We start from the raw sequence: 115343 nt of genomic DNA on the forward strand, positions 1-115343 counted from the left end.
ATTTTATTTTCAGAAATTTTTGAAAATTCAAAAACTATATATAAATTTGAGTAAGAAATAAAAATGAAGATGGAATTACAAGAAGCAAAACAGCAATTTATAGATACTTGGGGAGCCTTGGGTTCCGAATGGGGGATCAACAAATCCGTTGCTCAGGTACATGCATTACTCCTTTCTGCGAGCAACCCCATGTCTACAGACGAAATCATGGAGAAGCTGGTTATCTCCAGAGGTAATGCCAACATGAGTATCCGTCAATTGGTCGATTATGGTATTGTTTACAAAAAACATATTGCAGGAGACCGAAAGGAATATTTCGTTGCGGAGAAAGACGTATTAAAATGGGCGATGAAAATTGCTGTTATGCGCAAGCAAAAAGAACTTGATCCGGTCATGGATATTCTCAGAGAAATCAGCAAAAATACCGAGAAAGATAAAACGCCAGAAGGCAAGGAGTTTCATAAGACGGTAAAAGATATCCAGGTATTAACAGATCAACTCGAAACCATCGCAAACAAACTATTCAATACCAGCGGCGGGGATCTGTTACTAAAATTGATCAAACTAATGATGTAATCTTATGAACTTTAATATCCTTGCTTACGCAATATATGGCTTGCTAACCTGCTACATTATCCTTTGGGTAGGTCGCTTGTTTCACAAAAATGGGCGGATTTTTATTCTTTCGTTGTTTAAGAACAACGTTGCTCTAACAGACACGACAAACAATCTATTGCTTATGGGATATTATTTGCTCAATATTGGTTATGCTGTCATTCAATTCAGTTACTGGAAACAAATCCAAACATTTGAGGATCTGATCAGCAGTATTGCATTAAAAACAGGAACATTATTATTTGTACTTGTCTGCATGCATTACTTTAATATGCTTGGCATCTATTTCTTCGCTAAAAAGACAAATTCATTCACTATTAAATCATAATATCATGGGAAATCTAACAGTTATCGGGTATTTTATTTATCTACCCATTGCAATTGCACTGACCTATTATGTTGCGTATGTGCTTTTCAAAAATAGTATCGTGTACATGAATGATATTTTTGCGGGGCGACCGGAAGTCGCCAATGCGACAAACAATCTTTTCCGGATTGGTTTCTACCTCATGAACCTAGGATTTGCTTTGTATATCCTCGAGATCAGCTTATATGAACCGAGTGTACAGGCACTCATTGAGCGGCTCAGTTATAAAATCGGTGGATTCAGCATTTATTTAGGTGTCATGCTTTTTCTGAATATGTTTCTATTCTTCCGGGGCAAAAGAATCGCAAAACAAAGAAGAAATATGCCAGCAACAATTAACGAGTAAAACAGATCTCTAAAAATGGTATTATCATGCCTAAAATAGTTATTGCAGGTGGAACAGGTTTTGTCGGACAATATCTTTCCAAAAGATTCCAAAGAATGGGATATCAGGTGATCCTCGTTGGCAGACAGAAAGGAAATATACCCTGGACCGATACGGATGGCATTTCAGCCGCACTTGAACATGCTGAAATGTTGATCAACCTCGCGGGCAAGTCCGTCAATTGTCGCTACAATGCCAGCAACAAAGCACAAATATTTTCTTCAAGAACAGAGACCACAAGTATTTTAGGTAAGGCAATTGAAAATTGCAGCCATCCTCCTATTCTTTGGTTAAATGCAAGCACTGCAACAATCTACCGTCATGCAGAGGATCGACCAATGACTGAAAGTAGCGGTGAGATCGGAACGGGATTTTCCATCGAGGTCGCAAAGAAATGGGAGAAGACATTTTTCGATTTCCACTTACCCCATACCAGACAGGTGGCTCTTCGGATGGCTATTGTCCTAGGCGCTGATGGTGGTGTTATACAACCTTTTAAAAATCTTGTTCGCTTCGGTTTAGGTGGAATACAAGGCAACGGTGATCAATATTTTAGCTGGATACATATTGAAGATCTATTCCAGATTATCTTATTTATACAAAAACATCATGAAATAGATGGCATCATAAATTGTGCTGCCCCCAATCCGATTACGAATAAAACCTTTATGGGGACTTTTCGAAGCGTCATGCATCGAAAAATTGGTCTCCCCTCACCGAAATGGTTGTTGGAAATAGGTGCTTTGTTGATCGGGACGGAAACTGAACTTTTATTGAAAAGTCGTTGGGTAATACCAGAAAGATTAACGGAACTTGGTTTTACATTTCAATTTCCAACGATTGAAAGGGCTTTAGACGATATTTTAATTTTGAAATAAACGGAAACGATGCTAGCTACAACGTGGGATAGGCCGACCTATCCCACGTTAACTTTAAAGTTTTCGAATACCAGTGGAGCATTTACAATAGCGCCCTCATTGTTTTTAACACCCTTAAACTCCGAGGTTTTTCCTTTTTCCAAAAGATTCTTCATTTCTTTTTCTTCCAGAAAAATACCGTTCAATGTTCGCCAGATCTTAAAATCACAACCGCGGGCATAGTGATCACATTGTGCCACCCGATCATATAGGAGGATTAAGCCTTTCTCACATTTAGGACATTTGATTTTCCCTTTTTGTTGTGGTTTGACTTCCTCTTGCGCCAATGAAATTCGCAGTGTCAATAATTCTTTGGTAATTTTCGCTGTGTAGTCCTTTATATGTTTCATAAAAACATCATAAGAAACCTTATTGGCCCGCATTTCCTCCAGCTTTTGCTCCCATTTTCCAGTCAATGTTACCTTCGCAATCGAACGATCTTTAACTAGGTTATACACAGCCAGTCCTTTTTCAGTCGGAATCAGTTTTTTCTTATCCCGTTTGATATAGTCGCGCTGAAAAAGTGTCTCTATCGTGGCCGCACGGGTAGCTGGTGTTCCCAAACCGCAGTCTTTCATCGCCTGACGCATTTCATCGTCTTCAATTTCTTTACCGGATGTTTCCATCGCTTTTAAGAGGGAAGCTTCGGTATGAATCGGACGTGCCTTGGTAAAACGTTCAGCAAGTTCCAAAGTCAATATTTGCAGTAATTCCTCAGCCAGCAATTTAGGTAACTGCGCATTCTCATTGTCTTGGTCATCGTTGTTCTTATCTTCATCTGGAGCTTCTATCTGCTCGGCAGAAAGACGCCAGCCGTACTGTTTGATGACCGTCCCTTTTGCGATCAGCTCGACACCTTGCGCATCTATCGTAACTGTGGTGATATCCTTGATACAGACTTCCGAGAAACTCTCGACCATACGCTTAGCAATCATGTTGTAAATATTTTGCTGTTCTTTCAACATATGACCGGGCTTTTCATCGGTAACCAACAGCGCATGGTGATCTGTTACCTTTTTGTCATCAACAGAACGCTTATTTAACTTTGCTCCTATTAAATTCTTGGCAATAGATGCAATAGATTCCTCTGCATGATCCGAGAGATGCTGAAAAAGCGCTTCGATCTGTTCGAAAACATCCTCACCAATATAACGGGATCCGGTACGGGGATAGGTAATAACCTTTTTCTCGTAAAGCGTCTGCGCAATACTCAGGGTTTGGTCGGCTGAGTAACCATATTTTTTGTTCGCATCCTGTTGAAGGGAGGTTAAGTCAAATAATAAAGGAGGTTGTTCCTTTGTCTCTTTGGCCTCTACTTTTGCAACACGCGCATTTGTCCCAACAGTCAATCGGGCGATTGTCTGTTCGGCAACATCTTTTTTATCTATTTTATTTGAAGTGGCTTTAAAGCTGATATTATCTTTCTCAAAGCCTGCCTGTATTTTATAAAATGCCTGCGGCTTAAAATCTTTATTTTCGAGGTATCGCGAGCAGATCATCGCCAAAGTAGGTGTCTGTACTCTTCCCAAAGAAAGAAGTCCTTTGTTGCCTGCAGCCAAAGTGATCGCCTGTGTGGCATTGATCCCGATCAACCAATCCGATTCTGATCTCGATCGGGCAGACATGTATAAACTATCGTATTCAGTACCCTCTTTTAAGTTCGCAAAACCTTCTTTAATGGCCTTATCTGTCTGACTTGAAATCCAAAGCCGTTTAAACGGCACCTTTGAACCCAGGAAGTAATATATATTACGAAAGATAAGCTCACCTTCCCGTCCGGCATCTGTCGCTACAATAATTTCTTCGGCCTGTTCTAATAGTGACTTTATTGTATTGAGCTGTTTGACCGCACCAGTATCATCCATCTGCTTTCCATCCCGTTTGACTTTCTTCGATTCCAGTTTAAAATTTGCAGGTATGATGGGAAGATTGGAAATAGTCCAGCTATTATAACCGTAAGCCTGAGGCGTACACAATTGAACCAAATGACCAAAAGCATAGGTAAAAGCATAGCCATTTCCGGCGATATAGCCATCTTTGACTTCCTTCGCTCCCATCACACGGGCCAGATCACGAGCCACGGAGGGCTTTTCAGCTATTACAACCTTCATTTTAGAGTATTGAGATTTGAATATTGAGATTTGAGACGCAACATGTGCATGCTCTTAGCTTATCGAGTACTTTCATTTTTACTTTGACAAGATAACTTACAAAAGTAAGCATGATCTTAATAAATCGATAACCAGGATCACATGTTAACAAACTAAATTGTTCGCAAACCTATTCGATACTCGGAATTGTTATTCCTTTAATCTTACGATAGAGTTCGATGGCATATACATCGGTCATTCCAGAAACAAAATCCAGCACAGAACGGATTTTGGAATAGGAGTCCTGTTTGTCTGTATAAAACTGCTCCGGAATCAAAGCGACTAATTTCTTGTCGTAATTATTTTTGTTCTTTTTAAGGTATGCTGGTACAAACTCTTTCAACAGGGCATCCATAACACGATAGCCTGCAATCTCAATCTGGACTACAGTTGGCGCATTATAGATCTTCGCTATAGAAATTTTTGAGATCTTGTTCATTTGCTTTACAATACTGTCATCCAGTGCATCCATTAATGCGGATGAAAAAGTCCCAGATAAAAATTGCTCTTGTTCACGAACAAATACATCAACACAACCCTTGATCAGGGTGTTGATCGCCTTAGCCCGCAATAGTGCCACGCGACTCGGTGTATCCAGCAAACCGTCCAATCGGTCACGAAGATTTTCGGAACCACATAATGGCAACAAAAGTTCTTCTACTTCTTGGTAGGATAATATTTTCAGATGATGTGCATCCTCTAAATCAATGATATTATAACAGATATCGTCGGCAGCTTCTACAAGATACACCAAGGGATGTCTCAAATAACCCTTGGGATTGGAAGGATCTCTTAGTAGCCCTAACTCGTCCGCAATTTTCTCAAAAGCTTTTTGCTCCTCTGTAAAAAAACCATATTTTTTGCGATGGTGGCTTTTTTTGACATGCCCATCAATAGCTAAACACGGATATTTCACAATAGATGCCAATGAGGTATAGGTCAAGGCAAATCCTTTTGGATCTTTTCCCTGAAAAGCGTGAGTCAAAATCCGCAGGGCATTGGCATTGCCTTCAAAATGGGTTAGATCTGCCCATTCTTCGGCTGTTACCTGTTCCTGATATTTCCGTCCATCTCCATCTGTGAAGTAGGTAGATATCGCAGACTCCCCTGAGTGTCCAAATGCAGGGTTCCCCAAATCATGAGAGAGACAAGCCGCTGAGATAATATTTCCAACCTCTTGTAGGAACGGATATTCGGTATCTATATTTGGGTTTTCTTCCTTTAACTGTGCATAGAACATTCGGCCGAGTGAGCGACCTACACTGGCTACTTCCAAACTATGTGTCAACCTATTGTGTACAAACACAGCCCCTGGAAGCGGAAAAACCTGAGTTTTATTCTGTAATCTTCGAAATGGGGAAGAAAAAATCAACCGATCATAATCCCGTTGAAATTCCGATCGAGCCACAAGGTAGCTATCAGCTGTTCTATCTTCATACCCCCAGCGTTTTGCAGAAAGCAAATCTTTCCAGTTCATTTTTTCAGACATAGCGCAAATATACCATTTCTCCAATAATTGGTTTGAACCAAATCTCAAAATGACAAATTTTACAGGCAGCTGTTACCGAGGTCATTTTTATACAGGTAATATTCTGTATCTTTAACTTTCAATACCAATAGGAACAATCATGACTAAATATCAATCACTTATTCCAAAATATTTTGAAGGCATTATAGAGGGAAAAAACACCCATTTACTTTTATTAAAAAATGAGGGTGGTATGCAGGTGCTCTTAACGGATTATGGCGCGCGCATTGTCAGTATCTTAGTCCCCGATAACAAAGGTAATCTGGTTGATGTAGCCCTAGGCTTTGATTCAATACAGGGCTATCTGGAATCAGACGAAAAATACCATGGCTGTACTGCTGGCCGTTTTGCAAACCGTATTGCAAATGGCAAATTTGAAATTAATGGAAATCAGTATACACTTCCTCAAAATAATGGGATCAATTGTTTGCATGGCGGTATCTCAGGCTTCCACGATAAAGTTTGGGATCGCAGAGTGACCTATCAATCCCATGTAGAATTTTACTATGTTTCTAAAGATGGTGAAGAAGGCTTCCCTGGGAATATAAAAGTAATGGTTTCTTATACCCTAACCAGAAACAACGAAATCGTCATCAAATACCACGCGCAATCAGATGCTGACACACATGTTAATTTAACAAATCACACTTATTTCAATCTTGATGGGGAAGGAAGTGGAGATGTATTGCAACAGGTGCTTCAAATAAATTCAGATGAGGTGCTATTTGTTGATGAAAATCAAATACCCAACGCGATCGTACCAGTTGAAGGCACTCCTTTTGACTTTAGAACCCCAAAAAAGATTGCGCAGGATATCACAGAAAATGATGAACAGCTCATCTCGGCCAAAGGTTACGATCATTGTTATGTCAATAATAAACCAATCTCGCAGCCCTGTGCAATGGTCTATTCAAAAAACACAGGAATACAGCTAGATGTATTCACTACCGAGCCAGGCGTGCAGCTTTACACAGGGAATTGGATGACAGGAAACGACATCGGTAAAAGAGGAAATAAATATTTGCCCTATGCGGGATTTTGTCTAGAAACACAGCATTTCCCCGATAGTCCCAATCAAGGGGAATTTCCTTCAACCTTGTTAAAAGCCGGAGCGCAATTTGATTCAGAAACACACTTCAAGTTTTCAATAAAGAAATAACAAGAAAGGACCAAATTCTTTAAGAATTTGGTCCTTTCTCATTGTATTTAAGAGCCTATTCCCCTCAGTGAACACGCATTAATTTCATTCATAGACTCAAGGACACACACCGCTCTTATTTCACCAATTCTTCCAGGGCCTTTTCTACTTTTTCGAATTCGAAAGTCGCTTTCACCTGCTGAAACATGCGCTGAATCTGATCATTACATAGATTCCCAATACTACCTTCATGTGTATGATTTACTTCTTTCGATGGTTTGAAACGTCCCTCATCAATATCAATACCAATAGTCCGATATGCTTCGCGGAAAGGCACGCCTTTGAGCACCTCATTGTTTACAACCTCTACCGAGAATAGATAATCGTATTTGGGATCATCAAGAATATTGTCTTTTACAGAAATATTTGCCAGCATAAACGTAGCTATTTCAAGACATTCATTAAGTGACTTAAATGCTGGGAAGAGATTTTCTTTCAACAGCTGGAGATCTCTGTGATAACCTGAAGGAAGGTTCGTTGTCATCAAAGCAATTTCATTCGGTAAGGCCTGAATTTTATTACAACGGGACCGAATTAGCTCAAATACATCAGGGTTCTTTTTATGTGGCATTATACTGGAGCCCGTTGTCAAATGTGCCGGAAAGGATATAAAACCAAAATTTTGATTGATATATAGACAGACATCCATCGCGAATTTAGCTAGGGTTGCCGCAATAGAACTCATCCCCTGTGCCAGAATACGCTCGGTCTTTCCTCTCCCCATCTGTGCATAAACCACATTATAATTCAAATCTTCAAAGCCCAATAACTGGGTTGTCATCGTTCTATTTAGTGGAAAAGATGAACCATAGCCCGCAGCAGATCCCAGGGGGTTCTTATTACAGACCTTCCATGCAGCTTTCATCATTTCAAGGTCATCCACTAAACTTTCTGCATAGGCGCCAAACCACAAACCAAAGGATGAAGGCATCGCAATTTGAAGATGTGTATATCCCGGAATCAAAACATGCTTATAACGCTCACTAAGTTGAATCAATTCATTGAAGAAAGACTCCGTATTCTGAATAATATTTTGGATTTCGGAACGGAAGTATAATTTCAGATCTACGAGTACCTGATCATTGCGGGATCGACCTGAATGAATTTTTTTACCTGCTTCACCAATACGCTGTGTAAGTAGCATCTCAACCTGTGAATGTACGTCTTCTACCGAATCTTCAATCTGAAAATCCCCTGCTAAAATTTCTTTATAGATATTTTTCAATTCCTTCTGTACCACAACAAGATCTTCATCAGTCATGAGGTTGATACTATTTAACATACGTGTATGCGCCAAAGAGCCCAATACGTCCGCTGCCGCAAGTTGTAGGTCCATCACACGGTCATTACCTACAGTAAATGATTCCACAAATGAATCAACATCTATATTTTTTTGCCAGATTTTCATTAATATATTTTGTTTTATGATAACGAAATTATGATGAGCCGATTATTCATTTCGGTTTAGCTGCTGATCATAGCCCACAATAATTTTCTCTGAATATTTATTTGTATGTCACTACATCCCCGCGTTAAAGACATTTATATGCCTTACGGCGATAAAGTTTTTATATCCAACACGATCATACGCTATATCCGATTTGTTTTTTGCGCATGAAACAATCATAGGCTCATTATACTATCTGCGGTTCTAAAACGATCGATTTGATTACGGATATGTACATCTATTATTAACATGACAAAAATACCAATTGCAAATGGTTATATCAATGCCAAGCTGTTTTAGGTTCAACATTATTCATGGAAAGGGTAAAAAGTAGAATTTTTGACGTAGAAAAAAACCTGTTACAAAAAAAAACAAATGTTAAAAGTTTGTTAAATCGCAATAAACACATTTTATAAGTAACCACTCACTTTATTTTTAAAACTTATTTTGTCAGTTTTTTAAGTATTCCTATGTTTGTAGTGTAAGGGAGATGAAAAAATAAAAGCCGGTAAGGTTAGTAAATACTTACCACTTTAAATACACCGAATTTTAGAACCAAATATGATAGACCCCAACGTCTTAAAACTTGCAAGAAATTACCTAACCAATTGTGAATCGAAATTTAAAGGCACGTCAAACCAAGATGTGCCTTTTTTCGTATTCATACCACTGGAGTTAGTCAACATGTAGCGTATATTCTTGCCTAAAATACTTATCTTTGTGTATCATATTGAGAATATTCAACATAAAACGTATACGATGGGAACAGAAAGCAAGAGACAGCAACGTTTTGCTGGGGTCATTCAACAGGATTTAGCAGCATTATTTCAACGCGATGGCAAGGCATGGGCTCCAGGGGCATTCATTACGGTTACACGTGTTCGAGTTACTCCCGATCTAGCTATCGCACGTGTTTATTTAAGCTTTCTAAACACGAAGACTGCACAGGAAGATATTAAAGCTATTCGTACCAAAACATCTGAGATACGCTATAAGTTGGGATCAAAAATTAAAAACCAGGTAAAAATTGTCCCTCAATTGGACTTTTTCCTTGATGACACCAATGAATATGTGGAGCACATGGACAAATTATTTGAAGAAATAAGTAAAGAGCCACGCCAACCAGAAGAATAATGTACCTTAAACTGGCTGATCTAAGAATCAATGATATTTGAACTGGATAGCAAAAAGCTGGATTTTCCACATCCGAGCTACGCCGAAAAAGATGGCCTATTGGCCATCGGAGGTGACCTTTCGGCTGAACGGCTATTATTAGCTTATAGCAATGGTATTTTTCCTTGGTTTAGTGATGATAGTCCAATATTATGGTATGCACCTAATCCACGGTTCGTTATTTATCCATCCAAGATAAAGATCAGTAAAAGTATGGCTTCCTGTATACGGAAGAATACATTTTCGATCTCCATAGACCAAAACTTCAATGAAGTCATTAAGTCCTGTTCTTCGATCAATAGAAAGGATCAGGATGGAACATGGATCACAGAAGACATGATCAGGGCCTATACAGCCCTATATACCATGGGCTATGCCCATTCTGTTGAAGTGTGGCAAGAGGGGCTACTTGTAGGCGGACTTTATGGCGTTCTGATCGATGGTGTATTTTGCGGTGAAAGCATGTTTTCCAAAGTACCAAATGCATCCAAAGCTGCATTGATCTATCTAGCACAGGAAATAGACCTACAGTTGATTGACTGCCAATTTCATACCATCCATTTGGAGAGTATGGGCGGTGAATACCTTCCCTTATCAGATTATTTAGCAATACTAACAAAAGATCCAAGATATGAACAGTCCCTATAGCAAACATTTTGATATTGACACAGCGATAACTTACTTGACTACACCTGGCTCAGGTCTACTTTCACGTGAAACAAAGCAATGGCGTGCGCAACGGGATCAAGAATTCCATGATTCGAACACAACACTTCGTGAACAACAGGGTGCGGCATTGGATTCCTGCCGAAATACACTTGGACAATTCTTCAATTGCTCCGGGAACAACGTGTTTCTGTCAAGCTGCTTTTCTTTTGCATTCAACGCATTGTTAGCGGGCCTACCTAAACATTATAAGGTTCTGCTTTTGGATAATGATTATCCTTCGGTAAATTTCCCAACAATAATAACTGGGTTTGAGCACAGTTTCGTCACTATGGACGAACAGCTTGAGGCTAATATATTGGATGCTATAGCTACCTTTAAGCCAGATGTACTTATTCTATCAATTGTTCAGTATATCTCTGGTTTAAAAATAGACCTTTCTTTTATACAGGAATTAAAACATCAGCATCCTGAATTGCTAATTATTGGTGATGGTACACAATTTTTAGGAACAGATTTATTTGATTTTAATACTTCAGGCTTCGACGCCGTGCTAAGTAGCGGATATAAATGGCTTATGGCTGGATTCGGAAATGGTTTTATTCTATTAAACGATCAGCTTAAAGAAATCCTCTATGCTGACGTACAAAAAAACTACAGTTATCTCAACAATCAATGGATGAATAAATCTGTTGTTCAACTTTGCTTTGAACCGGGGCATTTGGACACCTTAGCTCATGGAACCCTGCAACAGTCTCTGATGCAGTTTGAACAATGGGGTTATGCTGAAACCGTTTCATACACACAAGATCTGTTGGCGCAAGCAAGGGTTGAACTGGCCAATAGAGGGCTACTACTTGATAGCATTATCAATAGACGTCCACAAAGCAATATCTTCAATATACAGATTAATCCAAACAATTTTCAACTCCTGATAGATGAGGGTATAAGATGTTTTCCTCGCGGTACTGGCATTCGTGTTGGATTCCACCTCTACAATGACCATGCAGATCTTGAAAAGCTATTACATATTATAGATACAAAAATAAATTAACCATGAAATTTAGAATAGGCGACTTAGTCAGGTTCGTTGATGAGCCCATTGAAGGGCATATCACTTCCATGCAAGCCAACAATATTGTAGGAGTAACGGATGAAACAGGATTCGAAATTCCTGTTCCTATGGACAAGATAACCCTCGTTTTTGGAAATATGCGCCGAGCGGATGATGAGCTTGATCAACATGCAACTCCATTGACCCCAAACCGATTTATCGAAAAAGGGATTTTACTGGCCATTTCCGGAGATCACAAAGATGGATTAGCCAAGTTGCATATCATCAATGAGACAAGTTATGAACTCCTCGTATCGGTTTCTGAAGCTACAGCGAATAAAGTGAAAGGACTTTTTAGCAATAAAATACCACCACATGATTTCATCCAGTTCTATACAGGAAACTTTGCCAATGTGGGTAAATGGCCAACATTCCGTTTTCAAATCATTAGACATAGCAGCAGTTTGCAGGAACTTACTAATCCGATCAATAAGGAACAACGTGTGCGTCCTGTGGACCTGACTAATCCAAAGGTGCTTCATGAAATTTTGGATGAAAAAATCTGGTCTTATGAACTGGACAAAATCGAAGAGGATTTAGGACTAGATAAACTAAAGACACATTTTATACCGCATCGTCCAAACAAAAAATAAGCTAGATAATTTATCTAGCTTATTTTTTTAATGCATTACTCATTTGTTGACCCAATCTTCTTTGTGCTCAACAATAACAGTAGGATCCCGATTAAATAGACTATCCAGCCCCAACGCATATGGAGTGATTTGGAAAGCAGTTTGTCCGCAAAACCCCAGTCAAAATAGTTGTTGATTTTAAACCATACCGCAGAAACACTTAATAGATACCAACATGCTGCCAATCTGGTCATCCATTGATAGGCGCGAACCGCACGAACAAAAAATAACAATGCTGTTATTCCCAAAATCAGCATAGTGATAAAAAATAAATAGGCGTCCACCTGATAAAGGTTCCAGTTACCTTTGATAGGAACTTTTAAAAATGGAGTCATACTGGACAAAAAACAAATGATAAGTCCAACAATGGCAAAATACTTCCTAATGATGACCATGGTTCAAATTACTTTAAAATTGACACGAATATAAGTTGAATATTGTCACTTATATAACTTGTCTTCAATTTTCTGAAAAATTAATCTATTTTTAAAACGAAATTCTCGTACAGAATTCCGAACATGGAGCTATACCTCAAAAAACAACAGTAATGCAAGCAAAATTGATTGCATAATAACTGGGTTAGAAGAGTATCTGAAAGGAATTCCTACCTGAAAGTTTATTTAAAATTAAACCCGGATATTGAACATGAAAAGAGCATTTGAAGAAACTGCAGCGGAACAGTCACCACTGCCAAAATCAAAGAAAAAAATATATATTATTATTGGAATTGTCTTGCTATTGGCCATACTTGCCGGCGGAGGATATTACAATTTTGTCCAGCGGCAAGACCTTGATGCCATACCTGTAGATAGTGCAGCAACAGCCGTGGACGGATTTGAGAATGCAGATCCAAAAGATCTCGAAGAGGCTGATGGTTGGAGCTCCATTGATGACTACGTCCATTGGAACAATGCCATCTTTACAATCCCTGAATATGACAATATTCCATTACGTTACCGCAGAGGCATTACAAAAATCTTTATGGGGAATAGCTACCTTGAACCTTCTGGTGATAAACCCATCTATAAATTTACCCGTATAAAGGATCGTGCAAAATCGGTATTCTGTTACGGTAATTTTACTGATCGTCATGACGCGGACAATTGGAACAAAGAAATGGCATTTCTTGTGGAAAAAAATGACTATCAAAGCAGTGCGATCTGGATTATATCAGCAAAAGGAGATATCTTGTTTTGGAAAGAATATTCCAGTGAACTTCCTTTGATCAATAGTTTTAAAAAAGGACAGAAGATTTTTATGGATGAGATGAAATTAGTTCCCGCTCCGGCCGATGGAATTATTGTTAAAAATAAAAGTTCTAAATATGCTTTGATTTACAATAAAGGAACAAAAACTTTTGATACCTATTATCAGTATAGTGACAGTGAAATTCAAGAAGCAACCACTTCTGAAGAGGGCCCTTATATGGAGGAATTGGAAGATATAACGGTAGACTCAGTGCAAACAGATACTGCCACTAATAACTAGTTTTACAACTTCATTTGGCTGAGATTTTCATCACGCTTATAGGTGATGAAAATCATCTAATCGAAAAACAAAATATAACAAGCTAAAATACAGTTAATTAAAAACAAAAAACATCTATTTAAAATCTTTCTAAATTAATCCCTTTGACAGATTTTTGACACAAGCACAAAGCATTTAAGCTACATTTGTACCGTTAAATATAAGCGAGGGATTAGAGCTTTGAAAAATCTTAAAGTATTAGCGTTTACTCATAAACATGTCGAATTAAAAGATCTAGGTAATCTAGTGATCTGCAATGAGGATTTAGAAAGTCGCCTCATTAGCCTAAAACACAGCCTAGATATTCCGGAGATCTTTTACATTGGTACTTGTAACCGAGTAGAGTTTGTATTTTATGGAGCTCACGAATTGACCAACGAATTTATTGCGGAGTTTATGGGAAAATTGAATTTCTGTGTTCCGCAAGAGCGACTTCAATGTTATTTGGGTCAGGTCAACAAATATGAAGGAATGGATGCCTTACATCATTTACTTCGTATGTCCTGCTCACTTGAAAGCCTTGTTGTTGGCGAAAAAGAAATTTTGGCGCAGGTACGTAGAGCTTATGATCGCTGTAGAGAAGCCGGTTTTACGGGTGATTTCCTTCGTCTAATGATGGACAGACTGGTAAAGACAGCAAAAGAAGTTTATACCTATACTAAAATTTCCAGAAACCCGATTTCTGTTGTCTCCCTTGCCTACCGCAAACTTCGCGAATTAAAGTTAATTGAAAACCCTAGAATCGTCATTATCGGATCAGGGGAAACAAACCAAAACTTAGCGAAATATTTCCAAAAAAATCAAAAAGCCAAATTTGTCGTTTTTAATCGCACACTTGAAAACGCAAATGCATTAGCTGAGGAGTTAAATGCTGAGGCTTATCCGCTTGCTTGCATTGGCGAATACAAAGAAGGTTTTGATATTCTGATTACATGTACCGGTGCTCCCACATCAATTATTGATAATACCTTGTACCAATCACTATTAAATGGTGAAACCGACAAGAAAATTATCATTGATTTAGCTGTTCCAAATGATATTGATGCCGAAGTTGTCAAAAATCACCCGATTCATTACATCGAAGTCAGTAGTCTACAAGCTATTGCGGAGAAAAATATCCAGGAACGTTATAATGAGTTGGATAGTGCAGAAAAAATCATCCAAGACAATATTCAGGAATTCTTACCACTCATCAAACAGAGACGCGTAGAGGTTGCCATGCGTGAAGTTCCTGAAAAAATTAAAGAAATCAAATCATTTGCTTTAAACGAGGTCTTTGCACAAGAAGTACAGGCATTGACACCTGAAGCAAGAGAAGTATTGGAAAAAGTCATCAACTATATGGAAAAGAAATACATCAAAGTTCCAATGGTAATGGCGAAAGAGATTTTGGTTAAAACACCTGAGACCGAGAAAAACTAATTGCAATCATATCCCTGCAATCATTTCCTGGCAAAATATATGTGTTACTTTCTTAACATGCGACCAACACTGGTGTTCGTATGCGGTTTCCTTTTTGTCATAGCCCTACCTCTATTCTAGTTTTCGGTTTATCAATCATTTCCTTTTAGATAATGACAGTAACGTGTCAACATATTCCACCTATTTATTTATTTTTGCTTCGATAAATGGTATTAAACACATTTTAATAGGTAAAGTAAAATAACGTGAATAGAAAACTAATTATTGGCACCCGGGGAAGTGTTCTTGCAATGTGGCAGGCAAATTTTGTGAAAGACCGACTACAGGAAATCGGTATCGAAGCAGAGTTAAAAGTCATCAAAACTCAAGGTGATATTATTCAGCACCTCCGTCTGGATAAATTGGAAGGTAAAGGATTTTTCACCAAAGAACTTGAGGAAGAACTTTTAAACGGGACCATTGATTTAGCTGTACACTCACACAAAGATTTACCTACAATCAATCCGCCGGGATTGATTATTGCCGCCGTTTCTGAACGGGAGGATCCTTCCGAATTATTGATTATCCACAAGGATTGTGTAGATATCAAGAAGCGTCTATCCCTAAAACATAACGCAACTGTCGGAACATCTTCCAACCGTAGAAAAGCACAAATATCAGCTTTACGTCCAGACCTGGAATTCGATGATCTAAGAGGTAACCTCCAGACAAGAATGCAGAAGCTGCGGGACGAACAATACGATGCGATTGTGCTGGCAAAAGCCGGTATCAGCCGTATCGAAATGGATATCACAGATTTTCATGTCGAAGAAATTCCACCAGTAGAAATTATCCCAGCTCCAGCACAGGGTGTATTAGCGATTCAGATCCGTGAAGTCGATAAAGAACTCTTTGCTGCATTGCAACCACTAAATAACAATGAGGTCGCTACAACCATCGCTGTAGAACGTTTGGTATTGAACAAATTTGACGCTGGATGTCATGCACCACTCGGATGTTATTGCCGAAAAAGTGGTGATGAGTACGAAGCTTGGGCTTCCATTGCCGATACAAGTGAAGACTTTCCTGACCGTGTATACTTGAGAGATACTGATCCAACCAGACTGGCTGAGCGCATTTTCAGTAAGTACGCAAAAGATCGTAAGTTGCCGCAATCTGTCTTTATTTCCAGGGAGGTAGACGAAAATTCCTACTTCGCCCGTGCGATGGCCAAACATAATATCACTATCGAAGGCCGTTCATTGATCAAAATATTTCCGATCATCAATAAGTTGGATCCTTTTATCTTAAAACATGTCGATTGGATCATATTTTCAAGTAAGAACGGGATTGAGCATTTCTTCAATCTGGAGCCGCGGTTAAGTAAAAAGACCAAAATAGGCGTTATCGGCCGTGGTTCGGAAGAAATACTACGTAAGTACGATCGTGTAGCGGATTTTTCCGGTGACAGCGAAGGTATTAACATGGATGAAATCGCCAAGAAATTTGCCGAATTGGCAAATGGTGGAACGGTACTTATCCCGCGCGCAAAGGAATCGCTTGAGACTATTCAGAAAGCATTAAGCCCAGAGACTAAAATCATTAATATCCCAGTCTATGAGACTGTATTGGAAGAGGACGTCGATCCATCCAATGCAGAAGTACTGGTATTTACAAGCCCTAGTAATGTAGAGGCTTATTTTGCGGACAATCTTTTAGAACCGGGACAAAAAGTCATCTGCATCGGTCGTTCAACCGGAGCCAAGTTTGATGAGATGAATGTTCCTTATACACTTCCCTATTCACCAGACGAAATTGGTCTCTCAGAGGCTGTTTTTGGCCTGGAATATTAAATGGTATTGGGAATTTAGTATTGCGTATTAAGCGTTGGCAAACGGAATTACTGCCTTGCAATTGAACAACACTGGATCACTAGATAATAAATAAATTAAATATAATGTTACAACGTCCGAGAAGAAATCGTAAATCTGCCGTGATTCGCGACATGATTCAAGAGACACGTTTAGACGCGTCAAATTTGATTTTTCCACTTTTTATTGTAGATGGCCAAAATCAAAAAACCGAGGTTAAATCAATGCCGGGTATCTACCGCTATTCAATAGATAACTTATTGAAAGAAGTGGAGAGCTGCCTCAAATTAGGCTTACGTTCATTTGACCTATTTCCCAATATCGAAGAATCATTGAAGGACAAATACGCGACGGAGAGTTACCGTGACGGAAGTTTGTATTTACGCGCTATTGCAGCAGTAAAGCAAAATTTCCCCGAAGCCTGTATTGTTACGGATGTAGCGATGGATCCTTACAGCAGCGATGGTCATGATGGGATTGTCGAAAATGGCGAGATCCTAAACGACGAAACATTGGAAGTATTGGGCAAGATGGCACTCGCACATGCGCAGTCCGGTGCAGATATTATCGCACCATCCGATATGATGGACGGACGTATCGGGTATATTCGTGAGCTATTAGACCATAATGGTTTCACAAACGTGTCTTTAATGTCGTATACGGCGAAGTATGCATCAGCATATTATGGCCCTTTCAGAGATGCCTTGGGTTCTGCTCCTAAACATGGGGACAAGAAAACGTATCAGATGAACCCAGCAAATGCAAAGGAAGCACTTATCGAGGCCCAGTTAGATGCACAAGAAGGTGCGGATTTTCTAATGGTTAAACCAGGTCTTCCTTATTTAGATATTGTGAAACTTCTCGCTGATAATTTTGATCTCCCAATCGCGGTGTATAATGTCAGTGGTGAGTATGCCATGTTAAAAGCTGCCATTCAAAATGGTTGGTTGGATGAACGTGTGATCCTGGAAACGTTATTAAGTTTCAGACGTGCGGGCGCAACAGCAATTTTATCCTACCACGCCAAAGAAGTTCTGGAAAAAGGTTTTATTTAGGCAAATAAGATCGGGGATTCGCTCTAAAAACAACGAATTGCTCAAAGACAAAAGTAAATATTAAAAAAGGTTCGAAATTAAGTTTTCGGACCTTTTTTGGTCAAATAAACGCAGCAAACGAGATCACTTTATTTATCAATAAACAAGAAATACTATTGCGAAAAAAAGAGGATACCCTGACCTTTAAATAAGGAATATCACTGAATTCTTGATTCCTTACGTTTCCATGAGACTTATCTTCGCAAAAAAAGATAACTTCGCATTCAAATATAATGACTATGCAAGCACCTGATATTTCAAGAGCAAAATCTGCTGAATTATTTGAAAAAGCAAAACAATATTTCCCCGGCGGTGTGAATTCTCCGGTTCGGGCTTTTAAATCCGTATTTGGCACCCCATTATTTATAGAACGAGGTGACAAAGCACGTCTTTGGGATGCCGATGGCAATGAGTTCATCGATTTCTGCTGTTCGTGGGGTCCTTTGATTTTGGGACACAATAATGATCAAGTTCGCGAGGCCGTTGCAGCACAATTAGGTAAAGGATTGAGTTTTGGTGCACCTACTGCTCTGGAAAATCAACTCGCCGAATTAATTATTGAAAAAAATAAATATATCGAGAAAATCCGCTTCGTCAGTTCAGGAACCGAGGCTGTGATGTCCGCAATCCGCTTGGCAAGAGGATATACCAAACGCGATAAGATTATCAAATTTGACGGATGTTACCATGGTCATTCGGATTCGCTTTTAGTGAAGGCTGGTTCTGGATTGGTTACTTTCGGAGAAACTTCTTCGGCAGGCGTTCCCAAAGCTTTTGCAGAGGAAACGATCGTCATCGAATTAAATGACAAAGACGCGCTGAGAGCTGCTTTTACAGAATTTAAAGATCAGATTGCTGCAGTGATCATTGAAGGTATTCCAGCCAACAATGGTCTATTAATGCAATCCAAAGAATACATGCATTTCCTGCGTGATATCACAAAAGAAAATGGGAGTATGCTAATCATGGATGAGGTCATCACCGGATTCCGGATCGGTTTTGAAGGAGCCTCTGCTTACTACGAAATACAGCCAGATATTATTACCTATGGCAAGATCATAGGCGGTGGTATGCCAGTGGGAGCCTATGGAGCATCCAAAGAGCTTATGGCATGTATATCACCTGACGGTGCCGTTTATCAAGCTGGTACCTTGTCAGGGAATCCTGTGGCCATGGCAGCAGGTATTGCAGCCCTGACTATTTTGGCGCAAGATGATTTCTACACAAACTTAAATGCGAAAACTGCGGCATTCGTTCAAGATCTTCGTGATTATATCGCTGAAAAAGGCTATCAAGTACAATTATTCCATGTTGCCTCTATCTTCTGGTTTGCATTTACTGAGCAAGAAGATATCAAGAAAGCAAGTGAAATTGATCACGCTTCCATGGAATCATACAAAATCATGCACCGCGAACTCCTGAATAGAGGGATTTACTTCGGTCCTTCGGGCTATGAAGTTGGTTTTGTTTCTGCTGCGCATACTGACGCGGATTTAAATACCGCCAAGAAGCATATTTTCGATGCCTTGGACATCGTCTTTCATTCATAAAAAAAAGTATAATACAACAATGCCCCAAAAACTAAAATAGTTTTTGGGGCATTTATATGCTGTTTAATCAAGAATCTCTGTCTGAACTAAAGTTCCTGTTGAATTACAGTATGGGTATCAGCCAACTTTGTGGCGAGCTTTTTATCCTTTGATTTTATCTTATTCAATCCCTGAACAAGTTCATCCAGTGAAAACTTACCTTTTATATCCATAAATACACTTTCATCTCCTTCGTCATGTACCAATAGCGAAACCCGGCTGATCACATTATCTTTATCAATACGTGCATTAATCGATATTTCCTCCCCTTCACTGTTGATCACCAGTAGCTCCTCAAATTTGTTCTTCTTTAAAAACTTATGGTAATCTTCCAATATCAACATATTCTTTTCGCGATCATTGTTTGATAATGTCATCATCCTGAATTTTTTCAACTTTTTGACGATGCCCGCCATGACCTGTGCATCCTCGTCGTTCTCATCCTGCAATGCCTTTTTGATAAATGGTTTTGTCAACCACATCGGCAAATTAATGGCAACGATCTCTGCATTATTCGAAACATTGGATCCCCTAACAAAATCCATGTTGGAGCCTTTTTTGATGATACAGGATTGCAATGAAAATAGCACTCCAATAAGGCATAACAATGTTAGTAATCTTTTCATAATATCTACTTTTTATTGTTATTCTGTTTGTCCTTACTCACTTTGTTGTTTCCTTCATTGACCAAGTTAGTCACGTCTTTCAAAGGTATCGCCCCATCAAGAATCATAAATAAATTTTGCCCATCCCCATTTATTGTGAGCAACAAATTGTTTAGGATATCTGCATTCGCAGACATATTCTCCACCATGAATCGAATATCTTGACCTTCACTGTTGAGCGACATAAGTTCCTCGTATTTTAAATTTGAAACCGCACCACGAATGATACCTGTCAAGTCCTTATCTTCGCCATCTTCTACAATTAACATACGTAAAGATTTAACATTCTTGAGTAGTGGCGTAATCGTTTCCATATCCTCATCATCAATTTTTAAGTTCCCCAACAATTTGAACATAGGGGCTCCAATTTTAAGCGTCGTTACTCCTTTTTTCCCTTGATATTGCTCGAAAAGTTTATCTAACTTGGAAATCTGTGCGTTTGCCATACTTGCTACAAGTAATAGGCAAGCTATTAATAATCCTTTCATACTATTTTAGTTAATCGATATTGACATTTGTTTTATATTCATTGCTTTATCTACACCATTTTCCAGATTATTCGCCAGTAATCCCAATGAGCGGAGCGTCAGTTCTACAGCCTCCTCTTCGTTGGCAACAGGTTTACCGTTTAATACAACATAATCCGCTTGATAGCCTTCCTCCATTTGTTGTAAAGATTGCACAACCTTCTTCTTTTTCGCTATCATTCTCTTTGATGGTATGCGCTGATTGAAACGCGTCGAAGTATTTGCCGTGAGCATTGCACTTCGTTTCCTGTCTCTGCTTGTTACGGTCTCTACATCCGAATGAGCTGTTGCTTCATTGTTTTCCGCTACCTCCTTCGTCGAAGGTCTTTGAGGTTCTTTGATCTCTTTATTAGCAAGTACCGACGGCTCTATTGCTGGCTCTTGATTCAAATAAAAGGTCAATCCCATAACCGCCAGGAGAATTGCCGCAGCAGCATATTTTATCCAGATATTATCTCGCCATCTGATTATTTTCTTATCTGCTTTGACTTGATTTTCAAAATCCTCAAACGACCAGTCCATTTTCACATTCTTTTCCTGATCTAATAGCTGAAAGAACAGTTCATCCGATTTTTTCAGTTCTCTTTCTTCCTCCGATGACGACTTACCATCAAAGTATTTATCTTTCAATTCCTCTAATCTTCTGTTTTTCATCATTACAAATTTGAGTTTCACTGTTATTGAAGCTATTGGATCTATTTTTTATTTGAATAAATCCGGAAGCTTTCATAATCAAATAATTTTGTCAACTGCTCCTTTACCTTCTGTCTGGCCCGCATCAGATTAACTCTAACAGTAGACTCCCCCATTTCCAATACTTCACCGATCTCATCTATATCATAATCCTCCACATCGCGTAGGTGCATCACAAGACGCTGTTTATCAGGCAGCGAGTTAATCATTTCCAGAATTATTTCCTTCGTATTTTCAACAGAATTTTCTGTTGTTGAAATAATCTGATGCTGTTCAGCAAAATCTGTACGGACCTTATCTCTTTTAATCCGGTTCAATGCCTCATTTTTAACACTCTGCATGCAAAATGCCTCCAAATTCTTATATTGATACAATTTATCTTTCCCCTGCCACAGACGCATCATCACATTTTGAACCGCATCAAATGCCTCATCGTCATCAACCAAGATCCGTTTCGCAAAGCGAAATAGCTTATCCTTATGGACGAAAACGGTATTCTTAAATTGCTCTTGGTTCATTTTAGTATTTAGTATTGAGATGTTAGATTTGAGATTTTGATCGTACAAACCTTCAGCTTACCTAATTTTTCTTTATCCGTTTTAAATACGCACTATATCATTTCCTTTACCATTTTTGCATTCTATATAAGCAAGACATCTCAAGCTTCCTATTTATTACATCTAATATGAATATTTTTTTAAAATATTTATTTGTTCAAATAATAGGTTCCGATTGTTCTGGGCTGTTACGTATTTTCAAGAACGATTAAACAAGTTTTATTCCAGTTGAATATAACATATTCCGATAATCAAATTGTTGTTTTACCATTATTACAAACAAAAGATCCCGTACAATTGTTATTTAAGATGCTGAGTGTTAAAAATTTAAACAAAAATATCATGAAATACTACAGAATTACAGGCATTACCGCCGCATTAACTTTATTAATCGGGGCTATTGGATGTAATAATTCAACCAAAAAGGGCACCGACCATACAGATTCAATGGGCAATGCCGATACCAGTATTGCAAAGAAAATGGATTCCATTTCCGTTAGTCCGATTGCAGATTCGAAACAATTTCCAGGAGCGAATCTCGGAATTGCTTCGATAACCGCTGAAAAAGTAGGTACAGACTCCGCAAAAGTTACCGTGAAATATAATGTTAGCAACTTTAAGCTTACTGAAATGACAGCGGATGAACATGCAGCTCATATGGCAAACTCGCATGATGGACAGCATATCCACTTTATTTTGGACAATAAACCATATACTGCCTTATATAAACCGGAACACAGTGTTACTTTAGCTTTAAATTCAGAACATTATCTCCTATCGTTTTTGTCGCGGTCTTATCACGAATCCATTAAAACAGCTGAGGCCTCAAAATTGATTAAATTCAAGATAGATGCAACGGGTAAATTGACACAGGAGCCGACACCTAAAGAAGCATCCTTATTCTATTCTCGTCCAAAAGGAGAATACAAAGGTGATGAAACCAAAAATGTCCTTTTAGATTTCTATCTGGTCAACACAAGTATTGCTCCGGACGGTAACAAGATTAGTGCGGATATTAACGGTCAAACTTTTACTTTGGACAAATGGGGTCCCTATGAGATTAAGGGTTTACCTATGGGGAATAACAAAGTAAAATTAACCTTGGTAGATAAAGAGGGAAATGCCGTTACTGGCGATAATGTATCGGTAGAACGAGATATTAAACTCTCCGAAAAATAGTCATTTAAAAGTAATCGCCTGATATTAAAATATCAGGCGATTACTTTTTGTAACAGTCCATTACAGAATCATTGTATTACGATCTTAGCTATGGTAATTTCTCAAAATCAATTTTCGGTGCAGTATTTTTATTGACAAGGTCAAACTTGCTGCCCGGTTTAACAATCTCACTAAAGAAGCCTCCATTTCTTAAAAAGTAGCCATTTTTTGTCGTTCCACCCATAGCATCAATACGTTGATTTGCACGGTAGGTATTATCAACACTAAATGAAGCCGATTGAACAGGGCGCCATTGACCATCATAAACCCATTGATTTTTAAATTCCACCTGTCTTCCTAAATACCCCTGATTCGGACTAAAATTCTCTAAGAAACTATGAAATCTTTTTAAATATGTATTTGTTTGCGGACGTTTGAAACTGGCGATTACATTCCATGCATTTTCCTCAGGCACAAAAAACCAGGCGGTATAGTCTGTATTTCCTTTTCCATCTGGAACACCTTTCAACAAGAATTTATAGGTTTCACCCGCTTTCCAGAAATATTTACGGTAACTCTGCCCACCGGATCCCTCGTTGCCAAATTCTCCTGTATGCACGTCTTTTCCTTTCTTCAATAAATGGATTTTTTGATCTTCTGGAATACTTTTGGGATCATCTGTATGGAAGGGGCTCCAAACTGAAAAAAGAATACGTCGTTCGGTCTCCGAGTTCACCTGTATCCCGAAGTAGCCCTCACCAAAACCATTGGCCATAAAATATGAACCGATTTTATCTTCTCCTTTTGGTACAGTTACCTCATTGTAATAATAGCTGACATTCCCTTCACTCGAGATTGTATAATTTAAGTGGCACGAAGGACCACGACGCGACCAATAGTAATAATCGGGATCATTTGAGTAGGTAAGACCTTCAGATGCAGCTTCTCCACTAACGATTAATTCCGTTACATTGGCAAAGGTATCACCCGACTTACTTAATCCTTTTAAATTCACCTGTACGTAGCCCGGTGTTTTGACATGAATAGACAAGGCCGCTGTTTCGGATAGCTCAGCCCCTTTGATATCTAAGGAGCTCTTTTTTCCCAGGGCAGAAATCTCTATTTTGGAGGAATTTCCAGCATCAGCTTTTGCTTTGAGCTTCAATTCAAGGTTTCCGGTTTTCTCAGTTCTGAAATATACAGATGCAATGCTTTGATCACTCGACCATTTCACCAATCCATTGCGTCCTGAAATTTCTGCACCATCATCTTGTCCGGTAGTAATAAAAGCATTGCCCGCGAGCGGAACGGAATAAGGTTTCGTAGAGGTCTGCGCAGTTCCACCTAATGAAAGGCAAGATAAGGCACCTAAAAAAAAATACTTAATAAAATGTTTTCTTTCCATTTGGGTATAATCTAATGGGCTACTGCCCGTTTCTTTTTTTATAATCATCGTTCCTACCCCTGTCGCTAGATTCTAGCGCAGATTTATAATTCTTCAGGGAATCTGGATTATTTTATGAAGATAGAACTTAGATTGTGATGAAAAGAAACCAAATGTACATCAATCGATTGTGTAAAAAAAATAGTATTAAATCAATACCTATTCATGTAAACCGAGTTCGGTAACCATCTTCTGATAGTTATTCAGAAAATACTTATAGAGTTTAAACTGTTCCGTTTCTTCATATTCCACCTGTTGCAAACCGAATTCAGACACAGTGTAAATCTCTGCATTTGGATAGGCCAGCAAAATTGGTGAATGGGTAGCAATAATAAACTGGGACTTATTGTTGACCAATTGGTTTATTCTTGTTAGCAGCCGAAATTGACTATTGATGGAAAGTGCCGATTCAGGTTCATCAAGCAGATACAGTCCACGTCCCGAAAAGCGTTTATGCATTAAATTAAGAAAACTCTCTCCATGAGAGCATTCATGCAATGAGCCACCATAATTTGTTTCAAGAGCTCCCAAATCATCTTCAAATACATCATCAACCTCAGTTGCTACATTATAAAAGCTCTCGGCTCGTAAGAAAAACCCGTCATTTTCACGAAAGGCTGTTCTTATGACCTGCAGGTCATTAAAAAGTTCGGAATGGGAATCTTTCGTATGGAAATTAAAATTCTTAGTCCCCCCTTCAGGATTGAAACCAGCATTAATAGCAATAGCCTCGACCAGAGTGGACTTACCCGAACCATTCTCTCCAATGATAAAGGTCACGGGGGATCTAAACCGTAATTCATTCAAATTCAATATTGAAGCAATATTAAATGGATAAGCTATTCGATCCTCGATTGGTTTTGTATTTCTTATGGAATGAATATAGTGCATAGCATGTGATAGTAATTAAGTACTAAGCCTTCCGGAATGCCTGTACAACGTAATAGATCACAGGAATAAAAATAAATCCCAGTATCAACGGTAAAAACCATTCGCCCAACCCATCTGAAGTTCCTGCCGAATTCGGAATAGTCTTAAAAGTAATTACACCAAAAATAACCACAATAATAAATTTCAAATACCGTAACATACGGTTTGCATTTGAATATTGTCTAAACGCATTTTCCTCGGTAATCTTAACTGGATAGTTGAAAATATGTGGAAATCGATTTAGGATGGTCATCCCTATAAATAGTATCGTGGCGATAATTGGTAGAGCAAAAATAGTCTCTTTCCCACCAAAACTATCCGCATTTCCTGCTGCATTATAATGAGCTGGAATAGTTTCGGGTAGTTTATAATAATTTATAGCAATCAGATACCATAAGGTGAATAAGGACAGGTAACCAATTAATTCCAATATTATATCGCCGAGTGTCGGTTTGAGTTTTATGCCTGGTCTTTTTTCCATTTTAAAATTGCTTACCGCTACATTGATTTGGCTAAACATGATCGAGTTAACCGCCATTTTATACGCACTAAGTTAAGAAACATGCCGTAACGATACAACGTGTAAATCGAGTGCTAGCCTTTCCAATATTGCATTGATTTCGACCCAATACCTTAGCAATCATTGCGTGTATCCACATTACGCTTTATACAAACCGCTGCGGGTATAAAAAAAGTGAAGAGGTTATCCCCTTCACTTTTCCACACAGTGTTAATAACTATGTTGATAACTGTATTTCATTGAGTTTTTATCCATTCTGATTATTCACATTCTGTTAATACAACTGTTGAATAAGTCATAAAGAACTAAAAACCAACACTCTTTAAATTTAATCCTGTACGTTCATTCAATCCGAACATTAAGTTCATATTTTGCACGGCTTGTCCAGATGCTCCTTTCAACAAATTATCTGTAGCATTTAAGATCAGCAACTTATTCCCGTGTTTCTCCAAATGGATAATACTCTTATTTGTATTTACGACTTGTTTGAGGTCGATATTGCTGCTACTAACGTGTGTAAATGGATGTGTTGCATAATACGCTTCGTACAACTCGTAAGCTTGTTCCTCTGTCAAATCGGAGTCAACATATATTGCCGAGAAAATTCCCCGCGCAAAATCGCCACGTTGTGGAACGAAATTTATCTTTTCAGCAGCGCGTGCTAATAATGAATCATCAGACGCTGGCAAAAATCCACTTTGCAATTGATCCAAGGACTCCGAAATTTCCTGTAGGTGTTGATGTTCGAAAGACTTGTATGCAGAAAGATTATTGTTACGCCAAGAGAAGTGTGTGGTCGCTCCAGGTTTCTGTCCGGCACCGGTAGATCCGGTCGTCGCATTGACATGAATCTGATCGGGTAATAACTCTTTACTCGCCAATGGCAATAATGCCAATTGAATATTGGTGGCAAAACAACCCGGATTGGCAATATACTGTGCAGATCTGATCGCTTCCCTATTTAATTCCGGAAGTCCATATACAAATTGTTGCCCTTGGTATAATGTATTTGCCCGAAGACGATAATCTTGCGAAAGGTCAATAATCTTTACAGCTGGTGCAACTAGATTTGCATCCAAAAACTTACGTGCATCACCATGTCCTACACATAGAAACAAGACGTCAATATCGCTATGAAAGTCAGAGGAGAAGGTCAGTTCTGTATCACCGAACAGATCATTGTGAACCTCATATAATTTGTTTCCTGCGTTAGATGCACTGTTAGCAAACACAATCTCTACTTCAGGATGATAAATCAATACCCGCAATAATTCTCCGCCCGTATATCCTGCTGAACCAACAATTCCTACTTTTATCATATTTTTATTTCGTATTGAGTAGCTAGTATTAAGAATTTACTTCTGCAAGCCTTTGGCTTACAAAAGTATCCTTATTCCCTTATTTTTGATTTACTTTATGCCAGATAATAGTCTGATTTCCGAAAATTTTCGAGAAACCTTTCACATCATCACCCGTATAGCCTTTATTCATCTCACCGTAGCTACCGAATTTATTGGACATTAAATCGTGCTCCGACTCAATACCAATCACAACAAAACGATAAGGATGTAATTCAACGATCACACGGCCCGTTACAGTGTCTTGTGAAGACTGCAAGAATGCTTCTATATCACGCATCACAGGATCGTGCATCTGTCCTTCGTGCATATAATTTCCATAGAAAGCAGCGATTTGATCTTTCCAGGATAATTGCCATTTAGTCAGCGTATGTTTTTCCAAGGTGTGGTGTGCCTTAATTAAAATCACTGAAGCTGCGGCCTCAAAACCTACACGACCTTTGATACCAATGATTGTATCACCTACGTGAATATCACGACCGATGCCATAAGGTTGAGCAATTGCCTGCAGTTCCTGAATGACTTTCACAGATGCCATTTTCTCTCCGTTTAAAGCAACTGGCTCGCCTTTTTCAAAATCTATCGTGATTTGTTGGGGTTCTGAAGAAGTCACTGGCGTTGGCCATGCTGATTCCGGCAGATATTGATTGGATGTCAATGTTTCTGCTCCACCTACAGAAGTGCCCCAAAGACCTTTATTGATCGAATACTTGGCTTTTTCTGCCGAATATTCGACACCATGTTTATTCAAGTATTCTATTTCTGCTTCACGGGATAACTGTAGATCACGAATAGGTGTGATAATTTCAACCCCTGGGATCAAGGTTTGAAAAATCATGTCAAAACGTACTTGGTCATTTCCAGCACCAGTAGAACCATGTGCAACACATTCAGCTCCGATTTTCTTCGCATAGTTTGCAATGGCAGTTGCCTGACATACACGTTCAGCGGATACTGACAATGGGTATGTTGCATTTTTCAACACATTACCAAAGATCAAGTATTTAATAGTTTCGCGGTAATAGTCTGCTGTTTCGTCAATCGCTGTATGTGATTTTACGCCTAATGCATAAGCACGTGCTTCAATATTCTTCAATTCTTCATCCGAAAAACCACCTGTATTTACGACAACGGAATGAACCTCTAAACCTAAATCTTGCGTCAGATAAATACAACAAAACGAAGTATCTAATCCTCCGCTGAATGCTAAAACTACTTTTTTCATTGAGATAAATTGTTTTTAATGTGGTGAAACTATTATTAACCAATCCGGCTCTATTCAAACCTTAAATTGACCGTTTCATCGCCTGTTCATTATTTATTTTCAATGGCTGCTACGCCAGTTGACATGCTATGTATAATTCTTGTTAAAATCCTTTGGCAACTTTATTATGCTTTGGAAAATTGACCGCAATAAACTTATTTGCCGACTTCCAAAACTTTGCCTGTATACGTTTTAATAACGATTGTTTTTGTGTGATTCTTTCCAAACGTTCTTTTGCTTCATGCTTGCGCTGAATCTTTTCCCTCAGTTCACGTTCTTTTTCTTCTGGGTCCCAAAGCATAGCTGTACACATACAGTTCTTACGATCCTTGCTCATTAAGATCTCGTAATTAACGCAGCTCTGACATCCTTTCCAAAATTCGTCATCGGTCGTCAATTCTGAATAAGGTACAGGTTCGTATCCCAGTTCCGAATTAATTTTCATGACAGCAAAACCCGTGGTCAGACCAAATATCTTCGCTTTGGGATATTGCTCACGAGACAAATCAAACACCCTTTTCTTAATGGCTTTTGCCAAACCAACTTTTCGAAATTCGGGATTGACGATAAGTCCTGAATTTGCGACGTAATCTCCGTGACCCCAAGTTTCAATATAACAAAACCCTGCCCATCGACCGTCTTTATGCAAAGCAATCACTGCTTTACCTTCATTCATTTTCTTGGCAACATACTCTGGTTTACGACGTGCAATACCAGTACCACGAGCCTTTGCAGACTCGAACATTTCGTTGCAAATAACCTCTGCATAATGCGCATGCTCAGGTTTAGCTGGAATAATTAAAAAATCTGATATAGTCATTGACTTACGACCCTAATAATAAAACAACAACCATTGTTGCGTTTTGTTACTGAATAAATAAAATAATGGATTCAAAAACCATCGGACAATCATGGTTTTGCTTGGAAAGATTCACTACCTCAAATCAAGCCCGAGGTAGTATGGGTCGTCGGAAGCGTAAAACAGGTATTTCTACGAAAATGAAAGCACAGAACACCTTTCTCATAAACTTCTCAAAAGTTTGAGTATAAGAATAGTCGTTCTTTTTGCTCTGTTTCATTTTATTTCTCTGTCAATTGTTTCTGACGATGCAAATGTATAAAAATATTTTTTTCTTTTCCACAATATTATCATGGATTTTTTGCAAAAATTAAAAAATTACAATCAAGCATCAAAACCGCTCTGTAACCTTCATTTTCAAGCAATTAATAAACAATAACTGGGGCATGCCCCCACACTACAACCGATATTAATTTGACAATAAAACTGATAAAGGTTTAAGGCTTTGTCAATTGAAAAGCTGTGTTTTTTCTATAGGTTCGTTATTTTTAGACAAAAACGATACTTTTGTATACATCATTTAGAGGAAAATAGCATGTCACCGAGTTTAATTTTCTATATTATTTTTGCTGTGCCTTATATCATCTTTATGTATTGGCTTGTCAAACAGGACAAACGTAAATATGCTTGGGGGCTTGCAATCATTACCATAGTTGCCATATTGGCGATCTACGTATCGCAGAAAGCAAGCAAAGTTGCGATGGACAACTATCAGCAACATCAAATCGATTCTCGAGAAATCGAACGTGAAGAACGTTTACAAAAACAGCAGGATAGCATTAATCATGCTCAACAATAAAAAACGGCAAATAAAAATGCTCCAAAAAATATCTAACTTTTTGGAGCATTTTTATGAGTAGAAAACAGAAATACGATTTTGAAATTAAGTTAAGTTTAGTGGTTGATCCCTTCTAGTTTAAACAGAAAAGCATATTCCATCGCAATTTCTTTCAAGTAATCAAATCTGCCCGAAGCACCTCCATGTCCATAATCCATATCTGTCTTCAAGAGCAAAATGGAACTCCCGGTTTTGACCGTCCGTAATTTTGCGACCCATTTGGCGGGCTCAAAATATTGAACCTGGCTATCGTGCAATCCCGTTGTAACCAGTAAATTTGGATATTCTTTCGGCTCGATATTCTCATAAGGTGAATAACTTTTCATATAAAAATAAGCATCAGACTCATTGGGATTGCCCCATTCATCATACTCATTTGTTGTTAATGGTATTGTCTCATCCAACATGGTATTCACAACATCCACAAATGGCACCTGCGCTATAATGCCCTGATATTGCGCTGCTGCAATATTTGCAACTACGCCCATCAGAAGTCCTCCGGCACTGCCTCCTTGCGCATAAAGATGGTCTGGTGATGTATAACGCTTTTCAATAAGACACTTACCACAATCCACAAAATCATAAAAAGTATTCATTTTACGCATCATCTTTCCATCCTCGTACCACTGACGCCCCATTTCTTCGCCGCCGCGAATATGGGCCAATGCATATATAAAACCGCGATCCAATAAACTCAACCGATTACTGGAAAAACTAGGATCCATAGATGCTCCATAAGAACCATAGGCATATTGCAATAAGGGAGCTGTGCCATCTAATTGAGTTCCCTCTTTATAAACAAGAGAAATAGGTACCCTTACACCATCCCTCGCCAAAGCATAGATACGTTCAGTCTTATAGGCACTTTGGTCATAGCCGCCCAAAACTTCCTGTTGTTTCAACAATGTTTTGCTGCGATCCTCCATATTATACTCGTATACGGAACTAGGTGTTACCAATGAAGTATATCCATAACGCAGTTTTTCGGAATTGTATTCAACATTTATCCCCGGATACACTGTATAGGCCACCTCTCCAAAATCTAGATAATGTTGTTCTTGGCTGTTCAGATCATAAATTGCCAGCTGTGTTAATCCATCTTTTCGTTCAGCTATTGCCAAAAATGATCTGAATTCCTCAATATCGCTCACGAGGACGTCTGGCCGATGCGCTATAAATATGGTCCAATATTCCCGATCTGTTTTGTCCAATGGGCATTGCATAATTCGGAAATTAATCGCATCATCATTAGTCAATATTAAAAAACGATCTTGTAAAGGAACTATGGTATAAAGCACATCATTTCGACGTGGTTGAAAGACCTTAAAATCATTATTGGGAAGATCAGCATCCAACAGCCATATTTCAGAAGACAGGGTCCCCTCCGAACTGATAATAATGTATTTGCCATTTTTTGATTTACCAACTGCGATATAATTTGTGTTATCTTTTTCCTCATACACAGACACATCTGTAGAGACATCGGTTCCCAGTGTATGTCGCATAATTTTTTCACTCAGTAATGTTACTGGGTTCTTGGCTGTATAAAACAGGGTCTGGTTATCATTAGCCCAAATTGCAGCACCTTCGGTATTAGCGATCCGATCGGGATAGATCTCACCTGTCTCCAGATTCTTGATATATACCGTGTATTCCCTTCGGGAAACTGTATCCACACTAAAAGCCAATAAGCGATTGTCAGGACTGATCGAAAAGCCTTTTGCTGCATAATAGGCATAGCCTTGTGCGAGATGATCTATATCCAATAATAGCTCTTCGTCAGCATCCAACGTCCCTTTCTTACGGCAAAATTTGAAATATTGATTCCCCTCCTCTGTTCTACTGTAATAATAGTAACCATTTTTAAAATAGGGTACTGACTCATCTTTTTCCTTGATACGAGATTTCATTTCCCGGAATAAGTCTTCCTGAAAAGATTCCGTCTCCTTTAACATCGCGGTAGTATAGGTATTCTCCGCAGCCAGATAGTCTATAACTTCTGCTGATCGTTGTCCTTTTTTGAAATAGTCAATCATCCAGTAATAATCGTCAACGACTGTATCACCATGAATTTGTCTTTTATAAGGATGCACTGCAGCTATTGGGGCCGAAACTTCGGGCCACTGTATATTTTTGTTATGTTGCATATATAATATGAATGCGCTAAATCTCTTTTTAAATAAAAACAAATACGACTTGTATTTTGCTATTCGTCATCACTCCCCAGAACATTGAATTTAATGCATTTCTAGAGAAATAGCAAAACTATATATAAACAGGAATAGATCGACTGTAAATATCCCCTTCATTTTGAAATATATTATAAGCTGATCTATTTTGTATCCTTCATTATCTATATAAAGTCACTTTTAATAAAAATTAACAATTCAACAGGACCAATAATACTATATTTGCTACAGTGCTAGGAGAAAATTTTATGAATTTAAAGAAATCACTATATCTGATTGCCTTGGGTGCTTTACCGATGACCTCGTTTGCTCAAGCTGAGGCTGTTCCTCTGAATTGGTATAACTTAGATTACAACACGGATGGTGTAATGGGTATCAGTACGGAGAAAGCGTATAAAACTTTATTAAAGGGAAAAAAATCAACACCTGTTATTGTCGGTGTATTAGACGGTGGTGTCGATGTTTTCCACGAAGATCTGAAGGATGTCGTTTGGATCAACACAAAAGACAGTGTTTCCAATGGGAAAGATGCTGATGGTAACGGCTATATCAATGACAAATATGGCTGGAACTTTATTGGTAACGCCGATGGAAAAGATGTTCAATTTGACAATCTGGAATTAACGAGGCAATTGCGGATTTTAGATAAAAAATTTGCCCATGTTACCCCAACCACTGAGCTGAATGAAGCGGACAGAAAGGCTTTTTTAGCGTATCAAGGAATGGTAGCAAAATACAAGAATAAGCTGGAAGAAGCCAAAATGGGACAGTTTTCCTATGACGCCCTTAAACGCAATTTGGACGCTGTGGTTCGTGAAATAGGCAAAAAACCTGAAGAAATCACATTGGCTGATCTAGAGAATTTCAACCCAAAATCGAACAATCAACGTATCGCTCTGGGCTATGCAAAAGACGAAATTCAAACGAATGGTTTTGTCAAATTTTTTGACGATATCACCGAGGGAGCGAAGTATTTCAATGATCAAGTTGACTATCATTTAAATAAAGAATATGACTCCCGTCCCATTATTGGCGACAATTATGAAGATGCTTCCGAACGTCATTACGGCAATGCGGATGTAAAGGGACCTGATGCGCTCCATGGAAGCCATGTTGCGGGCATCATCGGTGCTAAACGTAACAATAATATTGGTATAAACGGTGTTGCAGACAATGTCAAAATACTAACAGTACGTTTGGTTCCGGATGGCGATGAACGTGATAAAGATGTCGCAAATGCGATCCGTTATGCAGTAGACAATGGAGCGAAAGTGCTCAATATGAGCTTTGGAAAAAGCTATGCACACAACAAGCAAACAGTGGATGACGCTGTTAAATATGCTGAATCCAAAGATGTCCTACTGGTACATGCTGCCGGAAATGACAGTGAGGATAATGATGTGGAGCCCAATTTTCCAATGAAATACTATACGAATGCGAAGGGGGATACCACAGGAATAGCAAATAATTGGATCACTGTTGGCGCAAGTGGTTTACATCCGGACAACGAACTTCTAGCAGACTTTTCCAATTATGGCAAAAAAACAGTTGATGTTTTTGCTCCGGGGGTTCGGATTAATTCTACTATTCCAGATTCAAAATATAAAGAAGAGCAAGGTACAAGTATGGCTGCCCCTGTCGTTGCGGGACTAGCAGCTATGATACGCTCTTATTACCCTAACCTCTCTGCAACAGAAACCAAGCAGATTATTCTGGAATCTGTTGTAAAACCGGAACAAACGGTCCAGGTAAAAATTAGTGAAGAGGCTACAAAAACCGTCAAATTTGCAGATATTTCTGTAACCGGAGGGATTGTCAATGCATATAACGCCATCATAAAGGCCGAAGAATTTAGTAATAAAAAGAAAAAATAAATAATATTCTCATTTTTCGTATACCAAAACTATCTTTTGTCCGTTTAATTAATTAACTTACAGGGACAAAACTTAAGATGCTTATGGTAGAAAACTTTACCCAATCAGAAAACGAAGTTCAAAATTTACTAACCCAAAACGAGAAGGTAATGACTGATGAGGATATAGAAAATGAATTGAAACTTCAATTACCCAAAATGTTGCTTAATCCAAGCAAGAAATGTATTGCGAATATCATGGCATATTCCAAACAAATGGAAAAAAGAAAGGCCTAATCTTGAGATTAGGCCTTATTTATTGGAATAAAATCAACCCCATCCTCCATCATTTAAGTCGATAAATCGCGCCATAGCATTCCTAAAATAATACCATAAGCCTCCTGTTATGCGAATTATTTTCATTATCTATTTATACTGTAAAAATCAATTTGATAAGCACTGAGTAAGCCGCAAGTTTTCTTTTTTAATGGAAATTTTGGCTAGTTTTGGAGTGATGTTAAAACAAGAACGATACAAGGCTTTTGTGGAATATTTTACCAAAAATAATCCCGATGCGCAAACAGAGCTCAACTATAGTAATCCTTATGAATTACTCGTGGCTGTTATTCTGTCTGCCCAATGCACAGACAAGAGAATTAATCAGGTAACGCCAAAGCTATTTGAACGTTACCCGGATGCACAGACTTTAGCCGCTTCAAGCGTCGATGAAGTATTTACTTATATCCGCTCGGTAAGCTATCCAAATAACAAAGCCAAGCATCTGGTCGGAATGGCACAAATGCTTATTGAAAAATTTAACAATATCGTGCCTGAGCAGATTGAGGATTTGGTCAAGCTCCCCGGCGTAGGTAGAAAAACGGCCAATGTCATTTCGTCGGTGGTATATCATAATCCTGCAATGGCAGTCGATACGCATGTATTCCGTGTGGCTAACCGGCTTGGCTTAACCTACCGTGCAACAACTCCGTTGGCGGTAGAGAAACAATTAGTCAAAAATCTCCCGAAAGAAACTATTGCTGTTGCGCACCATTGGTTGATCTTGCATGGACGATATATTTGTCTGGCCCGAAAACCACTTTGCGAAAAATGCCCGATTACCTACATGTGTAAATACTTTGAGAAAACCCATCACATAAAAAGTGCTCCAAGCGCGATAGAAATAAAAAACTAATTTTTTTAGTGATAATATTTGGTTTATTCTTTTTTATTTTTAATTTTGATAAATATATACTAAAAATATGAGCAACACAGATAAGTTAAAAGCGTTACAGCTGACGTTAGATAAATTGGAAAAGAGCTTTGGAAAAGGTTCGATTATGAAATTAGGAGATACAGCTGTTGAGCCTATCGAGGCGATTTCTACAGGGTCCTTAGGATTGGATATTGCTTTGGGAATTGGCGGTGTTCCAAAAGGACGTATCATTGAAATATATGGACCTGAATCTTCGGGTAAAACGACATTAGCAACACACATTGTTGCTGAAGCACAGAAAAAAGGCGGTATTGCAGCAATTATTGATGCTGAACACGCTTTTGACAAATATTACGCACAAAAGCTTGGTGTTGATGTTGAGAACTTATTAATTTCTCAACCAGATAATGGTGAACAAGGTTTAGAAATTGCCGACAATTTAATTCGCTCAGGTGCAATTGATGTTATTGTAATTGACTCTGTAGCTGCATTAGTACCTAAAGGTGAGATTGAAGGTGAAATGGGTGATTCAAAAATGGGTCTTCAAGCACGTTTAATGTCTCAAGCATTACGTAAGTTGACCGGAACAATTTCCAAAACAAACTGTTGTTGTATTTTCATCAACCAATTACGTGAAAAGATTGGCGTGATGTTCGGTAACCCTGAAACAACAACTGGTGGTAATGCATTGAAGTTCTATGCTTCTGTACGTTTGGATATCCGTCGTACATCACAGATTAAAGATTCTGACGAGGTATCTGGTAACCGTGTAAAAGTTAAAATTGTAAAAAATAAAGTAGCGCCGCCTTTCCGTATTGCGGAGTTTGATATCATCTTTGGTGAAGGTATCTCAAAAGTCGGTGAAATCATTGACTTAGGTGTTGAATATGGCATCATCAAAAAAGCAGGTTCTTGGTTTAGCTATGGTGAAACCAAATTAGGACAAGGTAGAGATGCTGTAAAAGCCTTATTGTTTGACAATCCAGATCTAATGGATGAACTTGAGGCAAAAATCCGTACTGAAGTAACAGGAGAAGATCCAATGCTTCATGCAGAGGAAAATGAAGACTAGTTGCTGTAAAAATTAGTATAATGTAGGTAGCCATCCTTTTTGGGATGGCTATTCTATTTTATTACCTCCTCCTCTCGCAAAGCTCCGATTAAGTTTAAATGATTATTTTGTTACATGTCCAAAGTTTTGAGTTTGTACGCTATGATTTTAGTATTTTTAGCGGAGCGAACATAAATCGCTGACTTCATTCTAAACTTAACTTTGAAAAATGAACCGTAAGCTAATTGCATTTCTTTTGATCCTTTTTGGATCAGTATTCCATCTCAGTGCACAAAGACTCCGCGTACTTTCCTTCAATATTCATCATGGGAATCCACCCTCAGAAAAGGAATCTGTTGTCAATCTCGATACCATCGCTCAAATTATTAAAAACAGTAATGCGGACCTAGTCGGTTTGCAAGAAATTGATGTCAACCTAGGGCGCTCTTACAACGAGGATCAAGCGAAAAAACTAGCTGAACTAACAGGAATGCACTACATTTTCTCAAAAGGAATAGACCTTGAAAAAGGTGAATATGGCACAGCGATATTATCGAAACATCCGATAGAACGCGTAGAAAAACATTTTCTACCTTCTCCTGTTGAAAGCGAACGTCGAAGCTTATCCATTATTGAAGTGCGTATCAACAATAAGAAAATCTTATTTGCGAACACCCACCTAGATCTAAAAGACAAGAACAAAATCGCACAGGCAAAGTTCATTACATCACGTTTCAAAAATGAAAAGCTACCGACGATCCTGGTCGGCGATTTAAACTCCGAACCCACTGATCCTGCGATTAAAGAGCTTGGCATGTTATTCACAAAAACGACTAGCAAAAATGGCTTAACCTTTCCACAAGATAAGCCTAATACCGAAATAGACTATATTATGGTCAATACGTCATCACATCCAAAATTCTTCAACCATCGTGTCCTTGAAGAGAAATATGCGAGCGATCATCGACCATTATATGTTGAAATCGAAATTAAATAACCCATTATGAATTTTAATAGAAGAAGATTTTTAGAAGCGCTAGCGCTGGCAGGAATTACATTGCCCAATATCAGCGTCGCTAAAGAAAAAGAAACAGAAAATCCGGAAGGAGATTTTAGTTTTATAGTCCCCGCTTATTTACAGAATCAGACAGAGACGGGCATCAGCATCTTTACAATCTTGAGCAAACCTGCTGTAGCTCGGCTGGAAATCCTTGACAATGCAGGTAATGTACAGCAAACGATCCACCAATCCGAAGATGGTATGATTAATGCAAATACAGATTTCTTTCATTTTACCGTCGAGGAAGCCCCCAGATCTTTCCGCTATCGCATCAAGGCAAAAGAAATTCAAAAATTCGATCCCTATAAGATTGTCTATGCACAAGAAATCGAAACGCCAATCTTTGAGGCCAAGCTGGCGAAAAATAATCAAGAACAAATTCGTTGCCTGGTCTATAATGATGTTCATGAAGAAAAAAGTAGCTATCGCGATCTTGTCCCCAATCAAGACACCTCAATCTATGATTTCTTTGTCCTGAATGGAGACTCTTTTCATTATGTGAGCAATCAGGAAGACATTACAGAAAAATTATTGAAGCCTATCGAATTTATTGCGACAGGCAAACCTTTCATTATGAACCGTGGAAACCATGAAACGAGAGGTTCCTTTGCCCGCAATTTCAAACGGTATTTCGGCTATCCCAACAATAAATATTACCAAGCTTTCAAAAGGGGGCCTATTTTTTGGATTATGCTAGACAGCGGTGAGGATAAACCAGACAGCCATGAAGTGTATGCTGGTACCGTAGATTACGACAATTACAGAAAAGAACAGGCGAAGTGGCTGGAAACGGTATTACAATGTAAAGAAAGAAAGTCTGCCCAACACACAGTAGTTATCAGCCATATCCCTATATTCCATTCAGATGAATGGCATGGCACATTGCATAATCGGGAATGCTTCCATCCTTTGTTTCAGAAATATAAAATAGATGCAATGGTCTCTGGCCATACGCATCGATATGGATACTATCCAGCAGATAAGGACCACAATTATCCTGTATTTATAGGCGGTGGCCCAAAGGCTGGAAAAAGGACCATTATCGACATTTCGGGATCTGCCAAATCACTGGCTATTCGAATGACCCGAGACGACGGAACTGAACTGGGAAAGTTTACAAAATAATAAAGGCACTCCATAACGGAGTGCCTTTATTATTTTGAATGTATCTGCTATCGTCGATAGCGCTTGAAACCAGGCTATGGTTACCGCCGTACAGGATAATTCGATTTATTTTATTCACCTTTTTCTAAGAAAGGGTATCTGTAATCCGTATCTGGATTGAACGTTTCTTTGATTGTACGAGGAGATACCCAACGCAACAAGTTGATCATAGATCCAGCTTTGTCGTTTGTACCTGAACCTCTCGCACCACCAAATGGTTGTTGACCTACCACAGCTCCAGTACATTTATCATTCACATAGAAGTTACCCGCAGCATGTCTCAATTTATCTGTAGCTAAATTAATAGCATAGCGGTCTTGTGCGATAATTGAACCAGTCAATGCATAGATAGAAGTTGTATCAACGATATCTAATGTTTCCTCGAACTTAGCGTCTTCATAAACGTATACGGTCAATACTGGACCGAACAATTCTTCGACCATTGTTTCGTAATCTGGCTTTGAAGCTTCAATGATCGTTGGATGAATGAAATAGCCTTTAGACTTATCATAAGTACCACCAACTACGATCTCTGCCTCATTGGATTCTTTTGCACGATCGATGTATTTTGCTAATTTATCAAATGATTTCTCGTCGATAACCGCATTGAAAAAATTTGTAAAATCTTCAGTTCCACCTATTGTAAATGACTTCACATCATTAGTCATAGACTCCTTTAATGCTGGCCATAATGATTTAGGAATATATGCACGTGAAGCTGCTGAACATTTTTGACCTTGGTATTCAAATGCTCCACGAACCAAAGCTGTATTTGCAGCTTTTAGATCAGCTGAAGGGTGCACAACAATAAAATCTTTACCACCTGTCTCACCAACAATACGTGGATAAGTTTTATAACGATGGATATTGTCACCGATAGTTTTCCAGATATCTTGGAATACACCTGTTGAACCGGTAAAGTGGATACCAGCAAAATCAGGATGTTGGAAAATCACATCACCAGCATCTGGTCCCGAAACATACACTAAATTGATAACACCATCCGGAAGTCCAGCTTCACGGAAGATTTTCATCAGTACGTTTGCTGAGTAGATCTGCGTATTAGATGGTTTCCATACAACAACATTTCCCATCATAGCAACACATGAAGGTAAGTTACCTGCAATAGCTGTAAAATTGAATGGTGTCAACGCAAACACAAAGCCTTCAAGAGGACGTTGTTCTACACGGTTCCATACACCTTTTCCAGATACAGGAGGTTGTTGCTTATAGATTTCGCTCATATATTGCACGTTGAAACGCAAGAAATCTATAATCTCACAAGCTGAGTCAATTTCCGCTTGATATGGGTTCTTCGATTGACCCAACATTGTCGCAGCATTTAACTCATAGCGGTATTTCCCTGAAATCAATTCAGCTGCTTTCAAGAATATCGCCGCACGATCTTCCCATGCTAGATTTTCCCAATCCTTTTTAGCTGCCAAAGCAGCATTGATTGCATCTGTTACATGAGATTTCTCGCCTTGATTGTATTGACCTAAAATATGTTGATGGTCATGTGGAGGAGCTAGGGTTACTTTTTTAGAAGTAGTTATTTCTTTACCACCAATATACATTGGGATATCGATTTGTTTCGAACGTGCTTCATCAATTGCTGCTTTCAACAACTTACGTTCTTTCGTTCCGACAGCGTAAGTATACACCGGTTCATTTGCAGGAACAGGAACTGTAAAAAATCCTTTAGACATATTACAATTATTTATTATTCATCCAAAAAAATTGCTATTTATTGGCGATGAAGCTATCAGGTTTTCTCATCTCATTATTTGACCTGAGAAAACCTGATGGTTTCAACTTATTAGCACCACACTAAATGGTGCCAATAGGAGTAAAATTACCTTAAATTTTATGAATACCCAAAGTTACTCTCCTTCTTTGAGCACCTTGGAAAAGATACGTTTAAATTTTTCCAATTTCGGTTTAATAACCAATTGACAATATGGTTCCTTACCATTTAACCTATAATAGTCTTGATGATAGCCCTCTGCGGGATAAAATACAGCTGTTGGTACGACCTCAGTTACGATCGGTTCATTATAGACTTTCTCATTATTCAGAGCCGCGATATAAAACTGGACTTTATCCAGCTGCTCCTTGCTATGGACAAATATGGCCGAGCGGTATTGTGTCCCTACATCATCCCCCTGACGGTTGAGTTGTGTAGGGTCGTGCGCGATAAAAAAGGCCTCCAATAGCTTATCATAACTGATCACTTTCGGATCATAAATAATATTAGTTGCCTCAGCATGCCCCGTATTACCTGTACAGACCTGAGCATAGCTGGGATTTGCTACCCATCCGCCTGTATATCCGGAAACAACCTTGTGTACACCTCTCAACTCCTTAAACTGTGCTTCAGTACACCAAAAACAACCTGCAGCAAATGTTGCGGTATCTAAGCTCCCTACACTTTTTTCCGGTAGTTTAGAAAAGTCCGTTTTCGCAGTCTTTGGCTCTTGAGCACGACAAGCGCTCAACAAAAAAATAGCTGTAAAAATTATAATAATATCTTTCATAGGTATATCATTATCTTGTGAGTCTATAACATGATTATGATCTTAAAAGATCAGATATTTAGCATGTAAAAGCTCTCTACGTTAGGTTAAAAACAAAACAGATATTGCACACCCCTTTCATCCTTAAAGCAAAGAAGCGACAATAAATTCTTATTGTCGCTTCTTTGTGTACCTATCAAAATGGTCAATTATTTTGCTGCAGCATAATTTTGTGCTACGGCATCCCAATTGATAACATTAAAGATTTCCTCCAAATAAGCTGGACGTTTATTTTGGAATTTCAAGTAGTACGCATGTTCCCAAACGTCAATACCTAAAACTGGCGTTCCTTTTACTTCAGCAACGTCCATCAAGGGATTGTCTTGATTAGGCGTAGAAGTTACCGCTAATTTACCATCAGCGCCTACGATCAACCATGCCCAGCCTGATCCAAAACGCGTAGCACCAGCAGCTTGAAGTTGTTTTTTTAACTCATCAAATGAACCGAAAGTTGCATTGATTGCTTCCGCCAATTCACCTGTTGGAGCCCCACCAGCATTTGGACCTAAAACTTTCCAAAACAAAGAGTGGTTGAAATGACCACCACCATTGTTGCGAACAGCTGCTGAATATTTGCTCACATTCTTGATGATATCTAATAAAGATAAGTTCTCTGCATCTGTTCCTGCGATTGCTTTATTTAAGTTGTCCACGTATGCCTGATGGTGTCTGTCATGGTGGATTTCCATTGTAGTCTTGTCAATATGTGGTTCTAATGCGTCGGCTGCGTATGGTAACGCTTCTAATTCAAATGCCATATCTATTTTAATTTAAATGTTTATTACTTCGTTTTTATATACAAATATAACACAATATAGCCTGTTATGTTTTTATGTGTTACAATAAATTCAATATTTTGTTAGCGTTTTTGACGAAAAAATGATTTTACCAAATCGGCACATTCTTCCTGCAAAACACCTTGGGTAACGACGGTCTTCGGATGTAAAATCTTATCATGAAAATGGGAATAACCACGCTTTTCATCCTTCGCACCGTAGACAATTTTACTGATATGTGTCCAATATGCCGCCCCGGCACACATGATACATGGTTCTATGGTCACATATAATGTACAATCGTCCAGATATTTTCCACCAAGATAATTTGCTGCTGCTGTAAAAGCCTGCATTTCGGCATGGGCCGTTACATCATTCAAGCGTTGTGTGAGATTATGCCCTTTACCGATAACACGTCCTTTATGCACGATAACAGCACCAATCGGAACCTCCCCTTCTTCGAAAGCTTTCTTTGCTTCATTTAGTGCCATGCGCATAAATGATTCATCACTATCGATTAATTGTGTTCCTTCAAAATCTATAAATGTCATGCCACAAACTTAACTAAGTTTCGATCCATTTGGTAATTTTCTGTCCACAGAAGTCAAAATAATATCACCATTTGCATCAGCGAATCCGGTTACCAGACACTCAGAAAAAAAATTAGCGATCTGCTTCTTTGGAAAATTCACCACTGCAACAACCTGTTTCCCGATCAGTTCCTCCTTACTATAATGTACTGTAATCTGGGCACTGCTTTGCAATATTCCAATTTCACTTCCAAAATCAAGTTTCAATTGATAAGCTGGCTTTTTAGCTTTCGGAAAATCCTGTACGTCCAAAATAGTTCCCACACGCAAATCTAATTTTTCGAAATCTGCCCAACCAATGGTGTCACTCATAATCTATTGCTATCGATGTCCTGAATTTCCTTACCAATTGTAAATATAATATAAGAGGGTTTGCGTTTTAAACGCGAAGAGAGTTTATGGATCAGTTTGTCTTCCTCGCCTGCTTGAAAAGCTAGATCCTCATCGCTTAGATGGTTATACTTGCGACGGAGTTTTTCTTTCGCAACCTGCCATTGTTCTTCGTTAATTTTCAGCATAACTATGATTTAGGTATAAAATTTGTATATCTTTACCAAACTTGTGAAAGTTTGTTTAAAGATACAATATATACATAAATAAAAAATTATGAAAAAGATTTTACCAGCATTACTATTGATTTGTGGTAGCGTAGCAACAGCACAAGCGCAGCTATTGCCTGGATTTGAGGTCGGTTTAAAAGGCGCCTTGAATTTTTCTAAATTTAAAAGTGATGGCAAGTATTTCAGTTCAGACAATAAAGCGGGTTATCAGGCAGGTCTTTATGGACGTGTTGGTGTATTGGGATTCCATGTTCAACCTGAGGTTTATTTAACAGGTAAAAATACCACTGTAAAAGCAGAAAATGGAGAAACTACTGACGTTAAGTTTACAACAGTTGATATTCCTGTATTGTTAGGCAAGCGCTTTGGCTTAGGTCCAATTGGAGCGAGAATCCAGACTGGTCCAATTTTTTCGTTTAAAGTGGATGATAACCAGGATAAAATCATTGAGCAGCTGAATCCAAACAGCTACAAAAAAAGTGGTACCTCTTGGGCTTTTGGTGTTGGTGCTGATATTTCAAGCTTACGTGTAGATCTACGCTACGAAATGGGCTTGAACAAGGTCAACAATGAGAGTCAGGCAAATCCAAAAATCAACATGTGGAGTATTGGTTTAGGCTATAGATTATTCAGTATTCTATAGTACATTAACCCGAGTATATATACCATTAAAAAGTCCGTTTTTATCCAAAACGGACTTTTTATTTTAAGAAACTTTAGAACCGTTCTAAATTATTCCTTTTTCTTGTCAAAATGGTATCATATTTAATAGCAAATAGTAGATTTGCCTAATTAAAATTAAATTACAAGGATAATGAGTAAATCAAAGCCAGTTTTCAGTTCTTCGATTGGGAAGAAGCTAATCATGAGCTTAACAGGAATCTTCCTATGTTTATTCCTAGTTGTTCACTTGGTTGGTAACTTGCAATTATTTAAAGATGATGCGGGTCTAGCGTTCAACAAATACGCTTATTTCATGACTCACTTTACACCAATCAAAGTTGTTTCTTACTTATTGTACGCTTCGGTCATCGTTCACGTCATCTACGCCATTACATTGTCGATGAAAAACAAAGCCGCCCGTCCTATTGGTTATGCCAAATATGATGGTCAAGCAAACAGTAAATGGAATTCACGCAACATGGGTATCTTAGGTACTGTCATTTTAGTATTCCTAGCTACGCACATGTCTAATTTTTGGTGGAAGTTTCACAATGATGAAGTACCGTACATCGAATACCGTACTGATTTGGCAACTGGACAAACAACAGCTAGAGAACTTCAAGCTTCTGAATTCCACGACTACCAAGAAACGGTAGAAAACAACGTTCAAATCTTAAAAGCAAGAGATTTGTACAAACAAGTTGACTTTGCCTTCAAAAATGTAGCTTTAGTCGCTTTATATCTTGTTGCGATGGCAGCTTTGGCATTCCACTTAATTCATGGTTTCCAATCTGCATTCCAAACTTTAGGTTTCAACCACAGAAGATATATTGGAATTATCAGAGCAATCGGAGTTTGGGTATTTGGGGTATTAATTCCTATTGGCTTTGCAATGATGCCATTGTTTTTCTTCTTTAAATAATTCAGAATCTTTTAAGATGAGGCCTTAGGCTTTATCGATCAATATAAAATTAAGAGATATGTTAGATTCAAAAGTACCAGCGGGCCCATTAGCCCAAAAGTGGTCAAATCATAAATTTAATCTTAAGTTGGTTAACCCTGCTAACAAACGTAAATTTACCGTTATCGTTGTTGGTACAGGACTTGCTGGTGCATCTGCAGCAGCATCTTTAGCTGAGTTAGGATATAATGTAATTACCTTCTGTTACCAAGATTCACCTCGTCGTGCGCACTCAATTGCGGCGCAAGGTGGTATTAACGCGGCAAAGAGCTACCAAAATGATGGTGACTCTGTGTTCCGTTTATTCTACGATACAATTAAGGGTGGTGACTACCGTTCACGTGAGGCAAATGTTTACCGTTTGGCCGAAGTATCTGTAAACATCATCGACCAATGTGTTGCGCAAGGTGTTCCTTTTGCACGTGAATATGGTGGCTTATTGGACAACCGTTCCTTCGGTGGTGCTCAGGTAAGCCGTACGTTCTATGCGCGTGGTCAAACTGGACAACAATTGTTGTTAGGCGCGTATTCAGCATTGAACCGTCAAATCAAAAAAGGAAAAGTAAAATCATATACTCGTCATGAGATGTTGGATTTGGTCATGATCGACGGTCATGCCAAAGGTATCGTAACTCGTGACTTGGTATCAGGTAAAGTTGAAACACATGCAGCACATGCGGTATTGATGTGTACTGGTGGTTATGGTAACGTATTCTTCTTGTCTACAAATGCAATGGGATGTAACGTTACAGCAGCTTGGAGAGCACACAAACGTGGTGCTTACTTCGCTAACCCTTGTTACACTCAAATTCACCCAACTTGTATTCCTGTAACTGGAGATCACCAGTCTAAATTGACGTTGATGTCAGAGTCATTACGTAACGATGGCCGTGTATGGGTTCCTAAGACTCAAGAGATGGCTGAAAGATTACGTAAAGGTGAAATCAAAGCCAACGACATCAAAGAAGATGACAGAGATTACTTCCTGGAACGTAAATACCCTTCATTCGGTAACTTAGTACCTCGTGACGTAGCATCACGTAATGCAAAAGAAGCTGTTGATGATGGCCGTGGTGTTGGTAAAACTGGTTTCGCAGTATTCTTGGATTTCAAAGAAGCTATTGGTCGTCTAGGCGAAGATGCTGTACGTGCTAAATATGGCAACTTATTTGACATGTACTACCAAATCACTGACGAAAACCCTTACAAACAACCAATGCGCATCTACCCTGCTGTTCACTATACAATGGGTGGTGTATGGGTAGACTACAACTTGATGACTACAATCCCAGGTTTGTATGCTTTAGGTGAGTGTAACTTCTCTGACCACGGTGCAAACCGTTTAGGTGCTTCGGCATTGATGCAAGGTCTTGCTGATGGTTATTTCGTGATCCCTTACACTGTGGGTGATTACCTAGCTAAACTAGGTTCTTTCGCACCAGTAGATCACAGCCATCCTGCTTTCGAATCTACGCGTAAAGAGGTTGAAGAGAAAATCAATAAATTGTTATCCCTAAACGGTACACAAACTGTTGATGATATCCACAAAAAATTAGGTCTCATCATGTGGGAATACTGTGGAATGGCGCGTACTGCTGAAGGATTACAGAAAGCACAAGGTTTGATCCAAGAGTTGAAAAAAGAATTCTGGACTAACGTCAGAGTTCTTGGAGAGAACGAAGAATTAAATCTTTCTTTAGAAAAAGCTGGCCGTGTAGCTGACTTCTTGGAATTGGGTGAATTAATGGTTGTTGATGCATTGCAACGCGCTGAGTCTTGTGGTGGTCACTTCCGCCTGGAAAGCCAAACTGAAGAAGGTGAAGCAAAACGTAATGACGAGGAGTTCGCATATGTATCTGCTTGGGAATACAAAGGAGACAATGTACCTGAGGAATTACACAAGGAAGACTTGGTATTCGAAAACGTTCAGTTAACACAAAGAAGTTATAAATAAGAAGGAAAATTATCATGGCACAACATATGAATTTAACGCTGAAAGTTTGGCGTCAAAAAAATGATAAAGATAAAGGTCAATTTGTAACTTATCAGGCAAACGACATCGCTGATGATATGTCTTTCCTAGAGATGCTTGATATTGTGAATGAGGAATTGACACGTAAAGGTGAAGACCCTGTATATTTCGATCACGATTGTCGTGAAGGTATCTGTGGGATGTGTTCATTAGTAATCAATGGTCGCCCTCATGGTCCTAAAGAAGGTACTACAACATGTCAATTGCACATGCGTAGTTTCCACGATGGACAAACGATCGTAATCGAACCTTGGAGAGCTGCTGCATTCCCAGTCTTGAAAGACCTTGCTGTTGATCGTACTGCTTTTGACCGCATTCAACAAGCCGGTGGATATGTGAATATCAATACAGGTGGTGTCCCTGATGCCAATGTCATTCCTATTCCGAAACGTATCGCTGACGAAGCTTTCGAATCTGCTACTTGTATCGGTTGTGGTGCTTGTGTTGCAGCTTGTAAAAATGCTTCTGCAATGTTATTCGTATCTGCTAAAGTATCTCAATTTGCATTATTGCCGCAAGGTCAAACTGAGCGTTACGAACGTGCACAAGCAATGGTAGATCAAATGGATGCTGAAGGATTCGGTAACTGTACCAATACAGGTGCTTGTGAAGCTGAATGTCCAGTAGGTATTAAATTAACTAATATCGCGCGTTTGAACCGCGAGTACTTGACTGCGAAAATTTTCAAACAAGAAGAACCGCACGCTTAAGCATTTTAGAATAAAATAATATAAAAGTCCTTGCCCTGAGAAAGCAAGGACTTTTTTTTATATTTACAATAATGTAAATTGACGCACGTGAATTCTGGTATAAAAATTCGTTTACTTCTACTGATCTTAACACTATGCTTTATAGGAACAGCTATCACCATCAAAGAATCTGTTACAAATAAGGAAATACTCGACATTGATACCAAATCCCTCAATGATTATGTTGCCAAACAGGAGAAAAAAGTAGATCGTCTTTTTAAGGATTCATTGCTTCTCAAAACATTTAAGAATTATGATCAATATCCAATAGCTGTCTATCAAGCTTTTGAAAGATATAAAAATGATGAAAAGGTTTATTTATTCCTATTTAAGGATCATGAACCAAAAATGTGGAGCACACATTTATTTGTTCCCATCACTGATCAGGGCTTTTTAGAAAAGTCAAATTTTGTACAGGATGATAACCGCTCTTATGTCGTCCGTAAAAAAACAATCGGAAATATAAGCATACTTGCGTATATCCTTGTTAAGCCCTATACCAATAACAACAATCCATATTTAAACTCTTCTTTACGACGAAACTTCTTCGATACCCGGAACATTGATATTGCGTCCTATACAGATACGGTAGCAATTAAAAACATCTATAGTAACGAGGGGTCCTACCTCTTTTCGGTGAAGCTCAAAGATGGTGACCATGAAAATATCTATACCATTCTGCAGTTCTTTTGCTGGTTGCTGGCATGGATTGCACTGTTGATATTCTTCAATAGTCTCTGTCTACACATGGCCAAGACCAAAAGGGCTTGGTGGGCAATAGCACTACTTGCGGGTGTATTTGTTCTAGTCAAATTTGCGGATCTAAAATGGAATCTACTCTCCGAAAATGCGACGTTCGCTATATTTGATTCACGCAATTATGCCTACAATAGCTTCTTTCCTAATATTTGGTCCGTTTTATCAACCACAATATTGATTCTCTGGCTCATACTATTTATCTACTCTATCCGAAAGGAACTCAATTTCGATAAAATAAAAAGCATTCGGATCTTCAAACTACCCGTCGCGATTGCATTTATATTGAGCATTTATTTATCCTTTGCATTTTTATATGATATTGCTGGCACATTAATTACCCATTCAAATAATATCTATTTTGACTTTACCAAACTCGTTGATCTGCATTTCCTGAGCTGGGTAGATCTTGGCATTGTCGGTATGGGTATTCTAGCATTAAATATTTACATAGACTTAGTATTGTTTATTCTTAAAAAGTTAGAACTAAAGCCCACTCAACTATTAAATATTCAACTAGCCAGTGTCATCTTTGTCATTCTCATTATTTCGATCTACATTGAAAAGAACAGCTTGGTCAATCTACTTTTGGCGTTAATTATTCTGATCAAATCCTTTGGTGAGAAGTATTTCGACAGGCATGTATTGACCAACTATATTGCCGTTTTGATCCTTTGGGCTATCATAAGTGCTATTACTCATGCACGTTTCTACCAAGAACGGGATCTTATTGATATGAAGATATTGTTGAACAATCTGCAGTCAGAAGACGACCTAAACGCTGTTTCGCTATTCTCGGATATCGAGAGCGGTATCTCTAACGACAAGGAATTAAAACACCTCTTTAACATCAGTCTACCCTATACCAATACAGAGGAAATCAATAACTTCATCAAGAAGAAATACTTTAGTGGATATCTCACGAAATATGAATTTAAAGCATATTATTATGATCAGAATAATATGCCATTAAACCCAAATGGCCAAAACAGAATCAATGAATATCGGGAGAAAGTAATCAATAAGTCAATAAAGGTCACTCAAAATTTTTACCGCGCCAGTGCTGAACTTGGAACACATGAATACTTTTCGATCATTCCAGTGACGATCGATCAAAACAGGATCGTTAATGTGATCATCAATCTATCTAACAAGGATTTCAGCTACACAGTACCCTATCCTGAGATATTAACAGATATGCGCATCAACAATTCGCAATATTATAATAAAGGAGAGTATTCGATTGCCCTATATAAAGGCGGTTCGCTGGTTACACAGTTTGGAAAATATACATATGAAAATAACCTTCGTGGATTAAAGGGTGGACCCGGAGAATACATTGAAGTGCTTGATCGAGATTCATACCTGCATATGGCCTATATTGCCAATACCTTTTCGACTTATATCATTAGCAAACAAAAACCTTCTTTCTGGGACTATGTAGCCACAACCTCTTTCTTATTTTTGGTATTTTTCATGATTTTCGTGATTTTCCATTATGCGGCGGCATTTTATATCTTTCTCAAGAATACAAAACTTACGTTCCGTAACTTGAAATATCAGTTCTATAAAATCATAAACAAAATACAGTATTCCACACGTATCCAGACCTCGATTATTTCCTCGGTTATATTAGCTATTTTGATATCAGCCGTGATTTCATATATCAGTATCAATAAACAACTCTACAATAACAACAGGAATAGCAAAGAGCGTTTTATTATCGAACTGGGCAAGCGGTTGGAAAATATGTTAACCTCTACAGAGGAAATCCCTAATGAAGACCAGCTCACCAATATTTTAAAAACTTTATCCGAAACGATATCGAAGGATTTCAATTTGTACTCAAAATCGGGCAAATTATTATATAGTTCCCAGCCAAGAATCTATGATCTGGAGCTGTTCTCCATGTTCATCAATCCAGCCGCGCTCAAAAATCTCTCCCTGCTTAAAAAATCAGAAACAATTGAAGATGAACGTATCGGAACGTTCCAGTTCGAGACGAGTTATGCCACAATAAGGGACAAGGACTATAGCACGTTGGCCTATATTGGCATTCCGAATTTTTCCCTTCAAAAGGAAGAGAATATCAATAAGAACTTATTATTAAACACTATTGTTAATATTTATTCTTTAATTATCATAGGTTTCGGCTTTTATGCGACTTTCGTAGCCAATAGTGTGACCAATCCGCTCAGTATAATCAGTAAAAAAATATCCCAGTTACGATTGGGGCAGCCCAATGAACCTTTATTCTGGCAGCGAAATGACGAAATAGGAACATTGATCAAAGAGTACAACCTTATGATCATAAAGCTGGAAGACTATGCCAATAAAATAAAGGATACCGAGCGTGAATCGACCTGGCGGGAAATGGCACAACAGATTGCCCATGAGATCAAAAATCCGTTAACACCGATGAAATTAGGTATACAGCAGCTCAGAAGGTCCTATAAAGATGATGATCCTAAATTTCCTGATCGCTTCAATAAATTTTCAACTTCATTTATTGAACAAATAGATGCCTTAACACAAATTGCCTCAGAGTTTTCTCACTTTGCAAAATTTCCAACGACTGTGATGGAAAATATCAATATTGTGGAGAAAATAACGAAGTCGATATCGGTATACAATAATACGCCAAATGTCAACATCCGATTAATAAACAATGCTGATCAAAAAACATTGATTGTTAAAGCAGATGGAAACGAGTTATTAAGGACCTTCAATAATTTGATAAAAAACGCTATCGAAGGGGGATATGGGCGAAAAAACATGAAGATAGAGATCTCTATCGAACGATACTCTGACAAGTTCGTCAAAATAGATGTCAAGGATAATGGCTATGGTATCCCTGCAGCAATGAAAGATAAAATATTCCAGATCAACTTCACAACGAAGAGTTCAGGAAATGGTCTAGGCTTGGTGCTCGTCAAGAAAACAATCGAAGCAAGTAATGGACAGATCTATTTTGAGACAATGGAAGGTGAAGGTACGACATTCCATATTTTGCTTCCGTTACAACAAATTGAGTCTTAATTATAGTGGATGTTATGAACCCAATCCCATATATGAAACTTACCTCACATAGAATCCATCTATTTACTAGAATCAAGTTATTATCGGACAGTTGAGAAGTATAAACAGTTCCAATAGATTCTTTGTTAAGGGCTTTACACAAAGTCTACTGCTCCTATTGACCTTCCTAAAATAAAGGAAGAATAAGGGCAGCACCGCTACTAAAGAGGCTCTAATTACGAAATACGGCTGCAAAAAGTAAAAGTGAATCCGCGCAGTACTGAATATTTAAAGACCCTCGAGAGTATTACATGGAAAACTAAAGCAAAAAGGGCAGTCCAACTCTGAACGGCCCCTTCTTTATTCTTATAAGAATATATTGCTAACGCAATACAACGGTTGATCTACCCATGATCGCATTGTCTTCATAAAGTAATATCGTGTATGCTCCCTTGGTAAAACCATCCTCTGCAGCCCAATACACGATATAATCCTCGCCCTTATTCGTAAACAAAATATTATGTTTGAAGGTATACTGTAATTTTTCACCGTGTACAAAGAAGATATTGTCACCTTGGACGACAAGATTTCCCTGAGGATCGATTATTCGTATATAAATGTCACGTTCTCCACTTTTAGCCAGCGAGTTGTCTGCGATAGTGAAATTGATTTTCAATTTATCCACCCGCTTAGCGCGCTCTTCAACAGATTCCTTTCCATTTCTTTTGACCTCAAGGCCATTGATACTGATACTTGAAACCTTCAAAGCAGATGCTGTTGTCACCTTCTCCTTCAATTCAGAATTAGTCGTTGTCAAAGAAGTAATTTGCTTATTTTTCTCGACTACCGATTCATTTAAATTAGAATTCTGCTTTGATAAAATTTGATTTTCTTGAATCAATCGTTGAACATCTACACGATAGTTATCAACTTGTTTTTTTAACAGGTTAATTTTGCGTTGAGCGTCATCAATATCCTTAGGAGTAATACTCTTATTTTCAAGCTTTTTGCGGAGTTCTGCAATCTCAGTTCTAGAGTCTTCCTTTTGTACAGTCATTTCAGGAGTCAATTGAACGTTTTCAACATCAATCTTATCCAATTCGGCTTCTATCCGATCGATTTGTACCTGAAGGTTTTCTTTTTCCACTGTTAAGGCATAGACTTTTTCGCCGTTCGTCTTAAACTTAACATAAAAATATATATTCGTTGCTAGTAACGCCGCTATCGCAATGATGAAGAAATAAACTTTAGAAGAATCTTTCTTCTTCTCATCTTCCTTCTTACTCGAAACAACCTCTGAATTCATCATAATACATGCACTGTCATTTTCATCATATGAACTTATTGATTCATACCATTTAAATGTTTAAACAAAAATTATTCCAGTTTTATTTTTCCTCTATTATTTATGATTATTCAAAATAGTTCAAGGTCTCAAAACCGCCTTGTTTCAGATATTCTTCCTTTCTCATCAAGTGAAGATCCGATTGTACCATATCCGTTACCAACATTTGGAGATCATATTTAGGAATCCAACCCAGTTTGGTATTTGCTTTTGTTGGATCTCCAATGAGTAAGTCAACCTCTGTTGGTCGGTAATAAGCAGGATCCACTTTAACAACAGTTTGTCCAAACTTAATAAGCGATTTATCAATATTTAATTCCGCCAAACGCTCCTCGTCGACATCTATTATAACGCCTTTTTCCTGTTCGCCTTTTCCACTAAATTCTATTTCTATCCCCAATTCGGCAAAGGCCAAACGAACAAAGTCTCTAACAGTTGTCGTGACTCCGGTTGCAATTACAAAATCCTCAGGTTTTTCCTGTTGGAGGATTAACCACATTGCTTCAACATAATCTTTTGCATGTCCCCAATCACGTTGAGCGGAAAGATTTCCAAGGTAAAGTTTGTCCTGCAAACCTAACGCAATTTTTGCTACTGCTCGGGTAATTTTACGGGTCACAAATGTTTCCCCCCTGACAGGACTTTCGTGATTGAACAAAATTCCATTACAAGCATACATCTTGTAAGCTTCCCGATAGTTAACTGTAATCCAGTAACCATACATTTTGGCAACAGCATAAGGACTTCTTGGATAAAAAGGAGTCGTCTCACTTTGTGGCACCGCTTGCACAAGACCATATAATTCTGACGTTGACGCCTGATAAATGCGCGTCTTCTCAATCATCCCAAGTAATCTGACTGCTTCCAATATACGGAGCGTGCCGATACCGTCAGCATTTGCTGTATACTCAGGTGTATCAAAGCTTACTTTTACGTGGGATTGGGCTGCAAGATTATAAATTTCATCAGGCTGAGTCTCTTGAATAACACGGATCAAATTGGTTGAATCCGTCAAATCACCGAAATGCAATGTGAAATTTCTATTGTCAAGATGAGGATCTTGATAAAGGTGATCAATACGATCAGTATTGAACAGAGAACTACGGCGTTTTAGACCATGTACCTTATAACCTTTTTTCAATAGGAATTCTGCTAAATAGGCACCATCTTGACCTGTGATACCTGTTATCAATGCAGTTTTCGTGTTTTGTTCAGCCATATTTCTAGTTATATTAAGCATGTCCTAAGCTAATCCTTGGGGCTCATGCTATTTTTATCAGATCAATCTGTTTTTAAAGGTGATGAAGCGAGTTGAATAAATCATAATCGTTTCGGACTGTAAAAGTATTAAATTTTCAACAAAAAAAGCCATAGGAATTCCTATAGCTTCTCGTTATTCTTTTTTTCTCGTTTGACCTTAGTTTACACGCGAGAAATTAAACACTAAATATGCTTCACCATTGGCAACTGTCAACGGCATTTTCATGACTAATTTATTACCATCAGAATAAGATAGATCCAAACGGTAACCTGTCGTTACGTTTTTAGCTTTGTCTCCTGCATAGATCTTTTTAAATTGGAATTGTGGTTCACCTAAACCTTTTCCAGGATTATAGATAGACCAAAAAATCTCACGTGATGCACCTGGAGCACATAAAGTACCTTGCGCATTGAAAGTGATTGATCCCTTTCCATTTCCAATAAAGTTCCAATTACTACCGACAAAACACTCCGCCGGAGCTTCTTCAAAAACACTTTTAATAGTGAAAGTCGAAGGCAAATTTTCTCTATCGATTGAATTTAGTGTCCAAGTTCCTTTCACCGCAGATTTCCACTCTGAAGCGCTAGGTCCCGAAGCTGCACTTGTATTGGAAGAACCATTACCAGGATTTCCAGATGATGTACCTTGCTTTTGTGCACCACAAGAGAACAAGGTCACCGTAGCAAAAACAGTTGCTAATGATAAAACGAATCGATTCATATGTATAAATTTTAATTTCAAATTGTATTTTTGGGGTAAATTAATCCACAGATCATGAAGGTAACAGCCAAAAATCATACCATAAGCAAAATAATAGCAAAAACTCTTTTAAGGTTATTTATTATCCTCTTGGCATTCGCTGCCTATCCGCTGTTTTTAGGACAGGAAGCCAAAGCAAAATTAAGCCAAATAAGCCTCGCTTTCACAAATAAGGTTGCTTTCATTGCCCCTATTTTATTATTTTGCTTTATCGTCGGATTAATGATTGCTGTGCTTAAGCACAAATATAATAGAATTGACCTAAATTGGCTATTTTCTCTTGCGACTATATTCGGTATTTTATACCTGATATTATTGTATTCAAGAATTTACCCAACTATTGCCTAGGTTCAATTGCACAATTCGACAAAGTTCCTAACTTTGAATTTTCCAAAATCGCTATTATAATTGATTAAGATTGGAAAAATAAACTTCTATGGACAAAAAAAAAGGTTTAAAGATTCTAAAAAACGTATTAAAGATTGTCGTTACTGTAGGAGCCTTGTATTGGGTTTTCAGTAAAGTTTCACTCAAAGATCTCAAAGAAGCTGTAATTAATTCAAATCCCATCTATTTATTTTTAGCCTTATTAGCTTATAGTATATCGATATTTATATCCTCTTCGCGCTTACTGACCTTTTTAAGGGCTATTGGCTTAGATGTATCTGAAAAATACAATTTAAAACTCTATCAATTGGGGCTATTCTATAACCTGATTCTACCCGGTGGAGTAGGTGGAGATGGCTACAAGATCTTCTTCCTCCGGAAAAGGTTCAGTATTAAAGGCAGGAAATTATTTACGGCATTATTTCTAGATAGACTAAGTGGCTTATGGGCCTTATGCTTAATTATTGCGGCTTTAATTACCTATATGCCACAACTGGGCATACCAAATTACCTGACGATCATATTATTCATATTGGGTAGTATCCTTTACTATTTTATTGTCACAAAATTTTTCAAAGAGTACAAGGCTACCTTTTTAAAGGCACATTTAAAAGCAATAGGTGTACAGTCTATGCAAGTAATCGCTGCAATTTTGATTCTTTACGCGCTAGGGTTTAATGGAAAGTTTTCACCTTACTTATTTCTATTTCTAGCATCTTCATTAGTATCTATTATTCCTTTTTCTGTAGGCGGATTGGGTATGCGCGAACTTGTTATCATGTGGGGAGCAGGCATTTTTCACGTAGATTCACACAATGCTGTATTGATCACATTGTTATTTTATATTATCTCAGCGATGGTCGCTCTTTCAGGAATTTATTTTATCTTCAATCCCAAAGCAATCGGAGAGGATAAACTCCCTTCTGTAGAGGAAGTCGAGCAAAGTCAAAAATTAGAAGAATAAACATGGCGAATATTATTATCACAGGAGCAAGTAGCGGAGTTGGGTTTGAAGCGGCACTTGATTTGACCTCAAAAAAGGACAACAAGGTTATCGCATTGGCCCGATCAGCAGACAAATTGAGAAAACTTCATGAAATTGCAAGTCAGCTCAATCATGATGGAGGAGCACTCTTCCCCGCTCAATTTGATATCGTTTATGACGACTACGCAACATTGGTCCCTTTTATTCAATCGAAATTCGATACCGTTGATATCCTGATCAACAATGCTGGAGCATTAGTGAATAAACCTTTTATGGAAACTAGTGGACAGGATTTTGCAGAAATGCTCCAGACAAATGTGATAGGACATGTTAATATGATTCAGCATATCGTTCCATTCATGCATGAAGGTTCACATATTGTCAACATCAGTAGTATGGGTGGATTTCAAGGCTCGATGAAGTTTCCAGGTCTATCCGCCTATTCTACCAGTAAAGGTGCATTGGCAATTTTAACGGAATGTCTGGCTGAAGAATTTAAGGAAAGAGGAATCAAAGTCAACTGCCTGGCCCTAGGATCATCACAAACTGAAATGTTTGAAGCCGCTTTTCCAGGTATGGAGGCAGGTACATTAGCTTTTGAAATGGGCAGATATATTGCGGAGTTTGCGCAGAATGGGCACAAATACTTTAACGGCAAAATCCTACCTGTTGCCAATACAACACCATAACAAATAGTGACCAGATAGCAGTCTACGATTAGCATCAAAATATTCATATATGAAAGGGCTATATCAAAAGTCGATTTTGCAAATGACTCAAATAAAATTTTGAAACTTCATTAAATCAAAAAAAAACGACCAAATTCTTTAAGAATTTTGGTCGTTTTTTTTTTTGAGGTCTTCATAGCCACGAGCATCGAGATTCGATTACTTTGTTTTCAATTTAAGCCATTTGGTCAGATCATCCATCAATTGCTCATTGAAACTTTCCGGATTTTCAAAATATTCCTCAATTTTTCCTGTTTGCGCATTTTGAAACAGATGATTCAAATTTGGATAGTCTTTAATGGTAACATCTATCGTGTTCAAGTGCAGGCGTTGAAGTGCATATATATTCTCATTTGCAGGAACCTGAATATCCTTACCTCCAAAAGAAGCAAAAACAGGTACTTTTACTTGTTTCAGATAATATGCAGGATCAATACGTAGGAAAGTTTTGAACCATGGGATCAACATCGGGCTCAATTTAACTTTCATATCAGATGTTAATGCACTTCCATTGTTTTGACGGATAAGTTCTTTTTCCAATGATTCTGCCAAAACCTTTGGTGGCTCGTCCCTTAGCAGAATGTCATATAGCCTTCTGTTATTGAGCTTATTTGCCTCCAACGCAGGCTCAGATAGTCCAGCCACTTTCCCCAAAGCATAGCTTTGCAAGATCAATAAGGAGTCACCTTTGAGGACTGGTCCAGACAACAAAGCAATATAATCGACCTTATCGTTTTCAGCAGCAACTATTTCTGCTATCAGAGCACCTTCACTATGGCCAATGATACCAATTTTATCAGTTTTGACCATTTGCTGTTTGCTTAGAAAATCCACGGCCGCATTTGCATCCGATGCAAAATCAATTGTTGTCGCCAAGTTAACCTCACCTTTCGAACCGCCAATACCGCGGTCATCATAACGTAAAACAGCAAAGCCATTTTTGTTGAGATGATCCGCTAATACCTTAAATGGTCTATGGCCAAAAACTTCCGAATCTCTATTTTGCTGTCCACTCCCATTGACCAAAATGACAGCCGGAAAAGATCCTCCACCTTTTGGATAAGTCAGGGTACCTGCCAGAGAAGCATTGCCTTTTGCATTTTGAAAAGAAACGTCCTGTTCAATATAATCATATGGAGGAAAGACATCTTGCTTGCGTGAAAGCCCGCTTTGCTCGTTCTCACTACGCACCAATATCATCGCAGACTCGAAATTTCCCTGTTTCATGACACCCTTCATCACATCTTTATCCCGATCCAGATAGCCCGTATATGATAACCCAATTGCTTTGACATCCATTGAGATCGAATCCTTATGGGTTTTTATTGTATTAACTGGAAACTTCAATGAGGTCTGCATTGGGCTTTCAAAGGTCCCCACCCAATTCGCATCACTATCCTTCTTCAGGTTGAATACCAAAAGTAGTTTCTGTCCTGACACATTCACCTCCCCCTTCCACGAACCATCAAAGGTTTGCGCATCAGCACATGAAAAATGCAAAAAGATCAAAAATAAGTAGAGAATTTTCTTCATAGTTTTCTGTCCGTTAAAAATAAAACTGTATACCCAAATCAAGCATAAAATATAATGCCACAAACAAAATGCTTACCCAAATCTTTTTATTGTTAACAGCGATATTCATTCCTTTTACCAATAAATAGAACTGATAAAACAAGAGAAATAACACAAAGATCCCAAATAAACCAAATAGTACCATCTGCCCCTTGTCTATACTCGACAAGGTATGGTCACCATTTTTTAACGCTTGATCTATCTCACTGGTAAACTTGTCCTGATTGATTAACCTGCTCAAAAACAACACTAAATAAAGTGGAAATGGAGCAATCAAGATAACATTCAACACGTCGATAATTCTTGTCTTATTATTGGCAATACCCCCCGCAATATACAGTAGAATTAAAGGAGCCAAAACCATATAGGCATGGACTTTTAACACCGCAATAAAGGAAACGGTTACCTCAGGCTTATAGAAGTGCATAAAACCATTGAACTGCTGACCTGATAAATAAACAAGGTAACTGGATAACAAGAAACCGATGATACCCACGAGAAACAATGTCCGTTCTGAAAAATCCGCAAACGGATTTAAAAATAAATGTTTAATTTTCATCGGCAAGCGAATTTAATTTATGAATCAGATCATCCAGAATATTACGAACAGTTGGGTACGATTTACCCATCTGGTTAGCCATTTCTTTTAAACTACCTGAATACTTTAAGAAATTGAGGACAAACTCTTGCTCCTCGATTGTCAACTGCATCAGTAAGGGTAAAGTAAACTTACCAACAACTTCAGTGTCGCAGGAATCGCAGACCAGCTTGGAGACTTTCAACTTCGCATCACAACATGGACAATTTACAGGTATCTTTTTCATTTAACAATAATACTATTGATATTATTAAATTTAATATTAATAATGTTAAAATCAAATACAATATTATCAATATTTTTCAAAATCATTGCTTAATGATATATTTGTAAACAATAAAAAAAGCAAATGAAAAAGTTTTTAGGCTATATTCTATCTATTATATTTTGGTTCTGTTTTGGCTTATCCTTGATTATATTCCACCCCATCCAATGGCTATGCTTGAAATTCGGTGGCTATAATGCACACAAAAAAAGTGTTGACATCTTAAATGCATGCCTCGTTGCATCTTACTATACATTATTCAATAGGGTCACTTTTATCGACAACAAATCCATCCCATTAGGACAGCCCATTATATTTGTTGCCAATCATCAAAGTACCTTTGACATTCCACCGCTTATCTATTTTCTGCGAAGATTTCATGGAAAATTTATCTCAAAAATTGAGCTGGCCAGTGGTATACCAAGTATTTCGTTCAATCTAAAACATGGTGGCGCAGCCAATATCGATCGTAATGACGCCAAACAATCGATAGCTGAGATTCTCAAACTTGCCAACAATATGAATACAAAGAATTGGTCTGCTTTTATCTTTCCAGAAGGAACTCGATCAAAAACAGGTAAGATGAAAGCTTTTCATGTTGGTGGTATTGCAACATTATTAAAGAAAAACCCTAATGCATTGGTCGTCCCGATTGCAATCAAAGGATCATACGAAATGGTACAATATGGTATGTATCCGCTAACTCCTTTTCTGCATATGACATGGGAGGTGCTTGATCCACTGGATACAAAGGATAAAGATATTGAGGAAATTGTAAAACTAGCCGAAGAGACTATTAAGCAGAAAGTTGAAAAATAAAGTAGAATTATTTGACTTGTCTACCCTTCCAATCATACTTTCCAATATTCCCCAATATTCCAATATAAGCTAAATACAGAATATGGGCGAGACTCAATATAGGAAGATACCAAAGCAGATTAGTCCGTTTTGCAAAATTGGTTAAAGGCTGGATAAACACCAATTCGACTATCATTTTAAGTAGCAATGCGAAAAGGACCACCCAAGCAAGTGTTTTAATACCTGCAACTGAAAGAATGGCTCCGGCCAATAATAGCACATTAAACAGCCAAATAGCGATCCCTAAAGCAATAACTCCCTTATTTTTATACTTGGTACTCTTAGATGCCCAACGTCTTCGTTGGCTAATAAATGACCTAAGATCGGGCTTAGCATCTGTATACACGATCGCTTCCTCCGATTTACAGAAAGCAATTCGTTCAGGGTGCTTCTCCGCCACTTTATGCAAAAATAACTCGTCATCCCCAGAGGCTAGTTCGTCGATACCCTTAAAACCGCCCATTTGCTTGAATATATCTTTTCGGTAGGCCAAATTTGCACCATTACAGGTCGTAGGCTTTCTATTACCTATACCTGCAGCACCAAGACCTATGAGATACAGAAATTCCAAGGTCTGCAATCGCTCAAAAAAGCTCTTTTCCTCCGAGTATACGACTGGAGAAGACAATAAATAAGCATCTTCCTTTTCAAATGTTCCGATCACTGTCGCAAGCCAATTTGCCCCCATCCTACAGTCTGCATCCGTAGTAATGACAATCTCCCCCTTGCAACAGTCAATTGCCCTTGAAATCGCCAGCTTCTTATAGGAATTCATTCGACCATTCTCATTTAACTGAATCAATTTCACGCCTTGCTCGGCATATTCTTTTACAATGGTGGAAGTGTTGTCATCCGAATGATCATCAATAATAATAAGTTCAAGAAGTTCACTCGGAAAATTTTGGTTCAATATTGATTCTATCGTTCTCCGGATATTCAATTCTTCATTCCGTGCAGCGATAATAACTGATACAGTCTTGGTAGAAGGTAAGAGACCTGTGGGCGCTTGAATCGTGGCCCAGCCTTTACGCATCCACAACACTAAAATAGCATACACGCAGGCAAAACTGATCAATAAATAGCTAAGAATTTGTATCACCGAAAAAATTAATCTTAAAAACAAAAATAGAACCAAATATCGCAGGGAGAATCAAATTGACAAACCAAATACACGATACAATTGCCATCACCGCAATTTCTTGTGTTGTAATATAGCTATAAAGATTACTTGCCACAAAGCTACGTACACTAAAATCGAAAATATCCAATGTCGGCAAAGCTGCCTGAACAAAAAAGAGGATAAAGATCATCAAAACCATGGAGAGAAGTGGCAGCTCAGGTAAGGTCAGCTTCATCAAAATAATATACTGCGAAGTAAAAATAATAAACCTTGCCAGTGAGTTTACCAAAACGATGCTCAGCTCACGTGCGGAATAATGCTCCAGTACCTCAAAAAAAGGTTTGATTTTCGCCAAAAACTTAATTCGACCTACAAGCATATCCACCCATCTCACATTAAAATACAAGATGACGAATCCGGCGGCATAAATAATAGCGAGCAACCAGACACCAAATTGAACGGATAAAGGCGTGGATAAAAACTTACAGATAAACCAAGCTATGCTCAATGAGCCTGCAACACTTGTCAATACCAATTGAGCAAACAACCCTACCCCCATCGCAACAGCACCTTTAGCCCTATTCTGCGGTTTCAGGAACAACACCCGCCCCCCATATTCGCCAATTCTATTCGGGGTAAAAATCGCCCATGTAAGTCCACAAAAAACAGATTGAAATGCCTTCCAGAAGGATATATGCTCCAGTTTGGATGCAAGATAGCGCCATTTAACAACCTCCAGAAGCCAGTTTACAAGCATTAAAACAACAATCAAGATCAATGTCAAGACAACAGAATGTTGCTCTAATCCTGTGATTAGTGTCTTAAACTTATCGATATTGCTCTTATCAGATACCTTGGTAATAATGTACCATGTTGCAAGTGCAAAAACCAGTATCTTCAATAAAAAACTGATGTATTTTTTTTGTCTCCCAGTCAACTTTTGATAATTAGAGAGCAATGTTACTAAATTTTAGCCAAATGATTAAGTTTTGTGTACAGCAATCCACTTATAAAAAGCAAAATTTGTAATATTGTACATGCAGAAGGAAAAGGCGAAAGAAAGAATCATTTTAGGGATCGATCCCGGGACAGTAGTGCTTGGATACGGAATTATTAAAGAAGTTGGTAATACAATCTCCCTTATTTCAATGGGTGTCATCAAAATGGGGCATCTCGACGATCATGCCCTAAAATTACAGCGCATCTTCAAAAAGACCTCTGCATTAATGCAAGAATATAATCCAGACTGTGTTGCGCTGGAATCACCTTTCTATGGCAAAAACATTCAAGTGATGCTCAAACTAGGTCGGGCACAGGGTGTTGCTATGGCAGCAGCACTGGCACAGGATATTCCCATCTTTGAATATTCACCCAGAAAAATAAAGCAATCAGTTACGGGGAATGGAAATGCCACGAAAGAACAGGTTTCTGCCATGCTCAAAAATCTCTTAAAATTCGAAGAGACACCTCAATTTCTAGATGCAACAGATGGGCTGGCAATTGCGGTTTGTCATTCATTTCAAAAAAATAGTACCTCAGGCAGCGGCAAATCTTATTCAGGTTGGTCCTCTTTTATCAAAGACAACAAAGACCGAATCAAATAACTACATCTGTACCTGTCGAATCACATTCTTCACGTTTAACTCGACGATATCAGTCATTGTCTTGCACTTCAAATAAGAATTATTTTGGTAAAACTCTGCGTAGCCTTCGCGCAGTTGTTTAATATTTTCCGGTGTTGAAAGGATCTGAGTTTGCGAAGCGTCGCGAAGATCAGCGATCCGGTGCCGCTCACTTCGTACCCTATGTACAATCGAGGACCGCTCTTCCTGTTGATATTGCAATACCGTTTTTTCAGTTAGATGTTCCATCGCAAGCTTGACATATGGATAGTTCTCTTTAAAAAATTGCGGCATATATACCTTGGGATTTCCCTCATAAAATTGTTGATCAAAATCAATTGCTCTGATCCTAAACTGAAAGTCATCAAAATCAGGTGTAATCTGCATAACAAAATTATAGGCGCGCATATCTCCCAGCAGCGTGATAATACAACGTTCATTAAACTTGACGAATTCCTTAGAAATACGTGTCAAATTGTAATCTGGTGTAAACATCCTGGTTTGCGAAAAAATATCACCCGGGATGCCAACGATATGTTCTTCAACAAGTGTATCCTGATCCACCATATAATTGACCTGATTTGGAGATAGTATTTCCTCTAGTTCCAACCCGTAGATCCGTGATGCATCCGCCTGTTTGATATAAAAATAATCATAAACGTCATTCAATCGGTTTACGATACGAATCCGAAATGGTCTTGTATTACCAAAACCACAGTACTCAACACGGTCTATATATTTGTGCTGTACAATACGTGTGTTACCGGAAGCTTTAAGCTTTGCATAGATGACCTTTAGCCCGTCATATAGTTGGTCAATCAGATATTGAGGATACAGTGGTGTTTCCCAGAATGTATCATTACCAAATTTGTCCATGACCGGTACGGTCTCTGTAAAATTCAATAGATCCTTATAACCAATGGGCAGCTTTTCATCCCGTTGATATAGCTTAAGATATTTATGTAGCCCTTCCCCTACTTCAAAGATCGGCTTCTTCCTCGAAATCTTTACATCTTGAACTTCTTCCATCTGTATTCTAGTCTTGAGATATTAGATAAGCGTATGGAGACTTTGGTTTAACATATCTGCTGCTTACTTACTTGTCTTTTGTTTTTGATCTTTATCCTACATCTTTATCATCTTCCTGACTTTAATAACAAGATAACGAAACAATCCGATAACCTTACAATAAAATCACCTCTAAAACAATTATAAGCACTTTCAATCAAAAACATATAACATTATCAATATCAATAAGTATTTTTTATTAAATTTACATCTATAAACCGAAAATTCTTAGTAATTTTGAAATAAATTTAATTATTTTAGCTATTGGTCAGATTTTGATGTATGACCAATGAATGAAACACAAAACCCATTGTTAATGGAAAATCAATATGCAAACTATGATCTAGACAATTTGGATATCCAAATCCTGTCTATTCTAATGAATGATGCTTCTATTCCTTATACAGAAATAGCGAAAAAGCTAATCGTATCAGGTGGTACCATCCACGTTAGAATGAAGAAGATGGAAGAATTAGGTATCATCAGAGGTTCAAATCTTATTATCAATCCTCAAAAAGTTGGATTTGACATCACTGCCTTTCTCGGTATCTATCTAGAAAAAGGTTCACAATATGCAGATGCGGTAGATAAGTTGAAAGAAATCAAAGAAGTGGTTGAGCTACATTATTGTACCGGCCAATACAGTATTTTTGCAAAAATTATCTGTAGGGACACTGTCCACCTCAGAAAAGTATTAAACGAAGATATCCAATCGGTACCTGGGATCCAGCGTACGGAAACGATTATCTCCCTTGAAGAAAGTATTAAGCGTCAGATCAGCTTAGTCTAGTATAAAAAAAGCTTCCAACAGTTGGAAGCTTTTTTTATACTATCTTTTGTAGCATCGCTATATACAAATCAATTCCTTCCCTAATTTCATCAATATAGATAAATTCATCCGCCATATGCGATCTTGCACTGTCTCCAGGCCCCAACTTTAAAGAAGGCACTGGAATAAGCGCTTGATCACTCATCGTCGGAGATCCATATAGTTTCCGTCCAAGTGTTATTCCCGCTTGGACAATTGGGTGTTCTTCCGGAATAGAAGAAGATTTCAAACGAGTAGAACGAGCCGAAACTTCTGAAGATACATGGGATTTGATTATCGCTAAGGTTTCTTCATTGGTATAAGCATCAGTTGTCCTTACATCGACAACAAAACTACAGTTGGCCGGCACAACATTGTGTTGCGACCCCGCTTGAATCATCGTCACTGACATTTTGATCGGCCCCAAGGTCACTGATGTCTTTTCAAAAGCATAATCCTTAAACCATTGAATATCCTTAATTGCTTTATAAATAGCATTATCACCTTCGTTACGAGCGGCGTGGCCTGCTATCCCCATTGCATTACAGTCCAATACCATCAGCCCTTTTTCTGCTACGGCAAGATCCATCAATGTTGGTTCGCCAACGATTGCAAAATCAATCGTTCCAATATCTTCCAAGACAGATTCAATACCATTTCTGCCTGAGATTTCCTCTTCGGCACTCGCTGCCAGACAAAAATTATATTTTAAACCCTTCTCTTCGTAAAAATACAGGAAAGTGGCAATCAGTGACACCAAACATCCTCCTGCGTCATTACTACCCAAGCCATAGAGCTTCCCCTCCTCTTCCGTAGGAGCCAATGGATCACGGGTATAACCTGGGTTAGCCTTCACCGTGTCATGGTGTGAATTAAGCAGGATCGTTGGTTTATTTGATTCGTAATGTACATTGTATACCCAAACGTTGTTTCCTTTCCTGAAGGTCTCAATATTCCTTTCTTTGAAGAAGGCTTCAATCAGGTCAGCTGTCACCATTTCTTCACGGCTTAGGGAAGATACAGTGATCAGTTTTTTCAATAAAGCTAGACTATTCTGAAATAAGCTATCTTTATCCTTCATGGTACAGTCCTCCTGCTTTATCCGCAGACAATTTTATTCCCTTGATAAATGCAGAACTAAAACCATTATGTTCCATCTCATTCAATCCGGCAATAGTACATCCTTTCGGCGAAGTAACTTTATCAATCTCACCTTCTGGATGAGCATTCGTATGTAACAATAAATCGGCAGCGCCTTTAGCTGTTTGAACGGCCATTTTCAAGGCATCATGTGCATGGAAACCTATTTCGACTCCACCTTGTGACGCGGCTCGGATAGCACGTAGGAAAAAGGCAATTCCACAGGCACATAAGGCAGTTGCCGAAGTCATTAGATCTTCATTAATCACAACAACAGATCCAACGGTCTCAAACATCTTCTCTACCTCAGCAAGACTATCATCCGAAGCATTATCGCTAGCAATACAAGTCATCGATTGAGCAATCGCGATTGCCGTATTCGGCATAGCACGTATTACAGTTGCATCCTCACCCAACACCGCTTTTAGGTCAGCACATGAAACACCAGATACTATGGATACAAAAATCTGGTTTTTCTTATCTATCTCGGGAGCAACCTCAACCAATACCTTTTTTAACTGCTGTGGTAATATGGCGAAGACAATAATATCAGCGCTTTTAACAGCAGCTTTATTATCATTACTAACCGAGAATCCCTGGCTTGCCTCTTCAGCCAAAGCATTCAGATTTCTCCGGGTCAATGTAATATCAGCAGCATTGGCAAATTCACTTTTTACAAGCCCTTTTGCCAAGGATAGACCGATATTGCCACTTCCGATAATAGTGACCTTTTTCATAGTTGGGTTTAGATTAGATTACATGATTACTTTAATGTCAAGCAGGTACCAAACTGCCCTTGTTGGAACAAGTGCAAATTATTTGCATGACCAATATATACCTCTTGAACACCTTTATTTATTGCATTAAATGCATTTTGTAGTTTCGGAATCATACCATCATTGACAATTCCCGATTCTTTGAGATATTCAAATTCTTCGGATTTAATCGTTGGTATAACCGAATTTTCATCTGTCACATCGCGTAATACACCATTCTTCTCGAAACAATACACCAATGATGTTTCATATAAAGACGCCAGAGAGACAGCTAACGATGAGGCAATGGTATCTGCATTGGTGTTAAGCAGCTGTCCTAAACCATTATGAGTGATGGCAGAGAACACAGGAATAAAACCTGCTTCCAGGAATTTTTTTATCGCCAGTGTATTCACAGAATCATGCAATAAATCTCCTACAAAACCATAGTCAATATCCTTGACAGGGCGTTTTATAGCCTTTATCACATCGCCATCAGCACCTGTTAAACCTACAGCATCACATTTTAATTTTTGTAATTTGGCAACGATGGTTTTATTTGTTAATCCAGCATATACCATCGTGACTATACGAAGCATATCTTCGTCCGTCACTCTACGGCCTTCAACCATTTGAGCTTGTACACCAAGCTCGCTTGCCAAACGTGTTGCAATTTTACCACCGCCATGCACTAGGATCTTCTTCCCAGACAATGCAGAAAATTTCTCTAAAAAAGAATCCAACAGACTCTCATCATCGATAATATTTCCGCCAATTTTTATAATATTTAATACACTATTAGCCATTACGCAACTTTTCCCAAATAAAAATAGTTTCTCAATAATCAAAAGATCGGTCTTAGACTAGATCTTCCAGCATTCGTTTTAAAACAACCTGAGCTGCCCAGACACGATTACTTGCCTCTTTAATAACCAACGAGTTCGGTCCATCCAAGATTTCAGATGACAACTCCAGATCCCGTCTTACAGGCAAACAATGCATGACCTTCGCATCATTTGTCAAAGACAGTTTTTCATTGTCCATCATCCAATCCTCATCTACTGTATATACCTCACCATATTCCTGATAGGATGACCAGTTTTTCACATAAACAAAATCAGCGTCTTTCAGGCTTTCATTTAAATTCGTTGAAATCGTAGCTCCATTCGTAAAATCCTTGCTCAGTTCATACCCCATAGGTTGTGCAATCGTAAACTCTACAAGCCCCTCTTCCTGTGCCTTACACATCCACTCTGCAAAAGAATTCGGCACAGCTTGTGGTAAAGCTTTCACATGCGGAGCCCAAGCCAATACAACCTTTGGTTTCGCCGTATTCTTATGCTCGGTAATGGTAATGATATCCGTCAAACTCTGTAATGGATGACGTGTGGCACTTTCCAAAGAAACAACAGGGACACCACAATATTTAATAAATTTATTGAATAGATCCTCGCTGTAGTCCTCTTCTCGGTCCTTTAGCTTCGGAAAAGATCGTAATCCGAGTATATCGCAATATTCGCCCATGACCGCTGCTGCTTCGCGGATATGCTCAACAGTACTGCCATTCATCACGACACCATCCTGTGTTTCTAATGCCCAACCATCCTTGTCCATGTTCATGACCATCACATTCATCCCCAAGTTCATTGCTGCTTTTTGGGTACTCAGACGAGTACGCAAGCTAGGGTTCAAAAACACAAGACCCAAGGTCTTATGTTTACCAAGATCTTGATTATCATAAGGTGCCGCTTTTAGAGCTAACGCCTCATGGACAACGTCTGCTACACTAGATACGTCTTTTACAGAGAAAAACTTTTTCATCTATATAAATCATTTATGGGGGTATTTTCTATGGCACAACCCACTGTGCTACCCGCTTTGTTTATTTATGCTGATGGAACAATTCAAATTGACCTTTCGTGATATCGCGAGGCCCATCATGATTATTTCATCTATTATCTTTTAAGCGACTACAACCGCTTTTATATGTTCTTTTAATGCCAACAAAAATTGATCAGCATGTTCTTTGGTAATATTCAATGCTGGAAGTAATCGAATAACATTCGGTTTAGCCTCCCCGGTAAAAATACGATTCTTTAACAAAAGATCTTTCTTTACATGTGCCAAAGATGCTGGAAGTTCAATGCCGATCATTAATCCTCTACCCCTCACTTCTACAATCTCTTCTATTTTCTTTAGTTCGTCAATGAGATACTGTCCTACAGCCTTCGCATTCTCCATCAACCGATCTTGTTGGATGACCTCCAAAACAGCCAAAGCTGCTGCACAGGCCAGATGGTTGCCGCCAAAGGTTGTCCCCAAACTACCGTGGGAAGCTTTAAACTTAGGAGAGATACTGATTGCACCGATAGGAAAACCATTTCCCATTCCCTTCGCCATCGTGTAAATATCCGCATCTACTCCAGAATAATCCTGTGCATAGAAAGAGCCTGTCCGACCATAGCCACATTGCACCTCATCAGCAATAAATACTGCATTATATTGGTCACAAAGTGAGCGGATCAATTGAAGAAAAGCAACGGATGCTTCCCTAATTCCACCGACACCTTGAATACTTTCGATAATAACAGAAGATATTTCCCCACCGTAAGCTGAAAATGCTTCTTTTAGTGCATCCTCATCATTGAAAGGAAGAAAAACAACGTTCTCTGTTTCGTTAATAGGCGCAACAATACTAGGGTTGTCCGTAGCAGCTACCGACAACGACGTTCTACCGTGGAAAGATTTAGAGAATGCAATCACCTTTTTTCTTTTATTGTAAAAGGAAGCAAGCTTCAATGCGTTTTCATTCGCTTCAGCGCCAGAATTACAGAGGAATAAGTCGTAATCAACCTTACCAGATACTTCGCCAAGCAATCGCGCAAGTTCACGCTGAATTGGAATTTCAACAGAATTGGAATAGAATCCGATACGATTCAACTGTTCCGTAATACGTTGCACATAGCGTGGATGCGTGTGTCCGATCGATATCACGGCATGACCACCATACAAGTCCAAATAAGCATTTCCTTCGGCATCCCACACCGTAGATCCATTAGCTTTAACTATGTTAATGGGATTAATGGGATAAACATCAAATGGTTTCATCTTAATGAATTATAGATTGATAAACGAAATAGCTTGTAATAGAAAAAGCTATCAGATTTTAGCATTACAAATATATCAGTTATAACGGTAGGAATGGTTATAAAATAAAAAAAGTCCCCTTAAAAAGAGGACTTTTTCTATGATAACGGGAACAATATTATTCTCCGTCAACTTTTTCTTCACCTTCTACTTCAGCTTTTACTTCCGCAGGAGCGTCGGTTTCAGCAGGAGCAGCAGCTTTTTTAGCACCACCACGACGACGAGTAGCTTTTTTATCAGCAGCAGCAGCTTTTTTACCGTAGATTTCGTTGTAATCAACTAGCTCGATGAAAGCCATTTCTGCGTTATCACCTAAACGGTTTTCCATTTTGATGATACGAGTGTAACCACCTGGACGGTTAGCTACTTTTTCAGAAATTTCGCGGAACAAGATAGAAACTGCGTCTTTATCTTTCAAATAAGCGAATACTGTACGACGAGAGTGTGTTGTGTCGTTTTTAGATTTAGTAATCAAAGGCTCAACATATGTACGCAATGCTTTAGCTTTAGCCAAAGTAGTTGTAATACGTTTGTGTAGGATTAATGATGTTGCCATGTTAGCCAACATTGCTTTTCTATGGCTATCCGTACGGCCTAAGTGATTTACTTTTTTTCCGTGTCTCATTTTGATTTTATTATACTATATATACCGTTCTTGTTTTACCCAAATTGCTAAAATTTTCAGAGGCGGATGCCCATCTTTTTCAGCAATCAGCTTCAAGAGGAATTACATATAGTGGTCGCTTAATAAATTATTATTCTTCGTCTAATTTATATTTTGCTAAGTTCATTCCGAATGATAAACCCTTAGATTTAACCAATTCTTGGATTTCGCTTAACGATTTTTTACCGAAGTTTCTGAATTTCAACATGTCAGCTACGTCGTAAGTTACCAACTCAGCTAATGTGCGAATATCAGCAGCTTTCAAACAATTCAATGCACGCACTGAAAGGTCAAGGTCTACTAATTCTGTTTTCAAAATCTTACGCATATGCAAGATTTCTTCATCTACTACTTTAGTTTCTTCCTTCGTTTGAGACTCAAGAAGCATATTCTCATCAGAGAATAAGATAAAGTGTTGAATTAAGATCTTAGCAGCCTCTTTTAAAGCTTCTTCGGGGTGAATTGAGCCATCTGTAGAGATATCTAACAACAATTTCTCATAGTCAGTTTTTTGTTCTACACGGTAATTCTCAATGGTATATTTAACATTCTTGATCGGAGTAAAGATCGAATCGATAGCGATAACACCTACTGGAGCATCAGTCACTTTATTCTCATCTGCATTTACATATCCACGACCTTTAGCAATACTCAATTCCAATTCAATTGTCACTGCGTTATCCATATTACAGATTACTAAGTCTGGATTTAAGACAGTAAAGTTATTAGAGAATTTTGTGATATCACCAGCTAAGAATTGTTCTTGACCATTGATTACTACAAATACCTTTTCGTTGTCGCCAATCTCACCTGTTTTTTTGAAACGGATTTGTTTCAAGTTCAAGATAATTTCAGTTACGTCTTCAACAACACCTTTGATCGTTGAAAATTCGTGCGAAACGCCAGAAAACCTTATCGACGTAATTGCATATCCTTCTAACGAGGACAATAGAATACGGCGCAAAGCATTACCAATGGTTACACCAAAACCAGGCTCCAATGGACGAAATTCAAACGTACCATCAAAATCCGTAGATTTTTGCATGATAACTTTATCCGGTCTTTGAAATGCTAAAATTGCCATTTATTTTCTTTTAATGTTTTATTTGTAATAATAATTGTAATACAATAGAAAGATGCATACCCCAAAAATGGACTATGCATACTTCTATTTTATTTATTATTTAGAGTATAACTCAACGATTAAGTTCTCTTTAATGTTTTCAGGAATATCAGATCTTTCTGGATAGCTTAAGAAAGTACCTGTCAATTCTTTCGCATTCCACTCTAACCAAGAAAATTTGTTTACAGTACGACCTGCAACTGAATTTGTGATGGCTTCAAGAGTTTGAGAACGTTCACGAACTGCTACAACGTCACCTGGACGCAAGCTATATGATGGAATGTTAACAACACTTCCGTTAACAGTAATGTGTTTGTGAGATACCAACTGACGAGCAGCGGCACGAGAAGTAGCAATACCTAAACGGTAAACTACATTGTCCAAGCGAGCTTCTAGTAATTTCAAGAAGATCTCACCTGTAATACCTTGTTTAGAGGCAGCTTTAACAAATAAATTTGCAAACTGACGCTCCAATACACCGTAAGTGTATTTTGCTTTTTGTTTTTCTAACAACTGAATAGCGTATTCAGATTGTTTACCTCTGCGTTTAGAAGCTCCGTGTTGTCCAGGAGGGTAATTTTTCTTTTCTAACGCTTTATCTGGGCCGAAGATCGGCTCTCTAAATTTACGGGCAATTTTGGACTTAGGTCCTGTATATCTAGCCATTTTTTTTTACAATTAAAGTATCTATCAGCCTATAGCCAATGAATCTTATCTTTAAATTAATTAAACTCTTCTGCGTTTTGGAGGACGACAACCGTTGTGAGGAAGTGGAGTGATATCTTTGATAGTAGTCACATCGATTCCTACAGTTTGTAATGTTCTGATTGCAGATTCACGACCTGCACCAGGTCCTTTAACAAACACTTCAACTTTGCGTAAACCCAAATCATGAGCAACTTTTCCACAATCTTGTGCAGCTTGACCAGCAGCATATGGAGTGTTCTTTTTAGAACCACGGAAACCCATTTTACCAGCACTAGACCAAGAAATAGTTTGTCCTTGATTGTTAGTCAAAGTTACAATGATATTGTTAAACGTTGCGTTAATGTGAGCCTGACCTACAGGTTCAATAACAACGATACGCTTTTTTGCAGCTTTTTTAGTTTTAGCCATTTCTTATTTATTATTTAGTAGCTTTTTTCTTGTTTGCAACTGTCTTACGTTTACCTTTACGAGTACGTGAGTTGTTTTTAGTACGTTGACCACGAACTGGTAAGTGTTTACGGTGACGCAATCCACGGTAACAACCGATATCCATTAAACGTTTGATGTTTAATTGAACTTCTGAACGCAATGCACCTTCTACTTTCAATTCATCGTTGATGATGCTACGAATTGCTGCCAATTGTTCATCATTCCACTCTTGTACCTTCACATCTTCGCTGATACCAGCTTTTTCCAAGATATATTCAGCTCTTGTACGACCGATACCAAAAATATAGGTAAGGCCGATCACACCTCTTTTGTTTTTAGGTAAATCAATACCTGCTATCCTTGCCATATAATATTAAGCTATTATTTTTTTAATGAATTAACCCTGACGTTGTTTAAACTTAGGGTTCTTTTTGTTGATTACAAAAACTTTACCTTTACGACGGATGATCTTACAGTCCGCGCTACGTTTTTTTATTGATGCTCTTACTTTCATGATATTTATTTTTTCAAAAGCTTGTGCTAATTAAAAGGCTTACGACTATTTATAGCGGTAAGTGATCCTTCCCTTAGTCAAATCATACGGAGACATTTCCAATTTAACTTTATCCCCAGGTAAAATTTTGATATAGTGCATACGCATTTTACCAGAAATATGGGCAATGATTTCATGTCCATTTTCCAATTCTACCCTAAACATAGCATTAGAAAGTGCCTCTCTAATTATACCGTCTTGTTCTATTGAGGCTTGTTTAGCCATATATTCTCGATTAAATTTAATTTAAAAGCCTGCGAACAGGAGTGCAAAGATAAATAAAAATAATTGAAAACCAACTACTTTTTGTTCAAAACTTTCTCTACATGTTCGAATGTCAGCAACACATCTGGTTCACCTTTTCGGATTGCAACCATCTGTTCGAAGTGCGCCGATAACTTCCCATCTACTGTACTTACAGTCCAACCATCATCCCAAAAACGAACACCTGCGCGCCCCGCATTGATCATCGGCTCGATACAAATAACCAAACCTTCTTCCAATTTTGGACCCGCGCCACGTTTTCCGTAATTCGGAACTTCTGGCTTTTCATGTAAATGATACCCAACTCCATGTCCGACCAATTCGCGTACAATTCCGAAACCGAACTTGCTCACGTACTCTTGAACTGCAGAGGAAATATCCCCAACACGTTTACCGGCCACAGCCTGTTCAACACCTTTGTACAATGATTCCTTTGTTACATCCAACAACAATTGCGCTTCCTCAGAAATTTCACCAACACCAAAAGTGTAGGCTGAATCACTGATAAAACCGTTCAAATTAACACCCCCATCGACCGAAACAAGATCACCATCTTTAATTTCATAATCGCTCGGAAAACCGTGTACAATCTGATCGTTGACAGAGATACACAAAGAGTATGGAAATCCGTGATAATTTAAGAACGCAGGCGTTCCGCCGTTATCATGAATATACTCATAAGCTAATTTATCAAGAGATATAGTTTTTACCCCAGGTTTAATCACTTTTGCGATTTCACCAAGCAATTGCGAAAGCACATCTGCTGACTTCCGCAATTGCTCTATATCATCTGCTGACTTATAAAATACTTTAGACATCTAAAGAAATTAAATTGCCGAATGATCCATTCCCTCAACAGACGCGGCCGAACGACCTTTAATACGACCTGTTTTCATCAATCCATCATAATGACGCATCAATAAATGAGATTCGATCTGTTGCAAAGTATCCAACACCACACCTACTAAAATCAATAATGACGTACCTCCATAGAAGTGTGCAAATTGATTATTAATACCAAACAAACTTGCAATAGCAGGTAGAATAGCAATGATCGCTAAGAAAATTGCACCTGGGAATGTAATATTTGATATTACGCGGTCTATAAAATTACTAGTTTCCAATCCCGGTTTAATACCTGGAACAAAACCTCCGTTTTTCTTCATGTCATCTGACATTTGTTGTGGGTTGACCATGATCGCTGTATAGAAGAACGTAAATGCGATAATTAACACCGCAAAAGTCACGTTGTACGCTACAGAAGTATAGTTACTCAACGAAGTCAAAAATTCCGACTGAAGATTTGGGAAGAACTGTCCTAAACTCATCGGCACAAACATAATTGCCTGTGCAAAAATGATCGGCATTACACCTGCAGCATTTACCTTTAACGGTATATACTGACGTACTCCACCGACTTGCTTGTTTCCGACAATTTTCTTCGCGTATTGTACAGGGATCTTACGAACACCTTGTACGATCAAGATCGTAAAGATCACAACGAAGAACAAAGCCACAAATTCAAGCAACAATGGAATTGGACCACCACCACCTTTCGCCATTCTAGAAACCCATTCCGCAGTGATACCACTTGGCAATTGAGCGATAATACCAGTCATGATGATCAAAGAAATACCATTACCGATACCTTTATCAGTAATTTTTTCCCCTAACCACATCACAAATAAAGTACCGCCTGTCAAAACTATGGCAGTCAGAATCGTGAACAATGGGTCAGCGATTGTCTTAGCACTTGGCTCGATCTGAGTACGTACATAAGCAAAAGCCTGAAGCAAAGTAATCCCTAATGTTAAATAGCGAGTAATTTGATTCATTTTTTGACGACCACTTTCCCCTTCTTTCTGCATCTTTTGGAAGTAAGGAACCGCGATGCCCAACAATTGAACAACAATGGATGCCGAGATATATGGCATTACCCCTAACGCAAAGATAGCCGAACGAGAGAACGAGCCCCCCGCAAACATATCCAATAGGCCCAATAAACCCTCTTTTTGACCAGAAGCCAAAGCATGAGGATTTACACCTGGTAATACCACGTGACATCCAATACGGTAAATCAAAAGAAAAAGTAAGGTATTTAGAATACGCGTACGTAAATCATCGATTTTCCAAATATTGGTTAAGGTTGTGATTAGTTTCTTCATTTATTAAATTTTAACGATAGAACCGCCTGCAGCTTCGATAGCTTTTTGAGCAGAAGCAGTAAACGCGTGCGCTGTTACTTCAACTTTAGCTTTCAATTCACCGCGACCCAAGATTTTTACCTTGTCATTTTTAGACACTAATCCATGAGCTTTCAATGCATCGAAATCTACAGCTGTCAAATTGAATTTCTCGATCAACGCTTGTAAAGTATCCAAGTTGACACCATTGTACTCAACGCGGTTGATGTTTTTGAAACCAAATTTAGGTACACGACGTTGCAAAGGCATTTGACCACCTTCGAAACCGATTTTCGTAGAGTGACCTGAACGAGAACCAGCACCTTTGTGACCACGTGTAGAAGTACCACCACGACCAGAACCAGTACCACGACCGATACGTTTGCTACCTTTTACTGCACCTTTTGCAGGTTTTAAATTACTTAAGTTCATTTTTAAACTAAATTGTGCTAGCCCTTCGCTCTCACTAAACAGGTACTAGCGATTAAAAAATAATTATTATTAATAACAAGTAATGGAAAGAGCCCAAAGACCCTTTCCATATGCTAATATTAAATAGTTTCGATAGCTACTAAATGGTTTACTTTACGTACCATTCCAATGATTGATGGAGTAGCTTCAACTTCTACTGAGTGGTTGATTCTTTTCAAACCTAATGCCTCAATAGTTTTCTTTTGGCGCTCGCTTCTGTCGATAACGCTCTTTATCTGGGTGATTTTGATTTTTGCCATGATAATTAACCGTTAAATACTTTATTCAAATCGACACCGCGGTGTTGTGCCACTGTATATGCATCACGCATGTTTGCTAAAGCAGTTACAGTTGCTTTTACCACGTTGTGTGGGTTAGAAGAACCTAATGATTTAGCCAATACGTCTTTGATACCAGCAGACTCCAATACTGCACGCATTGCACCACCTGCCAAAACTCCTGTACCACCTACAGCTGGTTTAATCAAAACTGAACCACCAGAATATTTACCATATTGTGCGTGAGGAACAGTACCTTTGATTACAGGAACTTTCACTAAATTTTTCTTTGCGTCGTCGATACCTTTAGTGATAGCTTCAGTTACCTCTTTCGCTTTACCTAAACCGTAACCAACGATACCGTTTTCATCACCTACTACAACAATTGCAGAGAAGCTGAAAGTACGACCACCTTTAGTAACTTTAGCTACACGTTGGATACTTACTAAGCGATCTTTTAATTCAATTTCGCTTGATTTTACTCTTTTTATATTGCTTAATGCCATTTCTTTCTATGATTAAAAGTCTAAACCGCCTTCGCGAGCACCTTCAGCCAAAGATTTGATACGGCCATGGTATAAGTACCCATTACGGTCAAAAACTACTTTATTAATACCTGCTGCTACTGCTTTTTCAGCAACCAATTTACCTACAGCTTTAGATTGATCAACTTTGTTACCAGATGCAACAAATTCTTTTGACAAGCTAGATGCGGCAACTAATGTTTTACCTGCATTGTCATCAATGATTTGCGCATAGATACCTTTGTTGCTTCTAAAAACCGATAAACGTGGACGTTCAGACGTTCCAGCAAGGTTTTTTCTGATTCCTTTTTTGATTCTCTCTCTACGAGATGCTTTTTGTCCTGCCATGATTATTATTTTTTAGCTGATTTACCTGCTTTTCTTCTCAACACTTCACCTTCAAACTTGATACCTTTTCCTTTGTAAGGTTCTGGTTTACGGAAGCCACGGATTTTAGCCGCGATCTGACCGATCAATTGTTTGTCAGCACATTCTAAAGTGATTGTAGGGTTTTTACCTTTTTCAGCAGTAGTTGATACTTTAACTTCATTTGGCAATACAAAAACAATCTGGTGAGAGAAACCTAAAGTTAACTCTAATACATTACCAGTACTTGTAGCACGGTAACCTACACCGACTAACTCTTGAGTAGTTTTGTAACCTTCAGTCACACCTTGAACCATGTTGTTCAACAGGGAACGGTATAGACCGTGTAATGCTTTGTGTTTCTTTTGATCAGTTGGACGCGTCACGACGATATTGCCTTCTTCTTGAGCAATAGTGATGTCACGGTCAACTTGTTGTGTTAATTCGCCTTTAGGACCTTTTACTGAAACTAAGTTTTTGTCCGAAATAGTAACAGTTACCCCAGCAGGGATAGCGATAGGCGCTTTTCCAATTCTTGACATTTCTTTGTGTTTTTACCTAGATTAATAAACGTAACATAAAACTTCACCACCAACATTTTGAAGTCTAGCTTCTTTATCTGTCATTACACCTTTAGATGTTGACAAGATAGCAATACCTAAACCATTCAAAACACGAGGCATAGTATCAACGCTTGCATACTTTCTTAAACCAGGTTTACTCACACGTGTCAACGTACGAATAGCCGGAATTTTGCTAATTGGATTATATTTCAATGCGATTTTGATCGTACCCTGTACGCCATTCTCATCGAATTTGTAATTAGCAATGTAACCTTTATCAAAAAGAACTTTAGTGATTTCTTTTTTAAGGTTCGATGCAGGAATTTCAACAACCCTGTGGTTGGCCTTGATGGCATTCCTTACTCGTGTAAGGTAATCCGCAATTGGATCTGTAGTCATTATATATGAAAATTTGTGACAGCGGTTTCCCTCCCAACCATTGGTATGGGACCTTCTATCTGTTAAACAATTTTAAAATGCAAAAACCCCGGCAATCCCTAGTAGAATTGCCCGGGCAAAATTAAGTATTTTTTTTAAATTACCAAGAAGCTTTTTTCACCCCTGGGATCTTGCCATCTAAAGCCATCTCACGGAAAGTTACACGAGAGATACCGAATTGACGCATGTATCCTTTAGGACGGCCAGTCAATTTACAACGGTTGTGTAAACGTACTGGAGAAGCATTTTTAGGTAATTTATCTAATGCAACGTAATCGCCAGCAGCTTTTAATTCTGCACGTTTCGCCGCATATTTAGCTACCAATTTAGCGCGTTTTACTTCGCGTGCTTTTAATCCTTCCTTAGCCATTGTTATTAGTATTTTGATTTTTAAATGGTAAACCGAACTGTTTCAACAATTCTAAAGCTTCAACATCATTTTGAGCAGAAGTCACGAAAGTGATATCCATACCTTGGATCTTGTTGATTTTATCAATGTTGATCTCAGGGAAAATGATTTGTTCAGTGATACCTAAGTTATAGTTACCACGTCCGTCAAAACCTTTATCGTTGATACCGCGGAAGTCACGAATACGTGGAAGCGATACTGCTACCAAACGATCCAAGAATTCAAACATGTTGTTGTCACGTAAAGTAACACGTGCCCCTACAGGCATACCTTTACGTAATTTAAAGTTTGAAATATCTTTTTTCGATTTTGTAGCAACAGCTTGTTGACCTGTAATCAAAGTCAATTCAGCGATAGCGTTATCGATTAATTTTTTGTCAGCTGTTGCAGCTCCTACGCCTTGTGAAACAACGATTTTCTCAAGTTTAGGAACCTGCATAATACTTTTATACTGAAATTTTTCTTGAAGTGCTTTACGGATTTCCTCCGCATATTTCACTTTTAATCTTGGTACGTAAGTCATTATTTAATTTCCTCCCCTGATTTTTTAGCGTAACGAACTAATTTACCATCTGCATTTAACTTACGACCTACACGGGTAGTTTCACCTGTTTTAGGATCGATAACAGCTAAATTAGAGATGTGAATACCAGCTTCTTTCTCAATGATACCACCATTAGGATTAGCCGCACTTGGTTTAGTGTGTTTTTTTACGATGTTAGCGCCTTCAACGATAGCTCTATTTTTATCCACTAAAACAGTCAATACTTTTCCTTGAACACCTTTAGAGTTACCAGCGATAACTTTCACTAAATCACCTTTTTTAATTTTGATTTTGTGCGTAGTCGTTTTTGTTTTCTTGATTGCCATAATTATAAAACCTCCGGTGCTAGTGATACAATTTTCATGAACTGTTTCTCACGTAATTCTCTGGCAACAGGGCCGAAGATACGTGAGCCACGTGGCTCATCATTATTATTTAATAATACAGCGGCGTTGTCATCAAAACGGATATAAGAACCATCTTTACGACGGATTTCTTTTTTCGTTCTAACTACTACTGCTTTAGAAACGGAACCTTTTTTCACGTTTCCTGAAGGCATAGCGCTTTTCACTGTCACAACAATCTTATCTCCGATTGATGCATAACGCTTACGCGTACCGCCCAATACACGGATTACTAAAACTTCTTTAGCACCGCTATTGTCAGCTACATTAAGTCTTGATTCTTGTTGTACCATGTTATTTAGCTCTTTCTATAATTTCAACTAATCTCCAGTTTTTTGTTTTACTCAGCGGACGAGTTTCCATGATTAATACCGTATCGCCGATACCGCAGGTATTAGTTTCGTCATGAGCTTTGAATTTAGTAGTTTTTTTAACGAACTTACCATAGATAGGGTGTTTTACTTTACGTTCAACAGTTACTACGATAGACTTGTCCATTTTGTTGCTAACTACTAAGCCGATTCTTGTTTTTCTTAAATTTCTTTCCATTTCGACTTAATTTTACGCCTCAGAGGCTGTTTCATTCTTAGCTGCAGCTTTGCGTGCACTGATCTCTGTACTAATACGGGCGATAGCTCTGCGTGCTGCTTTGATCACGTTAGGGTTCTCAATAGCTGAAACAGCATGTGCAAATTTCAATTTTGTAAGGGCCGTTTTCTCCTCGACTAGACGAGCTGCTAGGTCCTCATTAGATAATTCTAAAATTTCTGAATTTTTCATGTTTTTTCAGTTGTTATTTGGGTTATCATCCGTTTATATATAGCGTTAGGGGTAACGGCCCTAACGCTTAAATGATGACATTACCAAGATTTTTATGCTTCAACGTAGTCTCTACGAATCACAAACTTAGTTTGAACCGGAAGTTTTTGAGCTGCAAGGCGTAAAGCTTCTTTGGCAATTTCCAAAGGCACACCTTCTGCTTCAAATAACATACGGCCTGGGCGTACTACTGCTACCCAGTATTCTGGAGCACCCTTACCTTTACCCATACGTACCTCTGCAGGCTTTTTCGTAACAGGTTTGTCAGGGAAAATACGAATCCAAACTTGACCTTCACGTTTCATATAACGTGTAACCGCAATACGAGCTGCCTCGATTTGACGACTAGTGATCCATGCTTGCTCCATTGTTTTGATACCGAAAGAACCGAAAGCTAACTCCGCTCCACGAGAAGCGTTACCTTTCATGCGGCCTTTCTGCATCTTTCTGAACTTCGTTCTTTTTGGCTGTAACATGTTCGTATACTTTTTAAATCTGCTTCTTCAGCAGGTTTTTGTTGTAATCTAAATAAACTCTATTAATCTTTTTTCGGACCACGGTTATTTCCACCACGGTTGTTTCCACCACGGTTATTTCCACCACGACCACCTTTGTTATTGCGGTTATCGCGACGATCGCCACCACCTTCGTGGTTGCCACGTGATTTTACACCAGATGCTTGACCAATGTTTGGAGATAAGTCACGTTTACCGTAAACCTCACCTTTACAGATCCAAACTTTGATACCGATTTTACCGTATGTAGTCAATGCTTCAGCTAAAGCGTAGTCGATATCAGCACGCAATGTGTGTAAAGGAGTTCTTCCTTCTTTGTATTGTTCAGTACGCGCCATTTCAGCACCACCTAAACGACCAGAACACATGATTTTGATACCTTCTGCACCCATACGCATTGTAGAAGCGATTGAAGTTTTCATTGCACGACGGAATGAAATACGCGCCTCTAATTGCTTAGCGACACCTTCAGCTACTAACTTAGCATCTAACTCAGGGCGTTTGATCTCGAAAATGTTGATTTGAACATCCTTTTTAGTCAGTTTTTTCAACTCTTCTTTGATCTTGTCAACTTCTTGACCACCTTTTCCGATAACGATACCTGGACGAGCAGTGTGAATTGTAACAGTGATACGTTTTAAAGTTCTTTCGATAACAACTTTAGCTACACCACCTTTTGCAATACGAACAGAAAGATATTTTCTGATTTTTTCGTCTTCAACTAATTTATCGGAATAGTTTTTACCTCCGAACCAGTTAGAATCCCAACCTTTGATGATTCCTAATCTGCTACCTATTGGATTTGCTTTTTGTCCCATTTCTCAATAAATTAGTTTTGTTCAACGTTTAATTTGCTATCAACTACCAACGTAACGTGATTTGAACGTTTACGAACTCTGTATCCGCGACCTTGAGGAGCTGGGCGTAATCTTTTCAATTGACGACCTCCACCTACTGATACTTCTTTTACAATAAGTTCGCTTTCTTCCACTGATTTACCTTCGTTTTTGGCTTCCCAGTTTTTGATTGCAGATAATAATAATTTTTCTACACGAGCAGCAGCTTCTTTACTAGAGTGTTTCAAAATGTATAATGCATTTTCAACACGCTGACCACGAATTAAGTCTACCACTAAACGCATCTTACGAGGCGAAGTAGGGCAGTTCAATAATTTGGCATCCGAAGCTCCACCTTGTTGAGCTTTCTCTTGCTCTTTGCGCTGTCTAATTAAGACAGACTTTTTAAGTTTTTTTGTTGCTTCCATTACCTATTATTTTTTCTTTTCTGCGTGGCCTCTGAATGTACGCGTAGGCGCGAATTCACCAAGCTTGTGACCTACCATATTTTCTGTTACATAAACAGGGATAAATTTATTCCCGTTGTGCACTGCGAAGGTATGGCCAACAAAATCAGGTGAAATCATTGATCTACGAGACCATGTTTTGATAACTGACTTTTTGTTAGTTTCATTCATAGAAAGAACTTTTCTCTCTAAGTTGTGATCGATATAAGGACCTTTTTTAATTGAACGAGCCATTATTTTTTCCTTCTCTCAATGATGTAACGATTCGATGTTTTCTTCTTGTAACGTGTTTTGAAGCCTTTAGCTAATACACCTGTACGTGAGCGTGGGTGACCTCCTGAAGTACGGCCTTCACCACCACCCATTGGGTGATCTACTGGGTTCATTGCAACACCACGAACTCTTGGACGACGACCTAACCAACGTTTGCGACCTGCTTTACCTAACACTTGGTTAGATCTTTCATGGTTCGATACTGAACCAATTGTAGCAACACAAGTCAATAAGATCATACGTGTTTCGCCTGAAGGCAATTTGATGATGGCATATTTACCATCACGAGCAGACAATTGAGCATAAGTACCAGCCGAACGAGCAATTGAACCACCTTGACCAGGATTTAATTCAATGTTGTGGATGATAGAACCCAATGGAATGTTTGCTAATGGTAATGTATTACCAACTTCTGGGGCAACTTTATCACCTGCTACTACAGTTTGACCAACTTTTAAACCAGCTGGAGCAATGATGTAGCGTTTTTCACCATCTACGTAGTGCAACAATGCAATACGAGCAGTACGGTTTGGATCGTACTCAATAGTAGCTACTTTTGCAGGGATATCTTTTTTATCGCGTTTGAAATCAATTAATCGGTATACTTTTTTATGTCCCCCACCGAGATAACGCATAGTCATTTTACCGGAGTTATTACGACCACCTGATTTCTTGTTGATTTTTACTACTAACGATTTTTCAGGAACGTTTGTAGTAACATCAGAATAATCTGCGCCTATTCTGAAACGAGTACCAGGGGTTACCGGTTTGAATCTTTTAACTGCCATCTTAAATTATATAGTACTGTAAAAGTCAATAGTTTCGCCATCTTTAATAGTAATGATAGCTTTTTTATACTTAGGAGCTCTACCAGATACGAAACCTGCTTTTGTGTAACGGCTTTTTGCTTTACCTGCTACAACTGCAGTGTTTACAGCAAGAACTGTAACACCGAACATAGCTTCAACAGCTGATTTAATCTGGATCTTGTTTGCTCTGTGATCTACTTTGAAAGCGTAACGGTTTAATTTTTCCGTTAACATAGAAGCTTTCTCAGTCAAGATAGGTTTTTTGATAATTTCCATATTACTTAGCTAATGCTTCCTCCAAAGTTTTAACAGAATCTGTAGTTAACAATAGTTTTGTTGCATTTAATACATCATATGTATTTAAATCAGAAGCAACAATAACTTTTGCTTTTTTCAAGTTTCTGCTTGATAAATAAACATTTTTATCATATGCTGGCAAAACCAATAAAGTTTTTTCGTCAGCAATGTTCAACGCGTTTACTAAAGCTACATAGTTTTTTGTTTTGCAAGAATCAAATTGAACTGCATCCAAAATAACTACATTGTTATCTTGAGCTTTGTAAGACAACGCTGATTTACGTGCTACTTGTTTCAATTTTTTGTTCAATTTGAACGAGTAATCACGAGGTTGAGGACCGAATACACGACCACCACCATTAAACAATGGAGATTTGATAGAACCCGCACGAGCACCACCAGTACCTTTTTGTTTGTGTAATTTACGAGTTGAACCCGCGATTTCATTACGTTGTTTAGATTTGTGAGTTCCTTGGCGTTGGTTCGCTAAGTATTGTTTCACGTCCAAATAGATCGCATGATCGTTAGGCTCTAACCCAAATACCGACTCAGGAAGTTGCACCTTGGCACCTGTTTCTTTACCTGATAAATTTAAAACTTTAACTTCCATCTCTACTATTTGTCTACGATTACATAAGAACCTTTAGCTCCTGGAATGGAACCACTAACAACGATAAGGTTTTGCTCAGCGTAAACTTTCAACACCTGTAAGTTTTGAACTTTAACTCTGTCACCACCTGTACGACCAGCCATGCGCATACCTTTAAATACGCGTGAAGGCCATGATGAAGCACCTAATGAACCTGGAGCACGTAATCTGTTGTGCTGACCGTGAGTCGCACCACCTACACCACCAAATCCATGACGTTTCATTACACCTTGGAAACCTTTACCTTTTGAAGTACCGACTACATCTACGAATTCGCCTTCCTCGAAAAGTGTAACGTCAACTACGTCACCAAGTTGTTTTGCATCTGGGAAAGTTTTAAACTCTACCAACTTACGCTTAGGCGTTGTGTTTGCTTTCGCAAAGTGCCCTTTCAAAGGAGCTGTCGTGTTTTTCTCCTTAGCTTCGTCGAAACCAAGTTGAATTGCCGAGTAGCCATCCTTTTCTTCCGTACGTATCTGCGTAACCACGCACGGCCCGGCCTGAATCACTGTACAAGGAATATTTTTCCCATCAGCGTTAAACAGGCTCGTCATTCCTACTTTTTTTCCAATAATACCTGACATGTTGTAAATTAATTAATTAAAAGTCCTTCGAAGCAGTAGGGCTTCGCTCAAGACACACTATTCCCATTAAGGGACTGCAAAGTTACAAACATTTTTATAACTGTCAAATAATTAGTGAATTATTTTTTTATTTTCTACTTTATTCCGTTATCAGTTTTTATTCGTCCAATTACACAACTCTTATTCCCGATCATAACGACCCGCATAAAAAAAATAAAAAAACAATATTTCTATTTTCCTGCTGCCATACAGCTGTCATTGATTCAGCTAATTTTGAACTGTCTTAACAAGATAAAACGCTTAGTATAGACTAAAATTTAAATTCTTTAAATACGATAATCATGAAAACAGAAATTATTTCCAAGAACGAACTACTTGCACATTGGTTAGGCCACAGAAACTTAACAAGACAAGCGATCGAAAAATTTCCAGAAGAAGCACTTTTCAATTATAAAGTAGAAGGCATGCGGACATTTGCTGAAATGATCCAAGAGCTTTTGGGTATTGCTGTCCCAGGGTTACAGGAAATTGTCAATAATAAAAGCGGCGAACTTAATGAGAAGTTTAACTATACGACCAAAGCTCAACTCTTACAGGCCTGGGATGAGGCTACTCCACAGATCAGTGCATTATTCGACGAGATTCCAACAGAACGTTTCTCCGAAGAATTTAACCTGTTCGGACAATACAATTCGCCGATCATCCACAGTATATTCTATTTCATCGATAATGAGATCCACCACCGTGGTCAAGGATTTGTCTATTTACGCTTGTTGGGTATCCAACCTCCATTTTTCTGGGAACGGGATTAGCTTGTTAGATGAGAGATATTAGATTTGAGATGGGAGATTCTAGTATTACTAGTCGAATACGCTCTATATAATATTGGAGACTTGCCACATTATTATCACTGACATCTTAAAATCTATATCATATAAAGATACTTGTTCGGGTTCAATTCAGATACCGGACAAGTATTCTTTTTAGTAATATCTCGACGGGAAACCCCAAGCCCCCTAACCTCAGATTAAACCTGTTCGATTGCTGCAGCTAGCAATCGTTTTACGGTGCCTTTTAGCGATTCCGGCTCGATAATCTTTCCTTTATCAGCAAACATCAGGTACCAGCGCGCAAAGCCACCCTCAACATGAATGGTTTCAAATTGCATTTCAACGTAATTATCGGTAACCACTTCTTTTTGAAATCCAAAGTAATGGCGATCCCATTCCATATACCTCGCCATTTCCTTATCCACCTGAACCACCACTTTGGTTGTCGGCATTTCGTGTTTCTTATTCAGAAAAAATGAAAGTTCAGGATGGTCTTTTCCAAAATCGTCGGCGAGTATCCGGATATTGCTGATCCGATCCAGACGAAATTGCCTATAATCCTTTCGGAGTTTACAAAAAGCAAGTATATACCAAAATTTACTTTCCACAAAAATACCGACTGCTTCGATTTCACGTTTTTCTGGAGTTTTGTCAGACGGCTTGGAATAATAGATTTCTACGCATTTTTTTGCAGCTATACTTTCTATAAGCGTATTGGTTCCATGTGTTAATTTCTCATTGAATTGATGACGTTCTCCTCGTACCAAAAAATTATCCCCGACCAGAGCAACATGTTCCTTTTCATTCCCTCTTAAAATAGCCTTCATTTTGAGCATGGCTGTCGTAAAATGGTGGGCGAGATTTTTGTCCGTATACTTTTCAACCAATTTCTCAGCAGCGACAAAACTCAAAGCCTCCTCTCGGCTAAATTGCAATGGTGGCATCTTATACCCCTCAACTAACGAGTAGCCATTTCCGGCTTCGCCATAAATAGGTACTCCAGCTTGCATCAGGGAGCGGATATCCCGATAGATTGTCCGCAGACTTACTTCATATTTTTCTGCCAGCGCAGCGGCTGTCACCACAGGTTTTGCTTGCAGGTGCATATAAATAGCAAGGATACGGTCGAATCTTTTCTGAATATCGGTCATAAGGATAAAGGTACGAGTTATTCCATATTTTTGAACTAAATGATATTGATTAAAAACAGTATACCAAACAAAAAATCACGATCCATATGTTTGAATCGTGATTTTTTTTATTACCAAAAGTCCTTAGGGATACGCCGCTTATTGTTTTGTCCCTTGGAAGAAGTATTCTACATCGCCACTGGCTTCAGCCTCCGTAGAGATCTGGATATTCTTATCATCAAGTTTATAGGTAATTGAGCCCATAGGCCCCTGACCGGAAATATGGATATTAGAAATGTTTTGAACAGGGAATGTTTTTGCTGTAGCTCTACTGTAAGCCTCTCCTGTTTTCACCGTAGCTTTCACCTTACCATCATCGACTTTAGAAACAATGACAATCGCGTTAAAATATTCAGCATCACCGCCGATGACCATCTTCCCTTTAAACGTGCCTACAATGGCATCTATTTTTCCTGACACTGTTGGCTCATCCTTATCTTTGCTACATCCGACAAAGATCATTGCAACCATTGCCACTAGGCAAAGGATCATTAGGTTTTTGTTTATTGTTTTCATCTTTTGCATATCTATATAAGCAAAAGTAGAAATACACCATATGCGGGACAATACCACGAAATAGGGTAATTTACCCTCCTAATTTTAGGGTAGTTACTTGTAATGAATTAGAGCAATTTTTCCTTAAATAGTATTGTCAACAGTTCTGCGGTGTTTTTTACGGAAAATTTCTGAATCAGATTTTTCCGATACGTATCCACTGTCAATGGGCTTAAGAATAATTTGCTGGCAATTTGTGCACTTGTCTTTCCCTCCGCCAACAATTGTAATACCTGCTTCTCGCGCATTGTTAGTGAAGGTAGCTGTCGGGATGGGGAGGTCGCGATGATCCGTTGTGTTGCTCCACATAAAGCCATGCTACCTTGAGAAACTTTCTGAATACATGTAATAATTTCGTCCGCATCGGCACTTTTCAAGATATATCCAGCAGCACCATTGGCAAGCATCTGTAGTATGCTATTGCGCGCCATATGATTACTAAACCCAACGATGATAAGCTCAGGATGGTCCTTCTTGAGTTCACCGCACAGGTCAATACCATTTGCATCAGGCAAAGCGATATCCAATAAGAGCAGATCTATCTTATCTTGTTTCAAAAAATCAGTCAGCGCCTGGCACAGTGAAAATCCCAGTACCCGGTCATAAGAAAGATTTTCTTTTAAAAATGATTTGATCCCTTCGATGGCAATTGGATGATCGTCCAAGATAGCCAATGTTTTTTGTTGCTCAGACATGTATTTCGATATTGACACTTGTTCCCGCCCCTGGCTGTGACAAGATGTTCATTTTTCCGTTTAAATATTCAACTCTCATTTGGACGTTTTTAAGTCCCATTCCCCGTTTACCTACCGCAACCTCCTCCACATCAAATCCTTTGCCATTGTCATCTACACCGATCAAAAAGCCTTGCTCATTTTGCAGGCATTGCACGATAATTTGATTTGCGTTGCCATGTCGAATGGCATTGTTGATCAGCTCCTGAATAATACGATAAATATTCAACTGCATATTCTCTGCAATATTGCTGGAGAGACCGTTGCACTGCAGCTCAATTACAGCAGCGCCATGCTGCATCAAAGTACAGAGATCTTCTAGGGCAACCAATAACCCCGAGCGTGATAAGTTTTCAGGCATCATATTATGTGCGATCAGTCTGACATCCGAGATCATCTGATCCAGCTGAGATTTTATCCCATCCAATACAGACAGACTCCCTTCGGAAGAGATCCGAAGTCTCATCGCAGTCAAATGCCCCCCAAGGCCATCATGCAAATCACGGGCAACCCGATGACGTTCCAGTTCCTCCCCCTCCAATAGTGCTTTGGTCACCCGAAGTTCTTGCTGCTGCGCCAACAGTTCCAAGTCGCGCTGCGACCTCTTTCTATGCTGACGATATAAATAGACAGACAAACCGAGCAACAACAGCAATACCAAAGAAAATATACCCAATATATAATTATATAAACGCTGGTTTTTCTGTTGAAGTACTGTCTGTTTCTGTTCAAACTCCAGTCTCATGATCTTCTCGTTCTTCTCAGCTGTTCTAAATTTGGTCTCTAGGCTGGCTATTTCACTTTTATAGGCCGCTTGGGCCAAGCTGTCTTTAATGGCAACATGTTTTCCCAGCCATTTATAGGCATTGGGGTAATCCTTTAATTTGGCATAGGTGTCAGACAAATCCTTGGCAAATTGCTGCATGTTACTTTTCATATCATAAGGCATATCCCGCATGACAATCTTAAGCTCCCTCAATGCCAATTCATATTTTTCCAAGCTATAATAGATATTAAACTTCTGATAATGCATCATGCCGATCTCATAAGGCATATTTAGCCGTTCCGCAATTTTCAGCGCTTTTTCGACAACCTCAAGGGCTTTCGTAAAATCATTTTTCGTACAATAATACATACTGGCTGTCTCGCCATAGTTTAGGTGAGCTACAGACTCCTTTAGCGTATCTAAAATTTGCTCCGATTTTAACAGATAGGATTTCGCTAAGTTTAGTTCGCGAGATTCAACATATTCCCGGGCCAGATTTAATAGTGATATTGCATGTCTCTCTTTTGACAGGGGATATTTCTCATAGAGTTCAAGCCCTTTTTTAAAATAATAGATTCCCTTTTCCTGATCGCCGATTTCCTTAAAAGCAAAGCCAATCGATTGGTAGGATTTAGCAGCTTGATTATAGTCCTTCTGTTTGATTGCTGCGGGAATTATTTTATCAATCTGAATCCGTACCATTCCTTTTCGATCATCTTTATGATCAATGATCATGGCATAATTCCACCAGGCCTTCACCCAAAATTCATAAGCTTCCTTAGTCTTAAATTTTTCAAGCATTTCCGCAGCCTGTCTATACAGCTGTAGGCATTCATCAGTTTCACCCGCTGTCATAAAGATATGGGAGGCGCTATAATAGGTGTATAGTGCTTTCAGGTAAGGCTTCGTTGTACACAATTTCTGTGCTGCACCCAAATAACCCGTCGCAGCGGCTGTATCCTTCCGCTCAAACATGAGTTTATTCGTCAGTAATAACGCTGCTCTGGCTCGCACACTATCGTTCTTAACCGTATTGAATACATTCCGTAGACTGTCAATGGAACCGGCCGATAGCCCGCCCTGCTGTAATGCAAAAGTTGCTAAAAATGTGCCGCAGAGCAGCATGAAAAGAAAAACCAGCTTTTTCATCTATTCAGTCCGCATTGATAAATTTGTTCACATTGGTGCTACAAAATGCAAAAAAAAGACAATATATTGTTGTTTTATGACGATATTTTATGCCACTATCCTAATCATTGCCAGTTACACAATATTTAATCCATATCAATTATACGTTATTAAATAATACTACCAACAAGATAATTAAGGGCGACAAAGTCCCCTCAACTCCCTTAAAGTCTCCTCAAGTCCGTTCAAGTGCCAACAGCGTTCAAGTATGCTCTGCACATGCTTCGTACCAACTTCGGGATTGCTTCGGGGCTGATTCGACATCTGATCGGTTCGGCTTCGGTCATTCTTCGGCAACAAGGCAAACAACAGCCAAACAATAGTCGAACGAGACCCAAAGTTGTCTCGAAGCAATCTCAATGCGCTTCGGAAGGACCCCCGGACAACGCCCGAATAGCCACCGAACAATAGACAAAAGATAAACATAATATAAATAAAGGAGTATCAACAATACATAAAAACAGCCCTTAAAAGGCAGCTATTCGTTTAGGCTGAGTTATCACTAAATTCAATAAAAAACGCCTGGCTCAAAAAGATGAGACAGGCGTTTTCAAAATACAATACTACTATTTATTCGTTTTCTATATCCAAGGAAGTACATCCCTGGGTATCGGAAAGAAAAACATTTTCAAACGCATAAGACTGCCCTGAGCCAAAGTACCCACAACTCATCAGATATCGCATAGATTGCCATGATGAACTGGCTTGAAGATAATAACTTCCTTCTTGAATATTGACTGGATATCCAAGTGTATTTGCTGGAACAATAACATATTGAACGGCAGTACCAGAAAAATTGGGGCTAAAAGTTAAATAAATAGGTGAACTTGTAAAGTTATAGACATAAAACTCGAATGTATCGCTAAGGTTCGCGATACTCTTACCTGCAACTTTTTTCTCGGAGAGATGAGTCGTTAAGCTCTTATTTGCGGCTTTCGAACCTTTCAAAAGATTTGAGGTTCCATGATCTCGCGCATTAACCCATAAACTAACGCTGATCAATAGCATAAATGCTACTATAAATGATTTTTTTAACATAATTTAAATTGTTTATAAATAATTGAATAACTCGATAAACTTTTTATCGCTTATCAAAAAAGATAGACTTTCGCTGTCAATGCACCATAGACGACCTCCTTTCATTTTAAATTACAATAAAACATTCCTAGCATGCTTATCAATCACCACCACACCCTTATCATTAGAGCTCACTTTCGCATATCCTAAGGCAGATTCTTTAGGATCACTCGATTTTTCATTTATAATTGGAACACGATGTGGTTGAAATATTTGGATAATCTCCCACATCGTGTATATTTATTCTTAGCAGGACTAACCGAATAAATCGGCTACCCAAATAAAAGCAGACGTTCAAATGTTAACATTTGGACGGATATATACCGAAGATATCGGCAATATTTTTACTGATATCCTCCTATTGTTTGATCACTTTTTCTCCATTGAGCATTCGATCATATCTGATCAATGCCTCTACGTAATAATAATCGGCATAAGTCAATGGTACATCTACCTCCGTTTTATGCGGAATAGAACCGACACTATGTTTCAATATATAACCACCCGCTTCTTTGTAATCTGCTTTGTAAGGTTTAGCAGAAAGTGACTTTAACATCTGCTCAGCTTTGGAAATGTACAATTGGCTCTCACTGCCCTTCGTATATTGTGCCAATTCCAGCAGTGCAGAAGCGGTTACCGCAGCAGTAGAAACATCACGTAGATCCTTTTGACTATAATACTTACTTTCCTTGGTCAGTTTATTTTGATCCATATCCCAATACGGAATCAGATCCTTTGGAAGATTGGGATGATTAAGGTAAAACTTGGCGATATTCCGCGCTTGTTCCAGGTATTTCTTTTCACCAGTTTCGCGGTACATCATTGTATATCCATATAATCCCCAAGCTTGTCCTCTTGCCCATGCAGACTCATCGAATGCTCCTTGTGCTGTTTTTCTCGAGATTATACTTCCATTATCTGGATTATAATCTACCACATGATAAGAACTGTAGTCTTTTCTATAATGGTTAACCATTGTCGTATTTGCATGCTGTATGGCAATATCCCGAAATCTTTTGTCTCCTGTCATTTTGGACACTTCGGTCAAAAATTCCAGATTCATCATATTATCAATAATAACAGGATATGTCCAAGGTTGTCCGTCCCAGTTCTTACCACCATCCCATGAACGGATTGTTTTTGGAGCTTCATGAAAGCGTGTTGCCAATGAAGCAGCGCCTGTACTTAGCACTCCTTTATATGCCGTAGAATCACCTGTCAACCGTAATGCATTACCGAAACTACAATACAGCATAAACCCAAGATCATGTGTTCCTTTATTGTTTTTCTCCTTTTCTAAATGTTTTAATTTTCGTTTTGCCTCATCCAACAACTTCTCGTCTTTTGTATATTCATAAAGATAGAGTACAGTACCGGGATAAAATCCAGAGCACCACCAGCTAGAGCCCCAATTGACATATTTTCCATCTTTATAGGTGGTAGGAATATCAGATTCATGTATGGACGAAGCTAGATAGTTAATCTGTTTACGCGCATCTTCAAGATTAGTTTGGACAAATTCCTTATTCAGTCCCAATTTGGCTGTTGTTAAATTCTTCTGACTAGAACATGATATTGCTTGTACGCCAAGCCCAATCATTAAAGTTCGTGTAATATAGTGTTGTATCTTCATTATTAGTATTGAGATATGGGTATTGAGATTTTATTGATAAAAGAATAAGGAGTTAGTAACTAACATAATAATCTTTCGGAAACTGTTCTGCACTCCAGCATTTCTGCGATGTCCATTTCTGTGGGACACATGTCCAGAACTCATCCGTAGCGGGTAATCCTAACGGGAGGAACGACAGCGATGCCACATACATTGATCCAGCGTTGGTATAATAGTCGGCCAAATTTGACTGCTGGTCTCCAACCACCCCCATACGAAGCCATCCCGACGGAGCGAAAGTTTTGTCAATATAGATGTGTCTGAGTACTGCAGTCAGGGCTGCCCTCACTTGACCTTTTGAAATATCATCTGGTAATTTATTTTCTAAGGCTACACTTGCCAAAGGTTGAAACGCTGCATTTTTATAGGTAGACGAACGCCCCACAACCACATAATATCCTTCAGGCGATATCATCCGTTCTAAATGATGAGCATAACGCTGCATGCGTTTATATGCGCGTTCATACATTTCTTTATATTTCCCTCCTGCAGAAATATTATGACGAAGTGATTCCACTTGCATGCAATGGATCACATAGCCATTGTAATGGTCAAAGCTAAAATGTGCCCCATCACTATACCAACCATCTCCAACGTACCATTCCTGATCAAATTTATTGACCGCATAGTCTATTTTCTCACGCGCACATTCCTCGCCAGCACTATATAGGAAAGTTTCGGTCATTGCCGCAAAAAGTAACCAGTTACTTTCATTAGGTTTAATCTTACGTAATAGTTTGAATTCTTCGACAACCCTTTTCTTTGTTACCTGATCCAATGGTTCCCAAAGTGCTTTGGGTGCCCTTAGGAACGCAAGGGCGAGATGTGCTGCATCTACCAGCGTTTGCGATGAAGGACCTCGCCATGTAAAATAATCCGGGGATTGAGGATCTACACCATATTGAATGCCCAATAAGGCTTGATCACGTAATTTCTTACGTAGTTTTCCTTCTTCGGAACTATCATCCGGCAAAGCCAGCCAAGGAGCCATACCTGCCAGCAATCGACCAAAAGCCTCGAGGTAACCTACGCCCGAATCTCTATTGTCAAAAGTAGGACTTACCTCCATAGGCATCTTCTTGCGCCATTGCTGCTTGCTGATATTATCCAATATAGGTGTGGCCATCTTGCTTAGTATTGAAACCCAATAAGCACGGTCATTCCCTGCATAACTTATACTTTCATCAGATAAAACACTTGCCTTCACCCCCATTGGCAACGAGGCCGTCAATGCACCAACGCCAGCACCGCTCAACAATTTTAATACAGATCTTCTCTTCATCGATAATGGTTTATAAGTAAATGTGTGCTCAACAAGCTCACATAAAACACTAAAAATCTTTATTTTAATATAGAAAAACAAACTAAAAAGAATCAATCGCTCTAGCAAACGATTACACGAGCGATTGATAACAGTTTCTTTACAAAAGAACTATCTTTCCTTATTTCTTAATCATCCCAGCCACTGTTTTGTGTCAATGATGTGTTTCGTTCCCGTTCCACTTGTGGGATTGGCCATGTATAAAGTTGATCACCTCGCCAGTCATACGGCGAAACAACTCCTCCCCATGCTTGTTTAATACCATTTCCCGTATAAAAAGATGTTTCTTTCAATGTTTTCCAACGTAACTCGTCAAAGTAGATAACACCTTCACACATCAATTCACGACGGCGTTCTTCACGAATTTCTTTTCTGAGATCCTGTTCACCTATCCCTAATGGTAATTCTCCAACTCCGGCACGTTTTCTTACCTCATTTACTTTTAACACAGCTTCATCCGGTTTTTTCGATTCATTCAATGCTTCTGCCCATAATAAAAGGATATCTGCATATCGCATCACAATATAATCATAAGCGCCTGCCTCTCTATTGGGAATACCTGGGTTAGCTCCCTCATAAACAAACTTACGTGGGTAATAGTAAAAATTAGGGACAATATCCGTTCTCAAGTCAAACACACCACCAAATTCTTGCCGATATGGCCATCTTGAGGTGAAGGTTTGGTCTGTCGCACCGTTTGCCCCTACAAAAGTAGAATAAGGTAAAATCACGTTACTTACTAATCTAGGATCTCTATCTTCATAGGCTTTCTTAAGGCGTTCTTCATTACCTGTAGGCAAATACAAAGACATATCAAGCTTATTTGTAGTCCGTTTTTCAATGTTCGATATTTCAGCAGGGGTCAAATTATTCCGTAAGAAAAACACCTCCCTTTGGCCCGGTGCCATCTGATTATAACCTGGTAGATAATCATCCCAATTAAATTTAGACCCATCTTTACGTTGATAGCGATCTACCGCATCGGGATGTACCAAGTAGGTATTCCAATTGGATCCAAAAGCTGATCGTGATCCAAACCTGAATTGGTAATCTGAACCATATCCTGCCAAAGCGATATTCTGGATACTAAATATAATTTCAGGACTTTGCTCATTATCACCTTTAAACAGATTGGCATAATTACCAAATAAGGTATGTCCCATATTTTTGACTTGCTCAAAGTCGGCAATGGCTTTTGCCCATTCTTGCGTATACATATACACCTTACCACGAAGCGCATATGCTGCAGATTTAGTCACTCGCCCAAACTCGGCCTTTCCTTTATCATAACGATTTGACAATAAAGGTTCATTGATACAATCCGTCAGATCTTTAATAATCAAATCCCAGACTTCTTTTTCTGTACTCCTTGGTTTATCCACCTTATCCCACTCGATTGGTTCAGTATAAATGGGAACTCCTTTATACAGTTGATTTAACCGATAATAATAGAACGCGCGCAAAAATTTCATCTCTGCAAGTAATCTTGCTTTCTTTTCAGCCCCTACAGGTGACACATTGGTGATACCATAGATCGCATTATTACTTCGGTGAACACCCTCATACAAATTTTGCCAGGTAGACGAAAAAATACCCGATGAAGCAGTAGCCGTTGCGTTCATCAAGGTTGAATTGTCTCTCCCCTGAAGAGTCGCGTATGTGTCATATACATACAACATCTGACCTAAACGCAAACCTTGGTAAACACCATTTACACCTTGGTCGGTAAGATTTTCTGTTAACCACATATTATTGGTTAATACCTGTGTTTTAGGTACGGTTTCCAATAAATCCTTCTGACAAGCAGAAAACAATGTTGCTGAACCGATAGTCACGCCAAGCAGTATTTTTTTACTCCACAAATTATATTTTTTTATATTATTTTTCATGATCTTTCTATTTTAGAATCCAATATTCAAACCAAAAGCAAACTGTTTCATTGTTGGATATTCTGCTCCTGCACCAACTTCTGGATCTAACCCTGGAAAGTCCGTAACCATCAGTAGATTTTCACCTGTAAAAAACACCCTCAAGCTGCGTACTTTAACTTTTTCAGTTAGTTTCTTATCAAACGTATAACCTATTTGTAAATTTCTAAGCTTTAAAAAATTTGCCTTATATAACCAATAATCGCTTGCTTGATTATTGATATTTTCCGCAGAAGTGCCATATTTCAATCTAGGGAAATATCCATTTTGATTGGTACGTGGATCATTTGGTGCCGCCGGGTTATAGAAATAATGATCATCTGCAATACGAGTGGTCACCTGGTTACCAAGAATCAACACATTATTATTATAACCAATATCTGTCCAGTAATACTGTCCTCCAGCCTCTCCTGCCCAAATCATAGACATATCCAGACCTTTATAAGAGAACCCAAGATTGAATCCATAGATATATTTAGGACTTGTCGACGTGCCGGTAAAGTACTGATCTGCATTATTTCCATAAATACCATCTCCGTTCCGATCGGCATAGATCAAGTCTCCATAATACATCCGTGCATTCGCACCATAGCTATCCGCAATGGCTTGGGATGAGGTTATAAAAGAATAGCCAGCAGCTTTCATTGCTTTTGCCCATTCGTAATCCTGATCCGTACGGATCATCCCTGTGGTAGGTCCACCATTGATATTAACCGAACCATCGGCATTAAAAGAACTACCATCACCTCTATATACTTGACGTAGATAGAATTCATCCAGCTGGTATCCCTCAAGTCTCCGGTTTACACCGCCTGTGGATACATCACCTAAGTTAGTATTCCATACCATTTTTCCCGTTCCGTCATCAACCATACCTTGAACCAGCTTACCTTCGTATTCCGTGACTTTATTTTTATTATATGAGAAATTACCACCAATGTTATAACTGAAATCCCCAATCTTATCCCGCCAGTTTAGATTGAGCTCAATTCCTTTATTACGCATAGCGGCTTGGTTGTAATAAGGACCACTAGCGGTACCCGCCGTAATTGGCATTTGTGCTGTACGAATAATGTTTGAAGTTTTACGCTCGTATAAACTTAGTTCCACAGATGCACGACGCTTTAATGTTGCAAATTCCAATCCAAGCTCTCTATTTTCGGAATCTTCCCATTGCAACAAGTTATTGCCAAAACGTGACAATGCTAATCCGTTGGCTTGAGCTCCATTAAATGAATACCCCACCGAACCATATACTCCGTGCCAGCCGTAAACATTCAAATCATCTCCGCCATCATTCCCCAATTTACCCCATGAAGCCCGAAGTTTAATATCCTGTACATAAGGATTGACAGCTTCCATAAACGACTCTCTAGATAAGATATAGCCAACAGAAGCAGAAGGAAATGTACCGTATTTTCGTCCCCGTCCAAATTTTGAAGCCCCATCTCGACGTAAACTGAATTCTGCTAAATATTTTGCATCGTAGTCATAGCTAGCACGACCAAAAAAGGAACGCATGGAGTTATCAGATTCCCCTCCAGAGATACTGTTCATCTCCGTTCCTGTACCGATATTGGTAATGGTCGCATCAATCAATCCTTTTCTAGAAGCACTAAATCCGGAATCGTTGTAATAAAATTCATTATGACCAACTAATGCTCCAATCGTATGTTTACCAATCGTCGTGTTATAACGCAATACGTTATCGAAAGATTTTCTGTAGATTTTACCATAAGACTGTCCAGTCGTCGAGTTCGCAAGGTTAACAGGCGTCGATGTAATCGTCATGGTTGAAAAGTCATATCGTGGTGACGGATCAGACCAGGTTTTCACTTCATCAAATCGGCTCTGATAGTTAAATTTCGTTTCGAATGTCAAACCCTTCCAAAATTTAACATTTGCAAATAAGGTCGTGTTGAATCGTGTACGCTCATTACTTCCTTTATTATCGTAAAGATAGGTCATTAAATTGTTCAGCTGTGATGATTCACCAGAGCTGAGGACAGCGCTTCCAAACTTACCGTCATACATTGGGTATATACCCGGTGTCGTTTGCCGCAAGAAATTATACAGATTGGCATCGGAAGCCATAGAACGCTCTTCTTTCAGAATAAATGTCTGTGTACCGACCGTCAGGAAGTTGGTAATATCGGTCTCCAGATTCACCCGCCCTTCATAGCGCTTCATCCCTGTGTTGTGCATAATGCCGGGGTTGTCTTGTATTCTTCCAGATAGGTTATAGCGGATATTTTCACTACCCCCCAAAACACTGACGTTATGACTCTTTAGCCAGGAGTTCTCATAAATCCAATCTCCCCAGTTGGTATTGGGATATGCGACATAATTAGGTATGCCCTGAGCGGTCACACCATTTGGATCAGCATTTGCCGCCGTCCAGGTATCAATAGCGCTTTGCGTATATGGACCTTTCTCACCTATATTTTCTGCTGCTTCTTGAAACAAGCTCATATGCCTCAAATAATCGCTTAGAAATTCAGGCTTTGCGCTTGGTGTCGTTCTCGAAAACAAACCTGAATATTTTATTTGCGGTGCTTGTCCGCCTTTTCCTTTCTTTGTTGTAATGACAATAACTCCATTCGCAGCCCGCGCACCATAGATAGCTGCCGAAGACGCGTCTTTTAATACTGATATTGTTTCAATATCTTCTGGATTTACAGCATCCATTACCCCCTGAATACCATCAATAATCACCAAAGCATCATTATTGTTCATGGTACCTGTACCACGTACGCGAATGGTAGCTCCATCACTACCAGGCTTACCATTACCTACTTTCACTTGAACACCGGCGGCCAGTCCTGACAAGGCAGAGGATACATTCGTCACAGCCCTACTCTCCAGCTTTTTTCCATCGATAGTTGCAACAGAGCCCAATAGTTTGGATTTCTTCTGTTGCCCATACCCCACAACAACTACCTCATCAATCGCTGAGCTGGCATTTTCCAAAATTATATTAATAGCATCGCGGCCATTAATGACAATCTCTTGGTTTTGATAACCAACATAAGAAATTACTAGTGTTGCGTTAGGGTTTACAGATAAGGAATAGGTTCCTGATCCATTTGTAGAAGTTGAGACTGTTCCGCCCTTCTCACGAATTGTTACACCTGATAGCGGTGCTCCTTGACTGTCTTTGATTTGTCCCGTTACATTTATTTTCTGTTGGGCATGAACTGCACCTACAGAAAATAGCGTCATCGCGGACAATCCTATTGCGTAAAACTTAGCCATACTTTAGGAAATTGGTTTTATAATTAAAAATGGTTACTTAACTATGTCAAAATTGAGCAAGAACGACGATTTAGTAGGGTGATTTTTATAAATATTAAGGGGTAAAATCTTAAATTTGATGCTGTAACCTCTATTTATCTATGAAATTCCCCGTACAACAGATTCGAAGCATTGCCATCACTTTATTGCTCCTATGCTCAAGTATTATTTGTTGTGCCCAGCACTTTAGTTTCGAAACTCTGACACAGGATAATATCCTGGACAAACAGGCGGTACTGACAATCGCGCAGGATCGACAAGGTAAATTGTGGTTTGGTGGGGGAAACAACCTATTTATTTATGATTCCAGAAATGTAACAAATGTTTTAGTCACTGACTCGATTTTCAAAAATGTAGATTACATCAATAAGATTAATATCAATGCGCGGAACGATCTTTTTATTGCTACCGCAACGAAACTCTTCATTTTTAATATTGACAAAAGAAAATCTGTCTTTCAACAAGACAAGCCATTTGATCTTCCTTTAACTATCCATGATATTTATGTTCACGGCAATCACACCATCCTCTGTTCCGCTCGCGGACTCTATCTTGCTGTCCCTTTAGGAAACTCCTATACCATAAAACCGATCCTGACACGCAATCATGTCCAAGCTATTATTCCGGTTAATTCAACAACATATGCAGTTGCCAGCGATAGCGGTATTGAGTTTTGCACGTTAAAAGAGAATAAAATAACGCATATAGACCGTATCTCATTACCGCTAAAAGATCAGGGTATCGTCAGCACTTTGTATTATCAAAATGGCACATTATGGATTGGGACAAAACTGCAGGGATTATTTCAATATCGATTATCGGATAAGCATTGGCAGCACATCCATGAAGAGAACAGCAACCTCCTAAGTAATAATATCCGAAAAATCAATAAAGGCCCAAATAATACATTATTACTAGGCACACTAAAAGGACTTTCTGTCTTTAATGGTGGTACATCCTTTATTAATTACAAACACAATACTTCGGTTCCGCATTCGTTAAGCCAAAATTCCATTTATGATATATTTATCGACGATCAGCAAATTATTTGGTTAGGCACTTATTTTGGAGGAATCAATGCCATTTATCCGAATATGATTCCCTTGCATGTTTATTCGAGTCGTGAGCTACCTCAAAACAGGCTAAATAGCGATATTATTGGCAGTTTTGCAGAATCCCAAGATGCTTATTGGATCGGAACGGAGGAGGAGGGCATAAATCTTTTGGATAAAAAGACGGGAACGATGCAACCTTTCCCGCAACTATCGCGATCTAATCTGATCAAGGACTTGTCAATACGTAACAATGTCCTCTATGCGGCACAGCATGGTGGCGGCTATTCGATCATTGACTTAAAAACTAAAACTGCACGCCATGTCCTATTGGACAAAAATCCGCTACATTTAAAAAATAATATCTATAGCATCTATGCCGGAGTAGACAATTATCTGTACCTGGGTACAAATGCAGGTTTATATATTGCACCTCCGGAGAAACCGCCATATCCGGTCAAAGGACTTCCTACCACATTAACGGATATCCAAGCCGATAATAAAAATTGTGTTTATTTTTTATTGGGTGGGCGACTTTACAAGCAAGATCCCACGACAAAAGTTATTCAACTATTTACGGACCCAAAATTATCCATTCAAGGGTTTTATGTCCATCCCGATGGTGATATCTGGTTTACAACAGCAACCGAATTGTATCATTTGGGCGATATCAAGCCTCTAGCCCGTTTTCATAATAACAGCTTAGGCTGGCCTGTCATGATCGACAAACATTTCTGGATCAGCAGCAAAAATGGGCTGATTTTTTTCGATCCAACAACAAAGTATAATACTATACTTAATCAGTACGATGGTCTCCCTGTTAAAAATATGCAAGGGGCTAAGGTCTATAGCAGCGAAGCTGGATTTTTATTCGTGACTACATTGAATGGTCTAGTTTCGATAGACACCCGAAAAATCACTTTCAATCAGAAAAAACCGAATGTGCTTTTTAGAAATATATTCCTTGAAGATACACCCTTAAACTATGGTCGCATCCAGCAAGGTGATCAGCCCAATAACTATACGTTGCAATTACGTTATGACGAGAATTTTATCACTGTTAATTTTTCAAGTTCCAATTTTATTAAACCACAGAAAAATAGATATCGTTATAAACTAGAAGGTTTTGATAAAGATTGGATAGAAACCAGTACACCAAGTGTCAGATATACCAATATCCCCGAAGGACGGCATACACTCAGTGTATATGCCAGCAATAATGATGGTATCTGGAGCAGTACCCCACTACAAATACACATTGATATAAAGCCTCCGCTCTGGAGAACTTGGTGGGCCTACCTTCTATACGCTGGACTATTTACCCTTGGTGTGCACTTTGTCATCAAGTTTGTCGTAGAACGCCAGATGTTGATCAATTCCGAAAGAGAACAGGAAAAGAAAATCAAATTCTTTACACAAATTTCGCATGAGATCCGGACCCCGCTTACCCTGATCATGTCACCTCTGGATGAAATCATTACCGAAACAGCCAACTTATCGACTACCCAATCTAAGATAAAACGGATTAAAAAGAATGCTGCTAAATTATTGGGGGTTGTTAACGAGCTACTTGATTTCAAAAAATTTGATGACAAGCACTTCATCTTGAAACAGAGCGATATCCCCTTCAGGGAATATATTGAAGACACATTCTATCTCCTCAATGATCTTGCCCAGAATAAACATATCAATTATTATATCCGACAATTGGATGCCGTAGGATTACAATCCATAGACGCTGTTCAATTTGACAAGGTCATGTTCAATCTATTGTCAAACGCCATTAAATATACACCCGAGAATGGCACAGTTTATCTTGAGCTCCTTGAGAGCGAAGACAGCATCGTTATCAACATCGTTGATAACGGGATTGGCATTGCAACGGACAATCAATTCAAGATCTTTGAAGAATATTATCGGGAGGAACAAGCAAATGACAATATAGGTACCGGTATCGGACTAGCCTTGACCAAGCAGATTGTCCTACAGCATCAAGGAGAGATCCGTTGCTTTACCATGAAAGATGAAAAAGGAGAATGGACGGTATTCAACCTACGTTTGCCGAAGCTATCGAAAGTCAGCATGTCCTCTCCTACAGACTCCCTGATGACCATAATAGATGAATCAAATTCAACAACTCCGACCGTATTGGGTAGATCTTTGCAACAGACCATTCTCATTGTCGAAGACAATAGAGAGCTATTGGATACCATTGTTCATTTGTTTCAGGATAGCTATACGGTCATCACGGCTTTCAATGGAGAAGATGCCTTATCGAAAGCGCAAGAGTATATTCCCGACTTGATCTTATCTGATCTGATGATGCCTTATATGAATGGAGCCCAGTTATGCCAGGCAGTAAAGACAAATATCGCAACCAGTCATATTCCTGTTATCCTGTTGACTGCAGTGACAGACAGTGAATCACAGACACAGGCCCTACAATATGGAGCAAACATCTATCTAACAAAACCTTTTGACAATAGGCTGTTGTTTCTATCTGTGCAGAATCTTATCGCAATCAGTCATAAAAAAAGCAAGGAATTTCAGGTCAAAAAAACAGATTTCGACAATGAACTGGATGCTCAATTTATTGCTACATTAGATCAACTGATCGAAGATAATATGCAGTCGGATGACTTTGATGTTAATTTTATCTCCCGAAAGATGGGTATGAGCACACCTATTATTTACCGAAAGCTCCGGGCGATATCCAACCTTTCTATCAATAATTATGTGAAGATGTACCGGCTTAACAGAGCGAAGGAGTTGCTAAAATCTTCGATGAATGTCAGTGAGGTCGCCTATGCAGTTGGATTTTCTGAAAGAAAGTACTTTAGCAGGGAATTTAAGAAACAATTTGGGTATAATCCGTCACAGCAAATAGCGGACTCCTACGAAGATGATTAAAACACAAAATGGCGTAAAAAAGGGATTAAATATTTGAAAAGAGACTGTAGGCAGGGTACGAATAGATTTAAAAGTAACAAAGACGCCTAAATGGGCGCCTTTGTTACTTTTATCGTTACTGTATTTACTTCGCGATTTCTTTTATCATTGGTTCACCATCCAAGAGCCTTTTATAGCGCACCAATGCTTCTACATAATAGTAGTCAGCATATGTCAGTGGTACATCAATCTCCGAATTTAAAGGAAGTGCTCCCACACTATGTTGAAGAATATAGCCTCCATTTTGACCATAAGCAGCCAAATAAGGTGCTTGAGATAGATTTTTGATCATTGTCTCCGCTTTATCGAAGTAAAGTGCAGATTCGCTACCCTTGGTATATTGCGAAAGCTCTAATAGCGCCGAAGCATACAAAGCAGCGGCAGAGACGTCTCTTAAATCCTTATTCGGGTACATCTTATCAGATGCAGCGATCTTATCCTTATCAAAATCCCAATACGGAATTAGATCGGAGGGTAGATCTGGATTGTCAAGAATGTATTTCGCTATCTGCTGTGCCTGCTTTAAAAACTCCTTTTTCTTTGTTTCACGGTACATCATCGTATAACCGTATAAAGCCCACCCCTGTCCCCGTGACCAGGCAGACTCATCAAATGCCCCTTGATGTGTTTTTTTCGATCGCACTTTACCTGTATTCTTATCATAGTCGATCACATGGTAAGAACTATAATCTTTCCGAAAATGATTTTTTAAAGTTGTTTCAGCATGTGTGACCGCAATATCATAATACTTTTTATCTCCTGTTATTTTAGAGACCTGTGTCAAAAACTCCAAGTTCATCATATTGTCTATAATGACGGGATAATCCCAGGACCCGTGATCCCATGAACGGATAGTTTTTGTCTTCGAACTATAACGTGATGCCAATGAATTTGCCCCTGTTGTTAAAACCGGTTCATATTGCTTGGTGTTCCCAGTCAACCGAAGGGCATTTCCAAAACTACAGAACAACATAAAGCCCAAGTCATGTGTACCTTTGTTATTCTTCTCCTTTTCCAAATAGGTTAATTTATCTTCCGCTTTCTTTAGTAGATCCGGATCTTTGGTTCCCTCATATAAATAAAATAACGTCCCTGGATAGAAGCCCGAGCACCACCAGCTTGATGATGAAAAGACCTCTTTGCCATTTTCAAATGTTTTCGGAAACTTATCCGTCGGTGTTTCCTTATCCAAAACTTTAATCTGCTTGGCAGCAGCATCAAGTTGCTGTTGTACAAACTCTTTCGACAGTTTCAATTTCACAGTTTGTCCATGGGCCAAAGTACCTGTCCCCAGAACAGCCCATAAAATCATAAAAATTTGCTTTCTAAATCTCATTATTTATATTCCCTTTCTATACGTTGTTTATTTTGCTTGCTTTTATTTATTTACTTTCACGGATAGCGACTATAGTTCCCTTATTGAGTTCTAACCTGATTAAGCCATCCTCCTGTTTCGTATACGTACCCTTCCCATGTATTTTAACAATTGGGTTAAGCATACCGAGCTTTAGTTTTAATGTTCCACCGTATTGGCTTTTAACTTCAACAGCTACTGTATTTCCATTTTTACGTTGTGCAGAAATCAAATTGCCCCCATCCGCTAAAAAATGGGTAAAGGAGAGATCTCTCCATTTACTCGGAACAGCTGGGAATACACGCAATATCCCATTCCAATATTGCAGACAAAGCTCCTGTATACTTGCCATGGCAGCCAACGGCGTTTCGATCACAGGACCACTTTCCGCATAGAGGGTATTCGCTTTAACATATTTGTTCAACAAAATATCCAACGAGGCTAGAGCCGCATCGCCTCGTCCCATCATGGCATACATCGAAGCTGCCCCTGAAAAGGAATAACCCTGAAGCCATTGTTTTTTACTCTGCCAATGTGCAATAGATTTTTCAATCAGCGCCCTATTCTCCTTTTGATCCCAGTTCACATCATAAAAAGGATAGATCATCATCAGATGAGAATAATGTCGATGTGATTCTTCATAGGGTACATCTTTGGCAATCATAAAACCATCAGTGTTTTGTGGATATTCAACCAAATGTGCCAGCACATCCTTCCATACAGCATGAAGCGGATCGTTGCCTCCACGTTCGTCGTCCAGTTCCAAAAGTGTCCTTAAACCCCACTTTAGGATTGATAGGTCGTAATTTGTATTATAAGCAAATCCTTTTGAATATTCGGGTGAATAAGTTTTAACAGCGATAGCATATTTCCCATTTTGATCTTTCTCCAGCAAATGCAAATGGTAGTTGATTGCGTCCTTCAAAAGTGGAAATAAACGATCATATACATCTCGCGACAGTGTTGCCCGATAGTACTGATAGTAGCTGTGCAGTAGCCATACAAGGTTACCAAGTTCTTTATCACCATCAGAGGCTTTTTCAAGAGAGACACCTTTTTGCAATAATACTGGACTCCATAAATCCGGTGCAGAAGAACGACCCACGGCTATACTATTGTAACGATAGGGTTCCGGAACATTAAGACGCAGATTATGCTTATTTTGGTCAATCATTTGAATCAAAGAATTGGCGATATCCAGGTGATTTGCTTTAAAAGTCGGTGAATATGCGAGCTGCATATTTAGATTGAGCCAATAAGCTGGCCAGGGAGTGGGACTTGTCCACGGTCCCTGCAGATCCATAGCTGGCTTGTCCGATCGGGTTGCGCTTGCCAGCTTATACAATTGCATATCGTAGAAACCTTGATAGGTTGAATCAGGCAGTTCAAGTGTAGATGCCTTAAAATAGCTCGTCCACCATTGACGATGTTCTTTCAAACCGGTACTTATTTCCCGTGCACCAAATTTTAGAAGATACGCTAATGTTTCTTGGGTAAAATCCGCTGATTTTTGATTATAGCCAACGGTAATAACATAGGTATCCATGTCTTTCGTTGATCGCAGCAGATAGGCGGTCGTATACCCCCCACCCGCTATCAGTGCTTGTTCATAGTATTTTATGTGACCTTGTTGTCCATTCTTTCCAGCAGGATTGGCAAGGTAAGCCTTTGGTTTTTGGGTATAGGAAAATTTCATGCGTGGACTGATTGCCGAATCGGCTACCCAATTGAACGAGTACTTTCCCTTAAAATCCTGTTTCAACACCTCTAATAAGATAATATTATCATTGGAAAGTGTTGTCGTTTTCACTTTGATCTGTCCCTGATCTGTCGAGATAGTTGCCACAGCATAAGCCTCCTTTAGATAGATATCACCCCTACTTTGGACGATTGCGCTTCCCAGATCCAGATCAAAGTACCCCAATGATAGACGGCCTTTATCGAACAACTTGTCTTCCGAATTTGCACGATGATCATATACATCTGTTCGGCCGATGTCAATACGCACTGATTTTTTACTGGATAGATAAGTCATCGTTCCCAATAGGCCATTACCGGTAAACACACCCTCATATATCGTGTTTCCGAGCGGAGCAACTTTAAATTGCCCAAATCCGATTACAGGTAGGATTAGCGCATAAATAATTATCAATAGCATGGTTGGTCTCATCATATCGGTTTTCTTCTTTTGAAGGCTCCATAAAGATGCCTGATTCTCTAAGCATAATCAAGCTTGTTTTACGAAAACGATTGAGTGGTTTCACGAGTTTCCGGTATCATATCACCTGATTTTTATGTGAGCACCCACTGGATGAATATAAAATTAAGGCATACTATTCAGGTTTTAATAGGACCAATAAATCGTTCTGTCCTTTCAAAATGCCCACATACTGCAGGTCTATTACCACAAGATGGATTAGATTGTGTTCTAGAAAATTTATGCTCTTTAGTAAGAATTTCGAACAGTACAGCTCATGTAACAATTCTGTAACTAAACATTAGCGTTGGATAATAGAATCGAACCTTATATACGAAAGAAATGAATTTAGAGCTATTCTTTTATTATTTTTTCATAAAACAAGAATAAACAATACATAAAATTTTAGTTATCAGTTTATATTTATCAGTTTTTTATCTATTTTTAGGTTCAATATCCAATTGCAGTTAATTTTAACAGCCTAAAATGGATCAATTATAAAACAACTAATCCAACCAACATGAAAGAACAGAATTCATCAAGGCGTGATTTCATTAAAAAATCAGTGGTAGGTGCTGCAGCATTTTCTATTGTACCACGCTTTGTACTTGGAGGCCAAGGCTATCTTGCTCCGAGTGATCATCTAACCAAAGGAGTAATTGGCGTCGGAAATATGGGCCGTGGACACTTCGGCTATGCCGGAACAAAAACAGTTGCCATTTGTGACGTTGACAAAAGCCATCTTGCGGCTGCACAAAGTGACCTGGGTGGCGGCATAAAAGAATACCATGATTTTAGAGAATTAATCAAATCTCCAGAAGTAGATATTGTCCACATTGCTACTCCGCCACACTGGCATGGTCTTATGTCTATAGAGGCTGCTAAAGCAGGAAAAGATATCTGGTGTGAAAAGCCAATGACGCGTACCATTGGTGAAGGTAAGAAAGTAAAAGAAGCCATTGCACAACACGGAAATATGTTCCGTCTGAACACTTGGTTTCGCTTCAAAGATGATTTTTATGGAATGAATGTACCTGTTAGTAAAATCAAAAAACTAGTAGATACAGGCATGTTGGGTTGGCCATTAAAAGTAACGATAAGTAAGCATACAGGATTTGACTGGAAATTCTATTGGGTAGGAAAAGAAAACCTACCAGAAGAACAAGTGCCTGCGGAATTAGACTACGAATTTTGGTTGGGTCCAGCACCATATAAACCTTACAATAAACATCGCGTACACACGACTTTTAGAGGCTATTGGGATTATGATGGCGGAGGATTAGGTGATATGGGCCAACATTATATGGATCCAGTGCAATATTTCTTAGGTAAGGACAATGAAAGCCCAGTGAGTGTAGATGTGGATGCGCCGCAGCAACACCCAGATGCCGTTGGTACCTGGAGACGCATTACTTTCACTTATGCTGATGGTTGTCAGATCATTTTAGATGGCGAGGCCAAAGATGAAAAAGCGGCTTATATTGAAGGACCTAAAGGTAAATTATATAAAGGATTTGCATCGGATATTCCTGATCTGGAAAGAAAACTGGCACAATACCCTGAGCCGGCTCCGCAAATCACTGACTTTTTGGAATCTGTCCGGACACGCGAAAAATTTGCCCTCAATGAAATAAATGGACACCGCTCCTGTACATTGGTTAATATGGGATTAGCAGCACTGCGCCTCAACCGCTCATTAAAATACGATTCTCAAAATGAGAAATTTATTGATGATGATGCTGCAAATCGTTTAATTCACCAACCAATGAGAGGTCCTTGGTCTATCTAACAATTATAATCCGATGAAATATCATGAACCAAAAAAGACATCAGAACACTGGATGGATAGCAGTAATCATGGTAGCTTCATGCCGATAAAAGATAAATAATCTCAATGAAAAAGATATTTAATTCGCTGGCTGTATTGCTTCTCATCTCGAGCGCCTCATATGCCCAGCAACCGCAAAATAGAACCACAGCTACCAAAATAGCTGATGTGCTGGCTCAGCAACCCGCAGAGGAAAAAGAAAAGTTCCTGCTCGCCATGCATGAGCTGGAAGGATTTTCTTCCGATGACATCGTTGCTTTCCTTAAAGGTCTAAAAGCACCAGGAAGTAATAATGCTCCAATTGAATTTGCTGCCAACAGCTATTCTTTTTATGTAAATCAACCTGGCAAAGAACAGCAAAAAAAAGTATTTGTTGAAGGTCTAGCAAAATCCATCGCACAACTGAGCGAGCCTACAAATCAAGTTTTCGCTTTACGTTTACTCCGCCAGTGCGCAGATAACTCTGCAATCTCAGCTGTGGCAAATTGTTTAACGAACGATAATCTAGCTGATGCAGCCGCAAGAACTTTGGTCTCTATCCGTACCAACGAGTCAGCTACGGCCTTGGAAAAAGCACTAGCAGCTTCTACGACCGAAAAAAACGCAATCGCTATTGTTACAGCACTAGGCGATTTAAAGGTTGCAAATGCGGAAAACGCTATTTTGGATTTCACCAAAAAATATAACTCCGATGCATTCCAACGCACTGCATTGATCGCACTAAGTAAAATTGGCGGTACAGCCTCGGCTTCTTTATTCCAAAACAAATTGAACGATGCGGCATACAGTTACGATAAATTTGATGCTGTCGGACTAGGTATTGACTATGCGCAATCGTTGATCGACAATAAGCATGATCAAGATGCGATCAAATTCCTGAATAAATTCTTCCAGGAGTCGCAAAAAGCAAAATCCATCAACGGACAATTTGCTTCATTGAAATTATTGGCTGCCATCGATCCAAGTAAGCAACAAAAAAATCTACTGTCTGCTGTAAAGAGTGATAATGGTGCATACCGCAACCTTGCCTTGCAATTGCTCGGTAAATATGGTAAAGGCAGTGATGCGAAAAGCCTGCTCGCTCTAGCGAGTAAGGGTACACCAGAGGTACAGGAAAGTGTCCTAAACTATCTCGCACATAACGGTTCCGCGAGTAGTTTAAAAGCAATCCAAGCCTTGGTTGGCAAAACGACTTCGCCAGTTACAAAATTAGCAGGATTAAGCGCGATCAACACACTTTCACAAGGAAAAGAGACCAATACCCTAATACAGGCCTTTGATGCGGATCAAGAATTCAACAATTCTGTTAAGGCCCTTATCCTGTCTTCAAAGGATGCTAATGTGATCAATGATGTCAATACTGCACTCGCTTCTGTCGATGACAGCAAAAAAGTTCAGTTATTGGATATATTGAGCAAACGCTCCAATAATGCTTCTTCAAAAGCTGTTCTGGCGATTAAAACAACAAATCCAACAGTAGAGGAAGCGATAAATAAAGCTTTACCCAATGTTGCTCAAGAATCCGATCTTGAAGAACTTTTCAATAGACTGAACAATACAACTGATCCAAAATCGGCAGCGTTATTGCAGAAAGCAGTTGTCAATGTTATTCAATCAAGTCCTAATGCAAAAGGATTAACAGGGAAATTAGCTGCAAATATCTCAAAATCAGCCGCTCCGAGTACTGCAAAATATTTTCCTATTTTTGCTGGACTTGGTGACGATCAATCGTTACAAGCAGTCGGCAATTACCTAAATAATAATAATCCGGAGTTAAGGGCTGCAGCCATTACATCGTTGTCAAGTTGGTCATCCGCTAATGCACTTCCTAAACTGGTATCCTTATCAAGAACAGAAAAAGATGACAACTTATTCAATACTGTTTACAGAGGATTAATCAAATCTATTTCATCTTCGGCTAATACGGCTGATCAAAAAACACTTTTATTGCGTGACGCATTTAGTGTTGCAAAAACAGCAGAACAGAAGAAAGCTGCACTTTCTGCCCTTCAACCAACAGGTACTTATCAAGCTTTTATTTTTGCTGCGGATAAAATGGCTGATTCACAGCTGGGAGAAGCCGCTGCCAATACAGCCATGAATATTGCCATGGACAATAAATACTATGGTAGCAAAGTCAGAGAAGTACTAGAACGGGTAATTGGCAAACTTTCCGGTAGCGAGAGTGGTTACCTGAAAGAAGCTGTTGTTCGTTATCTTTCTGAAATGCCAGTAAAAGAGGGTTATGTATCACTTTTCAATGGTAAGGACCTTAGCGGCTGGAAAGGATTAGTCGCTGATCCAATAAAACGAGGTAAAATGAACGCCAAAACGCTGGCAACCGAACAAGCGAAAGCAGATGAGATCATGCGCAAGGGTTGGTCTGCCTCAAATGGAGAAATTGTTTTTAGCGGAAAAGGAGATAATCTGGCTACCATAAAACAATATGGAGATTTTGAGATGCTTGTAGACTGGAAATTGGAGAACTATGGTGGTATAGAGGGTGATGCCGGTATTTACTTGAGAGGCACTCCACAAGTACAAATTTGGGATATCGCCAACACGAGAGTTGGTGCTCAAGTAGGCTCAGGAGGATTGTACAACAACCAAAAAAACGAAAGCAAACCGCTCAAGGTCGCTGACAATGCTACTGGTGAATGGAATACGTTTAAAATCAAAATGGTTGACGATAAAGTCACAGTTTGGTTAAATGGTCAACTGGTCACCGATAATATTCCACTGGAAAATTATTGGGACAGAAATCAATCCATTTTCCCAACAGAGCAGATCGAACTCCAAGCTCATGGGTCAGTTGTTTACTACAGAGATCTTTTCATCAAGGAATTCCCTAGAAAGCAGATCTTCAAAATAAGCGACCAAGAGAAAAAAGATGGTTTTGAAGTGCTATTTGACGGAACAAATCTGGACAAATGGACTGAAAACAAAGCATACATCATCAATGATGAAGGTTATATCTGGGTATACCCTAATGCTAAATTTGGCGGAAACTTGTATACAAAAGAAGAGTACTCAGATTTTATCTATCGCTTTGACTTCAAATTGACACCAGGAGCTAACAATGGTGTCGGGATACGTGCCCCATTAGAAGGTGATGCGGCTTATGAAGCCATGGAAATCCAAGTTCTTGATAATGATGCCGATGTCTATAAAGATTTAAAACCTTATCAATATCATGGCTCAATCTATGGTGTAGTAACGGCTAAAAGGGGTTACTTAAAACCATTAGGTGAGTGGAACTCCGAAGAAATCTATGTAAAAGGCAGCCGTGTTAAGGTAACATTGAACGGTACTGTCATTGTCGATGCTGATATTGCGGAAGCTAGTAAAAATGGTACGTTGGATGGTAAAGAGCATCCAGGTTTAAAACGTACAAGTGGCCACCTTGGTTTCTTGGGACATGGAACTGAAGTATTCTTCAAAGACATTCGAGTAAAAAAACTCAAATAGTTTTACCAAGTGTAAAAAAAGGGGATAAGGAATCTTATCCCCTTTTTTCTTAAAGAACGGCTTGTTTGACAAGTGAGAAAAATAACCGAATGATTCCAAAACTTTTATTAAATTAAGGTTCTAGGATTCTAATTCAAAATATGATGTTTTATGACAAAAGCCGTAAACTTACTGATTAACAAAAAATTGGATAGTAAACCCGAAAAGAAAAATCTATTCAATAAACTTTCTATTATCAAATTAATAGCCGAATTAGGATCTGTATCAGTAAACGACATTGTAAAAAATCTCTCCCTAAGCCTTCCTACGGTCAACAGCCTGATTGCTGAACTATTGGAGGACAATATTGTCCGTCAATTTGACAAGGGAGAATCTATCGGTGGTCGCAAACCAAACCTATATCGGCTGTGTGATGGGTTATTTCAAGTGTTATGTATCGAGTTGCAGCGCTTCTCCATTACAATGAGTATCATGGACAACAATCAAAATATAGTTGCTGAAACTGTAGAACTTGATAATGAATTATCACGCAATGCCGATAATCTCTACGATATTACGCAGATTATCGATCAATATTTATTGGAAAAATTAGTAGATACGGAAAATTTAACCGGACTAATCATTAGCATGCCTGGCCTAATCAACGCTGAGGAGGGAACTAATGAAACATTTCTGCATGACACATCGCAATCTATTACAGCTTACTTCGAGAACAAATACAGAAAACCTGTTTATATCCTCAATGACGTAAAAGGCGCCGCATATGCAGAACTAAAATTTGGTTTGGCCAAAAACACGAGAAATAGCCTCATTATTTTAATGGATTGGGGAATAGGTCTTGGAATAGTTTCCAATGGTGAAGTTTATCTCGGACGGGATGGTTATTCCGGCGAGGTGGGCCATATGCCATTTATTGATAATGGTGAATTGTGTTATTGTGGAAAAAGAGGTTGTCTTGAAACAGTGGCTTCGGGAATTGCCTTGGTCAACAATGCAAAACAGGAGATCCAAAAAGGTGAACTTACCAAGCTCAATGAATTACATAAGGAGGAATTAGATCACCTAACACCAACTCATGTAATCGAGGCGGCTAATAAAGGTGATCAATTTGCCATAAACCAAATTTCTAAATTGGGTACAAATCTAGGTAAAGCTTTCGCTTCCCTGATCCAGCTGCTCAATCCAGAACTTATTGTACTTGGAGGCAAAATCGCCAAAGCCAATGAATTAATTACGATCCCGATACAACAGGCGATCAATTCATATACAATGGCGATATTAAAAGAACATTGCGATATAAAAGTATCGAGCTTAAACCTGGACAGTAATACGATCGGTTTGACAAATTATTTTATCACAAAGTATTTGTCTGTCGAATTGCTCAGGAAATCTAAAATCTAAAACTGACCTGTGCTCAATAATACCAGAGTACAGGCTCTTTCAGTTTTAATACCATTCTCCATAGCCAACTGCTCTAACTCAGCATTCTCAGCCCCTGGATTAAAGATTATACGTTTTGGTTTTGTAGCCAAAATATAGTTATAATACTCCTTTTGATTCTGCACTCCAAGATACATGGTCACTGTGTCTATATCAGTATGCACTTCACCTTTCTTCTCGATGGGCTCACCAGCCACCTCTCCACCGCTCAAACCGATGTTAACAATATCATGTCCGTGCTTACGGAGCATATTCGCTGCTTTATTTGAATAACGCGAAGGGTTCGTACTGGCGCCTAAGATTAATGTCTTTTTCATCCTTATACTTATTTGTTCATCAATTATACCGTTCAAAGGCATTTACACAGCCTTCATCGGTATGGAGTCTTAAATTTTTTGAAATGATGAAACGAATAGATCTATTCATCAATAATAAAATCGCCATGGGTACTATAGGCGTTCTTACGTAAAACTGGCATTCCCAAAATTTTATAAAGTTCATCCAATTTCACCAAGCTACCATTTGTCATATTGGAAAGTAGAACAATCACAATATTCCTTTTCAGATCCCGTACATATATGTGACGAAAACCGTGCCACCATCCCGTATGATAGACAATATGATCGTTTCCATGTTCAAATGTCCGCCATCCATAGCCGTAACTAAAAATACCCTTTTTTGCGTCTGGATAGCCACGATAAGCCGAATCCAAGGTTGATTGCTTCAATAATCGTCCATCCCGCAATGCCAGATCAAAGCGGTATAAATCGCGTACTGTACTGTAAACTCCCTTGTCTCCCAATGGGCCATCTTGAAAATTCTGTACAACAGATCTGCGCCATACCTTATCATGACCTATAACGTTGGTTGGAATCTTATCGTAGACAGCCTTAGACAACGCGGCGGTATTCGTCATACCTGCAACATTGAAGACACTATCTTTCATATAGGTCGCATAATCCTGCTTCGACACCTTTTCGATAATAGCTCCTAAAACCATAAAGTTGGAATTATTATAGAAAAAACGACCACCCGGAGCACCATATCTATTCGGTTTAAATTCGGTCAGCATTTTCATAACATCCTGATTCGTCATTCCTTTTTTTCGATCAGGCCAGTGGTCTTCTGAAAAATAGACATAGTTAGGTAAACCTGAGCGGTGGGTCAATAGCATTTTAATAGTAATACCGGGGTACGGAAAATCAGGATAAAAAT

Annotated in this window: 117 protein-coding genes (1 of these 117 cut by a window edge); 38 read left to right on the forward strand and 79 right to left on the reverse strand. The window is 38.8% G+C overall.

Going from position 1 to position 115343, the window contains the following annotated elements; all coding sequences use genetic code 11:
- Positions 1-69: 69 nt before the first annotated feature.
- The 4 genes from OGI71_RS17290 to OGI71_RS17305 are packed head-to-tail and all read left to right on the forward strand — an operon-like array spanning position 70 to position 2245.
- On the forward strand, positions 70-576 hold the full coding sequence (locus OGI71_RS17290) for a helix-turn-helix domain-containing protein (RefSeq protein ID WP_120261913.1): 507 nt from the start codon (positions 70-72) through the stop codon (positions 574-576).
- Positions 577-580: 4 nt separating this feature from the next.
- Positions 581-943 (forward strand): hypothetical protein, encoded by a 363-nt coding sequence (locus OGI71_RS17295; protein ID WP_257094470.1) that lies wholly within the window; start codon positions 581-583, stop codon positions 941-943.
- 4 nt (positions 944-947) lie between these two features.
- Positions 948-1328, forward strand: coding sequence for a hypothetical protein (locus OGI71_RS17300; RefSeq protein WP_282250531.1), 381 nt, complete (start codon positions 948-950; stop codon positions 1326-1328).
- A gap of 26 nt (positions 1329-1354) precedes the next feature.
- Positions 1355-2245, forward strand: coding sequence for a TIGR01777 family oxidoreductase (locus OGI71_RS17305; RefSeq protein ID WP_282250532.1), 891 nt, complete (start codon positions 1355-1357; stop codon positions 2243-2245).
- Between the two features lie 38 nt (positions 2246-2283).
- On the opposite strand, the gene OGI71_RS17310 is transcribed toward OGI71_RS17305, so the two are convergent.
- Together OGI71_RS17310 and OGI71_RS17315 are read right to left on the reverse strand one after the other, a co-directional pair.
- Positions 2284-4395, reverse strand: coding sequence for a type IA DNA topoisomerase (locus tag OGI71_RS17310; protein WP_282250535.1), 2112 nt, complete (start codon positions 4393-4395; stop codon positions 2284-2286).
- Between the two features lie 169 nt (positions 4396-4564).
- A complete protein-coding gene (locus OGI71_RS17315; RefSeq protein ID WP_282256147.1) occupies positions 4565-5923 on the reverse strand; it encodes a deoxyguanosinetriphosphate triphosphohydrolase in 1359 nt (452 codons plus the stop codon).
- Between the two features lie 139 nt (positions 5924-6062).
- Here OGI71_RS17315 and OGI71_RS17320 point away from each other — a divergent pair, with 139 nt between their 5' ends.
- On the forward strand, positions 6063-7121 hold the full coding sequence (locus OGI71_RS17320) for an aldose epimerase family protein (RefSeq protein WP_282250537.1): 1059 nt from the start codon (positions 6063-6065) through the stop codon (positions 7119-7121).
- A 115-nt stretch (positions 7122-7236) separates the two neighbouring features.
- Here the strand turns inward: OGI71_RS17320 and argH are convergent, their stop codons facing one another.
- Positions 7237-8568 carry an argininosuccinate lyase gene (gene argH / locus OGI71_RS17325; protein ID WP_282250538.1) on the reverse strand — a complete coding sequence of 444 codons (1332 nt, stop codon included), beginning with the start codon at positions 8566-8568 and terminating at the stop codon, positions 7237-7239.
- 798 nt (positions 8569-9366) lie between these two features.
- On the opposite strand from argH, the gene rbfA reads away from it, so the two are divergent.
- From rbfA to OGI71_RS17345, 4 genes are read left to right on the forward strand one after another with little or no spacing between them, the layout of a single operon-like run.
- Positions 9367-9741: a 30S ribosome-binding factor RbfA gene (rbfA, locus tag OGI71_RS17330; protein WP_120261670.1), complete on the forward strand. Its 375-nt coding sequence runs from the start codon at positions 9367-9369 to the stop codon at positions 9739-9741.
- A 30-nt stretch (positions 9742-9771) separates the two neighbouring features.
- Positions 9772-10428 carry a leucyl/phenylalanyl-tRNA--protein transferase gene (aat, locus tag OGI71_RS17335; RefSeq protein WP_282250539.1) on the forward strand — a complete coding sequence of 219 codons (657 nt, stop codon included), beginning with the start codon at positions 9772-9774 and terminating at the stop codon, positions 10426-10428.
- The gene (locus tag OGI71_RS17340) at positions 10412-11500 is read left to right on the forward strand and encodes an aminotransferase class V-fold PLP-dependent enzyme (RefSeq protein ID WP_282250541.1); all 1089 of its coding nucleotides are present in this window, start codon (positions 10412-10414) and stop codon (positions 11498-11500) included. The genes aat and OGI71_RS17340 overlap by 17 nt, the downstream gene beginning before the upstream one ends.
- A gap of 2 nt (positions 11501-11502) precedes the next feature.
- Positions 11503-12153, forward strand: coding sequence for a hypothetical protein (locus OGI71_RS17345; RefSeq protein ID WP_282250543.1), 651 nt, complete (start codon positions 11503-11505; stop codon positions 12151-12153).
- Positions 12154-12188: 35 nt separating this feature from the next.
- Here OGI71_RS17345 and OGI71_RS17350 read toward each other — a convergent pair whose 3' ends face one another.
- Positions 12189-12527 carry a hypothetical protein gene (locus OGI71_RS17350; protein WP_282250544.1) on the reverse strand — a complete coding sequence of 113 codons (339 nt, stop codon included), beginning with the start codon at positions 12525-12527 and terminating at the stop codon, positions 12189-12191.
- A gap of 310 nt (positions 12528-12837) precedes the next feature.
- On the opposite strand from OGI71_RS17350, the gene OGI71_RS17355 reads away from it, so the two are divergent.
- The 5 genes from OGI71_RS17355 to hemL all read left to right on the forward strand — a co-directional run bounded on the left by OGI71_RS17355 (position 12838) and on the right by hemL (position 19635).
- Positions 12838-13680 carry a hypothetical protein gene (locus tag OGI71_RS17355; RefSeq protein ID WP_282250545.1) on the forward strand — a complete coding sequence of 281 codons (843 nt, stop codon included), beginning with the start codon at positions 12838-12840 and terminating at the stop codon, positions 13678-13680.
- 219 nt (positions 13681-13899) lie between these two features.
- Positions 13900-15141 (forward strand): glutamyl-tRNA reductase, encoded by a 1242-nt coding sequence (gene hemA, locus OGI71_RS17360; protein ID WP_282250547.1) that lies wholly within the window; start codon positions 13900-13902, stop codon positions 15139-15141.
- Positions 15142-15386: 245 nt separating this feature from the next.
- The gene (gene hemC / locus OGI71_RS17365) at positions 15387-16973 is read left to right on the forward strand and encodes a hydroxymethylbilane synthase (protein WP_282250549.1); all 1587 of its coding nucleotides are present in this window, start codon (positions 15387-15389) and stop codon (positions 16971-16973) included.
- Between the two features lie 104 nt (positions 16974-17077).
- Positions 17078-18046 carry a porphobilinogen synthase gene (gene hemB, locus OGI71_RS17370; protein WP_282250551.1) on the forward strand — a complete coding sequence of 323 codons (969 nt, stop codon included), beginning with the start codon at positions 17078-17080 and terminating at the stop codon, positions 18044-18046.
- A 278-nt stretch (positions 18047-18324) separates the two neighbouring features.
- Positions 18325-19635, forward strand: a complete 1311-nt coding sequence (gene hemL / locus OGI71_RS17375) for a glutamate-1-semialdehyde 2,1-aminomutase (RefSeq protein WP_282250553.1) — start codon at positions 18325-18327, stop codon at positions 19633-19635.
- A gap of 86 nt (positions 19636-19721) precedes the next feature.
- Here the strand turns inward: hemL and OGI71_RS17380 are convergent, their stop codons facing one another.
- From OGI71_RS17380 to OGI71_RS17395, 4 genes are read right to left on the reverse strand one after another with little or no spacing between them, the layout of a single operon-like run.
- Positions 19722-20300 (reverse strand): DUF4252 domain-containing protein, encoded by a 579-nt coding sequence (locus OGI71_RS17380; RefSeq protein WP_282250555.1) that lies wholly within the window; start codon positions 20298-20300, stop codon positions 19722-19724.
- Positions 20301-20305: 5 nt separating this feature from the next.
- Positions 20306-20827, reverse strand: a complete 522-nt coding sequence (locus OGI71_RS17385; RefSeq protein ID WP_120261681.1) for a DUF4252 domain-containing protein — start codon at positions 20825-20827, stop codon at positions 20306-20308.
- A 6-nt stretch (positions 20828-20833) separates the two neighbouring features.
- A complete protein-coding gene (locus OGI71_RS17390; protein WP_282250557.1) occupies positions 20834-21523 on the reverse strand; it encodes a hypothetical protein in 690 nt (229 codons plus the stop codon).
- 38 nt (positions 21524-21561) lie between these two features.
- Positions 21562-22077: a sigma-70 family RNA polymerase sigma factor gene (locus OGI71_RS17395; RefSeq protein ID WP_282250559.1), complete on the reverse strand. Its 516-nt coding sequence runs from the start codon at positions 22075-22077 to the stop codon at positions 21562-21564.
- 381 nt (positions 22078-22458) lie between these two features.
- Here OGI71_RS17395 and OGI71_RS17400 point away from each other — a divergent pair, with 381 nt between their 5' ends.
- On the forward strand, positions 22459-23295 hold the full coding sequence (locus OGI71_RS17400; RefSeq protein ID WP_282250561.1) for a hypothetical protein: 837 nt from the start codon (positions 22459-22461) through the stop codon (positions 23293-23295).
- An 88-nt stretch (positions 23296-23383) separates the two neighbouring features.
- Here the strand turns inward: OGI71_RS17400 and OGI71_RS17405 are convergent, their stop codons facing one another.
- The 6 genes from OGI71_RS17405 to OGI71_RS17430 all read right to left on the reverse strand — a co-directional run bounded on the left by OGI71_RS17405 (position 23384) and on the right by OGI71_RS17430 (position 29610).
- Positions 23384-24679: a DUF3472 domain-containing protein gene (locus OGI71_RS17405; RefSeq protein ID WP_282250563.1), complete on the reverse strand. Its 1296-nt coding sequence runs from the start codon at positions 24677-24679 to the stop codon at positions 23384-23386.
- Positions 24680-24877: 198 nt separating this feature from the next.
- Positions 24878-25609, reverse strand: coding sequence for an AAA family ATPase (locus OGI71_RS17410; RefSeq protein WP_282250565.1), 732 nt, complete (start codon positions 25607-25609; stop codon positions 24878-24880).
- Positions 25610-25631: 22 nt separating this feature from the next.
- On the reverse strand, positions 25632-26129 hold the full coding sequence (locus OGI71_RS17415; RefSeq protein ID WP_282250566.1) for a DUF1648 domain-containing protein: 498 nt from the start codon (positions 26127-26129) through the stop codon (positions 25632-25634).
- A gap of 344 nt (positions 26130-26473) precedes the next feature.
- Positions 26474-27487 (reverse strand): N-acetyl-gamma-glutamyl-phosphate reductase, encoded by a 1014-nt coding sequence (gene argC, locus OGI71_RS17420; protein WP_282250568.1) that lies wholly within the window; start codon positions 27485-27487, stop codon positions 26474-26476.
- Positions 27488-27566: 79 nt separating this feature from the next.
- Positions 27567-28751: an argininosuccinate synthase gene (argG, locus tag OGI71_RS17425; protein ID WP_120261690.1), complete on the reverse strand. Its 1185-nt coding sequence runs from the start codon at positions 28749-28751 to the stop codon at positions 27567-27569.
- Between the two features lie 142 nt (positions 28752-28893).
- A complete protein-coding gene (locus tag OGI71_RS17430) occupies positions 28894-29610 on the reverse strand; it encodes a GNAT family N-acetyltransferase (protein ID WP_120261691.1) in 717 nt (238 codons plus the stop codon).
- Positions 29611-30184: 574 nt separating this feature from the next.
- Between OGI71_RS17430 and OGI71_RS17435 the strand changes: the two genes are divergently transcribed.
- Positions 30185-30448 (forward strand): hypothetical protein, encoded by a 264-nt coding sequence (locus OGI71_RS17435; protein WP_120261693.1) that lies wholly within the window; start codon positions 30185-30187, stop codon positions 30446-30448.
- Positions 30449-30543: 95 nt separating this feature from the next.
- On the opposite strand, the gene OGI71_RS17440 is transcribed toward OGI71_RS17435, so the two are convergent.
- Positions 30544-32634, reverse strand: a complete 2091-nt coding sequence (locus OGI71_RS17440) for a S9 family peptidase (RefSeq protein WP_282250571.1) — start codon at positions 32632-32634, stop codon at positions 30544-30546.
- A gap of 290 nt (positions 32635-32924) precedes the next feature.
- On the opposite strand from OGI71_RS17440, the gene OGI71_RS17445 reads away from it, so the two are divergent.
- The 6 genes from OGI71_RS17445 (at position 32925) to OGI71_RS17470 (ending at position 38977) form a co-directional block, all read left to right on the forward strand.
- Positions 32925-34550: a S8 family peptidase gene (locus tag OGI71_RS17445; protein ID WP_282250573.1), complete on the forward strand. Its 1626-nt coding sequence runs from the start codon at positions 32925-32927 to the stop codon at positions 34548-34550.
- 83 nt (positions 34551-34633) lie between these two features.
- Entirely contained in the window at positions 34634-34825 is a 192-nt protein-coding gene (locus OGI71_RS17450; protein WP_147420472.1) for a hypothetical protein, read from the forward strand.
- A 217-nt stretch (positions 34826-35042) separates the two neighbouring features.
- Positions 35043-35720: an endonuclease III gene (nth, locus tag OGI71_RS17455; protein ID WP_282250578.1), complete on the forward strand. Its 678-nt coding sequence runs from the start codon at positions 35043-35045 to the stop codon at positions 35718-35720.
- A 67-nt stretch (positions 35721-35787) separates the two neighbouring features.
- Positions 35788-36813 (forward strand): recombinase RecA, encoded by a 1026-nt coding sequence (gene recA, locus OGI71_RS17460; protein WP_282250580.1) that lies wholly within the window; start codon positions 35788-35790, stop codon positions 36811-36813.
- A 208-nt stretch (positions 36814-37021) separates the two neighbouring features.
- Complete coding sequence (locus OGI71_RS17465; protein WP_282250582.1) at positions 37022-37789, forward strand: endonuclease/exonuclease/phosphatase family protein; 768 nt, start codon at positions 37022-37024, stop codon at positions 37787-37789.
- Positions 37790-37795: 6 nt separating this feature from the next.
- Positions 37796-38977 (forward strand): metallophosphoesterase, encoded by a 1182-nt coding sequence (locus OGI71_RS17470; RefSeq protein WP_282250584.1) that lies wholly within the window; start codon positions 37796-37798, stop codon positions 38975-38977.
- A gap of 110 nt (positions 38978-39087) precedes the next feature.
- Here the strand turns inward: OGI71_RS17470 and pruA are convergent, their stop codons facing one another.
- From pruA to OGI71_RS17500, 6 genes are all read right to left on the reverse strand, one after another.
- Positions 39088-40725 carry an L-glutamate gamma-semialdehyde dehydrogenase gene (gene pruA / locus OGI71_RS17475; RefSeq protein WP_282250586.1) on the reverse strand — a complete coding sequence of 546 codons (1638 nt, stop codon included), beginning with the start codon at positions 40723-40725 and terminating at the stop codon, positions 39088-39090.
- 174 nt (positions 40726-40899) lie between these two features.
- On the reverse strand, positions 40900-41553 hold the full coding sequence (msrA, locus tag OGI71_RS17480) for a peptide-methionine (S)-S-oxide reductase MsrA (RefSeq protein WP_282250588.1): 654 nt from the start codon (positions 41551-41553) through the stop codon (positions 40900-40902).
- 188 nt (positions 41554-41741) lie between these two features.
- The gene (locus tag OGI71_RS17485) at positions 41742-42350 is read right to left on the reverse strand and encodes a superoxide dismutase (RefSeq protein WP_120261702.1); all 609 of its coding nucleotides are present in this window, start codon (positions 42348-42350) and stop codon (positions 41742-41744) included.
- Positions 42351-42451: 101 nt separating this feature from the next.
- The gene (locus OGI71_RS17490; protein WP_282250590.1) at positions 42452-42919 is read right to left on the reverse strand and encodes a nucleoside deaminase; all 468 of its coding nucleotides are present in this window, start codon (positions 42917-42919) and stop codon (positions 42452-42454) included.
- Between the two features lie 9 nt (positions 42920-42928).
- Positions 42929-43270, reverse strand: a complete 342-nt coding sequence (locus OGI71_RS17495; protein WP_282250593.1) for a tRNA-binding protein — start codon at positions 43268-43270, stop codon at positions 42929-42931.
- Complete coding sequence (locus tag OGI71_RS17500) at positions 43267-43476, reverse strand: hypothetical protein (protein ID WP_120261705.1); 210 nt, start codon at positions 43474-43476, stop codon at positions 43267-43269. Before OGI71_RS17500 ends, OGI71_RS17495 begins: the two co-directional genes overlap by 4 nt.
- Positions 43477-43564: 88 nt before the next feature.
- On the opposite strand from OGI71_RS17500, the gene OGI71_RS17505 reads away from it, so the two are divergent.
- From OGI71_RS17505 to OGI71_RS17525, 5 genes are all read left to right on the forward strand, one after another.
- Positions 43565-44161, forward strand: a complete 597-nt coding sequence (locus tag OGI71_RS17505) for a porin family protein (protein WP_120261706.1) — start codon at positions 43565-43567, stop codon at positions 44159-44161.
- A gap of 171 nt (positions 44162-44332) precedes the next feature.
- Positions 44333-45103, forward strand: a complete 771-nt coding sequence (locus OGI71_RS17510; RefSeq protein ID WP_120261707.1) for a succinate dehydrogenase cytochrome b subunit — start codon at positions 44333-44335, stop codon at positions 45101-45103.
- 58 nt (positions 45104-45161) lie between these two features.
- Positions 45162-47096, forward strand: a complete 1935-nt coding sequence (locus OGI71_RS17515; RefSeq protein WP_282250596.1) for a fumarate reductase/succinate dehydrogenase flavoprotein subunit — start codon at positions 45162-45164, stop codon at positions 47094-47096.
- A gap of 14 nt (positions 47097-47110) precedes the next feature.
- Positions 47111-47884 carry a succinate dehydrogenase/fumarate reductase iron-sulfur subunit gene (locus OGI71_RS17520; RefSeq protein WP_199768744.1) on the forward strand — a complete coding sequence of 258 codons (774 nt, stop codon included), beginning with the start codon at positions 47111-47113 and terminating at the stop codon, positions 47882-47884.
- Between the two features lie 87 nt (positions 47885-47971).
- Positions 47972-51718, forward strand: coding sequence for a HAMP domain-containing sensor histidine kinase (locus tag OGI71_RS17525; RefSeq protein ID WP_282250600.1), 3747 nt, complete (start codon positions 47972-47974; stop codon positions 51716-51718).
- 361 nt (positions 51719-52079) lie between these two features.
- Here the strand turns inward: OGI71_RS17525 and OGI71_RS17530 are convergent, their stop codons facing one another.
- From OGI71_RS17530 to OGI71_RS17540, 3 genes are all read right to left on the reverse strand, one after another.
- On the reverse strand, positions 52080-53006 hold the full coding sequence (locus OGI71_RS17530) for a hypothetical protein (protein ID WP_282250601.1): 927 nt from the start codon (positions 53004-53006) through the stop codon (positions 52080-52082).
- 103 nt (positions 53007-53109) lie between these two features.
- Positions 53110-54261, reverse strand: a complete 1152-nt coding sequence (gene gmd, locus OGI71_RS17535; protein WP_282250602.1) for a GDP-mannose 4,6-dehydratase — start codon at positions 54259-54261, stop codon at positions 53110-53112.
- 198 nt (positions 54262-54459) lie between these two features.
- Positions 54460-55023 (reverse strand): lipocalin family protein, encoded by a 564-nt coding sequence (locus OGI71_RS17540; protein WP_077438303.1) that lies wholly within the window; start codon positions 55021-55023, stop codon positions 54460-54462.
- A gap of 54 nt (positions 55024-55077) precedes the next feature.
- Here OGI71_RS17540 and OGI71_RS17545 point away from each other — a divergent pair, with 54 nt between their 5' ends.
- The 3 genes from OGI71_RS17545 (at position 55078) to OGI71_RS17555 (ending at position 57123) form a co-directional block, all read left to right on the forward strand.
- Positions 55078-55410 (forward strand): hypothetical protein, encoded by a 333-nt coding sequence (locus tag OGI71_RS17545; RefSeq protein ID WP_282250603.1) that lies wholly within the window; start codon positions 55078-55080, stop codon positions 55408-55410.
- A gap of 88 nt (positions 55411-55498) precedes the next feature.
- A complete protein-coding gene (locus OGI71_RS17550; protein ID WP_282250604.1) occupies positions 55499-56413 on the forward strand; it encodes a lysylphosphatidylglycerol synthase transmembrane domain-containing protein in 915 nt (304 codons plus the stop codon).
- Between the two features lie 2 nt (positions 56414-56415).
- Positions 56416-57123 carry an SDR family oxidoreductase gene (locus OGI71_RS17555; protein ID WP_282250605.1) on the forward strand — a complete coding sequence of 236 codons (708 nt, stop codon included), beginning with the start codon at positions 56416-56418 and terminating at the stop codon, positions 57121-57123.
- 198 nt (positions 57124-57321) lie between these two features.
- Here OGI71_RS17555 and OGI71_RS17560 read toward each other — a convergent pair whose 3' ends face one another.
- The 3 genes from OGI71_RS17560 to OGI71_RS17570 are packed head-to-tail and all read right to left on the reverse strand — an operon-like array spanning position 57322 to position 59558.
- Entirely contained in the window at positions 57322-58695 is a 1374-nt protein-coding gene (locus tag OGI71_RS17560) for an alpha/beta fold hydrolase (protein WP_282250606.1), read from the reverse strand.
- Positions 58696-58708: 13 nt separating this feature from the next.
- Complete coding sequence (locus OGI71_RS17565; RefSeq protein WP_282250607.1) at positions 58709-59293, reverse strand: YIP1 family protein; 585 nt, start codon at positions 59291-59293, stop codon at positions 58709-58711.
- Positions 59283-59558 carry a DUF2089 family protein gene (locus tag OGI71_RS17570; RefSeq protein WP_282250608.1) on the reverse strand — a complete coding sequence of 92 codons (276 nt, stop codon included), beginning with the start codon at positions 59556-59558 and terminating at the stop codon, positions 59283-59285. The genes OGI71_RS17565 and OGI71_RS17570 overlap by 11 nt, the downstream gene beginning before the upstream one ends.
- Before the next feature lie 123 nt (positions 59559-59681).
- Here OGI71_RS17570 and OGI71_RS17575 point away from each other — a divergent pair, with 123 nt between their 5' ends.
- Complete coding sequence (locus OGI71_RS17575; protein WP_282250609.1) at positions 59682-60416, forward strand: lysophospholipid acyltransferase family protein; 735 nt, start codon at positions 59682-59684, stop codon at positions 60414-60416.
- A gap of 7 nt (positions 60417-60423) precedes the next feature.
- Here the strand turns inward: OGI71_RS17575 and OGI71_RS17580 are convergent, their stop codons facing one another.
- The gene (locus OGI71_RS17580; RefSeq protein ID WP_282250610.1) at positions 60424-61554 is read right to left on the reverse strand and encodes a glycosyltransferase; all 1131 of its coding nucleotides are present in this window, start codon (positions 61552-61554) and stop codon (positions 60424-60426) included.
- The gene (locus tag OGI71_RS17585; RefSeq protein WP_282250612.1) at positions 61538-62512 is read right to left on the reverse strand and encodes a lysylphosphatidylglycerol synthase domain-containing protein; all 975 of its coding nucleotides are present in this window, start codon (positions 62510-62512) and stop codon (positions 61538-61540) included. Before OGI71_RS17585 ends, OGI71_RS17580 begins: the two co-directional genes overlap by 17 nt.
- A 100-nt stretch (positions 62513-62612) precedes the next feature.
- On the opposite strand from OGI71_RS17585, the gene ruvC reads away from it, so the two are divergent.
- Positions 62613-63179, forward strand: coding sequence for a crossover junction endodeoxyribonuclease RuvC (ruvC, locus tag OGI71_RS17590; RefSeq protein WP_120261721.1), 567 nt, complete (start codon positions 62613-62615; stop codon positions 63177-63179).
- Here ruvC and OGI71_RS17595 read toward each other — a convergent pair whose 3' ends face one another.
- Positions 63180-64226, reverse strand: coding sequence for a hypothetical protein (locus tag OGI71_RS17595; protein WP_120261722.1), 1047 nt, complete (start codon positions 64224-64226; stop codon positions 63180-63182). It lies immediately after the preceding gene.
- Between the two features lie 355 nt (positions 64227-64581).
- On the opposite strand from OGI71_RS17595, the gene OGI71_RS17600 reads away from it, so the two are divergent.
- Complete coding sequence (locus OGI71_RS17600) at positions 64582-65055, forward strand: Lrp/AsnC ligand binding domain-containing protein (protein ID WP_046674894.1); 474 nt, start codon at positions 64582-64584, stop codon at positions 65053-65055.
- Between the two features lie 34 nt (positions 65056-65089).
- On the opposite strand, the gene OGI71_RS17605 is transcribed toward OGI71_RS17600, so the two are convergent.
- The 34 genes from OGI71_RS17605 to rplC form a co-directional block, all read right to left on the reverse strand.
- Complete coding sequence (locus tag OGI71_RS17605; protein WP_282250616.1) at positions 65090-66154, reverse strand: M20 family metallo-hydrolase; 1065 nt, start codon at positions 66152-66154, stop codon at positions 65090-65092.
- A complete protein-coding gene (gene proC, locus OGI71_RS17610; RefSeq protein WP_282250617.1) occupies positions 66144-66950 on the reverse strand; it encodes a pyrroline-5-carboxylate reductase in 807 nt (268 codons plus the stop codon). Before proC ends, OGI71_RS17605 begins: the two co-directional genes overlap by 11 nt.
- Positions 66951-66976: 26 nt before the next feature.
- Positions 66977-67774: an acetylglutamate kinase gene (gene argB / locus OGI71_RS17615; protein ID WP_259186906.1), complete on the reverse strand. Its 798-nt coding sequence runs from the start codon at positions 67772-67774 to the stop codon at positions 66977-66979.
- A 52-nt stretch (positions 67775-67826) separates the two neighbouring features.
- On the reverse strand, positions 67827-68789 hold the full coding sequence (locus OGI71_RS17620) for an acetylornithine carbamoyltransferase (RefSeq protein ID WP_282250620.1): 963 nt from the start codon (positions 68787-68789) through the stop codon (positions 67827-67829).
- A 141-nt stretch (positions 68790-68930) separates the two neighbouring features.
- Positions 68931-70076, reverse strand: a complete 1146-nt coding sequence (locus OGI71_RS17625) for an aminotransferase class III-fold pyridoxal phosphate-dependent enzyme (RefSeq protein WP_282250622.1) — start codon at positions 70074-70076, stop codon at positions 68931-68933.
- A 157-nt stretch (positions 70077-70233) separates the two neighbouring features.
- Entirely contained in the window at positions 70234-70740 is a 507-nt protein-coding gene (gene rplQ, locus OGI71_RS17630; RefSeq protein WP_259186903.1) for a 50S ribosomal protein L17, read from the reverse strand.
- Positions 70741-70870: 130 nt separating this feature from the next.
- Positions 70871-71863: a DNA-directed RNA polymerase subunit alpha gene (locus OGI71_RS17635; protein ID WP_077438111.1), complete on the reverse strand. Its 993-nt coding sequence runs from the start codon at positions 71861-71863 to the stop codon at positions 70871-70873.
- Between the two features lie 96 nt (positions 71864-71959).
- Complete coding sequence (gene rpsD / locus OGI71_RS17640) at positions 71960-72568, reverse strand: 30S ribosomal protein S4 (protein WP_223584518.1); 609 nt, start codon at positions 72566-72568, stop codon at positions 71960-71962.
- Between the two features lie 60 nt (positions 72569-72628).
- Positions 72629-73018: a 30S ribosomal protein S11 gene (gene rpsK, locus OGI71_RS17645; RefSeq protein WP_046674885.1), complete on the reverse strand. Its 390-nt coding sequence runs from the start codon at positions 73016-73018 to the stop codon at positions 72629-72631.
- A 10-nt stretch (positions 73019-73028) separates the two neighbouring features.
- Positions 73029-73406, reverse strand: coding sequence for a 30S ribosomal protein S13 (gene rpsM, locus OGI71_RS17650; protein WP_120261730.1), 378 nt, complete (start codon positions 73404-73406; stop codon positions 73029-73031).
- Positions 73407-73436: 30 nt separating this feature from the next.
- Positions 73437-73553 (reverse strand): type B 50S ribosomal protein L36, encoded by a 117-nt coding sequence (ykgO, locus tag OGI71_RS17655; protein WP_013665024.1) that lies wholly within the window; start codon positions 73551-73553, stop codon positions 73437-73439.
- 45 nt (positions 73554-73598) lie between these two features.
- A complete protein-coding gene (infA, locus tag OGI71_RS17660; RefSeq protein ID WP_002997456.1) occupies positions 73599-73817 on the reverse strand; it encodes a translation initiation factor IF-1 in 219 nt (72 codons plus the stop codon).
- Positions 73818-73891: 74 nt separating this feature from the next.
- Entirely contained in the window at positions 73892-74674 is a 783-nt protein-coding gene (map, locus tag OGI71_RS17665; protein WP_104385207.1) for a type I methionyl aminopeptidase, read from the reverse strand.
- Between the two features lie 9 nt (positions 74675-74683).
- On the reverse strand, positions 74684-76021 hold the full coding sequence (gene secY, locus OGI71_RS17670; RefSeq protein WP_046674882.1) for a preprotein translocase subunit SecY: 1338 nt from the start codon (positions 76019-76021) through the stop codon (positions 74684-74686).
- A gap of 3 nt (positions 76022-76024) precedes the next feature.
- Positions 76025-76471, reverse strand: coding sequence for a 50S ribosomal protein L15 (gene rplO, locus OGI71_RS17675; protein ID WP_120261731.1), 447 nt, complete (start codon positions 76469-76471; stop codon positions 76025-76027).
- A 119-nt stretch (positions 76472-76590) separates the two neighbouring features.
- Entirely contained in the window at positions 76591-76770 is a 180-nt protein-coding gene (gene rpmD, locus OGI71_RS17680; RefSeq protein ID WP_046674880.1) for a 50S ribosomal protein L30, read from the reverse strand.
- Between the two features lie 5 nt (positions 76771-76775).
- Positions 76776-77294 (reverse strand): 30S ribosomal protein S5, encoded by a 519-nt coding sequence (gene rpsE / locus OGI71_RS17685; RefSeq protein ID WP_104385209.1) that lies wholly within the window; start codon positions 77292-77294, stop codon positions 76776-76778.
- 12 nt (positions 77295-77306) lie between these two features.
- Entirely contained in the window at positions 77307-77660 is a 354-nt protein-coding gene (gene rplR / locus OGI71_RS17690) for a 50S ribosomal protein L18 (RefSeq protein WP_088160091.1), read from the reverse strand.
- Between the two features lie 5 nt (positions 77661-77665).
- The gene (gene rplF, locus OGI71_RS17695; protein WP_120261733.1) at positions 77666-78220 is read right to left on the reverse strand and encodes a 50S ribosomal protein L6; all 555 of its coding nucleotides are present in this window, start codon (positions 78218-78220) and stop codon (positions 77666-77668) included.
- 21 nt (positions 78221-78241) lie between these two features.
- Positions 78242-78643 (reverse strand): 30S ribosomal protein S8, encoded by a 402-nt coding sequence (gene rpsH, locus OGI71_RS17700; protein WP_223584601.1) that lies wholly within the window; start codon positions 78641-78643, stop codon positions 78242-78244.
- A gap of 136 nt (positions 78644-78779) precedes the next feature.
- The gene (rpsN, locus tag OGI71_RS17705; protein ID WP_028071569.1) at positions 78780-79049 is read right to left on the reverse strand and encodes a 30S ribosomal protein S14; all 270 of its coding nucleotides are present in this window, start codon (positions 79047-79049) and stop codon (positions 78780-78782) included.
- A complete protein-coding gene (gene rplE, locus OGI71_RS17710; RefSeq protein ID WP_046674875.1) occupies positions 79042-79611 on the reverse strand; it encodes a 50S ribosomal protein L5 in 570 nt (189 codons plus the stop codon). The genes rpsN and rplE overlap by 8 nt, the downstream gene beginning before the upstream one ends.
- A complete protein-coding gene (gene rplX / locus OGI71_RS17715) occupies positions 79611-79922 on the reverse strand; it encodes a 50S ribosomal protein L24 (RefSeq protein WP_172392456.1) in 312 nt (103 codons plus the stop codon). The genes rplE and rplX overlap by 1 nt, the downstream gene beginning before the upstream one ends.
- A 38-nt stretch (positions 79923-79960) precedes the next feature.
- Positions 79961-80329, reverse strand: coding sequence for a 50S ribosomal protein L14 (gene rplN / locus OGI71_RS17720; protein WP_223584515.1), 369 nt, complete (start codon positions 80327-80329; stop codon positions 79961-79963).
- 1 nt (position 80330) lies between these two features.
- The gene (rpsQ, locus tag OGI71_RS17725; RefSeq protein WP_153844936.1) at positions 80331-80585 is read right to left on the reverse strand and encodes a 30S ribosomal protein S17; all 255 of its coding nucleotides are present in this window, start codon (positions 80583-80585) and stop codon (positions 80331-80333) included.
- Between the two features lie 12 nt (positions 80586-80597).
- Positions 80598-80816 (reverse strand): 50S ribosomal protein L29, encoded by a 219-nt coding sequence (gene rpmC / locus OGI71_RS17730; RefSeq protein ID WP_108636200.1) that lies wholly within the window; start codon positions 80814-80816, stop codon positions 80598-80600.
- A 92-nt stretch (positions 80817-80908) separates the two neighbouring features.
- Positions 80909-81331 (reverse strand): 50S ribosomal protein L16, encoded by a 423-nt coding sequence (gene rplP, locus OGI71_RS17735; RefSeq protein ID WP_046674870.1) that lies wholly within the window; start codon positions 81329-81331, stop codon positions 80909-80911.
- A 62-nt stretch (positions 81332-81393) separates the two neighbouring features.
- On the reverse strand, positions 81394-82188 hold the full coding sequence (rpsC, locus tag OGI71_RS17740) for a 30S ribosomal protein S3 (protein WP_282250706.1): 795 nt from the start codon (positions 82186-82188) through the stop codon (positions 81394-81396).
- Between the two features lie 11 nt (positions 82189-82199).
- Complete coding sequence (gene rplV / locus OGI71_RS17745) at positions 82200-82634, reverse strand: 50S ribosomal protein L22 (RefSeq protein WP_077438121.1); 435 nt, start codon at positions 82632-82634, stop codon at positions 82200-82202.
- A gap of 6 nt (positions 82635-82640) precedes the next feature.
- The gene (gene rpsS / locus OGI71_RS17750) at positions 82641-82907 is read right to left on the reverse strand and encodes a 30S ribosomal protein S19 (protein ID WP_002997495.1); all 267 of its coding nucleotides are present in this window, start codon (positions 82905-82907) and stop codon (positions 82641-82643) included.
- Positions 82907-83734 carry a 50S ribosomal protein L2 gene (gene rplB / locus OGI71_RS17755; protein WP_172392283.1) on the reverse strand — a complete coding sequence of 276 codons (828 nt, stop codon included), beginning with the start codon at positions 83732-83734 and terminating at the stop codon, positions 82907-82909. Before rplB ends, rpsS begins: the two co-directional genes overlap by 1 nt.
- A 6-nt stretch (positions 83735-83740) precedes the next feature.
- Positions 83741-84031, reverse strand: a complete 291-nt coding sequence (rplW, locus tag OGI71_RS17760) for a 50S ribosomal protein L23 (RefSeq protein ID WP_223584514.1) — start codon at positions 84029-84031, stop codon at positions 83741-83743.
- A gap of 1 nt (position 84032) precedes the next feature.
- Positions 84033-84662, reverse strand: coding sequence for a 50S ribosomal protein L4 (gene rplD, locus OGI71_RS17765; RefSeq protein ID WP_120261738.1), 630 nt, complete (start codon positions 84660-84662; stop codon positions 84033-84035).
- 5 nt (positions 84663-84667) lie between these two features.
- The gene (rplC, locus tag OGI71_RS17770; protein ID WP_104385215.1) at positions 84668-85285 is read right to left on the reverse strand and encodes a 50S ribosomal protein L3; all 618 of its coding nucleotides are present in this window, start codon (positions 85283-85285) and stop codon (positions 84668-84670) included.
- Positions 85286-85626: 341 nt separating this feature from the next.
- Between rplC and OGI71_RS17775 the strand changes: the two genes are divergently transcribed.
- Positions 85627-86097 (forward strand): DinB family protein, encoded by a 471-nt coding sequence (locus OGI71_RS17775; protein WP_282250719.1) that lies wholly within the window; start codon positions 85627-85629, stop codon positions 86095-86097.
- A gap of 215 nt (positions 86098-86312) precedes the next feature.
- Here OGI71_RS17775 and OGI71_RS17780 read toward each other — a convergent pair whose 3' ends face one another.
- The 11 genes from OGI71_RS17780 to OGI71_RS17830 form a co-directional block, all read right to left on the reverse strand.
- Entirely contained in the window at positions 86313-87266 is a 954-nt protein-coding gene (locus OGI71_RS17780) for a YafY family protein (RefSeq protein ID WP_282250720.1), read from the reverse strand.
- A gap of 138 nt (positions 87267-87404) precedes the next feature.
- Positions 87405-87821, reverse strand: coding sequence for a hypothetical protein (locus OGI71_RS17785; protein WP_282250721.1), 417 nt, complete (start codon positions 87819-87821; stop codon positions 87405-87407).
- Between the two features lie 107 nt (positions 87822-87928).
- Positions 87929-88555 carry a response regulator transcription factor gene (locus OGI71_RS17790; protein ID WP_282250722.1) on the reverse strand — a complete coding sequence of 209 codons (627 nt, stop codon included), beginning with the start codon at positions 88553-88555 and terminating at the stop codon, positions 87929-87931.
- Complete coding sequence (locus OGI71_RS17795) at positions 88548-90509, reverse strand: sensor histidine kinase (RefSeq protein ID WP_282250723.1); 1962 nt, start codon at positions 90507-90509, stop codon at positions 88548-88550. Before OGI71_RS17795 ends, OGI71_RS17790 begins: the two co-directional genes overlap by 8 nt.
- 174 nt (positions 90510-90683) lie before the next feature.
- Positions 90684-90974, reverse strand: coding sequence for a hypothetical protein (locus tag OGI71_RS17800; protein WP_282250724.1), 291 nt, complete (start codon positions 90972-90974; stop codon positions 90684-90686).
- Between the two features lie 144 nt (positions 90975-91118).
- Complete coding sequence (locus tag OGI71_RS17805; protein WP_282250725.1) at positions 91119-91586, reverse strand: hypothetical protein; 468 nt, start codon at positions 91584-91586, stop codon at positions 91119-91121.
- Positions 91587-91697: 111 nt separating this feature from the next.
- A complete protein-coding gene (locus tag OGI71_RS17810; protein ID WP_282250726.1) occupies positions 91698-91856 on the reverse strand; it encodes a hypothetical protein in 159 nt (52 codons plus the stop codon).
- Between the two features lie 127 nt (positions 91857-91983).
- A complete protein-coding gene (locus OGI71_RS17815) occupies positions 91984-93258 on the reverse strand; it encodes a glycoside hydrolase family 88 protein (protein ID WP_282250727.1) in 1275 nt (424 codons plus the stop codon).
- A 52-nt stretch (positions 93259-93310) separates the two neighbouring features.
- Positions 93311-94579, reverse strand: coding sequence for a DUF2264 domain-containing protein (locus OGI71_RS17820; RefSeq protein WP_282250728.1), 1269 nt, complete (start codon positions 94577-94579; stop codon positions 93311-93313).
- Positions 94580-94746: 167 nt separating this feature from the next.
- A complete protein-coding gene (locus OGI71_RS17825) occupies positions 94747-96507 on the reverse strand; it encodes a RagB/SusD family nutrient uptake outer membrane protein (protein ID WP_282250729.1) in 1761 nt (586 codons plus the stop codon).
- A gap of 12 nt (positions 96508-96519) precedes the next feature.
- Entirely contained in the window at positions 96520-99801 is a 3282-nt protein-coding gene (locus OGI71_RS17830; RefSeq protein WP_282250731.1) for a TonB-dependent receptor, read from the reverse strand.
- Between the two features lie 140 nt (positions 99802-99941).
- Here OGI71_RS17830 and OGI71_RS17835 point away from each other — a divergent pair, with 140 nt between their 5' ends.
- On the forward strand, positions 99942-103802 hold the full coding sequence (locus OGI71_RS17835; protein ID WP_282250732.1) for a hybrid sensor histidine kinase/response regulator transcription factor: 3861 nt from the start codon (positions 99942-99944) through the stop codon (positions 103800-103802).
- A gap of 124 nt (positions 103803-103926) precedes the next feature.
- Here the strand turns inward: OGI71_RS17835 and OGI71_RS17840 are convergent, their stop codons facing one another.
- Entirely contained in the window at positions 103927-105177 is a 1251-nt protein-coding gene (locus tag OGI71_RS17840; protein WP_282250734.1) for a glycoside hydrolase family 88 protein, read from the reverse strand.
- 46 nt (positions 105178-105223) lie between these two features.
- Positions 105224-107368: a glycoside hydrolase family 95-like protein gene (locus OGI71_RS17845; protein WP_282250735.1), complete on the reverse strand. Its 2145-nt coding sequence runs from the start codon at positions 107366-107368 to the stop codon at positions 105224-105226.
- Between the two features lie 544 nt (positions 107369-107912).
- Between OGI71_RS17845 and OGI71_RS17850 the strand changes: the two genes are divergently transcribed.
- From OGI71_RS17850 to OGI71_RS17860, 3 genes are all read left to right on the forward strand, one after another.
- On the forward strand, positions 107913-109181 hold the full coding sequence (locus OGI71_RS17850; RefSeq protein ID WP_282250736.1) for a Gfo/Idh/MocA family oxidoreductase: 1269 nt from the start codon (positions 107913-107915) through the stop codon (positions 109179-109181).
- Positions 109182-109286: 105 nt separating this feature from the next.
- Positions 109287-112688, forward strand: coding sequence for a family 16 glycoside hydrolase (locus OGI71_RS17855; RefSeq protein WP_282250737.1), 3402 nt, complete (start codon positions 109287-109289; stop codon positions 112686-112688).
- A gap of 150 nt (positions 112689-112838) precedes the next feature.
- Entirely contained in the window at positions 112839-114089 is a 1251-nt protein-coding gene (locus OGI71_RS17860; protein ID WP_282250738.1) for an ROK family protein, read from the forward strand.
- On the opposite strand, the gene OGI71_RS17865 is transcribed toward OGI71_RS17860, so the two are convergent.
- Both OGI71_RS17865 and OGI71_RS17870 read right to left on the reverse strand, forming a co-directional pair.
- The gene (locus OGI71_RS17865; RefSeq protein ID WP_282250739.1) at positions 114086-114445 is read right to left on the reverse strand and encodes a CoA-binding protein; all 360 of its coding nucleotides are present in this window, start codon (positions 114443-114445) and stop codon (positions 114086-114088) included. The genes OGI71_RS17860 and OGI71_RS17865 overlap by 4 nt on opposite strands.
- Before the next feature lie 101 nt (positions 114446-114546).
- A protein-coding gene (locus OGI71_RS17870; RefSeq protein ID WP_282250740.1) for a serine hydrolase crosses the window boundary here: on the reverse strand, positions 114547-115343 show its 3' portion. Its footprint extends 370 nt past the window's final position; only the last 797 of its 1167 coding nucleotides appear in the window; its start codon lies beyond the right edge, outside the window; it ends in the stop codon at positions 114547-114549.

The sequence above is a fragment of the Sphingobacterium sp. ML3W genome, from assembly GCF_029542085.1.
Classification (GTDB): Bacteria; Bacteroidota; Bacteroidia; order Sphingobacteriales; family Sphingobacteriaceae; genus Sphingobacterium.

Excerpts from the sequence above, each read along its gene's own strand:
- rplD (WP_120261738.1), bottom strand. The coding sequence starts at position 84,662 with ATGGAAGTTAAAGTTTTAAATTTATCAGGTAAAGAAACAGGTGCCAAG.
- rplE (WP_046674875.1), bottom strand. The coding sequence starts at position 79,611 with ATGACTTACGTACCAAGATTAAAAGTGAAATATGCGGAGGAAATCCGT.
- OGI71_RS17355 (WP_282250545.1), top strand. The coding sequence starts at position 12,838 with ATGAAAAGAGCATTTGAAGAAACTGCAGCGGAACAGTCACCACTGCCA.
- OGI71_RS17780 (WP_282250720.1), bottom strand. The coding sequence starts at position 87,266 with ATGACCGATATTCAGAAAAGATTCGACCGTATCCTTGCTATTTATATG.
- OGI71_RS17305 (WP_282250532.1), top strand. The coding sequence starts at position 1,355 with ATGCCTAAAATAGTTATTGCAGGTGGAACAGGTTTTGTCGGACAATAT.
- gmd (WP_282250602.1), bottom strand. The coding sequence starts at position 54,261 with ATGGCTGAACAAAACACGAAAACTGCATTGATAACAGGTATCACAGGT.
- OGI71_RS17815 (WP_282250727.1), bottom strand. The coding sequence starts at position 93,258 with ATGAAGATACAACACTATATTACACGAACTTTAATGATTGGGCTTGGC.
- rpsE (WP_104385209.1), bottom strand. The coding sequence starts at position 77,294 with ATGGCATTAAGCAATATAAAAAGAGTAAAATCAAGCGAAATTGAATTA.
- OGI71_RS17295 (WP_257094470.1), top strand. The coding sequence starts at position 581 with ATGAACTTTAATATCCTTGCTTACGCAATATATGGCTTGCTAACCTGC.
- OGI71_RS17340 (WP_282250541.1), top strand. The coding sequence starts at position 10,412 with ATGAACAGTCCCTATAGCAAACATTTTGATATTGACACAGCGATAACT.
- OGI71_RS17315 (WP_282256147.1), bottom strand. The coding sequence starts at position 5,923 with ATGTCTGAAAAAATGAACTGGAAAGATTTGCTTTCTGCAAAACGCTGG.
- OGI71_RS17860 (WP_282250738.1), top strand. The coding sequence starts at position 112,839 with ATGACAAAAGCCGTAAACTTACTGATTAACAAAAAATTGGATAGTAAA.
- OGI71_RS17395 (WP_282250559.1), bottom strand. The coding sequence starts at position 22,077 with ATGAACCAAGAGCAATTTAAGAATACCGTTTTCGTCCATAAGGATAAG.
- argC (WP_282250568.1), bottom strand. The coding sequence starts at position 27,487 with ATGATAAAAGTAGGAATTGTTGGTTCAGCAGGATATACGGGCGGAGAA.
- OGI71_RS17785 (WP_282250721.1), bottom strand. The coding sequence starts at position 87,821 with ATGAAAACAATAAACAAAAACCTAATGATCCTTTGCCTAGTGGCAATG.
- OGI71_RS17500 (WP_120261705.1), bottom strand. The coding sequence starts at position 43,476 with ATGCTGAAAATTAACGAAGAACAATGGCAGGTTGCGAAAGAAAAACTC.
- OGI71_RS17800 (WP_282250724.1), bottom strand. The coding sequence starts at position 90,974 with ATGTTTATCTTTTGTCTATTGTTCGGTGGCTATTCGGGCGTTGTCCGG.
- OGI71_RS17775 (WP_282250719.1), top strand. The coding sequence starts at position 85,627 with ATGAAAACAGAAATTATTTCCAAGAACGAACTACTTGCACATTGGTTA.
- rplN (WP_223584515.1), bottom strand. The coding sequence starts at position 80,329 with ATGGTACAACAAGAATCAAGACTTAATGTAGCTGACAATAGCGGTGCT.
- map (WP_104385207.1), bottom strand. The coding sequence starts at position 74,674 with ATGTCTAAAGTATTTTATAAGTCAGCAGATGATATAGAGCAATTGCGG.
- argH (WP_282250538.1), bottom strand. The coding sequence starts at position 8,568 with ATGAAAATCTGGCAAAAAAATATAGATGTTGATTCATTTGTGGAATCA.
- OGI71_RS17865 (WP_282250739.1), bottom strand. The coding sequence starts at position 114,445 with ATGAAAAAGACATTAATCTTAGGCGCCAGTACGAACCCTTCGCGTTAT.
- OGI71_RS17465 (WP_282250582.1), top strand. The coding sequence starts at position 37,022 with ATGAACCGTAAGCTAATTGCATTTCTTTTGATCCTTTTTGGATCAGTA.
- rpsQ (WP_153844936.1), bottom strand. The coding sequence starts at position 80,585 with ATGGAAAGAAATTTAAGAAAAACAAGAATCGGCTTAGTAGTTAGCAAC.
- OGI71_RS17515 (WP_282250596.1), top strand. The coding sequence starts at position 45,162 with ATGTTAGATTCAAAAGTACCAGCGGGCCCATTAGCCCAAAAGTGGTCA.
- OGI71_RS17825 (WP_282250729.1), bottom strand. The coding sequence starts at position 96,507 with ATGAAAAATAATATAAAAAAATATAATTTGTGGAGTAAAAAAATACTG.
- OGI71_RS17805 (WP_282250725.1), bottom strand. The coding sequence starts at position 91,586 with ATGTTAAAAAAATCATTTATAGTAGCATTTATGCTATTGATCAGCGTT.
- rplV (WP_077438121.1), bottom strand. The coding sequence starts at position 82,634 with ATGGAAGCAACAAAAAAACTTAAAAAGTCTGTCTTAATTAGACAGCGC.
- OGI71_RS17490 (WP_282250590.1), bottom strand. The coding sequence starts at position 42,919 with ATGACATTTATAGATTTTGAAGGAACACAATTAATCGATAGTGATGAA.
- rplR (WP_088160091.1), bottom strand. The coding sequence starts at position 77,660 with ATGGCAGGACAAAAAGCATCTCGTAGAGAGAGAATCAAAAAAGGAATC.
- OGI71_RS17575 (WP_282250609.1), top strand. The coding sequence starts at position 59,682 with ATGAAAAAGTTTTTAGGCTATATTCTATCTATTATATTTTGGTTCTGT.
- infA (WP_002997456.1), bottom strand. The coding sequence starts at position 73,817 with ATGGCTAAACAAGCCTCAATAGAACAAGACGGTATAATTAGAGAGGCA.
- OGI71_RS17820 (WP_282250728.1), bottom strand. The coding sequence starts at position 94,579 with ATGAAGAGAAGATCTGTATTAAAATTGTTGAGCGGTGCTGGCGTTGGT.
- OGI71_RS17385 (WP_120261681.1), bottom strand. The coding sequence starts at position 20,827 with ATGAAAGGATTATTAATAGCTTGCCTATTACTTGTAGCAAGTATGGCA.
- OGI71_RS17290 (WP_120261913.1), top strand. The coding sequence starts at position 70 with ATGGAATTACAAGAAGCAAAACAGCAATTTATAGATACTTGGGGAGCC.
- rpsK (WP_046674885.1), bottom strand. The coding sequence starts at position 73,018 with ATGGCTAAAACTAAAAAAGCTGCAAAAAAGCGTATCGTTGTTATTGAA.
- OGI71_RS17625 (WP_282250622.1), bottom strand. The coding sequence starts at position 70,076 with ATGAAACCATTTGATGTTTATCCCATTAATCCCATTAACATAGTTAAA.
- recA (WP_282250580.1), top strand. The coding sequence starts at position 35,788 with ATGAGCAACACAGATAAGTTAAAAGCGTTACAGCTGACGTTAGATAAA.
- ruvC (WP_120261721.1), top strand. The coding sequence starts at position 62,613 with ATGCAGAAGGAAAAGGCGAAAGAAAGAATCATTTTAGGGATCGATCCC.
- OGI71_RS17400 (WP_282250561.1), top strand. The coding sequence starts at position 22,459 with ATGAAATACTACAGAATTACAGGCATTACCGCCGCATTAACTTTATTA.
- OGI71_RS17605 (WP_282250616.1), bottom strand. The coding sequence starts at position 66,154 with ATGAAGGATAAAGATAGCTTATTTCAGAATAGTCTAGCTTTATTGAAA.
- OGI71_RS17300 (WP_282250531.1), top strand. The coding sequence starts at position 948 with ATGGGAAATCTAACAGTTATCGGGTATTTTATTTATCTACCCATTGCA.
- rpmC (WP_108636200.1), bottom strand. The coding sequence starts at position 80,816 with ATGAAAAATTCAGAAATTTTAGAATTATCTAATGAGGACCTAGCAGCT.
- hemL (WP_282250553.1), top strand. The coding sequence starts at position 18,325 with ATGCAAGCACCTGATATTTCAAGAGCAAAATCTGCTGAATTATTTGAA.
- OGI71_RS17345 (WP_282250543.1), top strand. The coding sequence starts at position 11,503 with ATGAAATTTAGAATAGGCGACTTAGTCAGGTTCGTTGATGAGCCCATT.
- OGI71_RS17435 (WP_120261693.1), top strand. The coding sequence starts at position 30,185 with ATGTCACCGAGTTTAATTTTCTATATTATTTTTGCTGTGCCTTATATC.
- OGI71_RS17310 (WP_282250535.1), bottom strand. The coding sequence starts at position 4,395 with ATGAAGGTTGTAATAGCTGAAAAGCCCTCCGTGGCTCGTGATCTGGCC.
- OGI71_RS17840 (WP_282250734.1), bottom strand. The coding sequence starts at position 105,177 with ATGAGATTTAGAAAGCAAATTTTTATGATTTTATGGGCTGTTCTGGGG.
- OGI71_RS17565 (WP_282250607.1), bottom strand. The coding sequence starts at position 59,293 with ATGAAAATTAAACATTTATTTTTAAATCCGTTTGCGGATTTTTCAGAA.
- rplF (WP_120261733.1), bottom strand. The coding sequence starts at position 78,220 with ATGTCAAGAATTGGAAAAGCGCCTATCGCTATCCCTGCTGGGGTAACT.
- secY (WP_046674882.1), bottom strand. The coding sequence starts at position 76,021 with ATGAAGAAACTAATCACAACCTTAACCAATATTTGGAAAATCGATGAT.
- hemB (WP_282250551.1), top strand. The coding sequence starts at position 17,078 with ATGTTACAACGTCCGAGAAGAAATCGTAAATCTGCCGTGATTCGCGAC.
- rpsC (WP_282250706.1), bottom strand. The coding sequence starts at position 82,188 with ATGGGACAAAAAGCAAATCCAATAGGTAGCAGATTAGGAATCATCAAA.
- rplB (WP_172392283.1), bottom strand. The coding sequence starts at position 83,734 with ATGGCAGTTAAAAGATTCAAACCGGTAACCCCTGGTACTCGTTTCAGA.
- OGI71_RS17510 (WP_120261707.1), top strand. The coding sequence starts at position 44,333 with ATGAGTAAATCAAAGCCAGTTTTCAGTTCTTCGATTGGGAAGAAGCTA.
- aat (WP_282250539.1), top strand. The coding sequence starts at position 9,772 with ATGATATTTGAACTGGATAGCAAAAAGCTGGATTTTCCACATCCGAGC.
- OGI71_RS17450 (WP_147420472.1), top strand. The coding sequence starts at position 34,634 with ATGGTAGAAAACTTTACCCAATCAGAAAACGAAGTTCAAAATTTACTA.
- OGI71_RS17440 (WP_282250571.1), bottom strand. The coding sequence starts at position 32,634 with ATGCAACATAACAAAAATATACAGTGGCCCGAAGTTTCGGCCCCAATA.
- rpsD (WP_223584518.1), bottom strand. The coding sequence starts at position 72,568 with ATGGCTAGATATACAGGACCTAAGTCCAAAATTGCCCGTAAATTTAGA.
- OGI71_RS17430 (WP_120261691.1), bottom strand. The coding sequence starts at position 29,610 with ATGACTATATCAGATTTTTTAATTATTCCAGCTAAACCTGAGCATGCG.
- OGI71_RS17570 (WP_282250608.1), bottom strand. The coding sequence starts at position 59,558 with ATGAAAAAGATACCTGTAAATTGTCCATGTTGTGATGCGAAGTTGAAA.
- nth (WP_282250578.1), top strand. The coding sequence starts at position 35,043 with ATGTTAAAACAAGAACGATACAAGGCTTTTGTGGAATATTTTACCAAA.
- OGI71_RS17405 (WP_282250563.1), bottom strand. The coding sequence starts at position 24,679 with ATGGAAAGAAAACATTTTATTAAGTATTTTTTTTTAGGTGCCTTATCT.
- rbfA (WP_120261670.1), top strand. The coding sequence starts at position 9,367 with ATGGGAACAGAAAGCAAGAGACAGCAACGTTTTGCTGGGGTCATTCAA.
- OGI71_RS17810 (WP_282250726.1), bottom strand. The coding sequence starts at position 91,856 with ATGTGGGAGATTATCCAAATATTTCAACCACATCGTGTTCCAATTATA.
- OGI71_RS17470 (WP_282250584.1), top strand. The coding sequence starts at position 37,796 with ATGAATTTTAATAGAAGAAGATTTTTAGAAGCGCTAGCGCTGGCAGGA.
- OGI71_RS17835 (WP_282250732.1), top strand. The coding sequence starts at position 99,942 with ATGAAATTCCCCGTACAACAGATTCGAAGCATTGCCATCACTTTATTG.
- OGI71_RS17485 (WP_120261702.1), bottom strand. The coding sequence starts at position 42,350 with ATGGCATTTGAATTAGAAGCGTTACCATACGCAGCCGACGCATTAGAA.
- OGI71_RS17845 (WP_282250735.1), bottom strand. The coding sequence starts at position 107,368 with ATGATGAGACCAACCATGCTATTGATAATTATTTATGCGCTAATCCTA.
- OGI71_RS17795 (WP_282250723.1), bottom strand. The coding sequence starts at position 90,509 with ATGAAAAAGCTGGTTTTTCTTTTCATGCTGCTCTGCGGCACATTTTTA.
- msrA (WP_282250588.1), bottom strand. The coding sequence starts at position 41,553 with ATGAAAGATATTATTATAATTTTTACAGCTATTTTTTTGTTGAGCGCT.
- OGI71_RS17600 (WP_046674894.1), top strand. The coding sequence starts at position 64,582 with ATGGAAAATCAATATGCAAACTATGATCTAGACAATTTGGATATCCAA.
- OGI71_RS17520 (WP_199768744.1), top strand. The coding sequence starts at position 47,111 with ATGGCACAACATATGAATTTAACGCTGAAAGTTTGGCGTCAAAAAAAT.
- OGI71_RS17850 (WP_282250736.1), top strand. The coding sequence starts at position 107,913 with ATGAAAGAACAGAATTCATCAAGGCGTGATTTCATTAAAAAATCAGTG.
- rpsS (WP_002997495.1), bottom strand. The coding sequence starts at position 82,907 with ATGGCTCGTTCAATTAAAAAAGGTCCTTATATCGATCACAACTTAGAG.
- proC (WP_282250617.1), bottom strand. The coding sequence starts at position 66,950 with ATGAAAAAGGTCACTATTATCGGAAGTGGCAATATCGGTCTATCCTTG.
- OGI71_RS17415 (WP_282250566.1), bottom strand. The coding sequence starts at position 26,129 with ATGGAAAAAAGACCAGGCATAAAACTCAAACCGACACTCGGCGATATA.
- OGI71_RS17550 (WP_282250604.1), top strand. The coding sequence starts at position 55,499 with ATGGACAAAAAAAAAGGTTTAAAGATTCTAAAAAACGTATTAAAGATT.
- rpsM (WP_120261730.1), bottom strand. The coding sequence starts at position 73,406 with ATGGCAAGGATAGCAGGTATTGATTTACCTAAAAACAAAAGAGGTGTG.
- OGI71_RS17445 (WP_282250573.1), top strand. The coding sequence starts at position 32,925 with ATGAATTTAAAGAAATCACTATATCTGATTGCCTTGGGTGCTTTACCG.
- OGI71_RS17635 (WP_077438111.1), bottom strand. The coding sequence starts at position 71,863 with ATGGCAATTTTAGCATTTCAAAGACCGGATAAAGTTATCATGCAAAAA.
- rpsN (WP_028071569.1), bottom strand. The coding sequence starts at position 79,049 with ATGGCTAAGGAAGGATTAAAAGCACGCGAAGTAAAACGCGCTAAATTG.
- OGI71_RS17540 (WP_077438303.1), bottom strand. The coding sequence starts at position 55,023 with ATGAATCGATTCGTTTTATCATTAGCAACTGTTTTTGCTACGGTGACC.
- rplC (WP_104385215.1), bottom strand. The coding sequence starts at position 85,285 with ATGTCAGGTATTATTGGAAAAAAAGTAGGAATGACGAGCCTGTTTAAC.
- argB (WP_259186906.1), bottom strand. The coding sequence starts at position 67,774 with ATGGCTAATAGTGTATTAAATATTATAAAAATTGGCGGAAATATTATC.
- rplO (WP_120261731.1), bottom strand. The coding sequence starts at position 76,471 with ATGAACTTAAGTAATTTAAAACCTGCAAAAGGTGCAGTAAAAGGTAGC.
- ykgO (WP_013665024.1), bottom strand. The coding sequence starts at position 73,553 with ATGAAAGTAAGAGCATCAATAAAAAAACGTAGCGCGGACTGTAAGATC.
- OGI71_RS17320 (WP_282250537.1), top strand. The coding sequence starts at position 6,063 with ATGACTAAATATCAATCACTTATTCCAAAATATTTTGAAGGCATTATA.
- OGI71_RS17555 (WP_282250605.1), top strand. The coding sequence starts at position 56,416 with ATGGCGAATATTATTATCACAGGAGCAAGTAGCGGAGTTGGGTTTGAA.
- OGI71_RS17620 (WP_282250620.1), bottom strand. The coding sequence starts at position 68,789 with ATGAAAAAGTTTTTCTCTGTAAAAGACGTATCTAGTGTAGCAGACGTT.
- OGI71_RS17390 (WP_282250557.1), bottom strand. The coding sequence starts at position 21,523 with ATGATGAAAAACAGAAGATTAGAGGAATTGAAAGATAAATACTTTGAT.
- OGI71_RS17410 (WP_282250565.1), bottom strand. The coding sequence starts at position 25,609 with ATGCACTATATTCATTCCATAAGAAATACAAAACCAATCGAGGATCGA.
- OGI71_RS17530 (WP_282250601.1), bottom strand. The coding sequence starts at position 53,006 with ATGATGAATTCAGAGGTTGTTTCGAGTAAGAAGGAAGATGAGAAGAAG.
- OGI71_RS17380 (WP_282250555.1), bottom strand. The coding sequence starts at position 20,300 with ATGAAAAGATTACTAACATTGTTATGCCTTATTGGAGTGCTATTTTCA.
- rplP (WP_046674870.1), bottom strand. The coding sequence starts at position 81,331 with ATGTTACAGCCAAAAAGAACGAAGTTCAGAAAGATGCAGAAAGGCCGC.
- OGI71_RS17560 (WP_282250606.1), bottom strand. The coding sequence starts at position 58,695 with ATGAAGAAAATTCTCTACTTATTTTTGATCTTTTTGCATTTTTCATGT.
- OGI71_RS17505 (WP_120261706.1), top strand. The coding sequence starts at position 43,565 with ATGAAAAAGATTTTACCAGCATTACTATTGATTTGTGGTAGCGTAGCA.
- argG (WP_120261690.1), bottom strand. The coding sequence starts at position 28,751 with ATGAAAAAAGTAGTTTTAGCATTCAGCGGAGGATTAGATACTTCGTTT.
- rplQ (WP_259186903.1), bottom strand. The coding sequence starts at position 70,740 with ATGAGACACGGAAAAAAAGTAAATCACTTAGGCCGTACGGATAGCCAT.
- OGI71_RS17495 (WP_282250593.1), bottom strand. The coding sequence starts at position 43,270 with ATGAGTGACACCATTGGTTGGGCAGATTTCGAAAAATTAGATTTGCGT.
- OGI71_RS17790 (WP_282250722.1), bottom strand. The coding sequence starts at position 88,555 with ATGTCTGAGCAACAAAAAACATTGGCTATCTTGGACGATCATCCAATT.
- OGI71_RS17350 (WP_282250544.1), bottom strand. The coding sequence starts at position 12,527 with ATGACTCCATTTTTAAAAGTTCCTATCAAAGGTAACTGGAACCTTTAT.
- OGI71_RS17595 (WP_120261722.1), bottom strand. The coding sequence starts at position 64,226 with ATGGAAGAAGTTCAAGATGTAAAGATTTCGAGGAAGAAGCCGATCTTT.
- OGI71_RS17830 (WP_282250731.1), bottom strand. The coding sequence starts at position 99,801 with ATGGCTAAGTTTTACGCAATAGGATTGTCCGCGATGACGCTATTTTCT.
- pruA (WP_282250586.1), bottom strand. The coding sequence starts at position 40,725 with ATGTCTAAAGGATTTTTTACAGTTCCTGTTCCTGCAAATGAACCGGTG.
- rplW (WP_223584514.1), bottom strand. The coding sequence starts at position 84,031 with ATGGAAATTATCAAAAAACCTATCTTGACTGAGAAAGCTTCTATGTTA.
- rpmD (WP_046674880.1), bottom strand. The coding sequence starts at position 76,770 with ATGGCAAAAATCAAAATCACCCAGATAAAGAGCGTTATCGACAGAAGC.
- OGI71_RS17855 (WP_282250737.1), top strand. The coding sequence starts at position 109,287 with ATGAAAAAGATATTTAATTCGCTGGCTGTATTGCTTCTCATCTCGAGC.
- OGI71_RS17545 (WP_282250603.1), top strand. The coding sequence starts at position 55,078 with ATGAAGGTAACAGCCAAAAATCATACCATAAGCAAAATAATAGCAAAA.